Origin of the sequence: Enterobacter sp. Sphag1F (assembly GCF_014193275.1) — a bacterium.
In the GTDB taxonomy this organism is placed as follows: Bacteria; Pseudomonadota; Gammaproteobacteria; order Enterobacterales; family Enterobacteriaceae; genus Pantoea; species Pantoea symbiotica.
The window spans coordinates 171,025-286,034 of record NZ_JACHZD010000004.1 but is presented as its reverse complement, the minus strand read 5'-3'; the positions used below and the strand labels follow the sequence as shown (position 1 = coordinate 286,034).

The window sequence follows — 115,010 nt, the reverse complement described above, 5'->3', positions numbered from 1 at the left end:
GACGCCGAAGATGATGTCTCAGAAGAGTTTGGTCAGGAGCTGGCGCTGGACTTCACCGATCTGCAGGTGAATCTGCAGGCGGAAATGGCATCGTGATGGACCTCAACGAGCTGTTCCGCGAAGAGAGCGATGTGCTTAATCGCTCGCAGGATGTGGCGGCTCAAACCACGCTCAGCGCTGAGGATTATCGTGATGCGCTGCTGATGGTGAATCGCCATTATCAGCGCCTGATGCGTGAAACCTATCGCATGATCTCGCGCAGTGACCGCGCCGAGCGTGAGCTCAATCGCGTCAACGAACAGCTGCATCAGCTGGCGCAGGAGCTGGAGTACAAAGCCAGCCACGATCCGCTGACGGCGGTGTGGAATCGCGGGGCGATTATTCAGCGCATTACGCAAACATTGAGTAACGGCGCAGCGGCACTGATCATTCTGGATATCGACCACTTCAAACGCATCAACGACGAGTTCGGTCATCCGATGGGCGATAAGGTGATTTGCGCGCTGGTGTCGCGCATTCAGGCGCACTGCCCGGCAGAAGCCAGCATTGGTCGCATTGGCGGTGAAGAGTTTACCGTTTTGCTGCCGCACTATCGCTTATCCGATGCGGTGATTGTGGCGGGCGCGATTCACGCCTCGCTAAATGCTTCACCGCTAGCGGTGTTGCCCGGCCAGCTGGTGACCGCCAGCCTTGGCGTCAGTTACGGCAAGCCGGGTTCCGATTTTGAGACGCTGTATAACAACGCCGATGTGGCGCTGTACGACGCCAAAAATCATGGCCGCAATCGGGTGTTCTTCCGCTGATTACTTAGCCGCCGTTGCTACCGGCGGCGGTGTCGTTTCCGGCACAAAGATGTGGTCGAGGATATTACGCATCAGCGGCGCCGCCGTGACGCCTTCGTTGCCGCCGTTTTCCAGAATCAATGCCACCGCTACTTTGGGATCGTTAAACGGCGCAAACGCGGTGTAGAAGATGTGATCACGCAGGCGCATTGGCGTCATTTTGGCGTTATAGATCTGATTCTTTTTCAGGCTGAATACCTGCGAAGTACCCGATTTCGCCGCAATGCCGTACGGCGCGGTGTGGAAGTATTTGTAGCCGGTGCCGTTTGGCGCATTCGCCATGCCGAACATGGCGTGGCGCACCAGCGACCAGTACGGCGATTTGGCATCGCCAATCTGCGGCTGCGGTAATTTTGCCTGATACGGCTGCACCACCGTGCCGCGCTGCGATTTCTCCAGCAGATGCGGATTAATGACGCGGCCATTATTCAGCAGCGCCACCAGCGCTTTCACCATCTGAATCGGTGTCGCCACCCAATAACCTTGCCCAATCCCAACCGAAACGGTATCGCCCTGATACCACATCTTTTTGTGCACTTTTTGCTTCCATTCACGGCTTGGCAATAATCCGGCGTACTCTTCGTTGAGATCGATGCCGGTGGATTTGCCGTAACCAAACTGGCTCAACATGGTGTGGATGCGATCGATGCCCATCATGAACGCCACCTGATAGAAGAAGCTATCCGCTGACTCTTCAATGGCTTTCGTCACGTCCAGCATGCCGTGACCGGTTTTTTTCCAGTCGCGATATTTACGATCGGTGCCCGGCAGCGTCCAGGTGGGCGCGCCAAATATCGTGAAACTCGGCGTGATAACTTTGGTCAGCAGCGCCGACATCGCCATATAAGGTTTTACTGTGGACGCCGGCGGATACAAGCCTTGGGTGACGCGGTTGATCAGCGGCAGGTCTTTATCCTGCAGCAGGGTTTTATAGGCTTTGTAGCTGATGCCTTTGACGAACGGGTTGGGATCGTAGCTCGGCGCGGAAACCATCGCCAGCACGCTGCCGTCGTGCGGATCTTCAATCAGCGCCGCCGCACGTTGCCCGGCCAGTTGGCTCTCGACATACTGCTGCAAATGCAGATCGAGCGTCAGCGTGATGTTCTGACCGGCCACCGGCGGCACTTCTTTAAGTACGCGCACGATGCGGCCGTGGTTATCCACTTCCACTTCCTGATAGCCGGTTTTGCCGTGCAGCAGCGATTCGTAATAGCCTTCAATGCCTTGCTTACCGATGTTGTGGTCCGCCGCGTAGTTCTCGCCAACGCCTTCTGCATTCAGGCGTTTGTAGTCGTTATCGTTGATTTTAGAAACGTAGCCGAGCACGTGCGCCAGGTCGGCACCGTAAGGATATTCGCGGTCCTGATAGGTATCGACGGTAACGCCGGTAAAGCGGAATTGATTGACGGCGAAACGCGCCACTTCTTCGTCAGTCAGTTCCGCTTTCAGTTCAACCGGTTTGTAGCGGCTGTTCTGTTTGAGCTCGTGCTCGAAGGTTTCAATCTCTTCCGGTGTGAGATCGACAATCGGTGTCAGCTCCTTCAGCGTCTCCTGCATGTTGTCGATTTTGTACGGCGTGATGTGAATGTCGTACCAGCTAACGTTGCGCACCAGCGGAATACCGTTGCGATCAAAGATCAGCCCGCGCGTGGGCGCGATGGGGATCATTTTGATGTCGTTCTCGTTGGAACGCGTCTGGTAATAGCTATGCTGATCGACCTGCAGGCGATACAGGTTGATGCCTAAAATGGTAAAGCAGATGACAACCAGGGCAAAAGCGACAATCGCACGGCGGGCAAACAGCTTTTCTTCTGCTTCGAAATTACGGAAATTCATCAGGTGGGCTTAGTCTCTTTGTTATCACGCTAATGATAAGCAGAGATTGCTTTAGAGCCAGCACGAAGATGCACAAGCCTGGGTAAAAGTGTGTCAGATGTTTACGGGGGGAAGCCAGGTCGCCATTAATGGCGCCCCTACGACGAATGTAGGGTCGGCATTTATGCCGACCTGGTTTAACGCAGTGATTAATCGCCCAGCAGCACTGACTCCAGCGCGATCTTAATCATATCGTTGAAGGTGGTCTGACGCTCAGCCGCGGTGGTCTGCTCGTGGGTGCGGATGTGATCCGACACAGTACAGATGGTCAGCGCTTTGGCACCAAACTCTGCTGCCACGCCGTAAATACCCGCCGCTTCCATTTCCACGCCGAGAATGCCGTACTTCTCCATCACGTCGAACATCTGCGGATCTGGCGTATAGAACAGATCGGCCGAGAAGATGTTACCCACGCGCGCATCAACGCCCAGCGCTTTGGCGGCGTCAACCGCGTTACGCACCATGTCGAAGTCCGCAATCGCGGCGAAGTCGTGATCCTTGAAGCGCATGCGGTTCACTTTGGAATCGGTGCAGGCACCCATACCAATTACCACGTCGCGCAGTTTCACGTCTGCGCGCACCGCGCCGCAAGAACCGACACGGATGATCTTCTTCACGCCGAAATCGGTGATCAGCTCTTTGGTGTAGATCGAGCAGGATGGAATGCCCATGCCGTGACCCATCACCGAAATTTTGCGGCCTTTATAAGTCCCGGTGTAACCCAGCATGCCGCGCACGTTGTTCACTTCCACCACATCTTCAAGGAAGGTTTCAGCGATGTGCTTAGCGCGCAGCGGATCGCCCGGCATCAGTACGACGTCCGCGAAATCACCCATTTCTGCATTAATATGAGGCGTTGCCATGGTTATTTTCCTTATTAAATTTGGGGCGCTGTTTTACAGCATGCTCTTGCCGTAGTCCATGCTGGACAGGCCGAAATATTTTGCGATGGTCTGGCCGATATCTGCGAAGGTATCGCGGTATCCCAGCGATCCTGGCTTCACATTCGGGCCGTAGATCAGAATTGGGATGTGCTCACGCGTGTGTTCAGTACCTTTCCAGCTTGGATCGCAGCCGTGATCGGCGGTGAGGATCAGAATGTCCCCCTCTTTCACCAACTCCATCAGCTCTGGCAAGCGACGATCGAAGAACTCCAACCCGCCCGCATAACCGGCGATATCGCGACGATGTCCCCACGTTGAGTCAAAATCAACGAAGTTAGTGAACACAATCGAGGTATCTGGCGCTTTCTTCATCTGCTCGATGGTGGCGTTGAACAGCGCGTCTAAGCCGGTGGCTTTAACTTTCTGCGTGATGCCCTGCTCAGCATAAATGTCGGCGATTTTACCCACCGAAATCACTTCACCGCCCTTCTCATCGACCAGTTTTTTCAGCATGGTCGGCGCTGGCGGTTCCACTGCCAGATCGTGACGGTTGCCGGTGCGCTCGAAGTTGCCCGCTTTGTCGCCGACGAACGGACGCGCAATCACGCGGCCGATGTTGTAGCCGCCATTGGTCAGCTCTTCACGGGCGATTTCGCACAGCTCGTACAGGCGATCGAGGCCAAAGGTCTCTTCGTGGCAGGCAATCTGGAACACCGAATCCGCCGAGGTGTAGAAAATCGGCTTGCCGGATTTCATGTGCTCTTCGCCGAGCTGGTCGAGGATTACCGTGCCCGATGAGTGACAATTACCGAGATATCCCGGCAAATCGGCACGTTTCACCAGAACATCCAGCAGCTCCTGCGGGAAGCTATTCTCTTTGTCGCTGAAGTAGCCCCAATCAAACAGCACCGGCACGCCGGCGATTTCCCAGTGGCCCGACGGCGTATCTTTACCTGACGACAATTCGCTGGCGTAAGCGTACGCACCGATGATTTCCGCGTTGGGATCGAGGCCTGGCGGAAAACGACCGGTGGAGAGCTCAGCCGCTTTGCCGAGGCCCAGTTTGGTCAGGTTAGGTAAGTGCAGCGGGCCTTCGCGGCCTTCATTGGCGCGGCCTTCGAAACAAGCTTCGGCGATATGGCCGAGCGTGTCCGATCCTTCATCACCGAATTTATCGGCGTCTTTACTGGAGCCGATCCCGAAGGAGTCGAGAACCATAATAAAAGCACGTTTCATGCAAGTCTCCTGCGCAATGCGCGATGACAAGTCAAAAAAAAGCGATCAGATCAGTATACCCGAACGGCCGCTGCCTGGCACGAAGAAGCGCCAGTTATTCGCTGATGCGACGATAAACCACCGGCGTGATCGCTGGCGCAGTATCGCTCAGCGTGATAGCCGCTTTAACGGCGGCAGCGGCCTGTTGCCACTGCGCTTCCGACGCGGCGTGGATAATCGCCAGCGGACGCTGCGCGTCGATCTGCGTACCGAGCGTGGTCATGTCGCTCAGGCCCACGCTGTAATCAATGCTGTCGCTGGCACGCTGACGGCCTCCGCCGAGCGCAACCACCGCCATGCCAAGCGCACGCGTATCCATTGCGCTGACAATGCCAGCACCATCGGCGTACACCGCTTTGCTCAGCGTTGGCGCTGGCAAATAGCTGTCCATGCGCTCGATGAAATCGACCGGACCATTTTGCGCCGCCACCATGCGGGCAAATACGTCAGCGGCTTTGCCGTTATCCAGCACCTGCTGCAGTTTTTTGCGTGCATCGGCGTCGTTTTCAGCCAGTTTGCCGGAGATCAACATTTCCGAGCACAGCGCCATTGTCACTTCCAGTAGACGCGGATTGCGCGCTTCGCCGGTCAGGAACTGCACCGCTTCACGCACTTCGAGCGCGTTACCCGCAGTAGAAGCCAGCACCTGATTCATGTCGGTGAGAAGAGCAGTAGTTTTGCAGCCTGCGCCGTTCGCCACGCCAACAATCGCCTGCGCCAGATTTTCTGAGGCTTCGAAGGTCGGCATAAAGGCGCCGGAACCCACTTTGACATCCATCACCAGCGCATCCAATCCTTCTGCCAGCTTTTTGGCGAGGATCGACGCGGTGATCAGCGGAATGGAATCCACGGTGGCGGTGATATCACGCGTGGCGTAGAAACGTTTGTCGGCCGGTGCCAGCGAGTTGGTCTGGCCAATAATCGCGATGCCGACGTCTTTAATAATCTGGCGGAAACGATCGTCGCTCGGGAAGATATCGAAGCCCGGAATCGCTTCCAGTTTATCCAGCGTGCCGCCGGTGTGGCCAAGGCCGCGCCCGGAGATCATCGGCACATAACCGCCGCATGCTGCCACCATCGGGCCGAGCATCAGCGAAGTGACATCGCCAACGCCGCCGGTGGAGTGCTTATCAACAATCGGGCCGTTGAGATTGAGCGATTTCCAGTTCAGCACCGTGCCGGAGTCGCGCATCGCCATGGTCAACGCCACGCGCTCGTCGAGCGTCATATCATGGAAATAGATGGTCATCGCCAGCGCGGCAATTTGACCTTCTGAAACGCTGTTGTCGCGCACGCCGTTGATAAAGAAGCGGATCTCCGCTTCACTCAGCGCCTGGCCGTCGCGTTTTTTACGAATAATTTCTTGTGGCAGGAACACGGTTGCCTCCCCGGAATAGAGAGGTCGCCATAAATGGCGACCCTACGAACATCGATATGAACTTAATAACCCGCTTTGCTGGTCGCGGTTTCGTGGCCCAGCGTATTCAGCAGGCTTGCCAGCAGGCTGGAAGCGCCAAAGCGGAAATGACGCGCATCCGCCCAGCCTTCACCCAGCAGGTCGTCCGCCAGCTTCAGATACAGTGCCGCGTCTTCCGCAGTGCGCACGCCGCCGGCCGGTTTGAAACCAACTTGCTGCTTCACGCCTTTATCGCGGATCACTTGCATCATGATCGCTGCCACTTCTGGCGTCGCGTTGACCGGCACTTTACCGGTTGAGGTTTTGATGAAGTCTGCGCCCGCATCAATAGCGATTTCCGATGCAGCACGAATCAGCGCTTCGTCTTTCAACTCGCCGCTTTCGATGATCACTTTCAGCAGCACGTTTGCCTGTGCGCAGGCTTCTTTACAGGCTTTCACCAGCTCGAAACCGATGTCACGGTTGCCAGCAATCAGCGCACGATACGGGAACACCACGTCCACTTCGTCAGCGCCGTAGGCGATGGCCGCGCGGGTTTCAGCCAGCGCGATCTCAAGGTCATCGTTGCCGTGCGGGAAGTTGGTGACGGTGGCGATGCGGATTTCCGGCGTGCCCTGCTCGCGCAGCGCTTTACGTGCTGCCGGGATGAAACGCGGATAGATGCAGATGGCAGCGGTATTACCGGCTGGGGATTTCGCCTGACGGCACAGCGCGATCACTTTCTCGTCGGTGTCATCTTCGTTCAGGGTGGTTAAATCCATCAGTTGCAATGCGCGCTGTGCTGCTGCTTTCAGGTCGGTCATGATGCTCTCCAAAATTCAGATCGGCGGGCACAACCCACCGGGGAATGTGACAATTCTAACAACTACCGTGACGATGAATTGCGCTTCATGTCACACGAAAAAGAAAACCTGTCATTTAAATACAGTTATTTAGTGATGTGAATCACAAATAACCACCAGTCAGGCCGAAATGCGCCGCGATGGCCGTTGTTATTATTATCACAAAAATGGGCGCAAAAGTGTACTCTCAGCTTTATCAATGTAGCTAATCAGGCGTAAGGCAGCGTAAATGCAGAATCTGTCGGGGGAGAATCAGGCAGGCAAGGCGAACAGCTGCTGGCTGTTATGCCACAGCGCGTCGGCAATCACTTCGGGGGATTCACTGCGTAACTGGCACAACACGTCAAACACATTGCGCGCCCGCTCCGGACGATTGGGCTGGCCCTGAAAACCTTGCAGCGGCATATCGGGCGCGTCGGTTTCCAGTAATAACGCACTAAGCGGCAGGCTGGCGATGGTGTTGCGGGTTTTACTGGCGCGTTCATAGGTGATGGTGCCGCCCACGCCAATCGCATAGCCGAGTTGAATAAAGCGCTCCGCCTGCTGCTGGCTGCCAGCAAAGCCATGTACCACGCCACGGCGCGGCAGATCGTGACGACGTAAGTGCAGCGCCAGCTGATCGTGGGTGCGACGCGAGTGCAGGATCACTGGCAGATCGTATTGCTTCGCCAGCTTGAGTTGCTTATCGAGCAGCCGCGTCTGTTTGGCGAATTGCGCATCGTCCATATAGAGATCGAGACCGATCTCGCCGATAGCCACCCGCTTGCTATCCGGCTTTTTCAACCAGCGCTCTAACTCATCAAGATGTGCATCTTCCTGATGCTCAGCAATGTTGATTGGATGCAGGCCCAGCGCGGCATACAGCGCCGGATGCTGCTGCGCCAGTTGCGTCACCCGCGCGAAACGGCTGGCATCCACGCTCGGTACAATGATGCGTTCCACGCCCGCCTGCGCAGCGCGCGCAATGCTGGCGTCTGCATCATCAACGAACGGCGGGAAATCGAAGTGGCAGTGCGTATCGATAAACTTCATGCCAGCGAGCCTTTATCATAATCCGCATCGTTTTCCGCCAGCGCGGGCGTAATCAGTGGGCGGTTGTCGGGTGAATTCGCCACAGCGGCGGGCGGCGTGACCGTGGTTGAACGTACCAACGGCTCGGCATCACTCAGCCATTGACCGAGCGTGGCGAGGAAATAGCGCCCGCTGCGGCGGCCTAAATGGTAATCCTGATTCAGCGATGACAAGCGGCTGCCGAGCGCCATGCTCGCCAGCGGTTTAGGCGGACAGATTTCGATGATGCGCAGGTTATCCGGCGGTTGCTCAATGAACTGCTGAATCTCGCGATAGCTCTCTTCATGCTGATGCAGGATGTTGATCATCGGCTGCAAGGCGCTGTCAGACAAAAAGCGCTCCATGCGTTTGAACCACTTCGGCGTGTATGACACCTGCGACGGCACGGTGCGGATCACTACGATGGTATCCGCGCCGCGGCGTGCGGCTTCGCGCACCGGGATTGCATCGCTGATGCCGCCATCCAGATAGCTCACGCCGTCCATCTGCACGCCGCTGCGGTAAAAACCGGGAATCGCGCTGGACGCTTTCAGGATGTCATGCCAGTTGGAGCTAATCGGATTGAAGTACTCAGCGCGGTAATCGTCGCTGCGGCAGGCGCACATATAGAATTCGCTGCCTTTGGCAAACAGCCCTTCGGCGGTATTGAGCGCCAGCGGAAATTCCTGTTTGGTGATGTCGATCAGCCAATCGAGATCGATAAGATGCCCGCCGCGCACGAATCGTAGCGGATCGAAGAATAATTTGCTGGTGGTGTAACGCGAGATCACGCGTCGCGCGTAGCCAGACTGGCCACAGACAAACGCCGACAAGTTTTGCGCCCCGGCCGAGGTGCCGAGTAACAGTTGAAAGGGATTGAAGCCTGCGCGTTGAAACTCATCCAGCACGCCTGCGGTAAAGATGCCGCGCTGACCGCCGCCTTCGCACACCAAGGCGATTTTACTGGATTTGAAAGGGGTTAAAGCTAGCGGTTCAAGTGAACCTAACGTCAACGGAATACGTGTTCCCAATGGATGTCCCTCAGTGTTGCTTGCTCTGAGGGAGTCGCCGAAGCAGCATCCCGGAGAACCAGTCATTGTCGTTCCCTGACCAATTGCTTCTGCAATCGTTGCGGCTTCATAGTATGCCGCAAATGACCGGTCTCCGCTTTAGGTGACTCGCGGGTTAGCGTCTATTGAGACGCAAGTAGTCAGGGTCGTTTGCGCCCGGTAAACAGGCTCACGAGGAACAGAATAATACCGACAATGAAGACAATTTTAGCTGCCCATGCTGCCGTACCCGCCAGACCGCCGAAACCTAATGCTGCAGCAATCAGAGCGATGACCAGAAAGATAATACCCCAACGAAACATAAGCCTCTCCTTTACCATTGTGAAAATCGAACTGCTTATTTACACCTTTGTTTTTATTACGAAACGGCACCAGCAGGTGCCGAGTCGCTCGCGTTAAGATTTCACCTTCAGGTCATTCTTCACGCTTTTCACGCCTTCAATGGCTTTGGCGATTTTCTCAGCACGATCGGACTGTGCCTGGTTCGCCACTTCCCCTGATAACTGCACCACGCCGTCGGTGGTTTCCACCTTAACGTTGCGTGATGGCACGATGTCATCTGCTAACAGCTTAGCTTTAATTTCGCTGGTGGTTGCGGTATCGCCCGCATAACCTTTCAGAGAAGCATTTTTGCTGTCTTTAACGTGTAGTTTGTCGCTGACGGATTTCACACCTTCGACTTTCTGCACCAGCGCGACGGCTTTTTCAGCCTGATCCTGAGAAGCTACAAAGCCGCTCAGTGTCACCACGCCATCATGCGTTTTGACGGAGATATCCGTGCTTTTAATCGCTTCATTATCCACCAGCGCCGCTTTGGCTTTAGCAGTGATGCCGCTGTCATCCATATAACCATCGACTTTTTTCATAGAGCTATCGATCTTCGCACCCGCGCTGTCGGAGGTTTGCTGTGCTTTCTGCGACAGTGATTCATCTGCAAACACCGCACCGCTCAGCAGAGCAGAACCGGCCAGGGCAGCAATCAGGGTTTTGGCAATCTTAGTCTTATTCATCGATATCATCCTTCTATCAGTTAACTCATCCGTTATCGCGGATGCGCCAGCAACGAACGGCGTTGCTGAGTTACTGGACGTAATGAAACCCGAAAGGTCTCTTTTCTCGTCCGACAGGATAATAGTAGTAGGGATTACAGCTTTTGCTGGCTCTTGTGGTTGATATATCGCCAAAAAGAGAAAAAAACAGCGGAATTAGGAGGAGTCTGTAACAAATAAAACAGGGCCAGTGAAAATCACAGGCCCTGCTGGCAACGCCGATTAGTGCTCGCGCGTTTTGCGGAATCGCACGTCAGGATAGCGTTCCTGGGTGATGTTGAGGTTTACCATGGTCGGCGCGATATACGTGAGGTTATCACCGCCATCGAGCGCCAGGTTCACTTCGTTTTTACGCTGGAAATCGTCGAATTTTTTCGCGTCATCACACTCAACCCAGCGAGCGGTTGAGACGTTAATGGCTTCGTAAATCGCCTCAACGTTGTATTCGCTTTTCAGGCGCGCAACGACTACTTCGAACTGCAGCACACCAACCGCGCCCACAATCAGATCGTTGTTATGCACCGGACGGAACACCTGCACCGCGCCCTCTTCCGACAGCTGAACCAGCCCTTTCAGCAGCTGTTTCTGCTTCAGCGGATCGCGCAGGCGAATACGACGGAACAGCTCTGGCGCGAAGTTCGGAATGCCGGTGAACTTCATGTTTTCACCTTGCGTAAAGGTGTCGCCAATCTGAATGGTGCCGTGGTTGTGCAGACCAATGATGTCGCCCGGATAGGCTTCTTCCACGTGCGAGCGGTCACCGGCCATAAAGGTCAGTGCATCGGAAATCACCACGTCTTTGCCGGTACGCACCTGACGCAGCTTCATGCCTTTTTCGTACTTACCAGATACCACACGCATAAAGGCCACGCGGTCGCGGTGTTTCGGGTCCATGTTTGCCTGGATCTTAAACACGAAGCCGCTGAATTTCTCTTCTTTCGCTTCCACCAGACGCGTGTCGGTGTTGCGTGGCATTGGGCGCGGCGCCCAGGAAACCAGGCCATCCAGCATGTGATCAACGCCGAAGTTACCCAGCGCGGTGCCGAAGAACACCGGCGTGAGTTCGCCGCTCAGGAACAGCTCCTGATCGAACTCGTGCGAGGCGCCCTGCACCAGCTCCAGCTCATCGCGCAACTGCTGTGCCAAATCTTCGCCCACCGCTGCGTCCAAATCGGGATTAGCCAAACCTTTAACGATGCGCACTTCCTGAATGGTGTGGCCTTTACCGGTTTGATACAGGTAAGTTTCGTCGTTGTAGAGGTGATAAACCCCTTTGAAATACTTGCCGCAGCCAATCGGCCAGGTAATAGGCGCGCAGGCGATCTTCAGCTCGCTCTCCACTTCATCCAGCAGCTCCATCGGATCGCGGATGTCACGGTCGAGTTTGTTCATAAAGGTAATGATTGGCGTATCGCGCAGGCGCGTGACTTCCATCAGCTTACGGGTACGATCTTCAACACCTTTCGCGGCGTCGATCACCATCAAACAGCAGTCAACCGCCGTCAGCGTACGGTAAGTATCTTCGGAGAAGTCTTCGTGTCCTGGGGTATCCAGCAGGTTCACGAGGCTGTCGCGATACGGGAACTGCATCACCGAGGTGGTGATGGAGATACCACGTTGTTTCTCCATCTCCATCCAGTCCGATTTCGCGTGCTGGTTGGAGCCGCGGCCTTTGACGGTACCGGCGGTTTGAATCGCCTGTCCGAACAGCAGCACTTTTTCGGTGATTGTGGTTTTACCGGCATCCGGATGCGAGATGATCGCAAAAGTACGGCGGCGCGCCACTTCTTCTAAAAAGGGAGCATTAGACATTGAGTGAATTCTTCTTCAAGGGCAACACGCGGGCGGCGCGCTGCGAATAAATCGTTTCGGGGTCATTCCGCAGGATAACGCGGCCAATGGCGACGCAGTGGCGTCAGTTCACAGCAAGAGGTGTGCGATCTACATTGGCGGCAGTTCCGATTATCCCGGCAGCATTGAGGCGGCATAGCATACAATATTTCACCGAAGGGGGAAATCGCCGCATAGTGTTGCCCTTGTAGGGCCGCCATTCATGGCGACCGACTCACATTTCAGCCCAACACCCGCACCACCGCCGCTTTAAAGATCTTCACGCCAATCTCCAGCGAGCTCAGCTCAAAGCGCATCTCAGGATGATGCAGGCCCGGCACCAGATTGGTTCCTAATCCCCAGAAACCGGCTTTCACCTGCGGATTTTTCACCGGATAATAGAAGAAATCTTCGCTGCCCGGCGTGGTTTTGGTATCCAGCAAACCTTCTTCACCCAGCACATCGACAATCGCCGCACGAATCACCGCCGTGGCCTCTTCATGAATTTCTGCTGCCGGCATCTCTTTCAGCACCACCACGTCAGCCGTGGCACCCAACGCCGCCACGCTGTGCTGAATCGCCAGCGTCACTTTCTCTTTCAGCACATCCATTGGCGCGTTTTCCTGCGAACGCAAATCCCATACCACGCGCGCCTCATCCGGCACCGAGTTGGTCACGCCCGCGTCGCACAGGAAGCGCGTGGCTTTCACGCTCCAGGTCAAACCCGGCGGCAGATGGATGGCGTTGACGGCCTGCACCGCTTGCACTGCCGCATCCAGCGCGTTAACGCCCAAATGCGGACGCGCTGCATGCGCCGGCGCGCCTTTGATGGTGGCTTCCAGCGTGCTGCAGGCGGAGTAGATCACCGCTGGCGTCGCCTGCCCAACATGGCACTCTTCCAGCGGACGCACATGGAAGCCGAGAATCATCTCCACATCCTCCAGCGCGCCGCCCTCAATCATCGCCAGCGCGCCGGCACCGAGTTCTTCCGCTGGCTGGAACAGCAGCTTCAGCCGCCCTTTCTTGATCGCGCCCTCTTTCAGCAGCTCTTGCGCCGCCGTTAGCACCACCGACGAATGGCCATCGTGGCCGCAGGTGTGACGCGCACACGCCACGCCGTCAATGATATGACCGAGCGCATCCATATCCGCACGCAGCGCCAGCACCGGACCGGGCACGCCGCTGTCGATTTCCGCCACGATTCCAGTGGTGTTATTGATGCCGCGCGTCACCTTAATTCCGGCGCTTTCCAGCTGATCGGCAATATAAGCAGAGGTTTTGAATTCCTGAAAACCCAGCTCGGGAATTTCATGCAGAAAATGGTAATGCTCTAAGACGTTCGACACCGCTAAGCTCCTGACAAGTAAAGGCAAGCCTCAGCATCGCCCGATGTGCAGCTATAATCAATCCAGCGTGAATGAAAATTAGTCAAAAGTGAGAACTCTTCGCATTCAACATGTGGAATAATTCCATTTACAATCAATAAGATAAATTCAACTTTTTTAAGGAAAGTCCTTCACAAAAAAGTATAGATTGATGCATAATTCGCCGTACTTCACCTGACAAATTAAAAAGGACTCAGCCATGTTAACTGCTGAAATGACCTCGCGTTTAAACGACCAACTGAACCTCGAATTCTTCTCTGCCAACCTGTATCTGCAGATGAGCGCCTGGTGCAGCGATAAAGGCTATGAAGGCGCCTCTTCATTCCTGAAAATGCATTCTCGTGAAGAGATGCAGCACATGCAGAAGCTGTTTGATTACGTCAGCGATGCCGGTGCTTTGCCGGTACTGGGCAGCATTGCGGCTCCGGCCATTAGCTGGACGTCACTGAACGACGTGCTGGAAGAAGCGCTGAAGCATGAGCAGCTGATCACCAAAAAAATCAACGAGCTGGTGCACACCGCATTGACCACGCAGGATTACTCAACCTTCAACTTCCTGCAGTGGTACGTTGCCGAGCAGCATGAAGAAGAGAAGCTGTTCAAAACTGTGCTGGATAAACTGGCGATGGTCGGCACCAAAGGCGAAGGCCTGTTCCTGGTGGATAAAGATCTCGGCCACATGTCTGTCGACGGCCACGGCGCATAATAATAAAGATTACACACAGCAAAACAGAGAACGCCCGACATGTCGGGCGTTTTTTGATGCATTTCGTAGGGTCGCCATTTATGGCGACCGAGACCAACGCATTTACTCCAACTCTTTCAAGCGCAATTCCGATGGCTGCGGACGGCCAAAGAAATAACCCTGGAACAGCGTACAACCCTCTTCACGCAGCTTGGCGTACTGCTCGCCGCTCTCCACGCCTTCGGCGGTGATCTGAATATCGAGGCTACGACTCATACCAGTAATGGCGCGGATAATCGCCAGCGCCTCGCGGCTGTCGCCCATATCGTTAATGAACGACTTGTCGATTTTGATCTTGTCGAACGGGAACGAACGCAAATAGCTAAGCGATGAGTAGCCGGTACCGAAATCATCCAGCGCAATTTGCACGCCAAGGGTTTTCAAACTTTGCAATGTGCGGATATTACCGAGCGTATCGTCCAGCAGCACCGATTCGGTGATCTCCACTTCCAGCCGATGCGGCGCCAGCCCCGATTCACGCAGCGCGCCTTCCACCACGGATACCAGCGAGCTGTTCTTAAACTGCAGCGGCGACAGGTTTACCGACACCGATTGTTCGGTGTTCCAGCTTTGCGCTTCGCGGCAGGCTTCGTACAGCGCGTAGGCGCCGAGCATATGAATCAAGCCGGTCTCTTCGGCGATCGGGATAAAATCGTTCGGCATAATCAGCCCTTTAATCGGGTGATGCCAGCGCATTAGCGCTTCATAGCCGATGATGCCCTTCTCGTCGGTGATCGGTTGATAATAGAGTTTGAGCTGACGACCGGAGATCGCATCACGCAGATCGTTCTCAATCACGCGACGACTGCGCGCCTGATCGTCCATTTCAATGGTGAAGTGTTCGAAGCGGTTGCGGCCATTACGTTTCGCTTCATACAGCGCCATATCGGCACAGCGCAGCATATGTTCCGGCGTGTTGGTGGCTTGCGAGGTGAGCGCGATACCGACGCTCAAGCCCACCGACAGGTTATGTCCTTCAACGTTAATCGGCGGACGGATTCCCTCGATCAGCCGCTGCGCCACCACCGCTGCTTCATCGGCAGAACGGACATTGGGCAGCACGATGGCAAACTCGTCGCCGCCAATACGCGCCAGCGTATCATGGTCGCGCAGCGCGCTGCGCAGGCGCTTCGCCACCACGCGCAGCAGGTCATCACCAATCTGGTGGCCGAGCGCATCGTTGACGTTTTTGAAGTTATCGAGATCGAGACACAGCGTGGCGCTGACCTGGTTATTCTGATTATCCACGCGCAGCGCTTCACTCAGTTTCTGGCGGAACAGCACGCGGTTCGGCAGGCTGGTGAGATTATCGTGATGCGCCATGTGACGGATGCGCGCATCGGCTTCGCGCTGGTCGGTCACGTCCTCGACAATCAGCATCACGTAGTTCTGACGCATATCTTTGCCGCTGATGGTGGTGGCACGCGTATGCAAAATACGCTCGCCGCCGGCGGTCAGCAGCAGCTGTTCGCGTGAGTGAATACCTTCGCTGCGCAGCGCCACATCCGCCAGGCTATTGAAGTAATCGCCCAGTTCCGCCGACATACATTCGTGCGGGCGTTTATGCATGATCAGCGCTTTGTTGACGCCAAACAGCTGCTCGGCTTTGTCATTCACCATCAGGATTTCACGGCTGATGGCATCTTCCACAATCACGCACGATGGAATATTGCTGATGATGGTGTCGAGAAAGCCCGACAGCTCCGACATTTTCGCACTCTGCGACTGCGCCAGATCGCGCGCGCGCAGCAGCTGCTGTTCGTTCTCACGGCGTTCAGTGATATCGCGGGTAATTTTGGCAAAACCGATCATTTTGCCGCTCTCATCCCGGATTGCCTCAATGACGACATGCGCCCAAAAAGCCGAGCCATCTTTGCGGTAGCGCCAGCCCTCATCTTCGAAACGGCCGGTTTTCAACGCAATGCCAAGGTTGGCTTCGGGCGCGTTGGCATTACGTTCCGCTGAACTGTAAAACACCGAAAAGTGCTGGCCGACAATCTCGTCAGCCACATAACCTTTGGCGCGCTGCGCCCCGTTGTTCCAGTTCACCACGCGGCCCTGCACATCCAGCATATAGATGGCGTAATCGCGCACCCCTTCCACCAGCAGGCGGAAATTCTTCTCCTGCTCGTGCTGTTTACGCAGCAGCGCCTGCTGTTCGGTGCAGTCGCGGGTAATTTTGGCGTAACCGATCAACTTGCCCGCATCATCGCGGATCGCATCAATGATGACATGCGCCCAAAACGCGCTGCCATCTTTGCGGTAACGGTAGCCTTCGTCTTCGAAACGACCGGTTTTAAAGGCGGTAGTGAGGTTTTTTTCCGGGATATGGTTTAGTCGATCCTGCGCGCTGTAGAAGCGTGAGAAGTGCTGTCCAACGATCTCTTCGGCCACGTAGCCCTTCGCGCGCTGTGCGCCTACGTTCCAATTTTCAACGTTGCCGTCCAAATCGAGCATATAGATGGCGTAATCGCTAACGCCTTCCACCAGCATGCGGAAACGCTGTTCCTGCTCACGCTGTTTGCGCTGTTGCTCCTGCTGCTCGGTGCAGTCGCGGGTGATTTTGGCAAAGCCCAGCAGCTCACCAAATTCATCGCGGATGGCGTCGATCACCACATGCGCCCAAAACGCGCTGCCATCTTTACGATAGCGCCAGCCTTCGGTTTCGAAGCGTCCGGTCGCCGTCGCCGTCGCCAGCCCGCGCTGCGGCGCGCCGTTTTTACGATCCTCTTCGCTGTAAAACAGCGCAAAATTCTTCCCCACGATTTCATCGGGCGTGTAGCCTTTGGCACGCTGCGCGCCGGCGTTCCAGTTCGCCACGGTGCCATCGGGTTTGAGCATGTAAATGGCGTAATCCACCACGCTCTGTACCAAAAGTCGGTACATGACGTCAGAGTTATTATTCATTGTTATTCGCCTATTGCTGGCCTGGTATCGTCGAGACTATTAAGAAAATTCTTAATTATCGTGCAGACTTAAGCGCAAATACGCAGCGCTGACAAGCGCTATTCATCCGCAGACAAATGTTGGTAGGTAAGTTATCGGCAGTGGCGAGAAAATGTTCAGCGGAATACTTCATAAATCATCATGCGTTGACGGCATGCTGCCGTTACGCTTGCCACGGCAAAATGCCGTGCGGCAGGCGTCGGGTCAGGCGAGTCGCCAGCGCCATTAATAAGCACACCACCACAATCATCAGGCAGCCGACCGCCGCAGCCAGCGAAGCGGATCCACCTTCATCGAGAAACACGATGGTCGGTCCGATGGTTTGCGTTTGCGAGGTAACAAGCAATACCGAAACCTGGATTTCATTCAGCGCGGTAAGAAACACCAGTACGCTGCCCGCCAGCGCGGACGGTGCCGCCAGCGGCAGCAAGATATCGCGCATGCGGCGCAGAAAACCGGCACCGCTCAAGCGTGCGGCTTCATCCAGTGCCGGTTCCAATTGGGCAAATCCGGCCAGCGTGGGGCGCAGCACCAGCGCGAGAAAGTTCGCCAGATAGGCGGCGAGGATGATCCACACGGTGCCATACAGCGAAACGTTGACGATCGGCAGCGGACGCAGGAAGAACAACATTGCCGCCACGCCGGTGACAATGCCCGGCAGCGCATAGGTGAGTTCACTCGCCAGCCACAAACCGCGCACCAGTTTGGTACGCCGCCAGCTGAGGAAGTAGGCAAGAAACAGCGCGCAAACCGTCAAAATCAGCGCCGCCAGCGTGGTCAATCCGAGGCTGGTGAGAAAAGCGTGCCGCACCGCCGGATAACCCCACAAGGCGGCGCGGAAGTTCTCCAGCGTCAGCGTTTGCCAGCTGAGCGCCTGACCAAAACCGCTGGTGAGCGCGGTGATCAGCAGCGCGCTGAGCGGTAACAGCAAAGTTAGCGCCATCCACAGCCAGGCGACGCCTTCAATCGCCACACGCCCGCGCCCCAGCGATTGCTGCCACAAACGCGGCGCGCCGTTGACGCGCACATCATGGCGTCCTCCTAGCCAGGCGCTGGCCGCCATGCCCGCCAGCGTGATCACCGCAATCAATAACGCATATACCGCCGTGTTCGGCAGCGCGCCTGGGCCAATGCCATTCAGCTGCTGATACACCAGCGTGATCAGCGTGGGCACGCGTGCCGGAATCCCCAACATCGCCTGAATACCGAAGTTGCCCGCCGCCGCGACAAAGGTCAGCGCGGCTCCGGCAAAGATCGCCGGGCGCGCCAGCGGCAGCACAATGGTGAACAGGATGCGTGCGCGAGACGCCCCGCTGGCCTGCGCCGCTTCCACCAAATCGGCAGGCAAACGGCGCAGACCGGCGCGTACGGTGAGAAACACCAGCGGCGCATTGTGCGTACCAAGCAGCAGCACAATGCCGGTTAAGGAGTAAAGCGGCTGTTCGCCGGGCGCAAACCACGGCAATCCAAGCGTGGCGAACAGCAGCGCCAGCGGACTGCTCGGTGCCAGCGCCTGCAGCCAGGCCAGCGCAGTCACCTGCGGCGGAATCATCAGCGGCAGGATAAACGCAAACACCCACGCGGTTTTAGCGCGCAGATCGCTGAGCGCCACCAGCCATGCAGCGGCGGTGCCGAGCACCACGGAAATCAGGGTAGAACTGAGCGCGATGAGCAAAGTATTGCCGCTGGCGATCAATACACGATCGCTTGCCAGCAGGCGCGTTAAGCGCGTGATGTCCGGCACGCCATTGGGCGCGATGGCGGTCCACACCAGTCGCATCAATGGTGCCACCGACAGCAAACCAATCAGCAGCACCATCAGCGCCAGAATTAATCGTTCGCTGTTAACGCGCGGCGCTTTGCGCGCCGCGCTACGCCATTCATTGCTCAACACGCTCATGCTTAGCCGCCGAACAGCGCGGTGAACTGATCGCGCACTGCCGCATCTTCTTTAATCGCTTTCGCCACGTCCGGCGACAGCAGCTTGATTTTATTGATCGGGGTGAAGCCTTCCGGTGCTGAGACGCGGTCATCCACCGGACGGTTGCCCTGCTCGACAACCAGCTTCTGGCCTTGCTCGGAGAGCATAAAATTGACAAAGGCTTTGGCGGCCGGCAAGTTGTGCGCGGTTTTCATGATGGCAACCGGCTCGGTGACATAGGAAACGCCCTCTTTCGGATAGACCAGATCCACCGGCGAACCCTTTTTCTTCGCCAGAATCACGTCGGCGTCGGTGATGATGCCGTATTTATCCAGCCCGCTGGCGACCGCTTTCAGCGCCGGGCCGTTGCCGCCCTGCGGCGCTACACCGATAGCCGCCAGCTTCTTATAGAAGCTCCAGCCAATCGACGGCGTGTTGATATCGGTGTGCAGCTTGTAGAGCGCCGCGCCGGAGTAGAGCGGGCTTGGCACCGCAATCTGCCCTTTATTGGCTTCCACCGCCAGCGCGTTCCAGCTATCAATCGGCTGCGCGTGCTGGGTGTTGTAGGCAATCACCGTGGCGATGATTTTGGTGCCGAAGAAGGTTTTGTCTTTGTCGTAGAACGACGGATTGATGTGGCTGAGTGGCGCATCGCTGTAGCTATAAAGATGGTTTTCGTTTTTCAGCGCGCCAAGGTTGATGGCGTCGGCAATCAGCAGCACATCCGGCTTGGCTTCGCCGCTCATCATTTCGGTGCGCAGCACGTTCATTAACTGCGTGGTGCCGTTGCGCGTCCACTCGACCTGCACATTGGGATAGGCGGCTTTGAAGGCATCCATGGTTTGCTGGGCAATTTCCGGTGCCTGCGAGGTGTAAACCACCAATTTTCCCGCCGGTGCCTCATCGGCAAGGCTGGCGGCAGAAACGAATAATCCACTGGCTAACATCAACACGTTGAGCGACGTACGCATAGCATTTCCCTGAAGGTTTAAGAAGTTAAGAAGGAAGAATCCAGCCGTCGCGCAGCGCCACACCAACAGTGGCGTCGACAGCGGGTAAAGGTTGATCGGCCAGCAGCAGCGTAATGCTGCACTCCGGCGCATCCAGCGGAACCACATTCAGTTGGTGATGGCCGCCGCGATAGATCACCCGCTGCACGCGTGCGACAAACTGCGGTTCGCCCGGCGCGGCTAAGTGGAAATCGACTGCATGAAAACTGGCTTGCGCCTGCGGCTGCGGGCGTTGATCCAGCGCGCAGCGCAACGGCACGCGCAGGCCGCACAGCGTGGCAAAGGCGCGGCCATCGCCAAGCGGCTCGATATCGCTGATCGGCAGCACTTTGCCGTCATCAATAAAGCGCGCGACCATGGCATTCGCCGGTTCACGCCACAGCGTTTGCGGCGTGGCGAACTGCATCACGCGGCCGGCATCCATCACCACGATGCGATCGGCAAGCGCCATCGCTTCATGCTGATCGTGGGTGATGTAGAGCAAGGTGGCGCGGCTGTGATGATGGAAGCGGCGAAACTCCTCTTCCATGGTGGCGCGCAGGTGGACATCGAGGTTGGCGAGCGGCTCATCGAGCAAAACCAGCGTTGGCTGCGCCACTAAACAACGCGCCAGCGCCACACGCTGACGCTGGCCGCCGGAGAGATCGGCAGGACGACGTGCGGCGAACGCTTCTAATCCCACCAGCTCCAGCGCCTGCTGCGTGCGGCGCTCGCGATCGGCACGCGCTACACCGTTAACTTTCAGGCTGTAGGAGACATTTTCCGCCACCGTCATATGCGGCCACAGTGCGTAGCTCTGGAATACCACGCCAAGCTGGCGATCTTCCGGCGGCAGATGCACGCCCGGCGCGGCGAAGCAGCGATCGCCAACGTGAATTTCTCCGCCATCGGCGGTTTCAAATCCGGCCAGCAGGCGCAGCAAGGTGGTTTTGCCGCAGCCCGACGGCCCCAATACGGCGATGAATTCTCCCTGCGCAATCTGCAGCGAGATGTCTTGCAATACCGGCTGCGCCGCAAAGGATTTGCGCAGCCCGCGCAGTGTGATTGATGCCATGTTTCTGGCCTTTCGCTAACAGTCCGGCTAAGACCCTACGACACTGTGATGACGATTCCATGACATTGGGCCAGGTCGCCATAAATGGCGCCCCTACAAATGCATGCTTCAAACCAGGTCGCCATAAATGGCGACCCTACAAATGCTCGGGCCCCGTCGTAGGGTCGCCATTTATGGCGACCGATTCACACAATGCAACCAACCAGGTCGCCATAAATGGCGACCCTACAAATGCTGGGATCCCGTCGTAGGGTCGCCATTTATGGCGACCGATTCACAGGTGCATGCCGATATAGCGCTCATAACGCGCAGGCTTTACCCGTGTAAGATCCACCAGCACCAAACCATCGATACAGTTGTTGAAATCGGGATCGCTGCCGAAATCAATAAACTGCACGCCGCCCGGCTCGCACACCTCGGAATATTGCTTGTAGAGCGTCGGAATGGCGGTACCGAGATTCGCCAGCAGATGCTTCAACCGCCGTAAATCTTCGCTGTAGTTATCGCCGGTGAACTGCGCCAGCACTTCCGGCAGCGAAGCCGGATAAGGGCGGCGCGAGGTGGCCAGCGGCAGTTCGGTAGGGAAATACATGCGATAGAACGCCACCAGCAGATCGCGCGCCGCCAGCGGCATGCCGCCCGAGATCGAGACCGGACCAAACAGATAGCGGGTTTCGGGATACCTGGCGATGTAGGCACCAATGCCCATCCACAAATAATCGAGCCCGCGTTTACCCCAATAGGCGGGTTGAATAAAACTGCGGCCCAGCTCCAGACCTTGATTGATGATCGGCAACATGCGCTCGTCGTAGTGGAACAGGCTGTCGCTATAAATACCTTCCAGCCCACGGCGCTCCAGCTGCTCAGCGCCGGGAATAAAGCGATAGGCACCGACGATCTCCAGCGCATCGTCATCCCACAGAATCAGGTGATAGTAATCGTCATCATATTTGTCGAGGTCGCGACGACGCCCGCTGCCCTCGCCCACTGCGCGGAACGCCACTTCGCGTAAACGTCCAAGCTCACGCAGCAACGGCACCCAACTGGCGCCGTTACGTCGCCACAGGTAGATCTGCTTGCCATCCGGCAGCGTGCCGAGTCGCTCGCTCTCAATTAACGCTTTTTTCAGCTCGGCGCGATCTTCCGGACGCGCAATCGCCGCTTCGGTCTGGAACAGGCCGCGCCGCCCTTGTCCAATGCGATACAGATGTTTGCGCAGCCGCTTCGCCAGCTCTTTGCCCGGCGTGTGGCCATCATGCCAGTTGGCAAACGGGATCTGCTCGCCGATGTGCAGCTTGATGCGCGCACCGCGCTGGCGAAACATTTCGCGCACCAACATCAGTAACGCCAGCGGCGAGGCAATTTTGGCAGCGGCGTAGAACGCCAGGCTGTTGCGCCCGACTACGTGCACCGGCACGATCGGCGCGCGAGCGCGGGCGGCGAGACGTAAGAAGCTGTGATGCCAGTGACGATCGCGCACGCCACGGCTGGAAAGGCGCGACACTTCGCCCGCTGGGAAGATGATCAGCACGCCCTGATTATCGAGATGCTGCTGCATGTGCGTCAGCTGTTCGCGGCTGGTGCGGTTGCCCATGTTATCCACCGGCAGCATCATGTTGTTGATCGGTTCCAGCATCATCAACATGCGGTTGGCAACAATTTTCACATCGCGCCGCACCTGCGAAACCGCCGCCAACAGCGCTAAACCATCCAGCGCACCGAGCGGATGATTAGCAACAATCACCACCGGGCCGCGCGTTGGGATCTGCTCTAAATCGCGTTCGCTCAGTTCACAACGCACATCCAGGTGCTCCAGCACTTGCTCCACCATATCCACGCCTTTGAGATGGCGATAGCGGGCGGCAAACGCCTGGAATTCATGTTCGCGAACCGCCCATTTCAGGGCTCTTTTCTGCCAGTTCGCCGGTTGATGGCCAGGCCAGTAAGTATCGAGAAGCTGATCAACTGAAAACATCATTCACCTTTTATGCGCAGCGGTTTATCGCCTCGACGTTAAAACGGCTTGTTTTCAGATTTATGACTGCCGCCCAGTAAGAATGGATAAATCAGCAAGGCGCATTGTTCTAACGCATAAAAACCATCGATTGATCTTAAAAGGAGAAATTCAAGACATGGCTTAAATCTTAATGTTAAGCCCCGTGAATTAATCTGGTCACACCTCTGGTTGTGTTTTTTATGAGTGTTTTAACCCTTGGGTTTTTTCTTTTTTTCTGGGCTACACATATGATTCATTCGGTATTTATTGTTGATGACCATCCGCTAATCTGTGCGGGTATTCAGGCACTATTAGATTCTTATCACTATGCAATTGTCGGCATTGCGCAGAAAGGAGATTTACTGATTACCGAGTTACACCAAATGCGTCCGGACGTTTTACTGCTTGATCTCACCATGCCCGGTCGTGCCGGTATTCCGCTGATTGCGGATATCAAGCGCGCGATGCCAGAACAGAAAATCATCGTATTTACTGCGTCAGAAAGCCTTTTTTATCAACGATGTTGCTTGCAATTAGGCGTTGAAGGTTATGTCTACAAGCGCGGGAATTTAGACACGCTGATTACCGCAATAAAAGAAGTGGAACACGGCAAACGTTTTTATCCCGTAACCCATGCCGCTGCTGATGCCGGCGAATTGATTGAAAGCGAGAAATTGATGAGCCTGACGCGACGTGAATTGATTGTTTTAGTCAAACTCGCGTCGGGAATGAGTAATAAAGAGATCGCTTCACAATTGCAGCTCAGCAGTAAAACTGTGAGTACCTATAAAATAAAAATCCTGCGCAAATTAGGATTGAAAGGGATTAGCGGAATTAATATGACTGCGAAGATGAATGAGTTGGTGTAAATGGGCAGGTCGCCATTAATGGCGACCCTACTGATTAGAGCTTTAACGGCGGCAGCTGTGAAAAGACACTTAACAGGCCTTTACTCCACAACTGACGGATCTGTGAAAAATAGGGATGCTGTTCGGTGATGTGATATTGCTCGCTGTCGCTAAAACTGTCGGTGCGATAGACCATCACATCCAGCGGCAAGCCCACCGAAATATTACTCGCCAGCGTCGAATCCATCGAAATCAACGCGCACTGCATCGCCTGACTCAGCGGCGTTTCGTAACGCAGCACGCGATCAATGATCGGTTTACCGTACTTGCTTTCACCAATCTGAAAATACGGCGTATCCACACTGGCTTCGATGAAGTTGCCCTGCGGGTAGATCTGGAACAGTCGCGGCTCCTCGCCGCGAATCTGCCCGCCCAGCAGCAGCGTGCCGCCAAACTCTTCGCCATCACGCTTGATCACCTCGCGCAGCGTTTCGCCCACCATCAGCGCAATGTCATACAGCGATCGTCCATTCAGCAAATTCGGTTGATCGCTATCGCCGTTGTTGCGTCGCAGCAGGCTCAGCACGCTCTGCGTGGTGGCCAGATTGCCGGCACTTTGCAGCACCAGCGTGCGTTCATCATCGACCTGAAACACATGCAATTTGCGGAACGAGGAAATATGATCAACGCCCGCATTGGTGCGTGAATCGGATACAAAAATCATCCCTGACGATAAACGCATTGCCACACAATAAGTCATAGTCACGCCTGTTCTGATTACTGCTGCGCATGCACCTGAAGCACCGCAGCCACCGCCAGCATATCTTCACCGCCGCCGCCCAGCCGCATACCGCGCACCGGACACGCATCAAGATAATCCACGCCGACCGCCAGGCGTAAATGCTGGCGCGTGCTGCGGGTATTATTGGTGATATCAAAGCTGTGCCAACTGCCATCCAGCCAGGCTTCAACCCAGGCGTGAGTGGCGACGTGCTCAACGTTTTCAGTATAGAGATAGCCGCTTACATAGCGCGCCGGAATCCCCAGACTACGACAGCAGGCGAGAAACACGTGACTGTGATCCTGGCAAACGCCGCTGCCGGCGGCAAATACTTTCGTGGCGGCATCAGTAACCAAGGTGCTACCGGGACGATACGGCATCTTCAGCAGCAGTTCATCCATGAGTTTTTCCAGGCTGGCCAGCGGTTTTTCCGGTCGCCAGTAGCGCTTGGCGAACTCACGAATCTCACCGTCAGGCTGCGTCAGCGGCGACGAGCGCAGAAACACCAACGGCGACAATAACGATTCCGGATCGGGTGCCCATTCGCCATCATCAAGGATCTCCACCACGCCGCGCGCGGCGATATCCAACTGCTGATGCGGCGTATCCAGCGTCAGCACATGCATCACATTGCCGTAGGCATCCTGGGTGCAGGTGGCTTCACACGGCAGCTCGAGATCCCACGAGATTATCTGCTGATGCACCGAATTTTGCGGCGTCAGGCGCAGATATTGGGTGCTGAGTGTCACCTGATGTTCATAGGCGTAACGGGTTTTATGCTCGATGTTCAGTCTCATTTCGCCTCCAGATAGGTGTGATTGATGCTCTCTGCCAGCGCATTCAGGCGCGTCAGGAATTCATTGAGCCAGTGATACAAGCCTTCCTGAGTCAGGCTTTCCCAGGTACTGAAGCGCATCTCGGCCAGCAGCACGGTGATCAAATAGCGCGGGCGATCTTCGCCGCTGCTGCCGATGTTCTCTAACTGCGTGGCGATCTCATCAATACAGGAGTGCAGCGATCGCGGACTTTCGCTGCGCAGGATCAGCATCTCATTGACCAGATCGGGCAACAGCTGCTGCTTGAAGATGGCGTTGTAAGCTTCACGCGCCGATACCGCGCGCAGCAAGGTGTCGAGGCAATAATATTCGCGCACCGAATCCGACTGCTGCTCCAGCAGTTGCTGATTCACGCTCAGCAAACGCGCGGTGCCGTCGCTGCGCTCCATCAAGGTGCCGATACGGATAAAACTCATCGCATCGCCGCGCAGCAAGGTGCCGAACATCGCGCCACGAAACAGGTGCGAGCGCTCTTTCACCCAATCGAAAAAGGTGTCGGCGTTAGCGCTGGTAATGCCGCGCCGCCGCGTGTTGCGCATCTCAATCCACGTCGAGTTGATGCTCTCCCACACTTCCGACGACAAACTGCCGCGCACCGCATGCGCGTTGTTCCACGCCTCCTGCCAGCAGCTGAAAATGCTGCACGGATTGCGGTCGTCAAGGGCGAAGAAGTTGAACAGCTGCGGCATGGTGAAGCGGCCATTCAGGGTTTCAAACAGTTCCCGTGTGCCGGTGAGATTGAGCGGCAGCAGCAGCTCATCGCCCTGGCTGCCGCGCACCGGCATTAATGACAAACGGTTGGTCACGTCCAACACGCGTGCGAGTTGTTCTGCGCGTTCGAGATAGCGCGCCATCCAATAGAGGCCACTGGCCGTGCGGCTTAGCATGATGCGTCATCCTCCAGAACCCACGTGTCCTTGGTGCCGCCGCCCTGCGACGAGTTCACCACCAGCGAGCCTTCGTTCAGCGCCACGCGGGTTAAACCGCCGGGCACCAGACGAATATCCGCGCCACACAGCGCAAACGGACGCAGATCGATATGGCGCGGCGCGAGGCCGTTGTCGATAAAAGTCGGGCAAGTCGAGAGCGACAGCGTGTCCTGCGCGATGTAGTTTTCTGGTCGCGCTTTGAGGCGGTCGCGGAAATCACTCAGCTCCTGCTGGCTCGCCACCGGCCCAATCAACATGCCGTAACCGCCTGCGCCGTGTACCTCTTTCACCACCATTTTCGCCAGGTTGGCCAGCACATAGGTGAGATCCTGCGGTTTGCGGCATTGCCAGGTCGGCACGTTATTGAGGATCGGATCTTCGTCGAGATAGAAGCGGATCATGTCCGGCACATACGGGTAGATCGATTTGTCATCGGCGACGCCGGTGCCGATCGCGTTCGCCAGCACCACGTTGCCAGATCGATATACCGATAATAAGCCCGGCACGCCGAGCATCGAATCCGGGCGGAACGCCAGCGGATCGAGGAAGGCATCATCCACGCGGCGATAGATCACATCGACTTTGCACGGTCCGGCGGTGGTACGCATCATCACCGCGCCATCTTTCACAAACAGATCGGCGCTCTCCACCAGCTCAACACCCATCTGCTGCGCAAGGAAGCTGTGTTCAAAATAGGCGCTGTTAAAGCGGCCCGGCGTCAGCACTACCACCACCGGATCGTTGACCGGCGAGCTTTCCCGCAGGGTTTGCAGCAGATGCGAGGGATAGCGCTCAACCGGCGCGATGTGCTGCCCGGCGAACAACTCCGGATAAAGGCGCATCATCATCTTGCGGTTCTCCAGCATGTAGGAGACGCCAGACGGCGTGCGCAGATTGTCCTCCAGCACGTAATATTCGCCATCGTTATTGCGCACCATATCCACACCGACAATGTGCGCGTAGATGTTGCGGTGCAGATCGACGCCTTGCATACAGGGCTGATATTGATCGTTCACCAGTACCTGTTCGGCGGGCACGATGCCGGCTTTGAGGATCAGTTGCTGATGATAGATGTCGTGCAGGAAGGCGTTGAGGGCTTGCACGCGCTGGCGAATACCGCGATCGAGCATCGCCCACTCGCTGGCAGGAATAATGCGCGGCACGCTGTCGAAAGGAATTAAACGTTCCGCGCCGCCATCATCACCGTAAACGTTGAAAGTGATGCCGACGCGATGAAACAGCAGTTCCGCCTCTTCACGCTTACGCGCCACTGCCTCTTTGTCCGCCTGTTGTAACCATTCCCAGTATTGCTGGTAGTGAGCGCGGTGTTGGCCATCGCTCAGCAACATCTCATCATAGAAGTGCGATGCTATCTGGTAGCTTTCTTTCATGATTTACCCGGCGCTTGTTTAGAGATATATCTCTCTCCTGCACAAACTGTGCCAGAGGCTTGCCCCCGGCATGCCACACGCGCCGCGTCGATGGAAATGGCTGTTTTGCACTTTACTGGTGCATCAGCTGCTGCGCGATTGGCAGCCAGATCTCCGTCATCGCGCCTTCGCCACCGGTAAAGGGATCGCGGTGCGGCAGTGGAACATGCTGGATTTTCTCCTTCGACGCACGTAAACGCGACGGCTCATCACGCACGGTTTCCGGGGACATGCCTTCAGGATAGGCGCCAACGGTGAAAAAATCCTCTGAGGCAAATACCTGTTTGTGGCCGACGCCCGCGGGGATCAGCACCGCATCGCCTTCACGCAACGTCACCATGCGACCGCTGTCGCCGCCAAACAGTACTTCCGCCCAACCGGCAGCCACGCCCAGCACTTCATGGGTGTTCGGATGGTAATGCGTATACGGGAAGATCGGCGCACGCCACGCGGCGGGCCAGCCGTTGCGAGTAAAGGTTTTTTCAAACCAGGCGGCGCTGTCTTCGGTTGGATTTTCAGCGTCATATGGCACGATGCCTGGCCAGATAATTAGCGGTAGCGGATTATTAGGCACGCCGCCGGAGGGCAGCGATAGCATCAGATGTTGCGGATTGCTGGAGGATCCAGCAGAAAAGGTGCCGGCGGCGAAAGACATCAGTAACAGCAGGCTGGAGTGGTTGGCAGTCATACTCTTTCTCCGGTTAATCATGATGCTTAATTGTGGCTTACCAAAGCGGCATTGCAATGTGCGCCCGGCGACAAAATTCACAAAAAAGAATGATTTAGCTAACTAAAGTCAAATTTATTGGCAACATTATTAACATCGCGTGCGGGGATTAGTGGTCGCCATGAATGGCGCCCCTACGGTGGATCGCTGCACAAATTTCAAACGAAAAAAAACCGGTGGATTTCGCCACCGGCCGAATCAAAAAAAGCGATTCAAAGGCACTGACAGGTTATCGCAGGCGCTCAGCGATGGGTTTCACAACGTTCTCCCCTTCGCGGCCATAAAATTGGAATAAGGTTTCTGCAGCGGCATCGGTTAACACCAGAATTTCGATGCGGCGATTGCGCGCACTCATTGCATCTTCTCTATCCAGCGGCATACGTGAGGCCATTGCATTAACCTGCAACACGCGCTCACTCTCCAGCCCACCACGCTCCAGCGCTCGGCGCGCCGCCAGTGCGCGATCGCCGGACAGATTCCAGTTGTTGTAGGCGGCATTGCCACTGTATTGCGCGGCATCGGTATGCCCGCTGATCATGATTTTGTTATCGATGCGGTTAAACACCGGGCCGAGTTCGGTCAGCAATTTCTGGAAATAAGGTGTCAACACCGCACTGCCGCGTGGAAACATCATGCGCGATTGGTCGTCCTGCACCAGGATGCGCAGGCCTTGCGGCAGGGTTTCCAATGACAGTACATCCTGGGCGTTATAGCTTTTGATGATGTGTTGAATCTGCTGGTACAGTTTCGCCAGCTCAGCATCGGAGCGTGACAGCACGCTATCGAGATGTTCCTGCGGTTTGCCGCCCGATTGCAGCATTTCACCGGCTTTGGCGGTTTCTTCCGCTTTGCTTAGTTCCAGCGTGTCGCCAATCAGCGCATCACTCTTGCCGCCGTGTTGCTCAAACGGGTTGAACGCCGCGCCATCAAAAATTGATGCACCATTCAATTGGGCGACGATCTCTTTACGCTCTTCGACACTCACCGACGCGGTAATCCACAGCACCATAAACAGCGCCATCATCGCCAGGGTGAAGTCGGCAAAAGCAACTTTCCACGCGCCACCGTGATGGCTGTGATTCGCCCTCTTAGCGGCACGTTTGATGATCAACTTCGTGGTGGTGACCAAAGGCGCAGAGCGTATCTCGGAAGTATCAGCGCGCTTTACGCTGGATGCGTTGCCCGGCAAGCAGATGGCGATCGATGCCGATCTCAATGCCGGCTTACTCAATCAGGAACAGGCCGGCCTGCGCCGTAAAGATGTGGCGAACGAGGCCGACTTCTACGGGGCAATGGATGGCGCATCTAAGTTCGTTCGTGGTGATGCCATCGCCGGGATCATGATCCTGCTGATCAACGTGATTGGCGGTATTTTGATTGGTGTGTTCAAGCACGGTTTGCCGGCAGGACAAGCGTTTGAACAGTATGTGTTGCTGACCATTGGTGATGGTTTAGTCGCGCAGATTCCATCGTTACTGCTTTCAACTGCGGCGGCGATTATCGTTACGCGCATCAGCGATGGTGCGGACATGGGCGATGACATTAAGTCTCAGCTGCTGGCAAAGCCGGGAACGCTTTATACCGCAGCAGCCGTCATGTTTGTGCTGGCGATCGTGCCTGGCATGCCACATACGGTGTTTCTGCTGTTCGCCGGTCTGCTGCTGTTCTCCGCCTGGCGTCAGGGCCGTGGAATAAAAGCACCGACCAAAGATCACAACGACATGGATGCCATCCAGCAGGCGCTGGCGCAACCGGAAGATCAGCTGGCAATTGGCTGGGATAATATTCCGATGGTGGAGCCCATTGGCCTGAATCTCGGCTATAAGCTGGTGACGTTGGTGGATAAAGGTAAAGGTGCGCCGCTGACTCAACGGATGCGCGGCGTGCGGCAAGTGGTGTCTGAAACCAGCGGCGTGCTGCTGCCGGAGATCGCCCTGCGTGAGGATTTCCATCTCAAGCCCGCGCAGTATGCAATCAAGATCAACGGTGTACGTACCGCTGTGGGTGAAGTGCATGCCGATCGCCTGATGGCGATCCCCACGCCTGAACAGTATGGCGAGATCGATGGCGTGCTGGATATTGATCCGGCTTACAACATGACGGTGACGTGGATTTTACCCGAGCAGAAGGCGAAGGCGCTTAATCTGGGTTATCAGGTAGTGGATTGCGCCAGCGTGGTAGCAACGCATGTCAATAAAGTGGTGCGCGAGAATCTGCCAGAGTTGTTCAATTATGACGACATCACGCAGCTGCATCAAAGATTGGCGAGCGTGGCACCAAAACTGTCCGACGATCTTAATGCGGCAGTGAATTACAGTTTGCAGCTGAAAGTCTATCGTTTACTGCTCAATGATCAGGTGTCGCTGAAAGACATCACCACCATCGCCACCACCTTGCTGGAAAGCGCGTCGATCACCAAAGATCCGATCCTGCTCTCTTCCGATGTGCGCTTCGCCTTGCGCCGTGCGATGGTGGCGGCGATTGCGCCAGACAATAAACCGCTGTCGGCGTATACGCTGGAGAACAGTCTTGAGAACCTGCTGCTGGCGGCGCTGAATCAGGCGCAGCAAGCCGGCAAAGTGGCGCTGGATAGCTTCCCGGTGGATCCGAATATCCTGACGCAGCTACAAAGCACGCTGCCGGTGATGATGGAGCAGCTGAAAGCGCAGAACCTGACGCAAGTGCTGCTGGTGACGCCGCAGCTGCGTCCGCTGATCGCGCGCTACGCACGTCTGTTTGCAAACGGGCTGAATGTGCTGTCGTATAACGAAGTTCCGGATGATGCGAATTTGCAGATTGTGGGGCAGGTAAGTTAGTAAATGCCTGACCGTTGCATTTTTCGGTCACCATAAATGGCGACCCTACTCATGTTTGATACGGTTTTTGTAGGGTGCGCATTCATGCGCACCTCAACTGTTATAAAAAATCACACCAAATCTGTCTCTAATTCGCTTCACTGTTATGTGCTTTACTGGCAGGCAGTGATAATTAGAGGTGAACAATGGACGCGATCAAACAAATTCTGCTCGACGAAATCGCCACGCTGAACCGCGAAGGACAGCGTGATAATTTGCCGCGCTTTAGCTTTTCCTTCCTCAAAACCCATCCGGGACTCTGGGCCATCATGTATCTGTGCTACGCGCTGTGCGTGGCGCTGATCTTCTCAACCGACATGCTCGGCTGGCCAGCCTTCTGGTTTGCCACGGCGTTTGTGGTGGTGATGAGCGTGCTGATGCTGATGGATATCAACCCGAAATACCGCTTCGAAGATATCGATACGCTGGATCTGCGCGTGTGCTACAACGGCGAGTGGTATTACGTGCAGCCGGTTTCGCAGCAGGCGCTGGACAAAATTCTCGATAATCCGCACACGCCGGATCGCGTGCGCAGCGGCATTGATCGTCTGATGAAGCAGAAAGGTGAAGTGGATTTCTACGACGTCTACTATCTCACCTGGGGCCACCAGCAGGCGGCCCACGTTTAGCCGTTTAGCCTGGCGATCAGTTTTCCCAACGTCTCAACCGCCGCTTCGGCGCGTGCATCCCACGGCCAGGCGGTGTTAAAGCGGAAACAGTGGCTGAAACCTTCGCTGCTGGAAAACAGCTGGCCTGGCGCGATGCTGATCCCCTGCTGCAACGCCAAATGATAGAGCTCTGTGGTGTTGATGTGCGCAGGCAGCGCAACCCAGAGAAAATAGCCGCCCGGCGTGTCGCTGATGCTGGCATCGGCAGGTAATACGCGGCGCAGCGCCTGTTGCGCCAGCTGCTTACGCTTTGCCAGCGTCTGACGCAGCTTCTTTAAATGGGTATCGTAGCTGCGCGTGCTGAGGAAATCGGCGAGCGCCAGCTGCATCGGCGCGCTGGTCGACAGCGTGCTCATCAGCTGAATACGCTGCACGCGCTGCGCGTGTCGTCCTGCTGCCACCCAACCGACGCGAAATCCCGCCACCAGATTCTTCGAAAAACTGCCGCAGTGCAGCACGTTGCCGTCGCGATCAAAGGCTTTGGCCGGCAGCGGCTTGTCAGTGCCTTCATACAGATCGCCATACACATCGTCTTCAATCATCGCTACGTTGTAGCGCGCCAGCAGTGCCACCAGCTGCTGCTTGCGCTCGGCGCTCAGGGTAAAGCCGAGCGGATTTTGTCGGTTGGTCATCAGCCAGCAGGCTTTCACCGGCCAGCGCTGTAGCGCCTGCTCCAGCTCCTGCAGATCCATGCCGTGCTCCACATCGCTGGCGATGGCAATCGCGTTCAGCTTAAGACGTTCAATCGCCTGCAGCGCGCCATAAAACGACGGGTTTTCGAGGATCACCCAATCGCCAGGTTCAGTGACCGCTTGCAGACTCAGATTGAGCGCTTCCATTGCACCGTTAGTGATGACGATGTCATCCGGCGACAGCGTAATGCCCTGCTGCGCATAGCGCTGAGCCAGAATTTTACGCAGCGCTTCATTACCTGGCGGCAGGTTGTTGAGTGCATCGGTGGGCTTCAGGTTGTGTGAGACTTTAACCAGCGAGCGCATCAGCTGGCGCTGCGGGAAGAGTTCAGGATCGGGAAAGGCGGAGCCAAACGGCATGATGGCGGGATTACGCGTGGCTTGCAGCACGTCAAACACGAAGCTGTTGGTATCCGCCTGATCGGTTTTGGCAATCTCCTGGGTTGGCAGCCGAGGACGACTTTCGGCGGCGCGCGGTGCCACGTAGTAACCAGATTGCGGCTTTGAGACGATCCAGCCCTGACTCTCCAGCACTTCATAGGCGTGCATTACCGTCATCAGGCTTAATCCGCTTTGCTCCGCCTGCTGGCGTAACGACGGCAGTTTTTCGCCCGGTGGCCAGATGCGGGCCTCGATTTGCGTGCGAAGCTGCTCCACCAACTGCTGATATTTCGCCACCCTAACTCCGATGTAGAGGATTTGGCGGCTAGTTTCCCTCACCCTAACCCTCTCCCGCAAGCGGGAGAGGGAATGAATCGGCGTTAAGGCATGCGCTCCAGCTCTAACACTTCTTCGTAGAAATTCGGTAGCTCAGCGATACGCTCCGGCGGGACTGGTTTACCCAGCAAATAACCCTGCAAGGTATCGCAGCCCAAGCCGGTGAGGAACGCCTGCTGATCCTGAGTTTCCACCCCTTCGGCCACCACTTTCAGGTGCAGCGACTGCGCCAGCGCAACAATAGCGGAAACGATGGTGGCATCTTCGGAGTGCGCCTGCAGTTCGTTAACAAAGGCGCGATCGATTTTTAGCTCGCTGGCCGGTAACCGCTTGAGATACAACAAGCTGGAGTAGCCAGTGCCGAAATCATCAATCGAGGCTTTCACGCCCATATTGGTGAGCTCGGTGAGGATACGCACGCTCTCTTCCGGATCGCGCATCGCCGTGGTTTCGGTGACTTCCAGCGTCAGCAGCTCAGCCGGAATCTGGTGCTGCGCCAGCGCCTCGGTAACGGTTTCGACCAGGTTATTCTGCTCAAACTGCAGCGCCGAGAGGTTAACCGCCACCGACCAGTGCGGATGGCCTTGCAGATGCCAGGATCGCAGCTGGCGACAGGCTTCGTTGATCACCCAGTTGCCGATGTTAATGATCATACCGGTCTTTTCTGCCATCGGCAGGAAGGCGTCCGGTGCCAGCAAGCCGCGTGAAGGATGCTGCCAGCGCAGCAGCGCTTCAAAGCCAAGGATCGGGCCGCTCGGCGCGCAATATTTTGGCTGGTAGAACAGGCGTAACTCTTCGTTGTCCAGCGCTTGCCACAGATCGTTGTTCAGCTGCAGTTGCGATTGCGCCAGCGTGTTCATCGACGGCTGGAAGAAGGTGTAGCCGTTGCGGCCGTTGTTTTTGGTGTGATACATGGCGGCATCGGCGTTGAACATCAGCTCGCGCTCATCTTTGCCATCGCCAGGATAGACCGCAATACCGATACTCAACGACACCACCAGCTCATAGCGCGAGATATCGAACGGACGATCCACCGCTTTCACCAGCGTATCGGCGACCGCTGCGGCATCATTGGGATCATCAATTTCCAGTAACAGCACAAACTCATCGCCGCCCATACGCGCCAGCGTGTAGTGCCCTTTCATCTGGTCGGTCATGCGCTCGGTCACGCCGATCAGCAGATTGTCGCCAACGTGGTGACCAAAGGCGTCGTTAACTGCTTTGAAGCCATCGAGATCCATAAACATCAGCGCAAACTGCGACTTCTCGCGGTTGGCTTTATTCAGGGCTTGTTCGAGGCGATCTTCCAGCAAAATACGGTTGGGTAAGCGCGTCAGGTTATCGTGCAGCGCCAACTGCGCCAGTTCGCGGTTGGCCTCGGCCAGCGAATGGGCAAGGATGGAAGTGCGTGCCTGCAGACGCGCATCCAGCATCGAAACCAGCAAGGTAATGCCGAGGATCGCCAGCGTTACCACTGTCACCACAATCGCCAGCCAGTTGCTGTTAACGCCCATTTGCGTCGCGTGGCTGTGCATCGGGAAGTTGGCCGCCGCCATGCCGGTGTAGTGCATGCCCGCAATCGCGCAGCCCATTACTACAGATGCGCCTAAACGCAACACGGTGACGCGACCGTGGCCTTCGCGCAGGTTAAACGCCAGCCACAGCGCGGCGCCCGACGCCACCAGCGCAATCGCCACCGATGCCGCCACCCAACCCCAATTCCAGGTGATACCGGGCGCAAACATCAGCGCCGCCATGCCGGTGTAATGCATCGCCACCACGCCGGAACCCAGCACCAAGGCACCACCGCACAGTCGCGGCCACGGCAACGTCGGCGTTGAACACACCAGCCACAGCGCAAATACCGACGCCAGCACCGCCACCACCATTGAGGTGACGGTAAGTGCGGGATCGTAGCTCATCACCATGTCGAGGCTCATCGACAGCATGCCGATGAAGTGCATCGCCCAGATGCCGACGCCCATAGCGAATCCACCGCCGAATAACCAAACCAGCGCCACCTTGCCAGTTGAGGAAGCCACGCGTCCTGCCATATCTAGTGCAGTAAACGAGGCCAGCATTGCCACCAGGATCGAGACGATGACGGTAAACGAGTCGTACGAAGTCACTAACATAGTGATTTCCCAAGTAAAAGCCGGTTTGAATCAGCTGTGGTGTTGTGGTTAAAAGTGAGATCTATTGGTTTTATTGTAGGAATTATCGGCAGCGTAACTGCCGATCTGAGTTTTTGAACGATGAAACCTTCCGATGCGGAAGAAAATAAAAATTGTTTATTGCGCGCCAGCCAGTGGCACCACGTTATCGCTAAACGCCAGCGGCACGGTAAGCGAAGCGGTAAATTCACCGATGCGATCGGCTGGCGTCGGCTTGCCGAGCAGATAACCTTGCAGCGTGTCGAAGCCTAAACCCGTGAGCAAACGCTGCTGCTCCTCGGTTTCGACGCCTTCCGCCACCATGCGCAAGTTGAGCGTTTGCGCCAGCGTTAACATCGCGGTCACCACCGTGGCGTCTTCGCTGCCGGCGCGCAAACTGTTGATAAAGGCGCGGTCGATTTTTAGCTCGCTGGCTTCAAGATGTTTCAAATGCAGCAGGTTGGCGTAGCCGATGCCGAAGTTATCAATCGCCACTTTCACCCCAAGACGATGCAGCTCGGCAATGCGCTGCTGGCTGAACTGCGGATCGCGCATCGCGATGTTCTCGGTAATTTCCAGCATCAACGCCCCTTCCGGGATCTGATGGTGGTGCAACGCCTGACGCAGGCTCTCAATCAAATCGCGCTGCTGGAATTGCAGAGCTGAGAGATTGACCGACACCGTCCAGTCGCCGTTACCTTCATCGTGCCACTGCCTGAGCTGGCGGCAGGCTTCGTTGATTACCCAGTTACCCAACGCGACAATTTGCCCGGTTTTCTCGGCGCGCGCCAGGAACATATCCGGCATCAGCAGCCCGCGACGCGGGTGCTGCCAGCGCAGCAACGCCTCAAAGCCGATTAATACCGTGCCGCCCGCGCGGAATTTTGGCTGATAGAACAGGCGCATCTCCTGATATTCCAGCGCGTTCCACAGATCGTTGGCCAGCGCCAACTGATGCTGCGCCACCGCGCTCATCGCCGGTTCAAACAGGCACCAGCCGTTACGCCCGCTGTGTTTGGTGTGATACATGGCGGAGTCGGCGTTAAACATCAGCTCCTGCTGGCTGCGGCCGTGCAGCGGGAAGATAACAATGCCAACGCTCAAGGAGACGCGCAGCGAATAGCGATCGAGATCGAAAGGCGCATCAATTACCTGTACCAGCCGCTGTGCCAGTTTGGTGGCCTGATGAAGATGGAATTGCGGACACAGCAGCACGAATTCATCGCCGCCCAGACGCGCCAGCAGAATCTCTTCACTCAGTTCATCCCGCAAACGATCGGCTACGGCAATCAATAAGCGATCGCCGACGTGATGGCCCCAGGTATCGTTAATGGCTTTGAAACCATCGAGATCCATGAACATCAGCGCAAAATTCTCATCCTGCAACGTCGCCTGTTTGATCTCCGTGGTGAGTTGCTGCTCCAGCATCACGCGATTCGGCAGCGCGGTGAGGTTGTCATGCATCGCCAGCTGGCGCAGCTCGCTGTTAGCGCGCTTGAGTTTGGCGGCGAGGCGCGCGGCGCGTAGCTGCGCATCCAGCATCGAAATCAGCAACATCAGCCCGAGAATACTCAGCGTGATAATCGTGACCCACACCGCCAGTCCCTCTTCACTGGCACCGTGATTTTGCATGCTCACCGGCATAACAAACTCTGCTGCCGCCATGCCGGTGTAGTGCATCCCGGCAATCGCAATCCCCATCACCAACGCTGCGCAGGCGCGCAGTAACAACAGGCTTTCACCCTGACGCAGATGAAACGCCAACCATAACGCCGCGCCCGATGCGGCATAGGCAATCAGCACCGAGAGCGCCACCAGCGGCAGATTCCAGTTAATGGGGGTTTCAATCATCAGCGCGTTCATGCCGAGGTAATGCATGACAATGATGCCGCTGCCCATGATCAGGGTGCCGCGCACCAGGCGTCGGCGGGTGAGATGACTGCCCTGCACGCCCTGCGCAAAGGCGAAGATGGCGGTGATAATCGCCACCAGTAATGAGATGGCGGTGAGCTCGACGTCGTAGCGCATGGTCATCGGCATCATCATCGCCAGCATGCCAATAAAGTGCATCGCCCACACGCCGATGCCCATCGCGGTGCCACCGCCGATCAACCACAGTTTTGCCAGACAACCGCGTGAAACGGCAACGCGCCCGGCGGTATCTAAGGCGGTAAATGCGGCAATGAAGGCCACGATCAGTGAAACGGTAACCAGAACGCTATCCCAGGTAACCAGCAGCATGTGCGCTCCTAAATTCCACCCGCTTCGGAGCAGGTGCGGTGTCGTCAAATTAGAACAAGGATGATAAAGCGCCGATCAAGGGCGATTAATGACCGCCTGCGGCGAAACTCAACAAAAAGTCGATCCAGACAAATCTGGAGTCGTCGTGCGGATTTTTTTTATTTTCATCGTCAGTCGTTAAGCGAAAAATTAATAATATCTGATTAATGCACGAACATAACATTGAACCGAAGCGCGCGGTAGAGGGAGGAATCATCGGCTGTTTAGTTTTTTTAACCGCTCGCTACCCCTTGTGATTACTGAGTTATCGGCGAAAAGTGTGAATTGATTAGGGAAAAATTGAACCATCGGCGTACAAGGGCCGATTTGCTGATCTATAGTAAAGAAAACTGATATAAATCATTAATCCACCATCTAGGATTTTTCTTAGATGGCAGGCGCTTACGCTGTCGAGCCGATTGCGGCTCTTGTTTGATTTCGGATGTATTTCCATAAATGTATGACCAGGTGAAAAAGCACTGACCTTGGATAATCAGTAAGGAATGATTATGAAACTCAAGCTTTTTCTTGTGGCTACTAGCCTAAGCGCCGCGCTAGCCCCTACTGCTGTTTTTGCCGCCACCACAACGGGAACCATCAATGCAACGTTGACGCTGACCACCGGTTGTTTGGTGAACGGTCAATCGGCAACGACAGGGGTGAACTTCGGTACCCTGAACTTTGGCAGCAGCGCAGCCACCTTTGATACGCTCAACGCCACGCTGGTCGGCGCCTCGGGTAACGGCATCTTTGTCCGCTGCACCACCGGACAAACCTTTAACGTGCAGGTCACCAGCAGTAATGCCGCTCCGGCGACCATTTACGGCACGGTGAGCGGCCAGCCACGCTACCTGATCCTCGGCTCCAACAATACGCAGGGCATTGCCTATACGCTGTATAGCGACGCCGCCTTTACCACTGCTATCGCCAACAACACCAATATTGCCGCCAGTGGCACCACGGATCCGACGCTCGGTACCAACTACGCCATTTATGGTCGCGTGGTGGGCGGCGGCTTTAACCCGCTGATCCCTGCAGGGACTTACACTGACACCATTAACGTGGCGGTGAATTACTGAGGGAAAGGATAATCAGGGTGGCCGTGGTGCAGCGGTTGATGCACAGTGCAGGCGGCCTTGCCCTGCTGATAGGGAGCGTCTCCGCCTGGGGGTTGCCCACTGCAACGTTTCAGGTTTCAGCATCAGTAGTGGCAGGCTGTGTTGTATCCGGTACCAATACCGGGGTCTTTGGCACGCTTGATTTTGGAACGCAGTCTGGCGTGGCTTCCAACAGCGTCAGCGCTAGCTATGTGCAAAGCACCACTATCACTCTCGCCTGCACGCCAGGCACCGCCGTGAGCATGAGCATTAACGGTGGCAACAATTACACCTCCACGCGCAACCTCAAAAATACCAGTAGCACTAATACCGTGGCTTACAGCCTCTTTACGAATGCCGCTCATACCGTGGCGATTCCCGTGAGTAGCGCTGTGGCGCTGAGCTACAGCAATGCCAATAACATCACTTTGCCGATTTACGGCTTATTAACGCTGCCCGGCCCCACGCGCGCCGGGACTTATACCGACACCTTAACCGTCACGCTGAGTTGGTGACGGCGTCAATAAGAAGGATGAATGATGATGAACCTGCGCGCCCTGATTCTGTTGTTATGCGTGGCACTAACGCCTGCGGTACACGCCGCCAATTCCCTGATGGTGTGGCCGATCGATCCGGCAATCGATCCGCAAGATAAAGCCAGCGAGCTGTGGCTGGAAAACCGTGGCAACGCCACCACCATGATGCAGGTGCGTATCTTCAGCTGGCAGCAGGTCAACGGTCAGGAGCAGTATCAAACCCAGCAGCAAGTGGTGGCGAGCCCGCCAATGGTACGGCTTGAGCCAGGGCAAAAGCAGCTGGTGCGTTTAATCAAGCAAACGCCGCCCGAAGCCGGACGTGAGATGTCCTATCGCGTGGTGCTGGATGAGATCCCCACGCCGCGCACGCCGGGAGAGAATCAGGCTGGACTCACTTTCCAGATGCGCTACTCAGTGCCGCTATTCATCTATGGCGACGGCGTAACACGCGACACGGCGAAACCGCAGCTGAGCTGGCAGGAAGTGAACAGCGGCGGCAAGCGCTGGCTGGAACTGACCAATCACGGTAACGGCCATGCACGGTTAAGCAACGTCACCATTGGCGGACGCAAAATGGGCAACGGCTTGTTTGGCTATGTGCTGGCCAACAGCAGCAATCGCTGGCCGTTAACCAGCAGCGTAAGCGGTGAACTGTCGGCCGAAATGAACAAAGGACACTGGAGCAGCGCTGCCGCGCGTTGATGAAGTTAACGCCGCATCCCTGCGCGCTGGCCGTTGCCAGCGTGCTCTGTATCAGCCCGATGAGTAGCAGCGCGGAGACTTTTTCCGAACTGCCACCGCCGCCTGCGCTGGAGAATAACGCCAGCGGCCAGCAATACATGCTGGAGCTGGTGGTGAATCAAGGCGAACGCGGCGACATCGTGCCGGTTGAACGCAAGAACGGTGATTTCTGGCTGCGACGCGGCGATCTGCAACGCGCCGGTATTCCGGCCGAGAAACTGCAGGGGCAGCAGATCGATATCAATCAACTGAGCGGAGCGAAAGTGGAGTATGACGAACGACGCCAGCGCCTGTTACTGACGGTGCCGCCCGCCTGGCTGCCGGGCCAAACCATTGGCCAATTGCAGAATGCACCGCGCTTTCCTGGCCGCGCCAGCAACGGCGCTCTGCTCAATTATGACTTCTACGCCACGCGCACCGATAACGCCGGTTCGCGCCTCTCCAGCTGGAATGAATTGCGCTTCTTTGGCCCGGTTGGGCAGTTTTCTACCAACGGTGTTTATGTGCAGCAACTGGAAGGTGGCGTTGCCGGTCAGCAGGAAGGCTATATCCGCTACGACACCTGGTTCAGTAATGAAAACGAGAATGCGGCGATCAGCTGGCGCGCTGGGGATTTGGTTACTGATGCGTTGAGCTGGAGCAACAGCGTGCGGCTGGGAGGCGTGCAGATTGGCCGCGACTTCAGCGTGCGTCCGGATCTGGTGACCTATCCGCTGCCGGCGTTTTCCGGCCAGGCGGCGGTGCCCTCATCGGTCGATCTGTTCATAAATGGTTACCGCAGCACCCAGGCCGATGTGCAGCCGGGTCCGTGGTCGCTCACTAACGTGCCTTTCGTTAACGGCGCTGGCGATGCTGTGATCACCACCACCGATGCAGTAGGCAGACAAGTCACCACCACGCTGCCGTTTTACGTCTCCAGCAGTTTGCTGAAAACCGGGTTATCCGATTACTCCTTTTCCGCCGGTGCCATTCGCGAAAACTACGGCATAAACAATTTTGATTATGGAGCGGCGGCGGCCAGCGGTTCGTATCGCTACGGTATCAACGATTGGCTGACGCTGGAGAGTCACGCAGAAGGCAGCGACAGCGTGGCGATGGGCGGTGCAGGTGGCCTGGTGAAACTCGGCAGTTTTGGCGTGGTGAATGGTGCGCTGGCACAAAGCCAGATGGACGGCAATCCTGGCACGCAATACAGCTGGGGCTATCAGTACAACAACAGCTGGTTCAGCCTCGGAACCCAGCACATCATTCGCAGTGCCGATTTCGGCAACCTCGCGCTGGTTGGCAGTCGCGGCGACAGCGCGAACACCAGCTATTCGCTGGCACGACGCAGCGCGCAGTACACCGCCAGCGTGTCGCTGAATGATTACGGCAGCCTTGGATTGGCCTATTTTGATATCTCCGGCGGCAACGGTGACCGCACACGTTTACTGAATCTGTCGTGGAGTAAAAATCTGTGGGGCAACAGCAGTTTGTATATCTCCGCCAGCCGCGATCAGGAACAGGGCAACTGGAGCGGCGCGATTTCGCTGGTCATCCCATTCGGCGAGCAGAGCAGCGCCTCGGTCAGCACCGAACGCGATCAGGAGGGCAATAACAGCCAGCGTCTGTATGTATCGCGCGCCATGCCAACCGACGGTGGCTTCTCCTACGATGCCGCGTGGGCCAATCAGGCCAGCGACAGCGGCGATTATCGCCAGGCCAGCCTGCGTTATCGCAACAACAAAATTGATACCTCAGCCGGTTTCTATGGCGACAACGACAACACCACGCAATGGGCCGATTTCACCGGCTCTGTGGTGCTGATGGATAACCGCGTGTTCGCTGCCAACGATATCAACGATGCCTTTGTGGTGGTGAAAACCGATTATCCAGACGTGACGGTGCGTTATGAAAACCAGACCATGGGTCGCACTGACAAACAAGGCTATCTGCTGGTGCCCTCAATCAGCAGCTATTACGGCGCGAAGTACGATATCGATACGCTGGATCTGCCTGCCGATCGTACCGCGCCGAAGGTTGAACAGCGCTTTGCGGTGAAGCGAAAGAGCGGTTATCTGCTCAACTTCCCGGTCGAGCGCCTACGCGCCGCCAGCGTAGTACTGCATGACAGCAATCATCAGCCGCTGCCGATTTCCAGCCAGGTGCTACGTCCGAATCAGGCCACCGAATATGTCGGCTGGGACGGCATTGTGTGGATGGAAGATCTCGCTGCCAGTAACCCGATTCACGTGGTGACGCCCGATGGACGCAGTTGCGATACGCAACTGGACATCACCGACGGCCAACCAAAAGCGCTGGAAACCTACGGCCCGCTTACCTGCCCGCTGCCACCGCCGCCGCAAGGCTCAGCGGTGAGCAGCGCGGATAATTCACAGTCAGGGATTTCACCATGAGAAAGCTTCTGCTCCTGCTGGCGCTATTTATATTGCCAGGTACCAGCTATGCGCTTTGTACCTTATCGGCGCCTACTGCGACCTTTGGCTCGGTCACCACATTTTCGGTGGCTTCGACGGTGAATAACACCTCCAGTACCACCAACGTGAATTGCGGCTCAGGTACGCTTTCGCTGTTGGGCTCCGATAACATCACCTATGCCTTTACCACCGCCTCAAACCTTAGCGGCACGCGCGCCGTGTTGAAAACCGCCAGCGGCGGCACCGATAACATTCCGATACAGCTGTGTATCGACAGCGCTTGTGCCACCGAATTACAGCAGGGCGGCAGCTATCGCTGGAGTTCCGCCTCGCTGCTGGCGTTGGGTAGCACCCTTAACTTTAATATTCCGCTCTACTTCCGCACCCTTACCGGACAGGTGATCGCCGCCGGCACCTATACCACCACCATTACGCTGACCGTGAGTTATACGGTGTGCGCCGGGTTGAACGTGGCAGGATTGTGCGTGGGAACGGTGCAGAGCAGCACCGGTACGGCGATGCCGATTACTGTGAATCTGCTGGTCACCAACGATTGCACCACCATCACCGCGCCGAATGTTAGTTTCGGCAGCGCACCTTTGGTGGGCAGTTTCTCAACCGTGCAGCAGACGATTAACGTGGTGTGTTCAAAAGGCAGCACTTACACCGTGGGCCTGAGCAACGGCAGTTACTACAGCGGCACCACGCGGCAGATGGCGAGCGGGACGAATCGGTTGGCGTATGACATCTACAAAGGCACCACCACCACCTCGCGCTGGGGACCGACCGGCACCGATCGCTGGAGCAGCAGCACCTCGACATCGTTGAATGCGGATACCGTGACGCGCAACTTTACCTATACGGCGCAGATTTTGACGACGCAGAATACGCCAGCGGCGGGGAATTACACCGATAGCGTGGTGGTGGATGTGTCGTTTTGAGAGAGGAGGTCGCCATGAATGGCGACCCTACGGTTATGCGCTGACAGGTGCTGCGTTATGTCGTGACTGATATTGCTTCACCATGCGGCCAATCAGCAGCGTACCGACCAGCCCGCACACCGCCGCAAATGACAGCCACACGCCTGGCATCGCTTTATCACCGGTGGCATGAATCAAATAGCTCGACACCGCTGGCGTAAAGCCGCCAAACAGCGCGGTTGCCAGGCTGTAGGCGAGTGAGAAGCCCGATGCACGCACTTCTGCTGGCATGATCTCAGCCAGATAAACCACCATCGCGCCGTTGTAGCTGGCATACAGGAACGACAGCCAAAGCTCGGCTTCAACCAGACGGGCAAAGGTCGGCGCTCCCACCAGCCAATGCAGCACCGGCCAAGTGGTTAGTATCATCAAGATGGTGCAGACAATCAGCAGCGGACGGCGGCCAACGCGGTCCGACAAAGAACCCATCACCGGCAGCCAGAACAGGTTGGAGATGCCGACAAACAGCGTCACCAGGAAGCTCTCCTTGTCGCTCATCATCAGCACCGTTTTGCCGAATGTCGGGGTAAACGCGGTGATCATGTAGAACATCACGGTGGTGGTGACCACCATCAACATCCCCGCCAGCACTAACGCCCAATTCTGCCCGACTGAACGCATAATCTGGCTCATGGAAGGATGATGTTTGCGCTGGCTAAAGGCTTCGGTCTCTTCCAGCATGCGACGAATGTAGAACAGGAACGGCACGATCATACATCCCACCACAAACGGAATACGCCAGCCCCATTCGGTGACGGCGTCTTTCGCCAGCAGATGGTTCAGACCTAAACCGAGCAGCGCGGCGAAGATTACCGCCACCTGCTGGCTGCCCGACTGCCAGCTGACATAAAAGCCTTTGCGCCCTTTTGGCGCCACTTCAGCCAGATAAACCGACACGCCGCCCAGCTCAACGCCCGCCGAGAAGCCCTGCAATAAACGACCAAGCAGAATCAAAATCGGCGCGGCAGCACCCAACGTGGCGTATCCGGGCACCAACGCAATGGTTAAGGTACCAATCGCCATCAGACCAAGCGTTAATAGTAAGCCTTTACGACGACCATGATGGTCGATGTAAGCGCCGAGAATAATCGCGCCGAGCGGGCGCATCAGGAAGCCTGCGCCGAAGGTCATCAGCGTGAGCATTAAAGAAGCAAAGGGATCATCGCCGGGGAAAAAGGTTTTGGCGATCGCGGTGGCATAATAGCCAAACACCATGAAATCATACATCTCAAGGAAGTTACCGCTGGTAACGCTAAAGATGGTTTTGGCACCGCCTTGCGACGACTTTTGTAAAGAGTGACTCGAGCTCATATTGTCCTTCCTGGTTTTTCTTCCGTTTTAACGTGCCGGGCCAGGAATAAACGTGATCCTCTTCACCATTGCAGTTTACAAAAATAAGACCAATCGTAACAATAAATTAACAAACTGAGCGTCAGATATAAAAAAAGGTCGCCATGAATGGCGACCCTACGATGAGCTGAGAAAGGTTACTTTTTGACCGTTTCCATGCCCATCAAGCCAATCTTCAGATAACCGGCTTCACGCAGCTGATCCATCACTTCCATCAGGGTGGCGTAGTCAACCGATTTATCCGCCTGGAAGAAGATGGTGGTGTCTTTCTTGCCTTCGGTTTGTGCCGTCAGCGCATTCACCAGCGTCTCTTTGGTAACCGCATCGTTGCCGATGAAGATCTGCTTATCTTCCTTGATGGAGAGATAAACCGGTTTTTCCGGACGCGGCTGCGGCGCGCTGGTCGATGCTGGCAGATTTACGCGCACATCGACGGTGGCTAATGGCGCGGCGACCATAAAGATGATCAGCAGAACTAACATGACGTCGATAAACGGCGTCACGTTGATTTCGTGCATTTCGCCATCGCCGACCGAGTCATCGTTTAAACGCATCGCCATAATACTTATCCTACGCGCAGTTTCTGTGCCGCCGCTGGACGGTTGGCTTCTTTCGCGGTATCGACGTTGCCGAGGTCAAGGTCGCGGCTCTGCAGCAACATGACCTGCGCGGCGACATCGCCCAGCGACGCTTTGTAGCTGGCAATCATACGCGCGAAGACGTTGTAGATAACCACGGCAGGAATTGCTGCAACCAGACCAATCGCGGTGGCCAGCAGCGCTTCGGCGATGCCCGGCGCGACGACTGCGAGGTTGGTGGTTTGCGTTTTGGCAATACCGATGAAGCTGTTCATGATGCCCCAAACGGTACCAAACAGACCGATAAACGGCGCAACGGAACCGATGGTGGCGAGGAAGCCATTACCGCGACCGGCATGACGACTGAATGCGGCCACGCGGCGATCGAGACGGAAGCTGGTACGCTCTTTAATGCCATCCAGATCTTCGGTGCCGGCAGACAGCTCCAGCTCATTCTGCGCATCGTTAAGCAGCACAGCGCTGTGGCTGTTGGCTTTGAAGGTTTCAGCAGCACGGTAAGCATCGTTTAACGAGCGGGCTTCGCCCAGCGCTTGCTGCTCGCGTTTCAGGCGACGCTTCGCCCCGCTCAGCTCAGCAAACTTACCGAAGAAAATTGCCCAGGTGACAACGGAAGCCAGTAACAGGCCAATCATCACAATCTTTACCACGATATCGGCATGCTGATACATGCCCCAAACGGAGAGATCCGTTTGCATCAAATCACTGGCTACCACGCTGCATCTCCAACTTCTGTTGCACAGTTCACGATTGAAGCGCGGATCATAGCAAAAAAAACGCCCGAAGTGATAGTGGTTCTCATTACTATTTACAAAGCAAAGAGGCCAGCAATTTCCACAATTTAGCTGATGTTATGCGCAATACTGGCCTCACTCTGATAATCCACAATCAGGCTCAACCCACTACGCTGATTCGTGGTAACGTGGATGTTTTGTGGGAAATGTCAGGAAAGGCAGTGATGGCAACGAAGAAAATAGACACCACGCTTGTCAGCGCGGGACGCAGTAAACGTTACACTCAAGGCTCAGTTAACAGCGTAATTCAGCGCGCTTCATCCCTGGTTTTTGACACGGTCGCCGACAAAAAACGTGCTACCGCCGGTCGCGCTTCAGGCGAGCTGTTTTATGGCCGTCGCGGCACCCTCACCCATTTCTCGCTGCAAGACGCCATGACCGAGCTGGAAGGCGGCGCAGGTTGCGCGCTTTATCCTTGCGGTGCGGCGGCGGTTTCTAATGCCATTTTGTCCTTTGTCGAAGCCGGCGACCATATTCTGGTCAGCGGCGCGGTCTACGAACCGACGCAGGATTTCTGCTCGAAAATTCTCAGTAAGCTGAACGTCACCACCACCTATTTCGACCACTGCATCGGCAGCGAAATTGGCGAACTGGTGCAGCCGAATACGCGCGTGGTGTTCCTGGAATCACCGGCGTCGATCACCATGGAAGTGCAGGATATTCCGGCGATTGTTGCCGCCGTGCGCGCCAAAGCGCCGGATGCGATCATCATGATCGATAATACCTGGGCGGCGGGCGTGCTGTTTAACGCGCTGGAGCATGGCATCGATATTTCGATTCAGGCCGGCACCAAATACATCATTGGTCACAGCGATGCGATGATTGGCACTGCGGTAGCGAATGAACGTTGCTGGCCACAGCTGCGCGAGAATTCCTATCTGATGGGCCAGATGGTTGATGCCGATACCGCCTATATGGCGAGCCGCGGCATTCGTACGCTGGGTACGCGTTTACGTCAGCACCAAGAGAGCGGATTGCAGGTGGCCGAATGGCTGGCAACGCAGCCGGAAGTGGCGCGCGTGAACCATCCGGCGCTGGCGCAGTGTAAAGGCCATGAATTCTGGCAGCGTGATTTCAGCGGCAGCAGCGGTTTGTTCTCCTTCATCCTGCATGAAAAACTGAGCCGTGAGCAGCTGGCGAATTACCTTGATCACTTCCACCATTTCAGCATGGCGTATTCGTGGGGCGGCTATGAATCACTGATTCTGGCAAATCAGCCTGAAGAGCTGGCGGCGATTCGTCCGGCGGGCGGCGTGGATTTTGACGGCACTTTGGTGCGTCTGCATATCGGCCTCGAACATGTCGACGACTTGCTGGATGACCTTAAAGCCGGTTTTGCACGTTTAAGAAGTTAAACAGAAGATAAACCATGCTGTGGCGGCGATGAGAGATCAACGTATACGATGCCACAGAAGGTTAAAATTAGACTCCTTGTGACTCGATGGAATAGCTGATGGGTGTTTTACATGAGATTGTCCAGGCGCTTTGGCATCAGGATTTTGCCGCGCTAGGTAATCCGGATGTCGTTTGGATTGTTTACGGCGTGATGTTTTTAACGCTGTTTCTGGAAAACGGTTTGCTGCCCGCCTCATTCCTGCCGGGCGATAGCCTGCTATTACTGGCGGGCGCGATGGTCGCCAAAGGTGTGATGGATTTTGTGCCGACGATTGTGATTTTGACCACGGCGGCCAGTCTCGGCTGCTGGCTCAGCTATCTGCAAGGGCGCTGGCTCGGCAACACCAAACTAGTGAAAAGCTGGTTGCTGCATTTGCCCGCGCAATATCATCAGCGCGCGTGGAATATGTTTAACCGCCACGGTTTGATGGCGCTGCTGGTTGGCCGCTTCCTCGCTTTTGTACGCACCTTGCTGCCCACCATGGCCGGTATTTCCGGTTTGAACAATGGCCGCTTCCAGCTGTTTAACTGGCTGAGCGGCTTGTTGTGGGTTGGGATTGTGGTGACGCTGGGTTACGGCATCAGCCATGTGCCCTTTATCAAGCGCCACGAAGATCAGGTGATGGCGATCCTGATGATTCTGCCGATCGCGCTGCTGTTTATCGGCCTCGCCGGCAGCATTGTGGTGATCTGGAAAAAACGCCGCCAGAAAATCTCCTGATTACGACGCGGCGTCAAACGGTAAGGTTTGACGCACGCGGCTCGCCTCTTCTCCCGGCGTCACGCCGAAATAGCGCTTAAACTCACGCGAAAACTGCGACGGGCTTTCATAACCGACGCGCACCGCCGCCGCGCTGGCTTTCATGCCATCCTGCAGCATCATCAGGCGCGCCTGATGCAGGCGATAGCGCTTGAGGTATTGCAGCGGCGAGGTTTGCGTCACCGCTTTGAAGTTGTGATGAAACGCCGAAACGCTCATGTTCACTTCGGCGGCCAGCATGTCGACGCTCAGGCTTTCCGCGAAGTGGCTTTCGATGCGACGCAGCGCGCGCGCAATCTGACTAAACTGCGTCTGCCGATTCACCAGCGACAGCAGCGCGCCGCCAATCGGTCCGGTTAATACGTAATAGATAATCTCACGCACCAGCTGCGGACCCAGCACGCGGGCGTCGCGCGGATTGTTCATCACATCCAGCAAGCGTTCGGCCGCACACAACATCTCTTCGCTCATAAACGCCGAATGAATGCCGGAGGTTTGCGCCTGCGGCTGGAACTGCTCGTCATCGCCGATATCCATCAGCAAATCCTGCAGGCTGGCGACATCCACGCTTAAACACATGCCGGCCAGCGGCTCCGTCAGCGTGGCTTCGGTTTCACACTCCACCGGCAGCGGCACGGTGAGCATCAGATATTTGGTGGCGTCGTAATGGAAAACCGTGCTGCCGAGATAACCGGTTTTACGCCCCTGAAACAGAATCACAATGCCGGGTTGATACATCATCGGCGTACGTGGCAAGGTTTCGCAGGCGTAGATCAGCTTGACGTTTTCTACCGCGCACAGCGGCTTATGCAGGTCACTCATCAGCGCAACTACGCGCTGCGCCAGCTGGCGACAAAGGGCGTCGTTTGGCATGCATCTCTCTCGGGCAGCAAAAAAGTCAGTTTGCCGTAAGGCTGTGCAAAGCTCCACTATTCTGGAGAATCAGGCAAGATTCTTGCAGAAATCCATCAGGCAAAAGTGCCGCCCGCTTGCCACAATGATCCTGAGGTGAGGTTTGTTGACTAGACTTAAGCACATCTTTTCTACGGTAAGTCACTGCAACAGATAAGGAGCAACTATGGCAGAGCAACCCATTATTAAATTGCGCGACGGCAACATGATGCCGCAGCTTGGCCTCGGCGTCTGGCAAGCAAGCATTGAGGATGCGCGTAACGCCATCCTGGAAGCCCTGAAAGTCGGCTATCGCTCCATCGATACCGCCGCTATCTATAAAAATGAGGAAGCGGTTGGGCAAGCGCTGCAAGAGACCGACGTGCCGCGCGAAGACATTTTTATCACTACCAAGCTGTGGAATGACGATCAAACCAACTGGCAGCAGGCGATGGAAACCAGCCTGAAGAAGTTGCAGCTGGAGCAGGTGGATTTATATCTGATGCACTGGCCGTGCCCGGAAAAAGACAACTACGTTGAAGCCTGGAAAGGTTTGATTGAGCTGCAGCAACAGGGCTTAACCAAGAGCATCGGCGTATGTAACTTCCACGAGGCGCACCTGAAGCGTTTGATCGATGAAACCGGTGTGTCGCCGGTAGTGAACCAGATTGAGCTACATCCGATGCTGCAACAGCGCACGCTGCATGCGTGGAATGCGCTGCACCAGATTCAAACCGAATCCTGGAGCCCGCTGGCACAAGGCGGGAAAGGCGTGTTCGATCAGGAGATTATCCGCGAGCTGGCGAAGAAGTATGGCAAGACGCCGGCACAAATCGTGATCCGCTGGCATCTGGATAGCGGTTTGGTGGTGATTCCGAAGTCAATTACCCCGGAACGTATTCGTGAGAATTTCCAGGTGTTTGATTTTAGGTTGGATAAAACTGAAGTGAGTGAGATAAGTAAGCTGGATAGCGGTAACCGTTTGGGGCCGGATCCGGAAGCGTTTAACGGGTAGTCATGTTAAAAGGTCGCCATAAATGGCGACCTTACGGTGCGCGGTTATGCGCACCGTTTTTATTAAGAGACCGAATTCACCAGCAACTGCCCCGCCGTCCCGCGATCCGCCATCTCTAAGGTCTGGCTGTAATAGACAAACGGGAAGTGATCCGATGAACTCTGCGGGAAGCTCACCAGCAACTCCACACTGCCATCCACCCACACGGTATCTTTCCAGCCGCGATCTTCACCCATCGGCTGCGCGCCATTGACGTTCTTAATCAGGAACATTACGCCCTGAATATGCAGCGATTGCGGGCGATCGGCATGGATAATCCAGCGCTCAAAGGTGCCCTGCTGCACGGTGGTATCAATGCGGTTCATGTCCCACAGCACGCCATTAATGCCCGGCTCGCTGTCGCCAATGCGGAATTCACGCGTGCGTGTCGCAACGCCATCGAGAATCTGATCCGCCAGCAAACGCATCGGCAGATTGTCAGTGACCAGTGGCAACAAACCGGTTGGGCGTAAGCTCAGCACCAACGTATTGGTCAGAATCGATGATGGCTCAAACAGCCCGCGCAGACGATCCATTAAGCCCGCCGCCGTACCAGCCGTAATCGAGACTTCATCGCCCTGCGACATATCCACCAGCACTTCGCGACGCTCGCCGGGTGCCAGCGTCAGCAGCTGCACCGCCACCGGCGCAGGCAGGAAGCCCTGATCGCTGGCGATCACCGTAAAGGGGCGATTATCGGAGAAGCTGAGATCGAAGCGGCGCGCGTTCGAGCCGTTCAGCAAACGCAAACGCACCCAGCCGCGTGACACTTCGACATAGGGATTTTGCACGCCGTTCACCAGCAGCACGTCGCCGATAAAACCGCCGCTGGATGGCGGGTTATAAACCGGCGTGGCGAAGTTATCGAGGCGCTTGTCCTGAATAATCAGCGGGAAATCATCGACGCCATAATGCTTCGGCAGCGGCAGCGATTTACTCACGTCATCTTCTACCAGCCACATACCGGCGAGCCCGTTGTAGACGTGCGGTGCCATGCGGTTTGGCGTGTTGGCGTGATACCACAATGTGCCCGCGCCCTGACGAATCGGCAGCACCGGCGCCCAGTCAGCTCCCGCCGACATCATGCGCGGCGCACCGCCCATTAACGCGCCCGGCACCTGCAAACCGCTGACGGTCATCGATACCGGTTCGTTGAGGCGGTTGCTGTAAATCAGCTTCACATCGTCGCCGCTGTAAACGCGCACCGTTGGGCCGAGATACATGCCGTTAAAGCCCCACACCGGCACTTTATTGCTGTTGCCGCTGAACGACCAATGACTGCGCTGTAAGGTGAGAAACAGCGGCTGACCGCGACGGGATTCAATCAGCGGTGGAATAGGAAGTGGCGTATCGCCCAATGGCGCGGCGGCGCGGGCGGCGAAAGGCATAGCACCGGAAGCCAGTGCGACACCGGCAGAAAGCTGAATAAACTGACGTCTGCTGCAAGACATAAAACTTCAGACCTTTTGAGCGTGGCGTGAGGACGCCGTGTCCATGTTGTTTTAATTAATTATTAGTTGCTGTGTGGCTTGAGAACGGGGCAGATGATCACCTGCCCCATTTTGGCTGGTCAGAGTTTACCGCTTTTTTCGCGCTCGGCGACTTCGGCGTTCAATTCTTCCAGTTTAGTCGACATTAATTCACGGCAGTGCGTGGCGAGCTTGCGCACCGAGGTGGTAGCAAACTGCGAGGTATCAACCGGCGGCAACATCTCGACAATCACCAGGCCGTTGTTCCAGCGGTTCAGCTTGATCTTGTCGTGGGTGTTAGAAACCACGATCGGAATGATCGGCACACCTGCCGCTACCGCCGCATGAAACGCGCCGGTTTTGAACGGCAGCAGACCACGTCCGCGACTGCGCGTCCCTTCCGGGAACATCCAGAACGAGATGCGCTTTTTGTTGAACTGATCCACCAGCTCGCCGATGGTGCCGTGCGCTTTGGAGCGGTTATCACGGTCAATCAGCAGGTTACCGGTCAGCCAGTAGAGCTGGCCAAAGAACGGAATCCACAGCAGGCTTTTCTTGCCCACGGTCACCGTGGTCGGCTGCACGATTTTCGCCGCCGTGATCATGTCGTAGTTGTTCTGGTGGTTGGCGATATAGATCGCGTTACCGTAATGCGCGGCTTCCGCCGGTTTACGCAGTTCCACCTTGAGACCAAATACCGTCGACAGACGACCAAGCATATGGCCGAACGTCGCAACATGACGCGGGTTACGCGGTGAAAACAGACACCAGATACTGCCGAAGATACAAACCAGAATCGAATAAACAATAACAATAATTGCTCGTAAAATTAGTAACATAGATTCCTCAAATTGGGCATTCCATCGCCTGAATAACAGCGTTACTCTTCACTCGCGTCGGCTTTCGGACGCGCTGGTGCATTCACTTCTACGCTATCGATGCGTTGCAGGCCACGCGCCACGCTGCCGCGACGACCGCGATCGGCACGCACTTTCTGCAGATCTTCATCACGCATGATCAGCTTACGTTTACCGACATACACGGTGATCGAGGCGCCTGGCGGCAGAATCAGCAACCATTGTAGTTTGTCGGTGCCCGCAGCGGCTTCCGCTGAAGGAATCGAGATGATCTTATTGCCTTTGCCTTTCGACATCTGCGGCAGGTCGCCAACCGGGAACATCAACATGCGTCCGGCCTGGGTAATCGCCAGCAGCATATCATCGCCCGAATGCACCGCCATTGGCGTCATCACCTTGGCGTTTTCCGGCAGCGTCAGCAGCGCTTTACCGGCACGGTTGCGCGACACCAGATCGGCAAAGGTACAGATGAAGCCGTAACCGGCGTCAGAGGCCATCAACAGCTTCTGATCGTCGGGCTCCATCAGCACCTGCTCAATCACCGCGCCCGGCGGTGGCGTCAGTTTGCCGGTGAGCGGTTCGCCCTGCCCGCGCGCGGACGGCAATGACGTCGGATCCAGCGTGTAACTGCGCCCAGTCGAGTCGATAAAGGCCACCGGCTGATTGCTCTTGCCGCGTGCGGCGGCCAGATAGCTGTCGCCCGCTTTGTAACTCAGACCCGCCGGATCGATATCGTGACCTTTGGCGCTGCGTACCCAACCCATCTGCGACAGCACGATGGTTACCGGCTCGGCGCTCACCAGCTCAGTTTCGCTCAGCGCTTTGGCTTCTTCGCGCTCGCGCAGCGGCGAACGGCGATCGTCGCCGTAGGTTTGGCTATCAGCCAGCAGCTCTTTCTTCAACAAATTGCTCATCTTGCGCTCGGACGCCAGAATCGCCTGCAGCTGATCGCGCTCTTTTTCCAGATCCGCTTGCTCACCGCGAATCTTCATCTCTTCCAGTTTGGCGAGATGACGCAGTTTGAGTTCGAGAATCGCTTCGGCCTGGGTTTCGCTGATGTCAAAGCGCGACATCAGCACCGGCTTCGGCTCATCCTCGGTACGGATGATGTGGATCACTTCATCAATATTGAGGAACGCCACCAGCATACCTTCAAGGATATGCAGACGACGCAGCACGCGGTCTAAACGATAGTTGAGGCGGCGCGTCACGGTATCGCGACGATACACCAGCCACTCAGAGAGGATTTCCAGCAGGTTTTTCACCGCCGGACGGTTATCCAGTCCAATCATATTCAGGTTAACGCGGTAGCTTTTTTCCAGATCGGTGGTGGCAAACAGGTGATTCATCACCTGCTCGAGATCCACACGATTGGAGCGCGGCACAATCACTAAACGCGTTGGGTTTTCGTGGTTGGACTCATCACGCAGATCTTCCACCATCGGCAGCTTTTTATTGCGCATCTGGTTAGCAATCTGCTCCAGCACGCGTGCGCCCGATACCTGGTGCGGCAGCGCGGTGATCACCACATCGCCATCTTCCTTTTTCCACACCGCGCGCTGGCGAATCGAACCACGTCCGCTTTCATAAATCTTACGGATTTCGTTGCGTGGCGTGATGATTTCCGCTTCGGTCGGGTAATCCGGACCTTGCACAATATCCAGCAGCTCATGCAGCGTGGTGTTCGGGTTGTCGATCAGCTTGACCGCCGCTTCCGCCACTTCGCGCAGGTTATGCGGCGGAATGTCCGTCGCCATGCCCACGGCGATGCCGGTGGTACCGTTCAGCAGAATGTTGGGCAGACGCGCCGGCAACATCTTCGGCTCCTGCATGGTGCCGTCGAAGTTCGGGATGTAGTCGGACGTGCCCTGACCAAGTTCTCCCAGCAGGATTTCAGCGTATTTCGACAGGCGCGATTCGGTATAACGCATCGCGGCGAAGGATTTCGGATCGTCCGGTGCACCCCAGTTTCCCTGGCCATCCACCAGCGGATAGCGGTAGGAGAACGGCTGCGCCATCAACACCATTGCTTCATAACAGGCGCTGTCGCCGTGCGGATGGTATTTACCCAATACGTCACCGACGGTACGCGCCGATTTTTTGAATTTGGCATTGGAATTGAGGCCCAATTCCGACATGGCATACACAATACGGCGCTGCACTGGCTTGAGGCCATCGCCGATGTACGGCAGCGCGCGGTCCATGATCACGTACATGGAGTAGTTCAGGTACGCGTTTTCCGTAAACGTGTGCAGGGCAAGACGCTCTGCACCATCCTGCGTCAATTCGCTCATTCAGCTCGCATCCTCACTTCGTGGCCCGCAACGGCGGGACATCCGGCGGTCATTTGGCGAGGATATTACCTTATTCGTGCGGTTTAGTCACAGAGAAGCCCGTTCAGCAAACAGAAACGGCTTACATTTAATAACGTGATATTGGTTGAAAAATTAAAACGGAATGGGAGCCCTGTCACAGTGAATATCGATAATAATATGTGAGCAACTTCGCAATTAATATCGCGATGCGTTTAGCGTATTAATCGTGTCCGCAAGCCGGGACAACATTTAGTATTGTTGCTTACTGATTCCTCTCCTAAATTCATACTCCACAAGCACCACATTTTTGCGCTTCTGATTTCTGGCATGGAATAAATATAAACATCAATTAGCCATAAACGTTTTGCCAAAATAAGGGTGACCGAATGCAAATACTGACTTCGCGACAACACCGATTAGTAAAATTGCTGCTGCATCATGCCGCACCGCAGCCGAGTAAAGAATTAGCGTTACAGCTTGGCGTGTCGGAGAAAACCATTCAGCGCGATTTGCAGTGGCTGGAGAGCTGGCTGAGCGACTGGTCGCTGCAGCTGGAAAAAATGCCGGGACGCGGCGTGCGCCTGCGAGTGGACGATTTACAGCAGCGTCTGCAGCTGGAGCAGCAGCTTAACGGTGACGAAAGCAGCTCGGATGCGCTGAGCCACAACAGCCGACGGGTGAAAATTGCCTCGCAGCTATTGAGTGATGCACCACGCGCGACCTCAATCAGCAAATTGTCAGAGCGCTACTTTATCAGCCATGCGTCGATCGTGAATGACCTGAAAGTGATTGAAGAGTGGCTGCTGCCGTTGGGTTTGGTACTGCAGCGCGGCCCCGGCGGCACGCACATTGAAGGCAATGAGCAGACGCTGCGCCAGGCGATGGTGTCGCTGATTAATGATGTGATGCAGCAGAACGTCGCCGGCACGCCGCTGCTACCGCGGCTCGATCCCGGCAGCCAGCAGGCGCTGGTGCACTATTTTGGCGATGAGGATGTGGCTTTTGTGCAGGCGCTGCTGCAACAGATGGAGCAGCAGCTGAGTTATCCGCTGGGCGATGCGTGGTATCTCAATCTCTGCACCCACATTCTGATCATGATGCATCGCATGGCGCAAGGTAACGCGCTGGCGCTGGAAACCCTGACCAGCGCGCAGGATCTCGACCAGCGTATTCTCAACATTGCCCAGCAGATGGTGGTCCAGATTGAACAGCGCATGTGCTGTGCATTGCCAGCCGATGAAGTGGGTTTTATTTATCAATATATTGTCTCGTCCGGCATTGTGGTGGAAGAGCGTGGTGATAATGCGCCGCTGCATAATCAATTTTCCACCGCTGAATCCGTGAAAATAACCTGTGAATTAATCGATCGTTTCGCGTCATTTATTCAGCAGGACTTATCACAGGACCGATTATTATTTGAAGGGTTATTAGTCCATATAAAGCCATTATTAAATCGACTCAAATATCACATTCATATTCGCAATCCGCTGCTGGAAGATATTCAGCAGGAGATGAAGGAAATATTTTCCTTAACTCAACAGGCGATGCAATTAACCGCGCGCAGCCAGGGACTTTCATCCGTCGCGGATGACGAAATAGGTTATCTGTGCGTGCATTTCCAGGCGGCGCTGGAGCGACAAATTGCCCACAAACGCATTCTGGTGGTGTGCTCGAGCGGCGTCGGGACCTCGCATTTGCTGAAGAGTCGCATCCTGCGCGCCTTCCCGGATTGGGCGATTGTCGGCGTAGTTTCCGCCAGCAATCATGCGGAGTTTTGCCAGCGAGAAACGGTGGATTTGGTGATCACCACCATTCACCTCAATGCCGGATCGGTTCCGGCGGTGTATGTCAGTGCCTTTTTTAACGATGACGATATTCGGCGGGTGACAGACGCCATGATTGGCAGCCAGCTGCCCGACGGCGCCTCCTGCGCTTTGGCTGAACATTAATTGAATGAGGATTGATCATGGATATTTCGCGCATTCTGACGCCACGCCGCGTTAACCTGGCGCTGACCGCCACCACCAAAGAACAAGCGATTAATGAGCTTACCGATTTGCTCTACCACGACGGCGCCATCAGCGATCGCGCCGCTTTTATCGAAGACGTATGGCTGCGTGAAGCCGAAGGCTCCACCGGCTTCGAAAATCACATTGCCATTCCGCACGGTAAATCTGCGGCGGTGAAACAAACTACGCTCGCCATCGGCCGCACCCAGCACGACATTCCGTGGGAAACGCTCGATGGCAGCCAGGTGCGCTGCATCATCCTGTTCGCGGTGCGACTGGAAGATCAGAACACCACTCATATTCGCCTGTTGTCGCAGGTGGCCAGTGCGCTGGCCGATGATGAGGTGATAGCCCAACTGCTGGTCGAAAACGATGCCAGCAATATCATCCGGCTGTTTAGTCAGTACGCCGAAACCGACCTCTGTTAACACCCTAACTCTCTGAGGTGACACATGAATATCGTCTGTGTAGCGGCCTGCACGGCAGGCATCGCGCATACCTATATTGCGCGCGAAAAACTGATTAAAGGGGCCCACGCGTTGGGCCACACCATCCACGTTGAAACTCAGGGCACCATCGGCACCGAAACGGCGTTGACGCAGGAAGACATCGCCGCCGCTGACGTGGTGATCCTCGCCGTTGACGTGAAGATCAAAGGCGAGGAGCGCTTTCAGGGCAAACCCATTGTGCGAGTGAAAACCGAAGTGGTGATCAAGTCACCGGTGAAATTCCTCGAAAAAGTGGCGGATTCACTGGCGCGCGCCTGAGGAGATCCATCATGAATGACAACAAACGTCAGTACGGCCAGGAGATCAAAGGGCATTTGCTCACCGGGATCTCGTGGATGATCCCGCTGATCGTCGCCGCCGGGATCTGCATCGCGCTCGGCCAAGTGATTGGCGGGCCGGATGTCGGCAAACAAACCGGCACTATCGCGTGGATGCTCAACCAGATCGGCGGCTGGGGCATGGGCTTGATCGTGCCGCTGATCAGCGCGGCGATCGCCTACTCAATTGCCGATCGTCCCGGCTTTGCGCCTGGCCTGATCGTCGGTTTTATCTGCGGGCAGATTGGTACCGGCTTTATCGGCGGCATCTTCGGTGGCTTCCTGGTCGGTTACACGGTGCTGCTGTTGCGCCGAACCATTAAGTTACCGAAATCGATGCAGGGTTTGATGCCGATTATGGTGCTACCGGTGCTGAGCACCATCATCGCCGGGCTGCTAATGATGACCTTTATCGGCCAGCCGATTGTCTGGCTGCAAAAGGCGCTTATCGCCCTGCTGGAGTCGATGCAGGGCGGCTCGAAGTTTGTGATGGGCGCGATTCTCGGCGCGATGGCCACCTTCGATTTCGGCGGTCCGGTGAATAAAACCATGTCGCTGTTCGCCGACGGCATGCTGGTTGACGGCATTTACGGGCCGGAAGCGGTGAAGTTTGTCGGCTCGATGATTCCGCCGTTCGGCATCACGCTCTCTTACCTGCTGAGCCGCAACAAATACACCAAAGCGGAAAAAGAGGCACTGAAAGCCGCCTTCCCGATGGGCATCTGCATGATTACCGAAGGGGTGATTCCGATTGCGGCGCGCGACCTGTTCCGCGTGGTCGGCAGCTGCGTGGTGGCCTCCGCTATCGCCGGTGGGCTGATTATGGTGTGGGGCGTTGGCGCACCGGTGCCGCACGGCGGCATGTTTGTGGTGCCACTGTTCACCAAACCCTGGCTGTTCTGTTTAGCGCTCGGCATCGGCACCACGGTGTGCGGCGTGATGCTATCGGTACTGAAAAAGCCGGTTACGCAGGCGGATGAAGAGTTCGATGACGTGGAAGCCCCCGGCATCCGCGATGAAGAGATCAAATTCACTCTGGAATAAGGAGCCACCATGTTTGCCATGATGAACGACCTGATTCAGGCCGCCGCCCAGCAGCGTTATGCGGTGCTGGCAATCAACTGCTTCAACCTGGAAACCGCGCGCGCCGCCATTCAGGCCGCCGAACAGCAGCGCGCCCCGCTGATCCTCAATGTGTATCAGGGACACAGCGCGCACTTCCCGCCCGCTGTCGCGGTGCCGTTAGTGCGAGCGCTAGCCAATGCCGCCAGCGTGCCGGTGGCGCTGGCACTCGATCACGGCAAAGCCTTTCCGCTGATTGGTCAGGCGTTTCGCGCCGGTTTTACCGGCTTGATGATCGACGCCTCGTCTGAGCCGCTCGCCGAGAATATTCGCCAGACCGCCGCCGTAGTGAAGATGGCGCATACCGCCGGCGTTTGCGTCGAAGGCGAGCTGGGGCATATCGCCGATGCACCGACCTACGAGCTGGCTGATGCCTCGGTGAAGATGACGCAGGTGGCCGATGTGCTGCCGTTTATCGAGCAGACCAATATCGATCTGCTGGCTATATCGGTTGGCACTGCGCACGGACTTTATCCGGCTGGCGTGAAGCCGAAGATTGATTTTCAACGACTTCAGGAGCTGCATGCGGTGTCCACGCGACCGTTGGCGCTGCATGGCGGATCGGGCACACCGGCCGAGGATATTCGCCGCGTCAGCGAGTTTGGTGTCGCCAAGATCAACGTCGGTGCGGCGGTGTTTGATGCCGGAAAAATGGCGGTTGAGCAGGCCCTGAAGCAGCATCCGCATGCTGAACTCGCCGACTTGCTTGGGCTGATGGAATCTGCCTGCCGCGAGGTGGTAGTCGAGTATCTGAGCTGGTCGGGATCGGCGGGCAAGGTTTAAGTGCGGCGTTAATTGGTGGTCGCCATGAATGGCGACCCTACAAAGCATTGTCAATTTCACATTCATATCCACTATCGGGTCGGCGCGTGCGTCGGCTCCAGTAAAACTCACGTTGAGGAAATATTAACATGTTGATTTCAATGAAAGAGATGTTGGCACCGACTCGTGAACACCGTTACGCCATTGGCGCGTTTAACGTGGCTGACAGCTGCTTTATCCGCGCGGTAGTTGAAGAAGCCGAGGCCACCAATACGCCGGCGATCATCTCCATCCACCCGAGCGAACTGGAGTTTGTCACCGATGAGTTCTTTGGCTACGTGCGCGAACGCACTCTGAAAAGCAAAGTGCCGTTCACCATTCACCTCGATCACGGCGCGTCTATCGCTCAGGTGCTGCGAGCCATTCAGTGCGGCTTTACTTCGGTGATGATCGATGGCTCTCTGCTGCCTTATGAAGAGAACGTGGCACTGACCAAAGAAGTGGTGAAGCTGGCGCACGCGGTGGGCGTTTCAGTGGAAGGGGAACTCGGCACCATCGGCGATACCGGCACTTCAGTGGAAGGTGGTGTGAGTAAAGTGATCTACACCGAACCGGCGCAGGCGGAGGATTTTGTGCAGCGTACCGGCGTGGATACGCTGGCGGTGGCGATTGGCACCGCGCACGGCATCTACCCGAAAAATATGAAGCCTGAGCTGCAGATGCATATCCTCAGAGACATTTCACAGCGCACCACTATTCCGTTGGTGCTGCACGGCGGTTCAGCTAATCCGGATGCCGAGATTGCGGAAGCGGTAACGTTAGGCGTAGGGAAAATCAATATATCCAGCGACATGAAGTTCGCCTATTTCGATAAGCTGCGTGAGATTCTGGCACGTGAAACCTGGTGGGATCCGAATGTGATTTATCCGGATGCGATTGCTGCGGCGAAGTCAGTGATTCGCTACAAGATGAATCTGTTTGGTGGGCTGGGTAAGGCGAGTTTGTATCGTTGAGTTCTGCTGTAAGGTGCGCACTATTGCGCACCGGGTACATAGGTCGCCATGAATGGCGACCCTACTTCACGCCTAACCATTTCTTAGCCATCTGGGCGTATTCGCCGGTGGCGGTGCTGAGATGTAGCCACTGATCGACATACAGTTTCCAGCTCATATCATCGCGCGGGATCATGTAGGCCTTCTCGCCGTACTGCATCGGTTTGTCCGGATTGATGGCGCACAGCGTTGGATAATGCTGCTGCTGGAACAGCGCTTCGGACGCATCGGTGATCATCACATCCGCTTTGTTATCGACTAACTGCTGGAAAATCCCGACGTTGTCAGCCAGTTGCAGCGTCGCCTGCGGTAAATGGCTGTGCACGAAGGCTTCGTTGGTGCCGCCCGCCGGTTCGATCACTCGCACGCTCGCCTTGTTGATCTGCTCAACCGTTTGGTATTTCGCTTTGTCATCGCAGCGTACCAGCGGGATTTTGCCATCGACGCCGAGCGGCTGCGCGAACCAGGCGATCTGCTGGCGCTTGAGCGTGACAGATACGCCGCCCAGTGCGATATCACACTGCTTCGCCACAAAATCATCACTCAGGGTTTTCCAGGTGGTTGGTACCCACTCGACTTTCGCGCCGAGGCTCGCCGCCAGCGATTGCGCCATGCTGATATCCAATCCTTCGTATTGGCCATCGCTGCGCAAATAGCTATAAGGCTTGTAATCGCCGGTGGTACAAACTTTTAAGGTCTTGCTTGCGCGGATGTCATCAAGGTGGGATTGCGCCTGAGCAGCGCCAGTCACCAGAAGTAATGCACTCAGTATCGCGGTTTTCATGGTTTCTTCTTTTTAGGGTTGATGTTGGTTTGCACGCGGATTGTTTCATAATCGTCCGCATTATTGCTTTATTAGCAAAAGTGTTGTGATCAATCACGCATTTTTCTCGCTCCTGCGCGCGCGTAGAGTGTGCGGCATCAACCAGAAACGGAGCGGATTAGATGAATTTTTTAATTATCGATGGCGGCAAAACCTTCGCCCATTCGAAAGGCGAACTGAACCATACCTTGACTGACGTGGCTGCCAGCCAGCTGCGCGACCTTGGCCATCAAGTACAGGTGACCATCGCCGATAGCGATTACAACGTGGCAGAAGAAGTGCAGAAGTATCTCGACAGCGATGTGGTGATTTATCAGATGCCGGGCTGGTGGATGGGCGAGCCGTGGACGGTGAAAAAATACATCGATGATGTCTTCACTGAAGGTCACGGTTCACTGTATGCCAGCGATGGTCGCACGCGTAGCGATGCCGGTAAAAAGTACGGTTCTGGCGGCCTGATTCAGGGTAAGAAATACATGTTGTCATTGACCTGGAACGCGCCACTGGAAGCCTTTAACGATCCTGAGCAGTTCTTCGAAGGCGTGGGCGTGGATGGCTTATATCTGCACTTCCATAAAGCCAACCAGTTCCTCGGCATGGAAGGTTTGCCGACCTTTATCTGTAACGATGTGATTAAAATGCCGGACGTGCCGCGCGATATCGAACGTTATCGGACTCATCTCAGCCAGATCTTTGCTTAACTGTAAGCACCCAGGGAAAAGAGGAAGCGCTATGTTAACCGTCGTTGCAGAAATTTGTGTCAAACCAGGCCGCCGTCAGGTGGTGCTGGATGCGATTAATCAGCTGATTCCAACCGTGCTGGAAGAGGATGGCTGCCATCAATATGACGCCTTAGTGGATCATCAGGCACAAGTGCCGTGGAAACAGAATTCACCCGATTCGATTTTCATGCTGGAATTGTGGGAATCACTGCGCCATCTGGAGCAGCATCAGCAGATGCCGCATATGGATGCGCATCGCGCGCTGATTAAAGATGAAGTGGTTGATGTAAAGATTCTGGTGCTGGAAGCGGCTAAATAAGTCGATTTTCTTTGTCGTTCAGTATCATGCATAAAAAAAGCCCCGATCTTACGACCGGGGCTTTTGTTTAGCAGCTAATCAGGGATTAGTGCTGTTGTTCCTGCATCAAATGCTGTGGAACCATTACTTCAGCATCGCCACCGTTGTTCTGGTAAACGTTGTATTCAACGCCTGCCACGGTTACGGTGCCATTTGCCTGGCTCCAGTTGCTCACTTCTTCACCTTTCGGCAAGATGTCTTCCAGCTTCAGATCTTCACCGGCTTTTTCCGACACAATCATCTGGGTTTTACCGTTGTCGATGAACAGTGAATCATTGCCCTGAGACATGATGTCATTCAGTGACATGTTCATCAGACCTTCGTTCAAGCCCGCGATGCTGAACAGACCACCAATATCTGGTGGACCTGGAGGCGTGGTATCAACTTCGATATTGAATTCTGTATCAAGCGTTTTTTCGTTCCCAGCCAGGTCACGAATACCTACGCTGAACACGTATTCATGGTCTGGCAGTTCTGCGGTTTCAATTTTCCAGGCACCATTTACGATAGTTACTTTTCCAAGTTCCATCGTGATGGTATCAATAACTGTATCGTTTGCATCTTTTACCTGGTAGGTTCCATACAGCACAGCGATGTCACCATTACTACCCGTACCTTTCATGATCAAGGTGTTATCGTTGATGCTTGCACCTTCACCCACCAGCTCTTCACGATTGGTATTATCTTTATAAACACCATCGAAAGTGCCGGTGGTTGGTGCTGTGGTATCAACAGTAAAGCTGATGCCACCACTGACTGGACCTTTCACACCTGAGGCGCTTTCAGGCTGAGCAGTAATTTTGTGCGAACCTTCAGGAAGCACAGGCGTCTCAAATTTCCATTCACCGTTTTCAACTTTCACACGGCCAATTTCAACATCGTTATCATAAATGATGACTGTAGAACCATCGACACCCTTACCTTGCAGAGTCGGTTTGGTATCGTCAGTCATATCACCATCTTTGATCAGACCTTTAACTGGGCCGACGTCATCGTGCAGCTCAAACGCTTCCAATGCGTCCGGCATCTCGGTATCGATGATCACTTTAATCGGATCGGATCCCTCGGAGGAGTTACCCGCCGGATCGGTGATTACAACGATGACTTCATACTCACCATCAGGAATTGGGTCTGTCGGGTTAACAATCCAGTTACCGCCCGCACCAACAACGGCTGAACCGATTACCGTTTCATCACCATTTTCATCTCTAACAATGATTTCTACTGTATCGCCTTCGTCAGCGCCACCGCCCTTAAATTCAGGACGTGGATCATCAATCTCATCCCCTGGAAGTACTGGACCCGTTTTATCACCTACATTATCGATTATTTCCGGTATGGTCGGCTTGGTTGGCGGCATGGTGTCAACAATGATCACGATAGGATCAGAACCAGGAGAGCGCTTGCCACCTGACTCAACTTCAACCACTAACGAATGCTCGCCATCTCCATCTGCACTGGCAGGAAGTTCAAATTCCCATTTACCTTTGTCATCAACAACAGCGCTACCCACTACTACACCATTATCAATGATGTAAATGATATCGCCTTCATTGCCTGCGCCACGCAACAACGGGGTGGTGTCATTGGTGGAATCACCGTCCATCAGAGGAATTTCAGTGTCGCCATTGTTAGCAACGATTTCGTCAATTTTACCTGGCGGCAAGATGTTTGGATCAACGATCAGTTTGAATTCTTCTGATTTACCTGAGGTGTTACCGCCTTTAGATTGTGCATCAACGCGCAGGCTGTGTTCACCGTCGGCTAAATCCAACTCGATTGACCACTCGCCACGCGGGCCAGCAACAACGCTTGCGATGATTTCGTTGCCATCCCAAATACGTACCAGTGAACCTGCATCAGCGGTACCGGAAAGCTTAGGCGTTTTATCATCGGTGGTATCACCCGATTTCAGTGGGCCCTGAGAACGACCTTCATCGTCATAGACCTCTCCCAGAGACGGATTTCCTGGTACTGAGTTGTCAAGGTTGATGATGAAGTTATCTGATTTCGCGCTTGGTTTACCGTGACGATCCATATATTGAGCACTAAATACATATGAACCATCAGCGGTCAACGTTGGCTCAAAGGTCCAGCGGCCGTCATCGCCAGCCTTAACTGTTCCGATAGGATCGGCGCCATTACCGTAGATATAAACCATTGAACCTGGCTGAGCGACACCGCTCAACGTCGGTGTAGTGTCATTGGTATATTGGTTTGAAGACAGGTAATCCAGCGTTCCTTCATTATCAACGACGCGCATAATTTCCGGAGCGTCTGGTGCAGTACCATCGACGACAAGGATCTGCTGAACTGCTGTGCCCCAGTTGCCTGCACGATCAACATAACGGGTCTGATAAAAATAGGTGCCATCCGCAATTTCGATGGAAGGAAGTGTCCACGTACCATCTGTTTTAGTCATGGTAGTGTAGATGACATTATTCAGAATCACCTGAACTAAAATGTTTGGTTCAGCGTTTTTGCCATTTGGATTAAGGATATTTTTCGAGACATATGTTGGTTCTACCGCTTTATCATTTTGAGCGAAAGTACCAAAGTCAGTCGGTGCAACAACTGCATGCGATGCTTCTGCAGTATCCGAATCAGCAAATACCACATTACCGCTAGCGATGCTCAGTTTGAACGCCGGGGATTTCACACTTTCGTTGCCATTGGCATCTTTAGCAGTGACCGTCAGGCTATGTTCACCATTGTTGAGGTCTGGGGTGATCGTCCACGCACCCATGCTGTTCGTTTTCACAGAAGCGATTGGCGTTGTACCAGCATTATCATACAGATAGACGATGGAATTAGGCTCAGCAACACCTGAAAGTACCGGCTTGCGTTCATCGCTGCTGTCGCCTGGCGTCAGGTTGCCTTTGTCGCTACCGGTGTTATCAACTGCGCGCCAGATTTCAGGTTGTGCTGGGGCTGTTTTATCAATGCTGACAATGTAGGTGCCAGGAGCTCCACGGTTAGTTGCCTTATCAATAATGATAACTTGCAAGGTATGCATGCCTTCAGCCCAGCCACCAGGAGGAGTGAACGACCACTTGCCATCAGCATCTATTGGGGTGGTATAAGTGACACCATCAATAATTAATTCGGCCTTTCCGCCTTTAGCATCCTTACTTTCGATATCTGTCCATTTGAAATCAGTGTCTTTACTATAAATATATTTAAACGTTCCAACTGCATTAATATTATTAGCCATGAGCATATTCCTTTTAAACATGGATTCTTGGGGGCCCGGAAATCCCTCCGGAGCAAAATCATTTTCGGTTAGTTAGTGAAACGCGTTACACAGGACACGTCTTAAAACCCTATATATCTTTGATGAGCTAATAAAGATAAAAAGAGGGTAAAAGTGGCCATCTGATATTTATAGAAAAGCCACCTGTAAATATTTAGAAATAATTAACGCTATTATTTATTCTCAACACTAATAATAACGCGACGCTCATTGGCATAGCAGGCTACTTGCTCTTTCTGCGATCCCTGACATTGCATAGTTACCTGACTTTCTCCCATACTTTGAGAAGAAATATTGGCACTTGAGATCCCATTATTAACTAAAAGTTTCTTAATCGTATCCGCACGAAGCTGACCTAATTTCATGTTGCTATTCTCGTCGCCTATTGGATCGGTGAATCCGGTAACCACAATATGCGGCTGATTATTCGACTGGCGCTTAATCATGACGGCAAACTGCTGAATAGCATTACGGCCTTCATTGGAAATATCGCTGCTATTGGCGCTGGCAAACTTAAAGAGCAGATCTGATGAAAACTCATAGTTATCATAAGATTGGGTGGTTCCTGCCTGGCAAGCCACTACAGAGGAGACGCGTGATAACAGATGGGTTTGCTGGCGAGTACCCACCAGCTGCTGCTGGGCTTCTGTCTCGCTGGTCACCAATGGACGGCCGGAACCATCCAGGCTAGCACGGATGTAATAGGTTTTCCCTGCAGCCAAGTTGTCACGCCATGGCTGTTGTTGCTTGCCCTGATAGGATGGCGCGTCATTTGTGAAACTCGCCAGCGAATGCACGCCTGGATTTACACAGAATGTGCTGTAGCCGCCAGCAAGCAGAGCGGTTTGAAATTCGCCATCAACATAGATATGTGCCGGTGAATTACCGATAGCGTCCGCCGGACGATAATAAACAATACGTACCTGGTCCGCAGCAGCTGCAGGCATTGAACGCCAGGTTTGCCCAAAATTATTTTGTGCTTGAGCATTAAATACAGTGATGGCTGACAATGAGGCGAATGCAGCCAGCATCATGATAGTTTTATTTTTCATAATCACTCCAGAAAACAGGTGTCTGGAGACACCTGCTACTTTTAAATATTAGTTTTGTGATGAATAATCGATAAAGTCTTTCATCTCATATGCGGAATTAATACTTGAATCATTCGACGTTAATACACCTGTAGCGGTAATACTATTGGCATCATTAATGAAATCAATATCATTCAGCAAACTATTTTTAATATCGTGAATGACGGCATTATCTTCCAACGGCTCGTTTAATAATGATTGGCTTTGTTCTGATAATAGCTCCGACAAATCCAGCCCATTAATAGAGAGACCACCAAGATCCGGCGGGCCAGGAGGCGTGGTATCCACTTCAACCTGATAAACATCAGTTTTGGCCGTTACTACACCATCAGCATCTTTGAAGGCTGCTTCAATTTTATAAACATCTTCAGCAAGCTCTGGAGTGGTGAAACTCCATTTACCATCAGTGTTAACCGTTACAGAGTGATATGTATGCCCATTAGTGCCCGTAATCCACAGATAAACAATATTACCTGCCTGACCCGAACCTTCAATAATCATCGTTGGATCGTTTGAGTCACTGCCACCGTTTCCAACCGGGTATTTAATACCTGCGTCATTATTATCTTTGAAGACGCCATCGATAGTTCCTGTTACCGGCACTTCCGGATTTGGCTCAACTTCTTTGCCTGGGTCGAAATTAGGATCGTCGATTGTAATGATAACTTTGTCAGAAGGTGCAGATTCATTTCCAGCAGGATCGGTAACAATAATCTGGAATTCGTGCTCGCCATTATCAATTGGTTGTTTCGGTGTAAAGGTCCATTCACCTTTATCATCAACAACTGTGCTACCAATTACCTTACCGTTATCGATAATTTTGATAATGTCGCCTTTCTCACCTTTGCCTTCAAAGGTAGGCGTGCTGTCTTCTGTTTCCTCGCCAGAAACGATTGGTGCGCCATCATCATCAGAAATTTGACCGATACCCTGGTTTTCTGGCGCGATGGTATCGACCTCAACAATCCATGGCGTAGACGGCAGGGATTTATTACCCACCTGATCAACCACCACTACGCTGAAATCGTGCTTACCATCTTCCAATACTGGACTAATAAATTTCCAGTTCCCCTCATTATCCGTTTGCGCCGTACCGATCAGTTGGCCATTTTTCCAGATTTCAACGGTAGAACCCTGTTCAGCTTTACCCGACAAAACCGGCGTGCTGTCTTTTGTCAAACCACCGTTTACAATCTCTTTTGCTGGATTAACCGAATCATCGATCATGCCATCAATTGAGCCTTTGGCTGGTGCGGTCAAGTCAACGGTGAAGTTCCATGCTTCGCTTGACTCACCGACCACACCGCTCTCATTACGCTCACGTGTGGTGATGCTGTGATCGCCGGCTGACAGAGCAGTGCCAGGCGTAAATGACCAGCTACCGTTTTCTCCAACGGTAGTTTCACCAATCTTCTTCTCGCCATCCCAAATCTCGATAACGTTACCTTTGGTGCCGGTACCATTCAGAGTGGGAGTTGTATCATCAGTGCGGCCACCTTTGGCGATCAAACCCGTTACACTTCCCACGTCATCGTAAAGACCGCTTACGACCGGAATATTTACGTCGCCGCCACCGTTATCACCGCCACCTTTGCCGCCGTCCCCACCTTTACCGCCGTCGCCACCGTCGCCGCCACTGCCACCATTTCCGTTGTTGTTACTGCCGCTGTTGCTGTCCTGATACTGCTGTTTAGCGGCCAGGAAACCCAGGCCCGCGGCTGCTGCGATAGCTGCCAAACCGCCCAAAGCGATCAACGCTGGTGACCACTCAAAACCCGAAGCCAGCGCGAAGCCACCGTCACTCTCAACGGTGCTTTCGCCCAAGGCTAAAGCACTGGTTTCACCATCAGCTAAAGCGGCAGCATCGTGATCGGAGTTACCATCAGTGGCGACGTATTCGTGCATCGCGCCATCTTCTGCTTTACCGACTAAGGAACCCGATTTGGCAAAAAAGTCTTCGATAATCAGATCAGGATCGTTGGCATCTGAACCTTCCAGCATCACCAGCAGATTTTTGCCTACACGCTTAACAGTAATATTTTCAGGTGCAACACCATCGTTACCTTGGGTCAGCAAGTATTTTCCGTTGGTAATAGCCTGAATTTTCGCAGCTTTACCCTCTTTGCCTACACGCAATGCTTCCGCTTTCGTTATTGTTTTTTTATCAATAACCGCAACACTCACGGGCGAAACGTTCATGATTAATCCCTTCCGTCATTTAGATTTTGATTGCGCGGTTGCGTACAAGCGCAGCAATCTCCCTGGCTCAACCCACCTCCGTGGGCTCAAAGTGAGCGACATAATCAGGAAAGAGAGATTTCCGAGACATAAGAAACGTCCCGTTAGGAAAGAAAAAATTTCCCAACATTGTCAAAAAGCCAGTTAGTTAATTAACTACCTGAATTAACAAACCTTTATGGAAAACAAAACGACCAGAGAAGGGAAATAATTAAACCATAACAGGACTATAACAGATGATTTTCCTGAATTTTTTCGCGCAAAAAATCCAGAAAACAGGTGATGCGGGAGGTAAGAGATTGGTTGCGATAGTAAACCGCGTGGATAGGTAGGCGCTGCTCGCGCGTTTCCGTTTCCAGAACCTGCACCAGACGTCCATTGATGCGATCTTCACGGCTGACAAAATCAGATAAACGCACAATGCCTTGCCCTGCCAATGCCAGTTGACGAAGCGTTTCACCACTCGAAGCAGATAACGTAGGTTTGATGCGCAGGAACTCTCCTTCTCGCTGCCAAACCGGCCAAATGTTATGCGCATCAAGGTGACTAAACCCCAGCAGTTGATGATTCACCAGCGCATCCACGCTTTCTGGAACGCCATATTTCTCCAGATATGCCGGACTGGCCAATAGACGTATCACGCTGCTGCCAAGGACGCGCGCGCGCAGCGTGGAGTCCCGCAACTCACCGATGCGGATGGCAATGTCTGTTTGCTGCTCCAGCAGGTCGATGACGATGTCGTCAGTGTTCAGTTCAAGTTGAATATGCGGATAGCGCTGACTGAACTCTGCAACAAGCGGCACAATAACGTGCAAAGTAAAGGGTGTGTTGGCATTAACGCGTAGCCGCCCTGAGGGAATGTCTCTGCGCTGAGCAATATGTTCTTCCGCTTGCTCGACTGAAGCGAGAATCTGCCGCGCGTGATCGAGGAAAATAAGCCCTTCTTCGGTCAACGCCAGACGACGAGTTGTGCGGTGCATTAACGTGGTTTGCAGCTTGCTTTCTAAGCGACTCAACGCACGACTAATACCGGAGCTGGTTTGTTCCAACTGTTCTGCCGCAGCAGTGATTGAACCGGTATCCACAACCGTCACCCAGGCACGCAATTCTTCCAGTGTAATTTTCAAAATTCTCATCCTCAGAGAACGGTTCAAGACCTGTCCTGGCGTTGTTGCCGCAATATCTGTTGTAAATTACGCCACCTCAATCAGCGGCAGGATATCATAATGCGTCATAAACCTCGGATGGGTAACGACTTACGTCAGCAGCAAGCTGTAACTCAGTTGATCCAACGAGGAAAGCAAGATGAAGCCTGGCGCAAGATCCGTGCTCATCTCACACTGGCTCCCTATGATGGCTGGTTCCTGCATGAAGCCGCGCGGTTGGCACGGCGCGCTGGTGATGTCGATACGGCGCAGCGCTACTATCAGCGTGCTTTAACGCTTTCACCACAAGATGCCGGGCTGCTCAATGGCCTTGCTTTAACCCATTATGATGCGGGCCGCTTTGCTGAGGCAGAGCAGCATTATCGAGCCGCTCTGCAAACGCATGACCGCTATGCAGCTTGCCACAACAACTACGCTATTTTGCTGCACAAACAGCATCGTTATTCTGCAGCATTGCATCAGTACCGCCAGGCGATGCGTATTCAGCCAGATTATACCGAAGCGCGTTATGGTATGAGCACCTTGCTGGCTCACATGGGGCAACTGCAAGAAGCAGAAAACCAGATGCAACGCGTGATGCATGAGCGTAAAGGCGACCGTCGCTGCCAGAATGCGCTCGGCATGGTCCAGTTACAGCAAGGTAACTTTGCTGCTGGCTGGCGCAATTATCAGGCACGTTACGCAACAGATAATCCTGAGCGCTTTTTTACCTTACCTGAGCTACCTATTCGTTACTGGCAAGGTGAAGACTTAGTTGGTATGACGCTGCTGGTGCGAACGGAACAAGGACTGGGTGATGAGATTCAGTTTTGCCGTTTTCTCTCACGGGTAAAATCGGAAAAGCATGCCGGTAAGGTAATCATGATCGGCAACGCCGCCTTGAAACCTTTAATGGCAAGCTTGAAAGATGTAGATAGTTATTTAATCAGGGAAGATAAACATCAGGCGCTGCCGCAGGCCGATTATTGGTGTTCACTGCTGGATTTGCCGCAACATTTTCTCAACTCGCCGCAGCCATTCAATGCCGATGTTCCTTATTTATCTGGCGCACCTGAGCATCAGGCGAAATGGCCGATTGCTGGCACAGGTAAAAAAATTGGCATTGTGTGGAAAGGTTCCAGCGCACACAAAAATGACAGGCAGCGTTCGCTGTCACATCTGTCTGAACTGGCAACTCTATTTTCTGTACCAGAAACGCATTGGGTTAGTTTGCAAAAAGGAGCTGGAGAGGAAGAAGTAAATCATTTTCCTCACCTTCAGCCATTGGGCGCCCAATTCACTGATTATCAGGATACCGCCGCCGTTATTTCACAACTGGATTTGGTGATTGGCGTGGATACGTCAGTAATCCACTTAGCGGGTGCGCTGGGGAAACCTTGCTGGGTAATGTTGCCTGCCTGGGCGCGAGATTGGCGCTGGTTAGAAAATCGCGATGATTCGCCGTGGTATCCACAGATGCAACTGTTTGCGCGCGGGCAGGATGAAGAGTGGAGCTCGGTAATTATGCGGATTAAACAGGCGCTGCAGCAGCTATAAAAAGGGACGCCGTGGCGTCCCAATTTTTACACTTCGAGGTCGGCTAAATCGCCTTTCTCTTGCAGCCAGTTTCGGCGGTCTTCCGAGCGTTTCTTCGCCAGCAGCATATCCATTACACGTAGCGTTTGATCGACATCCTCATCGCTGATCGTCAATTGCACCAGACGACGCGTGTTCGGATCGAGCGTGGTTTCGCGCAGCTGCAGCGGGTTCATTTCGCCCAAGCCCTTAAAGCGCTGCACATTCGGCTTACCTTTCTTGCGCTTCAGCTGATCCAGCACGCCCTCTTTCTCGTCTTCGTCTAAGGCGTAGTAGACTTCTTTGCCGAGATCGATGCGATACAGCGGCGGCATCGCCACATACACATGGCCGTGCTGCACCAGCGAACGGAAATGCTTCACAAACAGCGCGCACAGCAACGTCGCGATGTGCAAACCATCGGAGTCCGCATCCGCAAGGATACAGATCTTGCCGTAACGCAGTTGGCTCAGATCTTCGCTGTCAGGATCGATACCGATCGCCACCGAAATATCATGCACTTCCTGCGAGGCCAGCACTTCGTCTGAAGAGACTTCCCATGTGTTGAGGATCTTACCTTTCAGCGGCATGATCGCCTGATAATCTCGATCGCGCGCCTGCTTGGCGGATCCGCCCGCAGAATCCCCTTCGACAAGGAACAGTTCAGTTCTATTCAAATCCTGCGCTGTGCAGTCAGCCAGTTTGCCCGGCAGCGCCGGTCCGCTGGTGAGTTTTTTACGCACCACTTTCTTCGCGGCGCGCATACGGCGCTGTGCGCTGGAGATCGCCAGCTCGGCCAGCATTTCAGCCGCCTGCACGTTCTGGTTCAGCCACAGGCTGAAGGCATCTTTCACCACCGCCGAAACAAACGCCGCACACTGACGTGACGACAGGCGCTCTTTAGTCTGACCAGCAAACTGGGGATCCTGCATTTTCACCGACAGTACGTACGCACAGCGATCCCAGATATCTTCCGCCGAGAGCTTCACGCCGCGCGGCAAAATATTGCGGTATTCGCAGAACTCACGCATGGCATCCAGCAATCCCTGACGTAAGCCGTTGACGTGTGTGCCGCCTTGCATGGTTGGGATCAGGTTGACGTAGCTTTCCGTTAGCAGCTCTCCGCCTTCCGGCAGCCACAGCAGCGCCCAATCCACCGCTTCCACATCGCCGGCAAAACTGCCAACAAAAGGTTTTTCCGGCAGCGTCGGCAAACCGTCAATCGCTTCACACAGGTAATCGGTCAGGCCATCCTGATACATCCAGGTTTGTTCGGTATCGTTGACCTTGTCTTTAAAGACAATTTCAACGCCCGGACAGAGCACGGCTTTGGCTTTTAACAGATGCGATAAACGGGAAACCGAGAAACGCGGACTATCAAAGAAGCTTTCATCTGGCCAGAAATGCACGCTGGTGCCGGTGTTGCGTTTACCGACGGTGCCGGTAACCGTAAGATCCTGCACCTTGTCGCCATTTTCGAAGGCAATCTGGTAGATTTCGCCGTTACGACGCACGGTAACTTCGACGCGCTTTGATAAGGCGTTAACCACCGAGATCCCGACGCCGTGCAAGCCGCCTGAGAACTGATAGTTTTTATTGGAGAATTTGCCGCCCGCGTGCAGGCGACAAAGAATCAGCTCAACCGCAGGTACGCCTTCTTCCGGATGGATATCCACCGGCATGCCACGACCGTCATCAATAACTTCCAATGACTGATCGGCATGAAGAATCACTTCCACACGTTTGGCGTGACCGGCCAGCGCCTCATCGACGCTGTTATCGATCACTTCCTGGCCCAGATGGTTTGGACGCGTGGTATCGGTGTACATCCCTGGACGACGACGCACCGGTTCAAGGCCGGTCAGGACCTCAATGGCATCGGCATTATAGCTTGATTGGCTCATCGTAAATGTCTGATTAGCAATAGGAAAATGGCCCCACCTCGCAAAGTTACTGGGCGTTTAATCCCAGAAAATCAACTATCTGTGCGAAATGGCGTTCGAATCCGATATAGGCATGATTGCCGCCCTCTTCAACCGTCTGGCGGCATGCGCTGTAATACTCCAGCGCCTGGCGATAATCGAGTATTTCATCGCCGGTTTGTTGCAGCAGCCAGAGTAAATCGGGCGCTTCAAGAGGGTCAATCTGCATTACTTTCAGATCGTAAATGTGGCGAGACTCTAACACATATTGCTGGCCGGTGTAGGGATTACGGTTTTCGCCGAGGTAATCCACCAGCAGCTCAAACGGCCGCACGGCGGGATTGACCACCACCGCTGGCAACATAAAACACTGCGACAGCCAGGTAGCAAAATAGCCGCCCAGCGACGATCCCACCAATCCCAGCGGTTCACCGGAATACTGCATCACTAGCTCTTCCAGCATGCTGGCGGCTTCGGCCGGAAACGTCGGCAGTTGCGGCACCATCACATTGATGTGTGGATGCTGCTCGTTGAGCCATTGCTGCAGCTGGGTGGCTTTCGCCGATTGCGGGGAACTGTTGAAGCCGTGCAGATAGATCAGCGCCGCCATTGCTTAGTAGCCCTCGGAATCAAGATCGGGGCGGAACATGTCGCTTTGCAGGCGGTTCACTTCGGTTTGCAGCACGCCGTCTGGCTGCAAAGTGAACCAGCGCCAGCCTGGCGACAGTGTATCAATAGTGAAGTTAGTGCAATGCGGTTTGAACTGGACACAGGTCGATGGTGAAGCCATTACGCGGCGACCATGCCAGTCGAGATCGAGTTCCTGATGAATATGGCCGCACACCAGATTGCGCGCACGCGGGAAGTGTTGCAGTACCGCTTCCAGCTGATGCGGGTTGCGCAAGCTGTGCTGATCTAACCAGGTACAACCGGATGCCAGCGGATGATGATGCAGCAGCACTAAGGTGTGACGTTCTGGATACTTGCTGAGCGCGGTGTGCAGCCACTCAAGCTGGTATTCGCTCAACATGCCGTGCGGTACGCCAAATACCTGGCTATCGAGCAGCACCAGCTGCCAGTGATCGCCTAACAGAACATGCTTGTCTGACTTAATACCCGCATCGGCCAGTGTATCCACCATCGCCGGCTGAAAATCGTGATTTCCCGGCAGCCAGACGCAAGGCTTCGGCAGACGGTTAATGCCCGCTACAAAATGTTGGTAAGCTTCGACGGTGTGATCCTGAGCGAGATCGCCGGTGGCGATAATCAGATCATAATGCTGCTGTTGTGCCTCAATGGCATCCAGCACCGCATCAAAACTCGACCAGGTATTCACCCCAAGCAGCGATTGATGTTTTCCAGCAAAAAGATGGGTATCCGTGATTTGTAAAATCCTGATATCAGACCCATCTCGCGCAGGAAGAGTTAGCAGGCTATCCAAAGCGTTTCCTTAATCTCCACGCCATCGTTGCGTTTTTTACGCTATCAGCAAACCGGTACTGCCACAGCGCCATGCGCTAAGCAGTAACGCAACCAATCCGCAAGGAACTGGTTAATCTGATGTTTTTCATCGCGCTGATGCAATTTTTTATTAGGATAATCATAGCGCGCTTTAAATCGGTAGATCTGTTTAGTGGAACACACTTCAGCGACCATCGCATCATGGTAGAGCCGCACAGACATAGAAGGCAGGCTCCAGTAACTCACCGCAGGCGCCACCTGACGCACTTCCACCAGCGTGGTGTAACGGGTCGATTCTTCGATGGTGAGCTGATAGCTGGCGCCATTCACCTGATAAATCACCGATGCGCCTGCCTCATCATTGCGTGGCAGCAGGCGACGCAGCTGGGCAAAATTGGTTTCGCACAGGCGCATCATTTCGGGAAAGTCAGGGGTATAGCGCTGTTTCATTTTAGCTTCCACTCTTCTCGTAGTTTTTCATGGTGCAACGCCAGCCATTGCAAGGCGATGACAGATGCCGCGTTATCAATAATCCCCTCTTCCACCCAGCGATAAGCCTGTTCACGGCTCACCACATGGACAAGAATATCCTCATTCTCTTCCTCCAGCCCGTGATTTCCCTCTGCCAGGCTGGCATCCACTTCGCCCACCAGCACCGACAAACGTTCAGACGTTCCGCCAGGGCTGGCTAAGTAATTCACTATCGGTTTGACGCGACCAACCTTGAGGCCAGCCTCTTCTACCGCCTCACGTCGTGCAACATCTTCTGGTGTTTCGCCAGGTTCGATGATGCCAGCCACCATTTCCAGCAGCCAGGGCGTTGGGCTGGAATCAAAAGCGGGAATGCGGATCTGTTCGATCAGCACCACTTCATCGCGTAAGGGATCATAGGGTAGCAGCACGGCGGCGTGTCCGCGCTCAAAAACTTCGCGCACCACTTCACCACTCATTTCGCCATTAAAACGACGGTGACGGAAACGGTAGCTGACGATGGAAAAAAAACCATCGTAACGCGTTTCGCGTGCAATAATTTCTACATCGTTTTTTGTGAAAGTCACAGGGGATTTTTTTGCACTCGCCATCGTCTGATTCCTTATGCAGATTGGGATGGAGCAAAGAAAAGCCAAGTCTACCGCTCCGTCCGAGTGGTTCTTTTTGAATTATTTACGTAAATTAGGGGAAGAAGGCACGTTCAGCCAACTTATCTCTGACGCCGCCTCTGTAGAATCGGCGATTATTTTTTTGGCTTACCTGCAGCACTACCAGTGCATTTTGCTGCAACAAAAGGAATGCAAATGAAAAAACTGCTCCCACTTTTTATTGGACTGAGCCTGGGCGGATTCAGCCTTGCCAGCCAGGCAGAAAACCTGTTGCAGGTCTATCAGCAGGCGCGCCTTAGCAACCCCGATCTGCGCTCCTCTGCCGCTAACCGCGACGCAGCATTTGAGAAAATCAATGAAGCGCGTAGTCCTTTATTGCCGCAGTTAGGCTTGGGCGCAGATTACACTTATAACAATGGCTACCGTGACAGCAGCGGACTTCATTCCAACACGACCAGCGCCTCTCTGCAATTAACTCAAACTATTTTCGACATGTCGAAATGGCGCGCGCTGTCGCTGCAGGAAAAACAAGCCGGTATTCAGGACGTCACTTATCAGGTTGCTCAGCAAGATCTGATTCTGAATAGTGCAACTGCCTATTTCAACGTGTTGAAGGCGATCGATACGCTTTCTTACACCGAAGCACAGAAACAATCGATCTACCGCGAATTGGATCAAACCACTCAGCGCTTCAACGTAGGTCTGGTCGCGATCACTGACGTGCAGAACGCCCGCGCACAGTATGACACCGTGCTGGCCAACGAAGTGACCGCACGTAACAACCTCGATAATGCGGTGGAATCGCTGCGTCAGATTACCGGCATGGATTATCTGTCGCTGGCTTCTCTGAATATCGATCGTTTCAAAACCGCGCGTCCAGATGCTGTTGCCAGCCTGCTAAAAGAAGCAGAGAGCCGCAACCTGACCTTGCTGTCTGCGCGTCTGAGCCAGGATCTGGCACGTGAGCAGATTCGTTCAGCTGAAACCGGCCACATGCCAACGCTGGACTTGACTGCGTCAACCGGTATGTCGAACAGCAAATATGGCGGCAGCCGCGCCAATCAGAGCGCCGGCAGCACCGACTCTATCACCGGTTCTAACCAGGTTGGTCTGAGCTTCACCATGCCACTGTATAGCGGCGGTTCGGTTACCTCCCAGGTAAAACAGGCGCAGTACAACTATGTCGCGGCCAGCGAGCAGCTGGAAGGCGCACATCGTAGCGCGGTTCAGACGGTGCGTTCTTCATTCAATAACGTGAATGCCTCTATCAGCAGCATCGATGCTTACAAGCAGGCGGTTGTCTCAGCACAAAGCTCATTGGATGCGATGGAAGCGGGTTATCAAGTTGGTACGCGTACCATCGTTGATGTGCTGGATGCAACCACCACGCTGTTCAATGCTAAACAGCAGCTTTCTGATGCGCGTTATAGCTATCTGATTAACCAGCTGAATATCAAATATGCGCTGGGTACGCTGAACGAGCAGGATCTGCAGCAGCTGAACAGCACGCTGGGCAAAGAGATCACCACGACACCAGAAGTGGTGGCGCCGGAAAATAACCAGCAGGCCGCGCGTGTGGATAACGGTCCGAAAGCGTCATCGCCTTCAGCCGCCGCACAAGCCCGTCCAGCTGCCGCACGCAGCAGCGGAAATCCATTCGGTAATTAATTCCCCAAGGGGCCGCATGCGGCCCCTTTCGCATTCAATCGTATAGCTACGTAAAGATGCTTTCCCCATCTGGCTTCGCGCTTCATTTTCCACCGCTCATCCCCTATCCTTTACCGCACCTTTGGGCACAGGATGAAAATAATGAAACGGACGAAAAATATTCGCCATGCCGCTTTTCGTAAAAGCTGGCAGGCACGCCACTTAACGCCAGTCGCCTTTGCCGTTAGCGCAGTGTTTATGCTGGCAGGCTGCGAGCAGAGTGATGAGACGGTGTCGCTCTATCAAAACGCAGATGATTGCGCCAAAGCCAATCCAGGCCAGAGCGCGCAATGTACCACTGCGTATAACAACGCACAGAAAGAAGCTGAACGTACCGCGCCAAAATACGCCACGCGCGAAGATTGTGTGGCTGAGTTTGGTGAGAATCAGTGCCAGCAAACGCCTGCACAAGCGGGCGTTGGAACGACCGCTAATAATGCCGAAGCACAGCAAAGCGGCAGCTTCTGGATGCCATTGATGGCCGGTTACATGATGGGACGTATGATGAGCGGTGGCGCAGGCTTTGCCCAGCAGCCGCTGTTCTCACCAAAAAATCCGAACAGCCCGGCAAACGGCAAATTTGTCGACGCGTCGGGTAAAAACTACGGCAATGCGACATCAGGTCGTACCATCAACGTGCCGAAAACAGCCATGGCGCCGAAACCTGCCACCACTTCCACCATCACGCGTGGCGGCTTTGGTGACAGCGTGGCAAAACAAAACACCATGCAGCGCAGCAGTGCCTCTGGCACCGGCAGCCGCTCGCTGGGAGGCTAAGCCGCAGCATGCAACGTATTGCAATCCCTGAACGTCCAGACTGGCGTGAAAAAGCAGCGGAGTATGGTTTCCAGTTTCACACCATGTATGGCGAACCTTACTGGTGTGAAGATGCGTACTACCAATTCACGTTAGCGCAGGTTGAACAGCTGGAAGATACCACCGCCGAGCTACACCAGATGTGTTTGCAAGCGGTGGAGAAAGTGGTGAACAGTGACGAGCTGCTCACCCGATTCTGCATTCCTAAGCACACCTGGGATTTTGTGCGCGATTCCTGGAAGTTGCGCCAGCCATCGCTCTATTCGCGCCTTGATCTGGCATGGGATGGCAAAGGTGACGCCAAGCTGCTGGAAAACAACGCCGACACGCCAACCTCGCTGTATGAAGCTGCCTTCTTTCAGTGGATTTGGCTGGAAGACCAGGTCACAGCGGGTAACCTGCCGCAGGGCAGTGACCAGTTCAACAGCCTGCAAGAGAAGCTGATAGAGCGCTTCGCTACGCTGCATCAGCAGTTCGGGTTCAACTGGCTGCACTTCTCCTGCTGTCGTGATACCGAAGAAGATCGCGCCACTGTGCAATATCTGCAGGACTGCGCCACCGAAGCCGGATTGCCGAGCGAGTTTCTCTATATAGATGAGATTGGACTGGGTGAAAGAGGCCAGTTTACTGATGTAAACGATCAGGTCATCAGCAATCTGTTCAAGCTCTATCCGTGGGAATTCATGCTGCGCGAAGTGTTCTCCACCAAGCTGGCAGACGCGGGCGTGCGCTGGCTGGAACCGGCATGGAAAAGCATCATCTCTAATAAAGCGCTGTTACCGCTGCTGTGGGAAATGTTCCCCAATCATCCCAATTTGCTGCCCGCCTATTTTGCCGATGATAATAACGCGCCGCAGATGGATAAATACGTGGTGAAACCGCTGTTTTCACGTGAAGGTGCCAATATTCGCATCATTGAGAACGGCCAGGAGATCGCGCGTGCGGATGGTCCGTATGGCGAAGAAGGCATGATTATCCAGCAGTTCTATCAGCTACCGAAATTTGGTGATAGCTACACCTTGATCGGTAGCTGGCTAATTGACGATCAACCTGCCGGTATTGGCATACGCGAAGATCGTGCATTGATCACTCAGGATCTGTCGCGCTTCTATCCGCATACCTTTATTGAGTAAACGCTGTGCCGCCCGCAATCTTCGGGCGGCCACGCGCATTAACCAATCTGCACCGACATCATGCTGATCGCGCCCATCTCCATACCTTCCACAGGAATGCTGATCGCTTCAGCAGCAGCACGCGCACCAAGAATATAGAGCAGCGGTAAATAGTGTTCAGGCGTTGGGTTTGCAAGCTGTGCATCCGGATGCTGCATAAAGTTCACCAAGGGGTGATCCGCGGCCTCGCCCTGGAAACCCAGATTCTCACGTACAAACTGATTGAAGCTTTCCGCCCACGGATACGCGGTTTCCGCACCCTGCCAGCGCAGCATACGCAGATTGTGCACCACGTTACCGCTAGCCACGATCATCACACCTTCATCTCGCAATGACGCCAGCTTTTGCCCCAATGCATAGTGCCATTCGGCAGGTTTAGTACCGTCTATACTCAATTGCACAACCGGAATGTCGGCCTCGGGATACATTTTTGCCAGCACGCCCCACGAACCATGATCAAAACCCCACTCCTGATCGGCATGAACGGCGACTGGCGCGAGTAGATCAATCACTTGCTGGGCCAGCTCTGGCGATCCCGGCGCGGGATAACGCACATCAAACAGCGCCTGCGGGAAGCCACCGAAATCATGGATGGTGCGCGGATTATTCATCGCCGTCACTGCCGTGCCGCGTGTGTACCAGTGCGCCGAAACCGCGAGAATCGCGCGTGGACGTGGCAGCGTTGCGCCCAAATGCTGCCAGGTTTGGGTATAACGATTATCTTCCAGTACGTTCATCGGGCTGCCGTGACCAAGGAATAGCGCAGGCATGCGTGTAGTGCTCATGTTTCATCCTCTGACGAAGTGTCGCTTTATTAACCGCTACGATACGCGCTTTTGCAGAGGGATTAACGCTGATAAGCATGATGATCTCAATCAGGAAATTTGAATGACATTTTACAAGAAAATCAGAGATAAGATGAGTCTCAATATTTTGTGCACTCCTTTTACATATCAGTGATATAGCCCGCACATAAGACCGAGCGAGACTGGTCTTGTTACATACAACGAATCGGCTTCTTACACTCCACTCGGTTTTGGAAATATGAGCAGTGGAATGTATGTTAATTCAGGGAGCAATATTGTGCCTGGCGATGAATATCTACCATGAAGCGCGTGGCGAACCGATTAAAGGACAAATAGCGGTTGGCACGGTGACCATGAACCGGGCCAATTGGGATGTCAAAGAGATCTGTCCTGTGGTGTACGCACCTAAACAGTTCTCCTGGACGTCTCTCAAAAAGAATCCTTATCGTTATCCACCCAAGGAAGATAAAAGCTGGCAGCGCGCCAGAGAGTTGGCAAAAAAGATTGTTGAAGGGGAATTACAGGACGTAACCAAAGGCGCAACGTTCTTCCATGCGCACCACGTTAAACCGGCCTGGCGCCATGCTTTTGAACGTACCGTGGTGATTGGTAATCATGTGTTTTATGCCAATCGCTAAAACAAAAAAAGAGGCCGAATAGGTAACTATCCGGCCTCTTTCTTCTACATCAATTCAGTTAGCTGGCGTGACGCGTCTCACGCTGACGGCGATACGCCACCAAATCTTCAATGGTGACAACCGGCATATCATGTTGTTTAGCAAACACGATCGCTTCGGGCGCGTGGGCCATGCTGCCATCATCATTGGTCAATTCGCACAGTACACCCGCAGGTTTAAATCCTGCCAGCGTCACCAGATCGATAGTCGCTTCGGTATGTCCACCGCGAGACAGAACTCCGCCTTCACGCGCGCGCAGCGGGAAGACATGGCCCGGACGGTTAAGGTCTGACGGCTTAGCGCCATCAGCGACTGCAGCGCGAATGGTGGTGATACGATCGGCAGCAGAAACGCCGGTGGTGACACCGCTTGCGGCTTCAATCGTCACCGTAAAACCGGTGCCGTATGCGCTGGTGTTGGTTTCCACCATCATTGGCAGCTCAAGCTGCTGACGGCGTTCTTCGGTGATGCAGAGGCACACAATACCGCTGCCGTGACGGATAGTTAATGCCATCTGCTCAACGGTCATGGTTTCTGCCGGGAAGATCATGTCACCTTCGTTTTCACGATTTTCATCGTCGAGCACCATTACACCGCGGCCGTTGCGCAGCGCATCAATGGCGCGCTCTACACGCTGTTCAGGCGTGCCAAATTCAGAAAGAAGCGTCTGATTCATGGTAAAAAAACCTTATAAAATATGAGTTACCAGAACCAGGGCGTGCTTAGGAGTGCGTACAAAACACATGGCAAAAACGTGACGCGGGCAAAGCCCGGCTGATGTCGTTACCCTCTCCCATCCGGACTCTAACCGTCGGCTCCGGAATTACACCGGATCTGCTGACCTTTCACATTGCTGTCAAAGCGCTCGCGGGCTTTCAGCTATAGCTGATTTACCGCCGGTGGGGAATTTCGCCCCGCCCTGAGAATAAGCGAACAAACTATAACGCCAATCATCTGGACGGGCAATCGACAAAAGTGCAAATGCTTTTGCATTTCCTGCGTTGCGGATTTCAGGTTTAACCTTTTCGTTTCAGGCATTACACTTAATAGCTATTGAGTCCGAACACGCGCAGCTATCGGCCACCGTAACCAGGAAATAATCATGATCGACACGAAAAAAATTGAACAACTGGCTCGCCAGGTACATGAAGCTATGCCGAAAGGGATTCGCGATTTTGGCGATGATGTCGAAAAGAAAATCCGTCAGGTATTGCAGGCGCAGTTGACGCGCATGGACCTGGTTAACCGTGAAGAGTTTGATGTGCAGACGCAGGTTCTGCTGCGTACGCGCGAGAAATTAGCTGCGCTGGAGCAGCGTTTGGCAAAGTTGGAAAGTGAAAGTCCAGCGGCACCAGCGCCGGCGATCATCACGCCAGATCCTGCTGGAAAAATCGATACTCCGCAGTAAGCTCATCGGCGGGAGCATGACTCCCGCCCATTGACACTTAATGACTGCGAATCGTTTTGATGATGTTGCTGGTTGAGATGCCATCTTCGAAGTTAAGCACACGCACGTCACCGCCGTTTGCCCACACTTCTTTGCTTCCCGCGATATCTTCCGGCTTGTAGTCGCCGCCTTTTACCAGCAGATCCGGCAGTACGCCAGCAATCAGACGCTGTGGCGTATCCTCTTCAAACAGTACAACCCAATCCACCGCTTCCAGCGCACCCAAAACAATCATGCGATTTTCTTGCGGATTGACCGGACGCGTTTCGCCTTTCAGACGTTTAGTCGAGGCATCACTGTTAACGGCCACAATCAGGCGATCGCCCAGCTTGCGCGCATTCGCCAGATAAGAAACATGGCCAGCGTGCAGGATGTCAAACACACCGTTGGTCATCACCACTTTCTCACCGCGCTGACGCGCCAGCGCAACAGCGGCTTTAAGCTCCGCTTCGGTCATCACACCAAATCCCGTTTCCGGACGGGCATGAATGGCATTTTCCAGCTCAACCGTGCTGACAGTAGAAGTACCCAGCTTGCCAACGACGACGCCGGCAGCAGCATTGGCAAGGAAACAGGCTTCTTCCAGGCTGTCACCCGCCGCCAGCACCGCGGCCAGCACGCCAATCACGGTATCGCCCGCACCGGTCACGTCATACACTTCCTGCGCCTGCGTAGGCAGGTGCAGCGGCGCTTTGCCCGGTTGCAGCAGCGTCATACCGTTCTCTGAACGGGTGACCAGCAGCGCTGAGAGCTCATAATCAGCGATTAACTGCATGCCACGGCTGACAATCTCTTCCACGGTTTTGCATTTACCTACTACCGCTTCGAATTCAGACAAATTCGGCGTTAACAGTGTCGCACCGCGATAACGTTCAAAATCAGTGCCTTTAGGATCAATCAGCACCGGCACGTTAGCTTCACGCGCCAGTTGAATCATAGTCTGTACGCTGTTCAGCGCGCCTTTGGCGTAGTCAGACAGCACCAGCGCACCCGCTTGCGTCAGCGATTGACGCATACGATCGTGAATCGGCTGCGGATCAATCTGCTCAAAACCCTCTTCGAAATCGAGGCGAATCAACTGCTGATTGCGCGACAGCACGCGCAACTTAGTGATGGTTGGATGGCTTTGCACTGCCACAAAATCACAGTCGACGTTTACCTTCTGCAGGGTTTCACTCAGCACGCGCGCGGCATCATCGGCGCCCGTCAAGCCAATCAGCCGTGATGCTGCACCGAGCGCAGCAATGTTCATGGCGACGTTTGCCGCGCCGCCTGGACGCTCTTCAATAGTATCCACTTTCACCACCGGCACCGGCGCTTCCGGGGAAATACGGCTGGTTGGGCCATACCAATAGCGATCTAACATTACATCGCCGACGACCAGCACAGTGGCCTTGCCAAAAGTGGGCAGTGTTACTTTCATTCAGAGACTCCAACACGGTCAAAATAATGCGCGGGATATTACCACATAAGCCATCAGGCTCACTGTTCCGCGCTGTCAGATTCGGTGCCGCTTAACCAACGCTGCCAACTGTTGTCGACCACCGCGCGCTCAGCGACAAAGGCTTCAGCTGCCACATGGCCCGGCAATTCCTGCAGCGCCAGATGGTGCAGCGCATCACGTAACGTGACGTAAGCATGCGTTAAAGCCTGCGCCTCTTCATCCGGCATAATGCCGTGACGCGCCATTAACTCGAAAATGCGGACGTTATCCGACCAACGCGTCAACGCTGGCTGATGGGCCGCGTACCCTAAGACAAGATATTGCGCGATGAATTCAATATCGGTGATACCGCCCTCATCGGTCTTAATTTCCCAGCGACCTTTATGTTTATTGCTGAGATGCGCACGCATTTTTTCACGCATTTCGCGCACTTCTTTTTGCAACGTCTCGACTTCACGCGGCAGGCAAAGAATGCCACGCCGAATTTCATCAAAGCGTTCACATAGCGCAGGTTCGCCAAACACAATACGCGCGCGCACCAGCGCCTGATGCTCCCAGGTCCACGCCTCGCTGCGCTGGTATTCGTTAAAGGCAGCAAAAGTACTGACCAGCATGCCCGCCGCGCCAGAAGGACGCAGACGCGCATCCACTTCATACAAAATGCCGGACGACGTGCGCGTACTAAACAGATGCATCACACGCTGCGCCAGGCGCAGATAGAACTGACGACCATCAATGACCCGCTCACCATCGGTTTCCGCATCATCCGGACAATCATGCAGGAACACCAAATCAAGATCAGAGCTATAACCCAACTCCCAACCACCAAGCTTGCCGTAACCGACAACCGCAAAACCGCGCTCGTTGTCGCTGGTGAGATGCGATGGGCGACCATAGCGCTGCACCATCATCTGCCAGGCTTGCTGCACCACGGATTCGATAATCGCTTCTGCCAGCCAGGTTAAGTGATCGCTCACTTTCATCACGGGCAGCGTTTCAGCAATATCGGCAGCGGCGATGCGTAGATGCTGCGCCTGTTTAAACTGGCGCAATGCTTCCAGCTGCTGCTCTTCATCATCGGTAGGAATACGCAGCAGATACTGGCGCAGTTCGTCACGATAAGCGTCGGTCGCGGTAGGTTGATAAAGCGTTGCGGGATCGAGTAGCTCATCCAGCAGCAGCGGATAGCGCGCCAGCTGGCTGGCAACCATCGGTGATGCGGCACACAGGCGAATCAGATGACGCAGCGCGCCATGATATTCGGTAAGTAATTCCAGATAAGTGCTGCGCGTCAGCACGCCCAGCAACAGCGGTGTCAGGCGGTTCAGCAGCACATCCGCATCTTCGCGCGGGCAGACTTCACTGAGCAGACGCGGCATCAACTGATCAAGCGCCAGACGACCGCGCGGACCAATGGTGCGGCGGCTCACATCCTGGCGGAAGTTGTTCAACGCGTTGTAAAGCGCGTGACGCTGCGTATCGTCCAATTGAGGCACAACTGGGATCAGATCGCTCTCTTCAAGTGCGTCCTGCCACAAACCAGCAAATTCTGCCAACTGCGGCTGATCGTCGACATCTGGCGCATCGTCGCCAATCAGCTCGTCAAAGATGGCGCGCACACCGGCCATTTGCAGCTCCAGCTGCGCCATTAGTGCGTTCCAGTCTGCCGCGCCCATCGCCCAGGCTAAGCGCTGGCGGTCGAGTTCGTTCTCTGGCAGCGTTTGAGTTTGCTCGTCATTAATACTTTGCAGTAGGTTTTCCAGCCGACGCAGGAACAGATAGGCTTCACGCAGATGCTCGATCTGTTTTTGACTTAACAAAGCCAGCTCGCCAATGGCTTCAAGCGTAGGGAGCAAGGAACGCAATTGTAGTGAGCGCTCACGCCCACCACGAATTAGCTGGAAGACCTGCACAATGAATTCTGTTTCACGAATGCCGCCAGCGCCGAGCTTAATGTTGTCTTTCAAGCCACGTCGACGCACTTCGCGCGCGATCATGCCCTTCATGTTACGCAGCGATTGAATCACGCTGAAATCGATATAACGTCGATAAACGAAAGGCCGCAGCATTTGCTGCAATTCCTGGCTCCAGTGGCCATGATCGTCGCCCATCAGGCGGGCTTTAACCATCGCATAGCGTTCCCAGTCGCGGCCCTGCTCCTGATAATAATCTTCCAGTGCTGCAAAGCTCAGCACCAGCGGACCGCTATCACCGAACGGGCGCAGACGCATATCCACGCGATAGACAAACCCATCCACCGTTGGCTGATCGAGCACTTTGATCAGGCGCTGCCCCATGCGCGTGAAGAATTGCGCATTGTCGAGCTCGCGCCGTCCACCTTGCGTAACGCCGTTTTCCGGCCAGGCAAAGATCAGATCGATATCAGATGAGAAATTGAGTTCACATCCGCCGAGTTTACCCATGCCGAGAATCAACATCGGCTGGGCTTCACCGGCTTCATTGCATGGCGTACCGAAATCACGGCTGCAATCCTGCCAAACCCAGTCGCGCGCGGCAGCGATGAGAATTTCCGCCAGCGTACTGAGTTGCTGCAAACTTTGTTCGGTAGTGGCGTGTTGCAGCGCCTGCATCCAGGCGATGCGCACCAGCATGTGACGACGGAACAAACGCAGTTCGCGCATCAGGGAGGTTTCGTTATCAACGGCTTGCAGCGCGTCCTTCAGCCAGCTGGCATAGTGCTGCCACTCATCTGGCGCAGGCGCTTGCTGTTGCAGATGCTGCCACCATTCGGGATGCTGCTGCAGGTTATCGAGGATAAAGTCACTAAAGGTCAGCGCGCCCGCCTGTTCTGGCGTAAACGCTGAGGGTGGCAAATTAAGTCGCTCTGCCACATTAGCCAACTGCGCCTGCATTAGCGCCGGTAACGGTAACAACATCTTCTCTCCCTGATTGGATTTTTCGTTAGCGTTTGATTCCGCTATTAAGCCAGAACGGCGCTGGTTTAATCGCCAGATTCACCAGTTGCATTAAGCCGTGATTCTGTTTGACGCGAATGGCGTGCTGTAACTCCAGCCAGCCTTCCAGCCAAACATTCACCTCTTCCGCCGGATAAGCGCCCGCCAGCAGATTCACCGCCAGCAACTGACGATTCAGGCGCGTCGCTTTATCCTGAAACTCATTGAACAGTTGCACGTCCACGAAGGTTTCACGGAGATCGGCTGAGATGCGGCTCAGCATAATATCGCTGAAGCGCTTAAACGATCCCTGCAGCTTACTTTTGCTCTTGTCGTCGAGCCAGTTTTGCCACTGCGACTCCACCAGCCAGTGAGTAAGCGCTAACTGGGCTTCAACGGAGGTCAACGAGAAACACGTGGTTTCTGCATTATTCTCTTCATCGGCCAGCAACTCTTCCTGACGGGTTAATTTCTGGCGCAGATCGCTGCTGGCCTTGCGAGGCACCAACGCGCCAAACAGTGAGAACGCCTGACGCAGCGTTTCCAGCGCATCAATCACCGCCGCTTTGGCCTCTTTATTACCACGCAGCCACACTTCTTCGTGATACTGCCAATGATTGAGTGCCGCCGTCATCGCATTAATCATGCCCTGCTCAACCGACGCTTTCGCGGCGATTTTCTGCAACGGCAACGTACGGATTGGACGCGGTAAATTACCCTGCGCCAGCTGGTAGCCGCGCGCGGCTTTGCTCAGGCTGCCAAGCCGCAAGCCGCCCATCGCAACCAGCGCTTCAGCGAATTTCAGCATGTCATCGCGCTGCCCACTTTTGAGCTCCAGCTCAACTTCATAAAGCGGTTCGCTCAATTCACCGGCAGCGACTTCGCCGCGGTCAAACGCCACTTCAATTTCGCTGTCGCCAAATTGCACCAGCCAGGCTTCGCGCTGGAAATGGGTGCTGAACAGCGGCTGCAGGCGCGATTGCAGTGCGGCGATATCGGTGTCCTGCGGCCAGATCTCGGTTGGCAGGCGCGCGATATCCAGCTGCGGCTCGGTGAGATCAACATTATATTCAGGACGCTGATGCAGGCCGCCGACGGTTTTACCGGCAGCTTTCAGTGTCATTTCATAGCGTTGGTCAACGCCACGAATACGCAGGCCCATGTCCCAACGACGCAGTTGGTTGTCGTCGGTTTCATAATAGATATTGGTCAGCTCGCGCGCGGCGAAGTGCTGATGTGGCCACGCGGCAAGCTTTTCAGCCAGTTTTTCGGCGGCTTGCGGTGTAGCAATGAACTTTAATTCGATTTCGATGGTCATAATTTTTTATTCAATACGCTGCTGGCACTTACGAGTTTAATCTGGCGAAGAGTAATGCACCGGAAGCCCGCTGTCTCCGCTTTCTTGTGCTTTTACGACCCTTTTCGCACCGGATTGAGACCAGGATAGTTCTCATTCAGATTTTTGAGAAGCGTCTCCAGACTGTGCCGGTAATTTTACGCCATTAAGAAAAAACGACATCGAATGAAAAAAATCACACTTGCTGCCCTTTCTTTGCTGGCTTTCAGCGCCATCACGCCTGCTCATGCTGCTGACGAAAAGCGTTACATCTCCGATGAATTATCCACTTGGGTGCGCAGCGGTCCGGGCGATCAATATCGCCTGATCGGTAAGCTGAACGCCGGAGAGGAAGTCACCTTGCTGCAGACCAATAACGATTCTCAATATGGTCAGATTCGTGATGCAGAAGGCAAAACCAACTGGATTCCACTGTCGCAGCTGAGCGCCAATCCCAGCCTGCGTACCCGCGTGCCGCAGCTGGAGCAGCAGGTTAAAGACCTGACGGCTAAGCTGGCGAATATCGATAACAGCTGGAATCAGCGCACTTCCGAGATGCAAAACAAAGTCGCCAACAGCGACGGCACCATTGATGGCCTGAAAGCCGAGAATCAGAAGCTGAAAAATGAGCTGATTGTCGCGCAGAAGAAAGTGAGTGCCGCCAACGTGCAGCTGGATGACAAGCAGCGCACCATCATCATGCAGTGGTTTATGTATGGTGGCGGCGTGCTGGGCGTTGGTCTGCTGTTGGGTCTGTTGCTGCCGCATATGGTGCCGCGTCGCAAGAAAAACGATCGCTGGATGAACTAACGCGCCACGCAGATTTGTTCTTTTATTTAAGGGGATCGTAAGATGCCCTTTTTGGCGTGCCCGATATTTAGCCAAAGTATGCAACAATAAAGTAACAAGCGTGCTCAGCACGCAATTTCTGATTTGCCTCTGGAGTGGTTGAGTGAAGACGTTTCTGGTCGGTGGCGCAGTGCGCGATGCCTTACTGCGTTTGCCGGTAAAAGATAGAGATTGGGTGGTTGTAGGCGCGACGCCAGATTCGATGCTGGCGGAAGGTTATCAGCAGGTTGGCCGGGATTTTCCGGTTTTTTTGCATCCGCGCAGCCGTGAAGAGTATGCGCTGGCGCGTACGGAACGCAAAAGCGGCAACGGTTACACCGGTTTTGTGACGCAGTTCGCGCCGGATGTCACGCTCGAGCAAGATCTGCAGCGCCGCGATCTCACCATCAATGCCATCGCCCAAAGCGACAGTGGTGAGCTGATTGATCCTTATGGCGGTCAGCGCGATTTGGCAAAACGCCAGCTGCGCCATGTATCCGCCGCCTTTAACGAAGATCCGCTGCGTGTTCTGCGCGTGGCGCGTTTCGCCGCCCGCTTTGCCCATCTGAATTTCCGTATTGCCGATGAAACCCAGGCGCTGATGCGCGAAATGGCCGTCAGCGGCGAACTGGCGCATCTCACCGCAGAACGCGTGTGGAAAGAGACGGAAAAAGCGTTGCTGACGCGCAATCCACAGGTCTATTTCCAGGTGCTGCGTGACTGCGGCGCGCTGCAGGTGCTGTTCCCGGAAATCGATAACCTGTATGGCATTCCGGCGCCCATCAAATGGCATCCTGAAATTGATACCGGCATCCATGCGCTGATGACGCTGGCGATGTCCGCCGCGCTCTCGGATCAACTTGATGTGCGTTTCGCTACGTTGTTCCACGATGTCGGTAAAGCGCTGACGCCACCGGAAAAATGGCCGAGCCATCATGGTCATGGCCTCGCGGGCGTGCCGATTGTTGAAGCGCTGTGCCAGCGCCTGCGTGTGCCGAATCAGGTGCGTGATTTGGCGTTAGTGGTGACCGAATTCCATGACGTGGTGCACACCATTGAGCGCCAGTCAGCGGACGCATTAATCGCGCTTTTTGATCGTATCGATGCCTGGCGTAAGCCTGATCGCGTGGAGAAAATGGCGCTGACCAGCGAAGCGGATGCGCGCGGGCGTGCGGGCCTGGAAAGCATGGCTTATCCGCAAGGCGACTATTTGCGTCAGGCGTTTGCGCTGGCGCAAGCGGTACCCACCAAAGATGTGGTTGCAGCAGGCTTTAAAGGGGCAGAAGTGCGGGAAGAGTTGACGCGTCGGCGTGTTGCGGTGCTGCAGGCGGAATTGATTAACGCGCGGCCAGTGTAACCGGCCGCGCGGGATGACTTACATAAAGATGGCGTAAACCACGGCCGCAACAATGAAGCGGTAGATAGCGAAAGAGACAAACGAAATACGCTTGATCAGCTCAAGGAACACTTTGATTGCCAGCAGCGCCACAACGAAGGCGGTGACAAAACCGACGGCAAACATCGGGAAATCCTGCATTGTCAGGAAGCCGAGGCTCTTGTAGAGATCCAGTCCGGTTGCACCAATCATCATCGGCACCGCCAGAATGAACGAGAACTCCGACGCCGCATAACGGCTCACGCCCATCAGCATACCGCCAGAAATCGTCGCACCTGAGCGCGAGAAGCCCGGCCACAGCGCCAGACACTGGAAGCAGCCAATCATAAACGCTTGCAGGTAAGTGATATCGTCAACGCCAACTGCTTTAGGTTGCTTAGGCTTGAAGTATTCCGCCACCAGCAACAGCACACCACCAACCACCAGCGCATACATCACGTTGATCGGGTTAAACAGCGTTTTGATTTGGTCATGCAGCAGCAAGCCAATCACCACCGCCGGCACCATACCCAACAAAATATGAATCAGCGTCAGACGACCTGTACCGACACCTTCATGTTTGACCTCACCGAAGTGAATGCCGATCAAACCAAACAGGCGGCGCCAGAACATCACGACCACAGCGAGGATGGAACCGAGTTGAATTACAACTTCGAAGGTTTCAGCGGTCTGGCCTTCAAAACCCAACAGATGACCAACAATTATCATGTGGCCCGTGGAAGAGACCGGCAGGAATTCCGTGAGGCCTTCTACAACCCCCAGGATTGCAGCTACCCAAAGCTGGTGAATGTCTGCCATCAAAATATTTCCTCTATCCGTTTTAAACAGTAAAAAGGCGGTCGCAAAGGGCTACCGCCTGAAATTATGCCTGCGTCACGCTGAAGGAAACCTTAAGAAATTCGGTAACTTCCTGCTCGTTAGCGCAACGGCCTCAAGTGAGACACACCATAATTTGGTTTGGTTTCATTGTGATGGCAATCACGGAAGTTTTATTTCGGAATAGTCCCGCGCTCAATACGCACGCCAACGCTGGCCGCCTGGGCTACAGCGCCCGGTTTGCCTACCTTTATACGTACTCCGGGGGTTTTGAAACGATTCATCAACAGATCGGCGATTTCTTCTGCCACCCTTTCAACCAGGGCAAAACGCTGACCTTGCAGATGATTGAGGATCACTTCGGTGACATCGGCGTAGCTCAGGCAATCATTCACATCGTCGCTGGCCGCGGCCTGACGGTTGTCCCACGCCATTTCGACATCGAGCACCAGCTTCTGCTGCATGCCCTGTTCCCAGTCGTAAACGCCAATAGTCGTGAACACGGTAAGCTGCTCGATAAATACGATATCCATGATGTCAGTCTCTGTTTTTGGCTAAGCCGGATACCACTTCCGGCGGATTATGCGTATTATCCACGCTTATCGAGAACAAAACGACCCAAAAGGAACGGTACGACGCTATGAGTGCTATCGCGCTTGGTATGATTATTTTCGCGTATCTTTGCGGCTCGATTTCCAGTGCGATACTGGTCTGTAAACTGGCTGGTTTACCCGATCCGCGTTCGCAAGGCTCAGGCAATCCTGGCGCGACCAACGTTTTACGCATTGGTGGCAAAGCCGCCGCTGCCGCAGTGCTGATTTTCGATGTGGCAAAAGGCATGCTGCCAGTGTGGATCGCTTATCTGCTGCACGTTGCCCCGCTCTATCTTGGCCTCACGGCGATTGCCGCCTGTCTGGGCCACATCTATCCGGTGTTCTTTCGTTTTCGCGGCGGTAAAGGCGTGGCGACCGCCTTTGGTGCGATTGCGCCGATTGGCTGGGATTTGACGGGATTAATGACCGGCACCTGGCTGCTGACGGTGCTACTCAGCGGCTATTCATCGCTCGGCGCGATTGTCAGTGCGCTGATCGCGCCGTTTTACGTGTGGTGGTTCAAACCGCAATTCACTTTCCCCGTTTCGATGCTCTCGTGCCTGATTCTGTTGCGGCACCACGACAACATCCAGCGCCTGTGGCGCGGTCAGGAAAATAAGATCTGGAAGCGGAAAAAGAAGAAATAAAAAAACCGGCGCGAGGCCGGTTTTTTCGTTTTAGATGGCGGGTAATTCAGACAGCGGCCAGCGCGGTCGCACACTGACGCCGAGTCCACCACTGGTGCCGCCTTTGAGGCGCACCATGCCAGCGTAAGCAATCATCGCGCCGTTATCAGTGCAAAACTCAGGGCGTGCATAAAACACTTCGCCGCCACGCTTTTGCATCATCTCAGCCATGCGCTCACGCAGCGTGCGGTTCGCGCTGACGCCACCCGCAATCACCAAACGTTTGAAGCTGGTCTGCTCGAGCGCACGCTTGCACTTAATCATTAAGGTATCAACCACCGCATCTTCAAACGCGCGAGCGATATCCGCGCGCGCTTGCTCGTCGCCCTGATGTTCGCGAATGGTGTTCGCCGCAAAGGTTTTCAGGCCGGAGAAGCTAAAATCCAGCCCCGGACGATCGGTCATTGGCCGTGGGAAGCGGAAACGGTTTGGCGTGCCCTGCTGCGCCATACGCGACAACATCGGTCCGCCGGGATAATCCAGCCCCAACAGCTTGGCGGTTTTATCGAACGCTTCGCCTGCCGCATCGTCAATCGATTCGCCCAGTAAGGTATATTCACCAATTCCGGTCACGCTGATCAATTGTGTATGTCCGCCGGAAACCAGTAGCGCAACAAACGGGAACTCCGGTGGATTCTCTTCCAGCATTGGCGCCAGAAGATGCCCTTCCATGTGATGCACAGGCACCGCCGGCACATTCCAGGCGAACGCCAGCGCACGACCAATGGTGGCGCCAACCAGCAGCGCGCCGACCAATCCAGGCCCGGCAGTGTAGGCAACGCCATCAATCTGTTGTGGTTCAAGGCCTGCTTCTTTCAGTGCCGCCTGAATCAGCGGCACGGTTTTACGGACGTGGTCACGCGATGCCAGTTCCGGCACCACTCCGCCGTAATCGGCATGCAGTTTCACCTGGCTATATAGTTGATTTGCCAGCAGACCGGACGCATCGTCATAGATCGCGATGCCGGTTTCATCGCAGGACGTTTCAATACCCAGAACTCGCATAGCTTTTATCACCCTCTTCGTGCGGCGCGCAGTGTAACACAGGCAATTCTCACGCCAGAGACTTTGCCCCTGAAAAAGTGTTTTTCTGTCGCACAAAGAGTGCGCTATACTCCACGGCCTGAAAAAACCGGCAGCCGCGATGGCATATGCCCCTGTTGGTTCTAAATTATACATGGTGCTTTACAAGTCGGCCGCGGCTGGAGTAAAATGCTGCACCATTTTGAAATGTGCTGGCGCCGCAGTCAGCAGCAAAAACCGAATTTTATCGAGGTAAGAGTTACATGCCGGTAATTAAAGTACGTGAAAACGAGCCGTTCGACGTAGCACTGCGTCGCTTCAAGCGTTCATGCGAGAAAGCAGGTGTTTTGGCAGAAGTTCGTAGCCGTGAGTTCTACGAGAAGCCTACCACTGAGCGTAAGCGCGCTAAAGCATCTGCAGTTAAGCGTCATGCCAAGAAACTGGCTCGCGAAAACGCACGCCGCACTCGTCTGTACTAATTTCTTGCGGAAGCTTGCTTCCGCCGCGTGATAAACGCAGACAGAGTCAAGTAAAAGGCCGTGCTTTCCGAAAGGAAGCGCGGCTTGTTGTCGTTTATGAGCTGAAAAATCGGGGCTTATGGCTGGACGAATTCCACGCATATTTATCAACGACTTACTTGCCCGCACGGACATCGTGGATATTATCGATGCCCGCGTTAAGCTGAAAAAGCAGGGTAAGAACTATCACGCGTGCTGTCCTTTCCATAACGAGAAAACCCCCTCTTTCACCGTAAGCGGTGAGAAGCAGTTTTATTACTGCTTCGGCTGTGGCGCCAAAGGCAACGCCATCGACTTCCTGATGAATCACGATCGTCTGGAATTTGTTGAGAGCGTTGAGGAGCTGGCCACGCTTCATGGCTTAGAAGTGCCGTATGAAGCGGGCAATGGTCCTAGCCAGATGGAACGCCATCAACGTCAAAGTCTTTATCAGTTGCTGGATGGCCTGAACGGCTTCTATCAACAGAGCCTGCGTAATCCACAAGCGCAATCTGCACAGAACTATCTCGTCACGCGCGGTCTTAGCCAGGAAGTGATTGATCACTTCGCTATCGGCTATGCGCCTGCCGGTTGGGATAATGCACTGAAGCGCTTTGGGCAGCAGAAAGACGATCGCGAATCGCTGATGGAAGCAGGCATGTTGGTCAGCAATGACTCAGGCCGCACCTACGATCGCTTCCGCGATCGTGTGATGTTCCCTATTCGCGATAAGCGTGGCCGCGTGATTGGTTTTGGTGGTCGCGTGCTGGGCAACGATACGCCGAAGTATCTGAACTCGCCTGAAACGCCGATTTTCCATAAAGGCCGCCAGTTATACGGACTTTATGAAGCGCAGAAAAATCATCCGCAACCCACGCGTTTGCTGGTTGTCGAAGGTTATATGGACGTGGTGGCGCTGGCGCAGTTTGGCATCGATTATGCCGTTGCATCGCTGGGTACCTCGACCACTGCTGAACACGTTCAGCTGCTTTACCGCTCAACGGATACCGTGATTTGCTGTTACGACGGCGACCGCGCCGGACGTGAAGCGGCATGGCGTACGCTCGAAACCGCATTGCCTTACATGAATGATGGTCGTCAGCTACGCTTTATGTTTTTGCCCGATGGCGAAGATCCGGACACGCTGGTACGCAAAGAGGGCAAAGAAGCCTTTGAAGCGCGGATGGAGCAGGCTACACCGCTCTCCACGTTTCTGTTTGACAGCCTGATGCCGCAAGTGGATTTGAGTACGCGCGATGGCAAAGCCAAACTGTCCACGCTTGCTCAACCTATGATTGATCAAGTGCCAGAAGGTAGTTTGCGCGACTCATTGAATGTGATGCTCGGCAATAGCTTAGGAATGCTCTACGACCCTCAGTACGAAAAGGCATTAAGAAATTTAGGGCTGAAAAAAAATTCCGAAGAGGGTAAATCAACGGCACCAGCGTTAAAACGCACCACCATGCGCGTATTGATCGCGTTATTAGTGCAGAATCCGCAATTTGCCTCCATCGTGCCTACACTGGATGGACTGGAGCAGTCAAAAATGGCGGGTTTACCGCTATTTGTGGAGTTAGTCAGTCGTTGTACAGAGAATCCTGGCCTGACCACCGGACAGCTACTAGAGTTATATCGCGGAACAAATTTTAGCCAGCCCCTTGAAACACTGGCCACCTGGAACCACATGATAGTGGATGAAGAGGCGGAAGAAGTGTTCCAGGATTCACTGGCAAGCATTTACGATTCCGCGCTCGAACAGCGCCTTGAAGCGCTTATCGCACGTGAGCGAACGGAAGGCCTTAGCGCCATCGAACGCCGCGAGTTCTGGGCTCTAAGCCAGGCATTAGCGAAAAAATAAGATTTTAACTGGGTCAGAACCGCAAGTAGGTTAAAAACGGCATTCTGGCGCAGTGATTTCCGGATTTATAGACGCGATAAGCGAAGCCGGAAACATCAACATATTAGGGCTGTTGGCCTTGAAGCCAGGCCCGGAAAGAACACAAGCGGCTTAAGTGCCGATTATAGAAGGGCAAAGGCCCTGGCCGCGATGTAGGCAGCGGCAAAAACACAACGCCTTCACTGTTATTGTTGGCTTTCGCCGCCGACCGACACCAATCTAATTAACAGAAGTGTGGATACCGTCTTATGGAGCAAAACCCGCAGTCACAGCTTAAGCTACTTGTCACCCGTGGTAAGGAGCAAGGCTATTTGACCTATGCTGAGGTCAATGACCATCTGCCGGAAGATATCGTCGACTCCGATCAGATCGAAGACATCATCCAGATGATTAACGACATGGGTATTCAGGTTGTTGAAGAAGCGCCTGATGCTGATGATCTGATACTGAATGAAAACAGCTCCGATACTGACGAAGATGCCGCAGAAGCCGCCGCTCAGGTTTTATCCAGTGTTGAATCTGAAATTGGCCGTACCACCGACCCGGTGCGCATGTACATGCGCGAAATGGGTACCGTTGAACTGCTGACGCGCGAAGGCGAAATTGACATCGCTAAGCGCATCGAAGACGGTATCAACCAGGTCCAATGCTCTGTAGCCGAATATCCGGAAGCGATCACCTATCTGCTCGATCAGTACGATCGCGTAGAAGCGGGCGATGCTCGCCTGTCTGACTTGATCATCGGTTTCATCGATCCGAACGCAGAAGAAGATATCGCGCCGACCGCCACCAACGTCGGTTCTGAGTTATCGCAGGAAGACCGTGATGACGACGAAGAAGAAGATGAAGACGATGACGACAGCTCTGATGACGATAACTCAATCGATCCAGAACTGGCTCGCGAGAAGTTTGGCGACCTGCGCACGCAGTACGAAACCACGCGCACCGTCATCAAAGCCAAAGGCCGCAGCCATGCTGACGCCGTAGCCGAAATCCAGAACCTCTCTGAAGTGTTCAAGCAATTCCGCCTGGTACCGAAGCAGTTCGACTACCTGGTAAACAATATGCGTGAAATGATGGAGCGCGTGCGTACGCAAGAGCGCCTGATCATGAAGCTGTGTATTGAACTGTGCAAAATGCCGAAGAAAAACTTCATCACGCTGTTTACCGGCAACGAAACCAACCCAAGCTGGTTCAAAGCCGCGCTGGCCATGAACAAGCCGTGGTCTGAGAAGCTGCTGGAAGTTGAAGATGATGTGAATCGTTCGCTGTACAAACTGCAGCAGATCGAAGAAGAAACCGGCTTGACCATCGAGCAGGTGAAGGACATCAACCGTCGCATGTCTATCGGCGAAGCGAAAGCGCGTCGTGCGAAGAAAGAGATGGTTGAAGCAAACTTACGTCTGGTTATCTCTATCGCCAAGAAATACACCAACCGTGGTCTGCAGTTCCTCGATCTGATTCAGGAAGGCAACATCGGCCTGATGAAAGCCGTTGATAAGTTTGAATACCGTCGTGGTTATAAGTTCTCAACTTACGCCACATGGTGGATTCGTCAGGCTATCACCCGCTCTATCGCTGACCAGGCGCGCACCATCCGTATTCCGGTGCATATGATTGAGACCATCAACAAACTCAACCGTATTTCGCGTCAGATGCTGCAGGAAATGGGTCGCGAACCGACGCCGGAAGAGCTGGCTGAACGTATGCTGATGCCTGAAGATAAGATCCGCAAGGTGCTGAAAATCGCTAAAGAGCCAATCTCTATGGAGACGCCGATTGGTGATGATGAAGATTCGCATCTGGGCGATTTTATCGAAGACACCACGCTGGAGCTGCCGCTGGATTCCGCTACTTCGGAAAGCCTGCGCTCAGCGACTCACGACGTGCTGGCTGGCCTGACCGCGCGTGAAGCGAAAGTGTTGCGTATGCGTTTCGGTATCGATATGAACACCGACCACACGCTGGAAGAGGTTGGCAAACAGTTTGATGTAACGCGTGAGCGTATTCGTCAGATCGAAGCCAAGGCGCTGCGTAAACTGCGTCACCCAAGCCGCTCAGAAGTACTGCGTAGCTTCCTCGACGATTAATTGTTGTCGAGACGAAAAAACCCCGGCTTGCCGGGGTTTTTTATTGCCTGAGAGTCACTCTATCAAGCATGGCTTTGCAGCCAATCATGCAGTTGACGATAGGATGCGGCCATCTCTTCCAGCGTCGCACGATTTAACCCGCTCGGATTAGGCAGCACCCACAAACGCGTTTCACCCAGCGTTTGCGGCTGCTCGCCCCACTCAACTTTGCGCTCACGAAATGCTTTCTGGAAGGCATCTTTGCCCAACACCGCCAACGCACGCGGTTGATAGTGCAAAATCTTTTGCTGCAAGCGTGAACCACCGTCGCGTAATTCATCGCCGTCCAACTCGTTAGCCTGCACCGTCGGACGCTCCACCAGCATGGTGATGCCACAGCCAGTTTCCAGCAGCCGCTGCTCCTGCTCGGGCTTGAGTAACTCGCGCGTAAAGCCGGCCTGATAAATCACCTTCCAGAAACGATTGCCGGGATGGGCGAAGTGAAATCCAGTGTGCGCCGACGACTTGCCCGGATTAATGCCACAAAACAGCACCTGTAAATCAGGCGCAATGATGTCGCGGATATCGTGCTCGCTCATGCCATCTCCAGTCCGGCGCGTTGTTTTACCGATCGACGACTGCTCGCCAGCATAGTGCGCGCTTCCTCGTCGTCCGGACAAGCGCGAGCCATTGCCACCGCACCAACCATCTCAGCTAAGATAGTGGTCGCCGCGTCATCCGCATGCGGATGATTAAGCTCATTTAGCGTCAACGCCAAACGCTGCCGCATTGCTTCACGCCGCTGTGAAAACAACGTACGCGCCTCGACGGGTAAATGCGCCATCTCACTCACCAGCGCAGGCAGCGGACAGCCTTCACCCGGCGTGTTGCAATGCTGCTCGGATAAATAACTATCAATCAGCTGATTCAGTCGTTCAGCGGGATCGTTAATTGAAGTGATATCCGCAAAGCGTCGCGCCGAATCGGCAAACATCTCAGCAATCACCGCTTGCACCAGATCTTCGCGGGAGGCGAAGTGGGCATAAAAGCCGCCGTGCGTTAAACCGACGCGCTTCATCAGCGCCGCTACGCCGATGCTTTCAGTGCCGTTCTCGCGCATCACCATCGAGGCTTCATCCAAAATGCGCTGTCGTGTACGCGCTTTATGGCTCAGCTTTTCCATCTTCATTGACTCCGACATCGTTGATGGCAATCAGTGTAATTATTACAACCATCATATTCTAGCTTGACGATAAATATTATGATCGTCATATTAAATCTCGTAAATATGATAACCATCATTTAGAGGAACATACCATGTCACAACAACTGGCTTTAATCACGGGCGCATCAAGCGGAATTGGCGCGACTTATGCGAAACAACTGGCAGCACGTGGCACAAACCTGATTCTGGTGGCACGCGATGAAGCCAGGCTCAATCTATTGGCGCAATCGCTGCGTGAAGCGCATGGCGTTGAAGTCAACGTGTTGGCTGCCGACCTCACCAACCACGATGATTTGCTAAGAGTTGATCGCGAAATCCAGCAAAACAAAGCTATTACGCTGCTGGTAAACAATGCCGGCATGACTGTCGAAGGCGAATTCATTGACGGTGATATCGCGAAAATACAAACCATGCTGACGTTAAATATCATTGCGCTAACACAGCTGGCCCACAGTGCTGCACTGGCATTTCGTACACGTCGCAATGGCACGATTGTGAATATTGCTTCGGTGCTAGCGTTAGTGAGTGAATCAGCCAATGGCGCCTACAACGCCAGCAAAGCGTATGTGCTTTCCCTGACTCGTAATCTTCATCGAGAATTAGCCGAAAGCGGTGTGCGTATGCAGGCTGTGTTGCCAGGCTTAACGCGCACTGAGATCTTTGAGCGCGCAGGAAAATCCATTAACGATCTTCCCGCAGAGATGCTGATGGAAGTGGATGATTTAGTCTCGGCAGCGCTGCGTGGACTTGATGCGGGCGAGCTGGTGACGATCCCATCCGTGGAAGATGTGCAGCTTTGGCAGACTTATGAAGAGGCACGCATCGCCATATTGCCCTTCATCTCGCTCAACAAGCCTGCAACGCGCTATTTGTAGTATCGACAAACTTTCGAATGAGCCTGGTCTCAAAAAACGCTGATGATTGGGCGCTTAATAAGCGATAGAGCGTGGGATAGTAGATTTTTCTTTTTGAGATCAAAGAGTCAGCTATTGCTGTAATTTTCACCATCCAAATGGTGAACTCTGGATCACCCTAACAAGATACTCTATAATCCCCGCTCCGCTGGCCCCTTAGCTCAGTGGTTAGAGCAGGCGACTCATAATCGCTTGGTCGCTGGTTCAAACCCAGCAGGGGCCACCAAATTTAGTGATTAAAATCATGCATTTAAGCCGCTTTTTCAGCGGCTTTTTTTGTAGCCAAAAAACTGATTGGCAGCAAAATGGCAGCAGATTTTTTCTCTTTTTCCTTCTGTTGCCCTGCGCTTCATGTTTGACGGCTATTTTCTCGCTCGTTCACACAGCCTCTGAAGGTGATCACATGGAAGAAATGCACTTCGTCTATATCAATGCAAAGGGGCAAGTAAGCGCCCAATCGATTTGTAATGTCAGCCACAGCGCCGAGCATGTGCAAGGCATCTGCAACGTCATCAAACAATTAAGAACCTTTCGCAAAGACAGAGTAATTAAACTTGTTGAAACAGCGGACGCTGCTTCGACATTTTTAATGACGGTGAAGGAGAGTGATTACTCTCATATTCAATTGAGCAAGCCCAAAACTCAAAAGGTAACTTTTGATGTTTGCTTCACTGGTTTTAAAAAAGCGGATAAAGATCGATTAATTGAGTGCGCAAATGCCAACGGCATGACAGTTAGAAGTTCGGTTACACAGAATCTTCAATTACTTTGCTGCGGATATAATGCCGGACCAACTAAAGTAACGGCAGCCCGTATGAAAGGTGTTGTAATACTTGATGAAAATCAATTCGCGGATTTTGTGAAAACGGGTGAAATTCCAGAAGTGTAATAGCCCACATTAGCAGGCTATTTAATATTGGCAGCGATCATAACCACAATGGTTGCTGCTGATTTCTTCCTGGATGCGGCGGCACAGGTTTAACGCTACCCGGTTTCATGATGATCTCAGAAACCGTTTCATGAGATTTAAACGTGCAGCTGCAATTGATGTTCTGGCACTGGTTATAACGTTCTTTGGTTGTTGCTGATACCTGAAAGCTGCTACGGGTATGTGCGGCATTCCCGCACAAAGGGCAATTCATCATAATGTCGTCTCCATAACCCAATTGAGATAAATATTACTCAATTTAACCATTTTGAGATAGCACTATTCCATTTCAAGTGAATCTATTTTCACTTCAAGCTCAATGGTGGTCGTATAGCCGTTGTCCGCGCTCAGGCTGTGCGTCAGCGTTGTGATAATCCATTCCCCGGCATCAATCTGCTGTTTAAACCCGCTCACCTTTACCGGCATTTCCGTGTAGAGATCTGCGCGCCCGCGCGCCAGCTGAATAGAGAACGTAGCCACCCCGCGCTGTAGCCTTTCCCACTGCATTTTGGCGGCGCGCTCGGCGTTGGCACGGTTCGCATAGGTGCGGCTCAGCACCAGGACGTTCTCATCCGTGCCGATCAGATAGTCGCCCTGCTTCGCCTCAGGCTCCTTCTTCTGCGCAGCGGGTTTGCGGCGTTTACGCTTCACGGTGGTTTCCGGCTTCTTCTCCGGCTCGCGGGTGTGCAGCCAGCTTGCGATCACGCCGGTGTAGGCGTCACGGTCAGCCAGCGTAAAGCGATGGCCGTCGCCGTCTTTGCGCACGAGGGTGATGCCGGGCAGCACTTTGCCGCTGGCCGTTTTGCCCTGTCCCTGCCGGATAAACAACAGGTTGCCATTCTTGATGCAGGCCACCGCGCCGCACTGTTTCGCCAGCCGCATCAGGAAGCTTGCATCTGACTCGTTGGTCTGGTCGATATGGTCCACGGCCATCTTTGCCACGTCGTCGCCTATCGCCGTTTTGAGCTTGTGCCGCCCGGCAATCTCTTTTACCACCTCGCCCACGCTGGTCTGGTGCCACGACTTTTCGCGCTTCGTGTTCAGCGTCTGGCGAAAGTCCGCGCTGCGCGCGCGCAGGGTCAGCCGGTCCGGCGTGCCGCTGTGCTCGATTTCGTCCACGGTGTAGGTTCCTTTCGGGAAAAGCGCCTCGCCTTTCCAGCCGAGCGCCAGCGACAGCTCAACGCCCCGGCGCGGCATCAGAAGCTGCCCGTCCGCGTCGTCCAGCTCGATGTCCAGCTGGTCCGCCTCAAAGCCGCGGTTATCGGTAAGCGTCAGGCTGATAAGCCGCTGCTCTATCTTTTGCGTAACGTCCGCCCCGGCAAGCGTCAGGCGAAACGCGGGCGCGTTCGCCTGCCCGTTAATCCAGCTGCCCGCCATCATGAGAACAGCCCGCCCACTGCCGCGCCGACTTTACCGGCGGCGTCGGTGGCCGCGCCCTGCATGGCCGACAGCTGATCGCTGAGGCTGCCGAACATTTCACCCAGCGATTCGTCGGTGCGCTTCAGCGTCAGCGTGAACTCAATGCGGCGGCACACGCCGTTGCTGAAAAACTCCGCTTTGGTCTGGCTCAGGCTCTCGATCACGAACATGCCGTAAATCGTGCCGCTGCCCTCAATCAGCGGCCACGCGCGGCCCAGCTCGGCAATCTGCTCCAGCGCGAACAGCGACAGTCTGCCGCCGGTGATTTCCGGCAGCAGCACGCCGGACAGCGTGATCGTGTCATTATCCGGGCCGAGGAACTGCAGCGAGGGACGCACGCCCACGCGGCTGTTGGACGGGAAGCGCCAGCTGCGCTGAAGCTGCAATTCCTGATACGGCACCGTCTTGAGCATGAAAACAAACAGGCCCAGCGTCATCATCATGATTCAAATCCTCCACGGTCTCGGTAGCTGCTGCGGGCGCGGGACTGCGCCTGCCGCTCTTTCGCCTCAAGCCTGCGCATCACTTCGTCGACCACATCCTGCGCGCTCTGGCCCGGCTGCTGCACGATGGTGATCGGCGCGTGAATGCTCACGGGCGCGGTAGTTGCTGCGGACTGCTGGCGCGGTGCCTCCTGACGGTACGCCTGCGCGGGCAGGCTCAGCGGGTGCAGCGGCTTCGCCTCCGCCGTTCCGGCTGCCATGCCAAGCGTCATCGCCGCCATGGCCGCAAGCTGCGCGGTGCGTTTCCGGCTCGTCACGCTCACCGGTCCGCCGACAATTTCCGGCCCGTTCTCACCCACGACGCCAAACTGGCCCGCAGGGATGTTACCGCCGGTGTCGTACATACCCGCAAACGCCGGGAAGCCGCCCGCAGGCAGCGTGACTTTTCCGCCTGGACTGACGCTGGCGGCCTGCGGTGCCTGCGGCAGCTTCGTGTTAGCCGACGCCTTGCTGACGAGGCCGAACTTATCCAGCAGCTCGCCGATCCCGGCCTTCAGGCTGTCCAGCGGATGCATCACCATATTCAGCCCGTCGGCCAGCGCCTGCCCGAACGCTTTACCCTTCGCGGCGGCGCTGTCCAGCTCGGCCGCCGTGGAATGCACCGGCGTCAGCAGGTCTTTAAACCAGCCGAACAGCGCCTGCACCTTGTCGCCAATCCACTGAAACACCGGCTGCAGCGGTGAAAACGCCTCGCTGATGGGTCCGGCGGCGGCCCGGAAGCCGTCCACCACGCCGCCCAAATACGCCTTGATGGGTGCCCAGTATTTCCAGATAACCAGCGCCACACCGGCCAGCGCCGCCACGGCCAGCCCGGCGGGACTCAGCAGTGCGCCGAGCGCCCACACCACGCCCGTCAGCACCGTGCGCAGCAGCGCCAGCGGCGACTTCACCAGCCACATCAGCGCACCACCGGCACCGCGCACCGACGCAGCCAGCGGCGCAAGGGCCGCTCCGGCCAGCCCGCGCACCTGCGCGCCCAGCGCCCGCACACCGGCCATCGGGTTACGGAAGGACGCAACCAGCGTCTGCCCGGCGTCCTGCGCCTTCTCCTTGATTTTCTCCAGTGCGCCCTCGCGGAACGCATTAAGGATGCCGCCGCCCTCGTCATCATCGTCACCGCCGCGCAGGGACGCCAGCGCGTCGCGGATTTTCTCCAGCCAGTTAACAGACTCCCCGGCCTCGCCGCCGCTGAACAGTGAGAACAGCTTTTTGATGCCGTCACCGGACGACGCCAGACCGGGCGCAAGTTTTGCAAACGCCTTGCCCAGCCCGCCCAGCAGCGGTGAGAGCTTTGTCAGCCCTTTCAGGCCGAGCATGTTTAACCCGAAGCGCAGCATCAGGATCGGACCGAGCACGGCGGCCATGCCCACGGCCAGCGTGCCGAGTGCCAGCGTCACCGTTGCCACCACGGCGGCGATTTTCATCAGCCTGCCGACCAGCTCCGGGTTGGACTCCACCCAGCGGCGCATGGTGCCGGTGACGCGCTTCACCGCGTCCATGATTTCCATCAGCGGCGTGCGCAGGGTGTCGCCGAGGCTGCTCAGCGTGTTGGCCGCGCCGGTTTTCACCAGCAGCCACTGCGCGGAAAGTGAATCTTTGTTGATGTCCGATTCTTTCTGCATTGAGCCGCTGGCCGCGTTGCCCTGCGTCAGTTGCAGCTGGCGTCGCAGCTCCGGCATGTTGTTGGCGAGCTTCGCCGCGTCCTTGCCGAACTCCTTGCCGAACACCATGGTCATTGCGGTCAGGCGCTTGTCAGCGGGGAGGTTGTTCACCTTCTCCAGCACGCGCTGGATGGTGCCCATCGCATCCGTGGTCATCTGCTTTTCAATGGCTTTCGGATCGAGCTTCAGCAGCTCCATGCCGCCCATAAAGGTCTTGCCCTGCATGGTGGCGACGGAGAGTTCACGCACCATGGCGTTTGCCGCGCTGGCGGCGGTTTCCGACGTGGCGCCGAGGCTCAGGAACGTGGAGCCGAGCGCAGCGGCTTTGCGGTAGTCCAGCCTGTCCGCCACGCCGCCCATGCGCTGAAGCACGTCGATGATGTCCGAGCCTTTGGACATCGCGTTGTCGTCCAGGTAGTTCAGCGCGTCGCCCAGCTGCTCGATGTTGCGGGTGGGGATTTTGTAGAGCTGCGCAATCTTGCCCAGCCCCTCGGCCAGCTCACCGGCGGGCAGCTCAAACGCGGTGGACGCCTTCGCCGCCGTGGTGGCAAACGCCAGCAGGTCGCGCTTCTGGTCCTCATAAGAATCGTTCTGGTTGGTGACGCCCATGCGCGCGCCGCCCTCGACCAACGCAGCGTAGTCAATCGCGCCGTTGTCCATCGGCAGCTGCTCGCTGGCGGCCTTGATGGCGGCCTGCATGTCGTAGAACTGCGCCGTGCGGTTGCCGTCGTTGTCGCGCAGGCCGTTCACCTGCTTCGCCACGCCCTTCATGGCGTCTTCCATGTCTGCCGAGGATTTTACGGCGGCCAGCACCGGCGCGCCCATCGCCAGCCCGGCGACGGTGGTCGCCGCACCGGCACCGGCAATTTTATCGCGCACCTCAAGCGATCTGGCGTGGCGCTCCCGCAGCGCGTTGATTTTTGCCTGCTGTTCGCCGAGCCGCTTCAGCGACTTCTGCTGACGGTCAATCGCCGCGCGCGTCTCGTCCGCGCGGCTTTTGAGGTCACGCTGCGCCTGGCTGAGTTTTTTGGTATCAACGCCGGATTCAGTGAGCGCGGCGCGCTGGCGCTGCACCGAACCCAGCAGGCCGTTATAGCTCTGCTGCAGCTCGCGCACGCGGTTCTTCGCCTGCTCCAGCACCCTCGCCTGCGCGGCGGTGGGCCGGTTGGTGGCGCTGAACTGCGTCGCCAGCTTCGCCGCCTCTTCGCGCGCACCCTTCAGGTTATTAGCGGTGATGGCAAGCTGCGAGCGGGCTTTGCGGAAGCCGTCAATGCGCGCGGCCTGCGCGTCTAAGTCCTTCAGGCTGGCGCGCGCGGTGCGCAGGGAATCGGCCAGCTCGCGGGTGCTGGCCTTGGCAGAACGGAAGGGGCGGGTCAGTTTGTCTACCGCGTTAAGAACAACCTGCAGGCGCAAGTCTTTATCACTCATCGCTGGTCCCGTGTCGCATTATCGCCTTATGCCGCCACTCCAGTACCTCGGTCAGCGTCATGAACTCGGTAACGGACGGCGGCCAGTGAAAGACGGTGGCAATGTCCGCCACCAGATCGTCTACCGTCAGGCCGTCGCTAAATCCGACAGCACCGACTTCTTCAGTAAAAAAGTGACCACCTCAACCGACAGGCTCACCAGATCGGCGGGGTCCATCTCGGTGATTTCCTGCGTGGTCAGCGCCGGGGTAGTTACGCGCGGCAGCACGGTGATCATCGCGTTCACGTCCATGTCCATCAGCGCCTGCAGGCGCGTACCGCGCAGCGCGCCGGACTGCGGCTTGCGCACGACGATGCTTTTAATCTCGGTTTTGCCACGCAGGATCGGGGTGTCCAGCTCAACGGTTTTTTCGGTGGTTTTGTCAGTCATGATGATGTCTCGCTAAAAGGGTAAAAGGCGGCAGGGTTTGCCCTGCCGGATTAATTACAGGCCGAGCGCGTTACGGTGCGCTTCCATCAGGTCCGTACCGTCCACGATGTGAATCATGTTCACCAGGTCAATCTCGTAGAGCACTTCGCCGTTGATGGTCAGCTTGGCGTAGCTGTTGGTGCCGGACACCTTGGTGGTGCTTGATTCGCCGGTCTTCCACTCGCCGGAGTCCAGCTCCTTGTGGCGGCCACGCACGACCAGCTCCACCGCCTGCACTTCGCCGGTGTCGTCGCGCTGAATGGAGCCGGTAAAGCGCAGCTGCACGCCGTCCACGGTAAGGGTGCCCATCTGCTTGAACAGCTTTGCCTCGACGCCGCCGCAGGTGAATTCCGTATCCAGTGCGCCGTCGTCCAGGCCCATGTCGATGTCCACCGCACCGGCCATGCCGCCGCCGCGATACTTCTCGAACTTGCGGGTGACTTTTGGCAGCGTCACGGACTCGATCAGCCCCTGCCAGTTGTCGCCTGCGTTGAACAGGTTGAGGTGCTTGAGCTTGCGGGGTAATGCCATGATTCAGTCTCCTTATGCGCTGACGCGGCTGGCAAAATCGACCAGGTACTGATCGGAGATGCGCTGGCGCAGCAGCAGGTTTTCCAGCGGCGGCACCGGCGTGTAGTCGTAATCGATGAGCAGTTTGCCCGCCTTGAGCGTGTCCTTGTCGTTCACGCTCTCGTCCAGCCAGCAGTCCGCGCCGATGAGATAGCCCTGACTCACGAGGCTGCGCAGTTTGGCGCGAATGCCCTCGATAATGTCGCGGGCCAGCGACGGGTTCAGCGCGCCGTCCACCGCCCACATGTGCGCCTCGGCCATGGTGTCCGCCAGCACCTGCGCCGTGCGGGTGTAGCACTCGAACGCAAACAGCGGGTCATCGCTCAGGCAGCGGGAACCCCAGAAGCGGAAACCGTCTTTACGAATCAGCGTGGTGATGTCGTTCTGGTTCAGCAGACCGGAATCGGTGGCCGGATCCTGCAAATCCCAGAATACGTCTTTGGAAATGCCGGTTACGCCGTTCACGCCGACGTTCGACAGGGATTTGTGCCAGCCGGTCTGCTCGTCGATTTTGGCGCGCAGGCCGAGCGCGCGGGCGGTGGCGAAGGCCGTCGCGTCCGCATTCAGTACGGTGTCAAAGTTAATGAAATCCGGCCAGATGAGCATGCCCTCGCGCTGGCTGAAGTTCGCGCGGTAAGCAATCGCCTCTTCAACGCTCTGACAGCCGTACGCCGACAGGTAGGCAAAGCCGCGCAGGCTCTGCGCCACGCTCAGCAGCTCGGTAGCCACTGCCTGCGTATCGTGACCGGGCACGCCGAGAATGCGGGGCTTCACGCCGCACACCGCCTGCGCGGCCAGCAGCGCCTTCATGCCGGTGCGCTGGCCGTTACTGACACCGCCGATGATGTTGGCGGTGGTTTCCGCTTCGGTTTCGCCCTGCGGCACGCGCACGACGACGGTTACGGGTTTAGCCTGGTCGGCGATGGCGTCCAGCGAGCGCGCCAGCGTGCCAGACTCGCCCGCCTTGCCGCTGGCGGTGAGAACGTCAGTCAGCAGTACCGGACGGTTAAGCGGGAACGTGGCCGCGTCGGCGTCGTCGCCGGTGCAGACCATGCCGACAATCGCCGTGCTGATAGTGGTGATGGTTCGGGTGCCCTCGTTGATTTCCTCAACGCGCACGCCGTGGTGATAATCCTGAGCCATATGGCGGTTCTCCTGTGAAGGGGTTCCGCTATGGTGAAAGGTGGCGCGCGCGGGTGCATCCGGTTAGCGTTGTGTGGCGGCTGGTACAACAGCCGCCGGGGGAATCAGCGGAGCTGGTTATCCGCCAAAGGTGGTCGGCGCGTTGTAGGTTCGCACATAATCCGCCATTGCGGCCGGATAGGTTACGGAGGCCGCCGTCAGGCTGACCGTGAAGGAGTCCGCGCCCCACACGATCACTTCCCGCAGAAACGCCTCAACCTCCGGCGACACCTCAATGGCGTCATCCGGCAGGGTCATGTCGGGTGAGTAGAAGCCTAGTGTTTTCGCGCTGAAAAAAAGATTCTGCATATCAGTAGCCATAGGATGTCCAGTGAATCGTCGGGGTTTCCCCCATCTGTGGATGCGTGACCGCAACGGCAAATCGCGTCTTCGCCACGCCGGTCTGGCCTGCATCCTGATCGCGATGCACGCTCAGTGTTCGCCCGGCCATGCTGCCCTGTGCGTCATAGGGCGGACACGTCAGCGAGGCCACCGTAGTAACCTGCGCCGTGGCAAACGCCTGATTAAACGGCACCCGGTAAAAGTGGGTGTAGTACGTCTGACCGCCCAGCGTCTGCGGGTTAAAGTTGCCCACGGGTTGCAGCGATACCGTGCCGCCCTGGATCATGAAGCCGTTAGGGAATTTAACGACAAAATTCTGTCCGTTGAGTGACTGAATAAAAAACGACATGTCGGGGATCTGACCCGCGCCGTTTCCCACCGCCATTACGGCAGCCGTAGCCAGCCCGAGATTCTCCCGAAACTTTGCCACGTCCTGAATGTCCTTGCCGTTGCCGCTTTTATCCATCTTGCCAGCCAGCGCATTCAGCATGGTGGTGGCAAAATTCGGATCGTTGCCCAGCGCGTCGGCGATTTCCTTCAGGGTGTCCAGCGTCGCCGGTGCGCTGCCCGCCAGCGCGGCCAGTGCGGCCTGCACGAACGCCGTATTCGCCAGCTGCGTGGAGTTATTCCCCGCCGCCGCCGTCGGGGCTTTCGGCGAGCCCGTAAACGTCGGGCTGGCTTTGGGCGCGTACTGCGTATGCGGGTCTGCTGCCTTGATGTGTGCATCCAGCAGGCCGTCGGCGTACTGGCGCACTTCCAGCGCCTTATCATCGACATACTGCCGGGTCGCCAGCACCACCGACGGATCGATTTTCAGCGTTACCGCGCTGGTGCTGTTCACGATGATAATCATGCGCACCGTCTGCGTGCGCCCGCTGCCCTCGGCCAGCTGCGGCTTGTAGGTCTCGGCGCAGTTAGCCACAGCAATCATCACGCCGTCGGCGTCAAACAGGCCGATTTCACGGATCCAGAAGCCGCCCTCACCCTCCGGGATAATCTGCTCGGCAATAATCTGGCTGCCGTTGGCGGCGTCAATCGTCAGCGAGTTAAGCGACGCGCGGCGCTTCTCGCCGATAAGTTTCGTCTGTGCCGGGTCAGGCGTGGGCAGCGTGCCGCCGCCGTCGCCTACCGCCATCTGCGTGATGTTCACTTTGGTGCCGAGCGCGGCAGCGTTGGCAAGCTTAGCCGCGCCCTGATTGGTCAGCAGGGCAAAATATTTTGTCGTCATGCGCTCACTTCCGTCAGGTCGATAAGATGCACCGCCGCGCCAGTAAACACCGGCCCGCCGACGCTGATAAGTTCAGGGGTATAGGGATAAACGGTCAGCTCGTCGCCGCTGTAGCTGGCAACGGCCACCGGCACCGTGCCGTTCGCGTCAAGGGTGATCGAAAGCCCGATGAGGTGGCGGCTGCACGGCTTGGCGTCCGCAATCACGCGCTCCAGCTCGTGATACATTTCCTCGGTGATGCCGGTATCCAGCACGCCCACGTCAAGCCGGAAGGTGCCCGGCGCATCGTTGGTTTTCCACCACTCAATCACGCGGATGAGATAGCCCAGCGGCTCCACTACGCGCCGTATAGCGCTGACGGTGCCCTTGTGCTGATGGATATAAAACGCGTCCTTCACCACCTTGCGCTTCACGCTTTCCGCCCAGCTTTCGTCCCAGCGGTCCACCGAAAACGCCCAGGCAAGATAGGGCAAAAAGTTCACCGGGCAGGTGTCCGGGTTCCACAGGTCGCGCAGCGGCACGTTCAGCCCGGAAATGTCGCTGCACGCCTGCGCCAGACGGCGCTCCAGCGCGGATGAGCCGGGCGGCAGCAGGCTGTTACTCATGCCAGCACCTCATCATCCGCCACGCTGATGTCCGTCCCGGTGCAGTTGCCCGCCTGCGTGCGGTCCATGATGATGTCCTCAGCCGGTTCGGTGATATCCACCCAGTCCACACCGGCAACGCGCAGCACCGCGCCGTAGGACTCGCGGCGCACGCTGCGGCCCAGCTTTTTCTGCTCGGTGAGGTAGGCGGCCAGCCGTGCGTTTGCCGCCTCCAGACAGGGCGCGGCAGCCACGCCGTCAAACAGGTGCAGCTTTGCCTGCACACGGTAGTCGTTGATGGTTGCAGGCTGCACGGACACGCGGTCCGCTACCGGGCGCACGCTTTCATCATTCAGCGCTTTGTCCACTGTATTCAGTAAATCAGCGGCTGCCGTGCCGTTGCCATCGCGGCTCAGCACGGTGACCAGCACCGTCGCCGGTGACGGGCTGATGGCGGACACGTCCTGCACCCGTCCGTCCGCGCTTCTGGCGTGAAACTCATAGGCTGCCGTCGGACCGGCAACCGATAACCCCTCAAACGCTTCCGGCACCCGTACGCGCAGTGCGTCGTCCGATTCCATCACTGCTTCAACGGGCGGCACGGCGTCCGGGTTGGCCGGGGTGATGGTCAGGCGCTCAACGTTACTGCGCGCGGCCAGCTGATCGAGGTCACTGCCCAGCGCATAAGCCACCATCACCGCCTGCGCCGCCTCGTTGATGCGCTGCCGCAGCAGAATTTCCCGGTAAACGCTTTCCTGTAAGCACTTCACTATCGGATCGGACTCCAGCGCCAGCACGCGGCGCGTGGCGGCCTGTTCGTCCGCCGGATAGAGCTCAATCAGCGCCTCCTTACGTTCGGCCAGCAGCGTTTCAAAGTCCGGCACCTCGATCACTTCCGGTGCGGGCAGCTGCGAAAGGTCAATTACTGCCACTGTTCACCCCCGTAGGCACTGACATTGCGAGCGGTGAGCCGTCGGCGCGCTGGCCGGTCAGCTCAACCATCATGGAGCCATCAAAGGCGCTGGTTATGCTCAAAGAGCTGAGACGGATTCGCGGCTCCCAGCGACTCAGCGCCGTATACGCCGCCGCCATCACCTGAAGGCGCACCACGTCGTTCTGCGGCTGGTCAATCAGCACCGACAGAAGCGAACCGTATTCACGACGCCCGATGCGGCTGCCTTCCGGCGTGATTAGAATGTCGCGCGCGCTCTGGCGAATGTGCTCGGTGTCGGTAATGGCTTCGCCGGTGTCGCGGTTCATGCCGAGATACATCATTGCGGACCTCGTGACATATCGCCGCCGGACTTCACGCCGCCGTGTTTGTGCTTATCAACCACCACGCCGTTTGAACTCATATCGCCGCCGCCCTGCGTCACCGCGCCATTCATTACGGTTTCGCTGTTAACGAGCATTTGGCTCGCATCCACACCCAGCTGATCGGTGATCAGCTGGATGCCGTCGGCGGCCTCAATGCGCACGCTTTTAATGTTTTTAATCAGCAGCTGGCCGGTGTCCGGCTCGTACTGGAACCAGCCGCCGTCGTTGAACACGGTAGTGCTGCCATTCTCTGAATAATCGGGCGGCGGGAAGGCGTCGGAATAAATAGCGGGCAGCGCAAACGCGGTTTCGAGATTGCCGCCGAGGCTCAGCAGCACAACCTGCTCGCCGACAGAGGGTTGCCACCACGTGCGCGTTTTACCGGCGCGGAAGGTGAGCCAGTTAATCCAATTGGTTTCAAGGTCGCCCGTTTTCACCCGGCACAGCCAGTTGACCGTATCCACATCGGACACGGTGCCGGTGCGGATCAGGTTGGTGATAAGACGCATGATTTCGTTGAGTTGAGTATTCATAAATACGATGCTTGCATAGCTTTGCAAGCTTATGTATCAATTAGATTTGTTTCATAAATAGCACAATTAAAAAATGAGGGAGTATATGGCTAGCGAAAAGACATTTATCTCATATTCATGGACTACGCCTGAGCATGAGTCTTGGGTTTTAAATTTTGCTGAAGAACTTGTTTCTTCTGGTGTAGATGTAATTCTAGATAAATGGGAACTAAAAGAAGGACATGACCTAATAGGCTTCATGGAGCGAATGGTAACCGACGAATCAGTAAAAAAAGTAATAATGATATGTGATAAATCATATTCAGAACGAGCGGATGGAAGATCAGGCGGAGTTGGAACAGAGACTCAAATTATCTCCCAAAAAGTTTATGAAAATCAAAATCAAGAAAAATTTGTTGCAGTCATTGTTGAAAAGGATGAGTCTGGAAAAGCTTATGTACCAACATACTACACTTCCAGAAAATACATTGACCTTAGTCCTGAATCTGATTATTCGAAAAATTACGAGATTTTATTACGGTGGCTTTTCAATCGCCCACTACATGTCAAACCTCCGCTTGGGAAGCCACCGGCATTTTTAAGCGAGGAAAATGCATCTAAAATCATTACGGGGGTGACGTATCGTCGCGCCGTTCAATCCATTAAGGAATCAAAACCAAATTCACACATAGAGATTGATTCTTATTATAAAAAAGTTCTTGAGGAACTTGAAAAATTCAGAATGTCAACAGGGAAATCTGACGAAGAGATTTTAAATAATCTCGAGAATTTGATACCTTTGAGAAACGAACTTTCACAAACCTTCGAACTTATTTCACTTTACAATCCTTCTAAAGAATTAATTACGATAACAATGAGTTTTTTTGAGCAATTATGTGATTTTTTCTACCCGAAAGAACAGCAAAAAGCTTACTCTACATCCGATTTCGATAACTATAAATTTATAGCACACGAAGCTTATTTACTACTAATATCCGCATTCCTAAGAAACAACCGCTTTGAAGAATGCAAAGTAATTTTACAAAAAAAATTCTATATCAATAATTCATCGGAACCAGAGAGTGGACTTCACTCTTTTGGAATTTTCTATAATCATCTTTATTCTCTTGAAAGAATTAACCAATCCTCTGAAACAAGATGGATTTCTTATCACGCAAACTTATTAAAAGAAAGGTGTGAAAGTGAAAATGGAAAATTCAACCAAATAATTCAAGCGGATCTCATATGTTACTTATATTATGCATTTCTCTCGCAAGATAAATATGACAGCAAAGACTATTGGTATCCTTTCACACTTATATATAGCAGAGGATTTCGGCCACTTGAAGTCTTCGATAGAGCAGCAGACAAAGCTTACTTTAAGGATTTATGCAAATTATTCCCGATAGAGAATATGAATTTTTTCAATATTATAGCGAAGAAAATTGAAGAAGGAGAAATAAAGGAACCATCATTTTATCATGAAAGAGTAAGCATACTTCGCCTTATTAATTATGATAATTTAAATAGTATTTGAGTTGTAGCCTTTTTCTGCTGGCTCATTCGCTGAGCCAGCGAAGTAGTGTTACGCGTATCAAGTTTGCCACATCATCATTCACCCCTAGTAGTGGGCGCTCCGCATATTTCACTTCGGTGCCGCGTCGGTTTACCCGGTCCCGCAGGCCGTAATGGTGGACACGGACCAGCTTCTGCACGCCGGGAACAAACGCAATTTCTGCCATATCTGCATTTGCCTGCGCTTTGAGGTATTTCGCCGTTTTCAACT

105 protein-coding genes, 1 tRNA gene and 1 riboswitch (2 of these 107 only partly in view) are annotated in these 115,010 nt (G+C 55.0%); of the genes, 39 read left to right on the top strand and 67 right to left on the bottom strand.

Going from position 1 to position 115,010, the window contains the following annotated elements; translation table 11 throughout:
- Both FHW71_RS14865 and FHW71_RS14860 read left to right on the top strand, forming a co-directional pair.
- Positions 1-96, top strand: partial view of a DUF1987 domain-containing protein gene (locus FHW71_RS14865; RefSeq protein ID WP_008103278.1) — the 3' portion only. The gene continues 291 nt to the left of window position 1, outside the view; only the last 96 of its 387 coding nucleotides appear in the window; its start codon lies beyond the left edge, outside the window; its stop codon occupies positions 94-96.
- Positions 93-803, top strand: a complete 711-nt coding sequence (locus FHW71_RS14860; protein WP_256697409.1) for a GGDEF domain-containing protein — start codon at positions 93-95, stop codon at positions 801-803. The genes FHW71_RS14865 and FHW71_RS14860 overlap by 4 nt, the downstream gene beginning before the upstream one ends.
- On the opposite strand, the gene mrdA is transcribed toward FHW71_RS14860, so the two are convergent.
- The 11 genes from mrdA to FHW71_RS14805 form a co-directional block, all read right to left on the bottom strand.
- Positions 804-2,678 (bottom strand): penicillin-binding protein 2, encoded by a 1,875-nt coding sequence (mrdA, locus tag FHW71_RS14855; RefSeq protein ID WP_154182002.1) that lies wholly within the window; start codon positions 2,676-2,678, stop codon positions 804-806.
- A 188-nt stretch (positions 2,679-2,866) separates the two neighbouring features.
- Complete coding sequence (gene deoD / locus FHW71_RS14850) at positions 2,867-3,580, bottom strand: purine-nucleoside phosphorylase (RefSeq protein ID WP_008103284.1); 714 nt, start codon at positions 3,578-3,580, stop codon at positions 2,867-2,869.
- Positions 3,581-3,613: 33 nt separating this feature from the next.
- Positions 3,614-4,837 (bottom strand): phosphopentomutase, encoded by a 1,224-nt coding sequence (gene deoB, locus FHW71_RS14845; RefSeq protein ID WP_154155177.1) that lies wholly within the window; start codon positions 4,835-4,837, stop codon positions 3,614-3,616.
- Positions 4,838-4,931: 94 nt separating this feature from the next.
- On the bottom strand, positions 4,932-6,254 hold the full coding sequence (gene deoA / locus FHW71_RS14840; RefSeq protein WP_179452147.1) for a thymidine phosphorylase: 1,323 nt from the start codon (positions 6,252-6,254) through the stop codon (positions 4,932-4,934).
- Between the two features lie 62 nt (positions 6,255-6,316).
- Positions 6,317-7,096: a deoxyribose-phosphate aldolase gene (deoC, locus tag FHW71_RS14835; RefSeq protein ID WP_061720500.1), complete on the bottom strand. Its 780-nt coding sequence runs from the start codon at positions 7,094-7,096 to the stop codon at positions 6,317-6,319.
- Positions 7,097-7,387: 291 nt separating this feature from the next.
- Positions 7,388-8,167, bottom strand: a complete 780-nt coding sequence (locus FHW71_RS14830; protein ID WP_179452146.1) for a TatD family hydrolase — start codon at positions 8,165-8,167, stop codon at positions 7,388-7,390.
- Positions 8,164-9,216 carry a DUF6363 domain-containing protein gene (locus FHW71_RS14825; protein ID WP_179452145.1) on the bottom strand — a complete coding sequence of 351 codons (1,053 nt, stop codon included), beginning with the start codon at positions 9,214-9,216 and terminating at the stop codon, positions 8,164-8,166. Before FHW71_RS14825 ends, FHW71_RS14830 begins: the two co-directional genes overlap by 4 nt.
- A gap of 179 nt (positions 9,217-9,395) precedes the next feature.
- Positions 9,396-9,557 (bottom strand): DUF1328 domain-containing protein, encoded by a 162-nt coding sequence (locus FHW71_RS14820; protein ID WP_007893192.1) that lies wholly within the window; start codon positions 9,555-9,557, stop codon positions 9,396-9,398.
- A gap of 93 nt (positions 9,558-9,650) precedes the next feature.
- A complete protein-coding gene (osmY, locus tag FHW71_RS14815; protein ID WP_179452144.1) occupies positions 9,651-10,265 on the bottom strand; it encodes a molecular chaperone OsmY in 615 nt (204 codons plus the stop codon).
- 261 nt (positions 10,266-10,526) lie between these two features.
- Positions 10,527-12,116: a peptide chain release factor 3 gene (gene prfC, locus FHW71_RS14810; protein ID WP_061720497.1), complete on the bottom strand. Its 1,590-nt coding sequence runs from the start codon at positions 12,114-12,116 to the stop codon at positions 10,527-10,529.
- Positions 12,117-12,376: 260 nt separating this feature from the next.
- Positions 12,377-13,480 (bottom strand): M20 peptidase aminoacylase family protein, encoded by a 1,104-nt coding sequence (locus FHW71_RS14805; RefSeq protein ID WP_179452143.1) that lies wholly within the window; start codon positions 13,478-13,480, stop codon positions 12,377-12,379.
- A gap of 238 nt (positions 13,481-13,718) precedes the next feature.
- Between FHW71_RS14805 and ftnA the strand changes: the two genes are divergently transcribed.
- Positions 13,719-14,225: a non-heme ferritin gene (gene ftnA, locus FHW71_RS14800; protein WP_008103301.1), complete on the top strand. Its 507-nt coding sequence runs from the start codon at positions 13,719-13,721 to the stop codon at positions 14,223-14,225.
- A gap of 102 nt (positions 14,226-14,327) precedes the next feature.
- Here ftnA and FHW71_RS14795 read toward each other — a convergent pair whose 3' ends face one another.
- The 5 genes from FHW71_RS14795 to FHW71_RS14775 all read right to left on the bottom strand — a co-directional run bounded on the left by FHW71_RS14795 (position 14,328) and on the right by FHW71_RS14775 (position 23,170).
- Positions 14,328-17,171 (bottom strand): bifunctional diguanylate cyclase/phosphodiesterase, encoded by a 2,844-nt coding sequence (locus FHW71_RS14795; protein WP_179452142.1) that lies wholly within the window; start codon positions 17,169-17,171, stop codon positions 14,328-14,330.
- A gap of 202 nt (positions 17,172-17,373) precedes the next feature.
- Positions 17,374-19,110 (bottom strand): iron ABC transporter permease, encoded by a 1,737-nt coding sequence (locus FHW71_RS14790; RefSeq protein WP_179452141.1) that lies wholly within the window; start codon positions 19,108-19,110, stop codon positions 17,374-17,376.
- Between the two features lie 2 nt (positions 19,111-19,112).
- The gene (locus FHW71_RS14785) at positions 19,113-20,102 is read right to left on the bottom strand and encodes an ABC transporter substrate-binding protein (RefSeq protein WP_179452140.1); all 990 of its coding nucleotides are present in this window, start codon (positions 20,100-20,102) and stop codon (positions 19,113-19,115) included.
- Positions 20,103-20,127: 25 nt separating this feature from the next.
- The gene (locus FHW71_RS14780) at positions 20,128-21,195 is read right to left on the bottom strand and encodes an ABC transporter ATP-binding protein (RefSeq protein ID WP_179452139.1); all 1,068 of its coding nucleotides are present in this window, start codon (positions 21,193-21,195) and stop codon (positions 20,128-20,130) included.
- A 274-nt stretch (positions 21,196-21,469) separates the two neighbouring features.
- Positions 21,470-23,170 (bottom strand): lysophospholipid acyltransferase family protein, encoded by a 1,701-nt coding sequence (locus FHW71_RS14775; RefSeq protein ID WP_179452138.1) that lies wholly within the window; start codon positions 23,168-23,170, stop codon positions 21,470-21,472.
- Between the two features lie 221 nt (positions 23,171-23,391).
- Between FHW71_RS14775 and FHW71_RS14770 the strand changes: the two genes are divergently transcribed.
- Positions 23,392-24,060, top strand: coding sequence for a response regulator transcription factor (locus FHW71_RS14770; RefSeq protein WP_286176251.1), 669 nt, complete (start codon positions 23,392-23,394; stop codon positions 24,058-24,060).
- Positions 24,061-24,094: 34 nt separating this feature from the next.
- On the opposite strand, the gene FHW71_RS14765 is transcribed toward FHW71_RS14770, so the two are convergent.
- From FHW71_RS14765 to FHW71_RS14740, 6 genes are all read right to left on the bottom strand, one after another.
- Entirely contained in the window at positions 24,095-24,799 is a 705-nt protein-coding gene (locus tag FHW71_RS14765; protein ID WP_179452137.1) for a proteasome-type protease, read from the bottom strand.
- 17 nt (positions 24,800-24,816) lie between these two features.
- Positions 24,817-25,617, bottom strand: a complete 801-nt coding sequence (locus tag FHW71_RS14760) for a transglutaminase family protein (RefSeq protein ID WP_008103316.1) — start codon at positions 25,615-25,617, stop codon at positions 24,817-24,819.
- Complete coding sequence (locus tag FHW71_RS14755; protein WP_154155150.1) at positions 25,614-26,543, bottom strand: alpha-E domain-containing protein; 930 nt, start codon at positions 26,541-26,543, stop codon at positions 25,614-25,616. The genes FHW71_RS14760 and FHW71_RS14755 overlap by 4 nt, the downstream gene beginning before the upstream one ends.
- Positions 26,537-27,976 carry a circularly permuted type 2 ATP-grasp protein gene (locus FHW71_RS14750; RefSeq protein ID WP_008103320.1) on the bottom strand — a complete coding sequence of 480 codons (1,440 nt, stop codon included), beginning with the start codon at positions 27,974-27,976 and terminating at the stop codon, positions 26,537-26,539. The genes FHW71_RS14755 and FHW71_RS14750 overlap by 7 nt, the downstream gene beginning before the upstream one ends.
- 112 nt (positions 27,977-28,088) lie before the next feature.
- Complete coding sequence (locus FHW71_RS14745; RefSeq protein WP_179452136.1) at positions 28,089-28,703, bottom strand: cupin domain-containing protein; 615 nt, start codon at positions 28,701-28,703, stop codon at positions 28,089-28,091.
- Between the two features lie 268 nt (positions 28,704-28,971).
- Positions 28,972-29,853 (bottom strand): flagellar motor protein MotB, encoded by an 882-nt coding sequence (locus tag FHW71_RS14740; RefSeq protein WP_238541696.1) that lies wholly within the window; start codon positions 29,851-29,853, stop codon positions 28,972-28,974.
- Here FHW71_RS14740 and FHW71_RS14735 point away from each other — a divergent pair.
- Positions 29,846-31,558 (top strand): FHIPEP family type III secretion protein, encoded by a 1,713-nt coding sequence (locus tag FHW71_RS14735; protein ID WP_008103327.1) that lies wholly within the window; start codon positions 29,846-29,848, stop codon positions 31,556-31,558. The two genes, FHW71_RS14740 and FHW71_RS14735, sit on opposite strands and share 8 nt — an antisense overlap.
- Before the next feature lie 185 nt (positions 31,559-31,743).
- Positions 31,744-32,226: a YlaC family protein gene (locus FHW71_RS14730; RefSeq protein WP_008103330.1), complete on the top strand. Its 483-nt coding sequence runs from the start codon at positions 31,744-31,746 to the stop codon at positions 32,224-32,226.
- On the opposite strand, the gene FHW71_RS14725 is transcribed toward FHW71_RS14730, so the two are convergent.
- The 3 genes from FHW71_RS14725 to FHW71_RS14715 form a co-directional block, all read right to left on the bottom strand.
- Positions 32,223-33,635: a PLP-dependent aminotransferase family protein gene (locus FHW71_RS14725; protein WP_179452135.1), complete on the bottom strand. Its 1,413-nt coding sequence runs from the start codon at positions 33,633-33,635 to the stop codon at positions 32,223-32,225. The genes FHW71_RS14730 and FHW71_RS14725 overlap by 4 nt on opposite strands.
- Before the next feature lie 83 nt (positions 33,636-33,718).
- The gene (locus FHW71_RS14720) at positions 33,719-35,809 is read right to left on the bottom strand and encodes a bifunctional diguanylate cyclase/phosphodiesterase (RefSeq protein ID WP_179452134.1); all 2,091 of its coding nucleotides are present in this window, start codon (positions 35,807-35,809) and stop codon (positions 33,719-33,721) included.
- A 156-nt stretch (positions 35,810-35,965) separates the two neighbouring features.
- A complete protein-coding gene (locus FHW71_RS14715; RefSeq protein WP_179452133.1) occupies positions 35,966-38,068 on the bottom strand; it encodes a bifunctional diguanylate cyclase/phosphodiesterase in 2,103 nt (700 codons plus the stop codon).
- 548 nt (positions 38,069-38,616) lie between these two features.
- Between FHW71_RS14715 and FHW71_RS14710 the strand changes: the two genes are divergently transcribed.
- The 5 genes from FHW71_RS14710 to FHW71_RS14690 are packed head-to-tail and all read left to right on the top strand — an operon-like array spanning position 38,617 to position 43,839.
- Positions 38,617-39,186 carry a spore coat protein U domain-containing protein gene (locus FHW71_RS14710; RefSeq protein WP_008103338.1) on the top strand — a complete coding sequence of 190 codons (570 nt, stop codon included), beginning with the start codon at positions 38,617-38,619 and terminating at the stop codon, positions 39,184-39,186.
- Positions 39,187-39,224: 38 nt separating this feature from the next.
- Positions 39,225-39,719 carry a spore coat U domain-containing protein gene (locus FHW71_RS14705; protein WP_154155515.1) on the top strand — a complete coding sequence of 165 codons (495 nt, stop codon included), beginning with the start codon at positions 39,225-39,227 and terminating at the stop codon, positions 39,717-39,719.
- A gap of 27 nt (positions 39,720-39,746) precedes the next feature.
- Entirely contained in the window at positions 39,747-40,442 is a 696-nt protein-coding gene (locus FHW71_RS14700; protein WP_154155514.1) for a molecular chaperone, read from the top strand.
- Positions 40,442-42,877: a fimbria/pilus outer membrane usher protein gene (locus FHW71_RS14695; protein ID WP_008103344.1), complete on the top strand. Its 2,436-nt coding sequence runs from the start codon at positions 40,442-40,444 to the stop codon at positions 42,875-42,877. The genes FHW71_RS14700 and FHW71_RS14695 overlap by 1 nt, the downstream gene beginning before the upstream one ends.
- Positions 42,874-43,839, top strand: a complete 966-nt coding sequence (locus tag FHW71_RS14690) for a spore coat U domain-containing protein (protein WP_179452131.1) — start codon at positions 42,874-42,876, stop codon at positions 43,837-43,839. The genes FHW71_RS14695 and FHW71_RS14690 overlap by 4 nt, the downstream gene beginning before the upstream one ends.
- Positions 43,840-43,872: 33 nt before the next feature.
- Here the strand turns inward: FHW71_RS14690 and FHW71_RS14685 are convergent, their stop codons facing one another.
- The 3 genes from FHW71_RS14685 to exbB form a co-directional block, all read right to left on the bottom strand.
- A complete protein-coding gene (locus FHW71_RS14685; RefSeq protein WP_008103347.1) occupies positions 43,873-45,189 on the bottom strand; it encodes an MFS transporter in 1,317 nt (438 codons plus the stop codon).
- 176 nt (positions 45,190-45,365) lie between these two features.
- Entirely contained in the window at positions 45,366-45,788 is a 423-nt protein-coding gene (exbD, locus tag FHW71_RS14680) for a TonB system transport protein ExbD (RefSeq protein WP_008103349.1), read from the bottom strand.
- Between the two features lie 5 nt (positions 45,789-45,793).
- Positions 45,794-46,522: a tol-pal system-associated acyl-CoA thioesterase gene (gene exbB, locus FHW71_RS14675; RefSeq protein ID WP_071531643.1), complete on the bottom strand. Its 729-nt coding sequence runs from the start codon at positions 46,520-46,522 to the stop codon at positions 45,794-45,796.
- Between the two features lie 260 nt (positions 46,523-46,782).
- Here exbB and metC point away from each other — a divergent pair, with 260 nt between their 5' ends.
- Positions 46,783-47,973, top strand: coding sequence for a cystathionine beta-lyase (metC, locus tag FHW71_RS14670; RefSeq protein ID WP_179452130.1), 1,191 nt, complete (start codon positions 46,783-46,785; stop codon positions 47,971-47,973).
- Between the two features lie 98 nt (positions 47,974-48,071).
- A complete protein-coding gene (locus tag FHW71_RS14665) occupies positions 48,072-48,734 on the top strand; it encodes a DedA family protein (RefSeq protein WP_008103355.1) in 663 nt (220 codons plus the stop codon).
- Here the strand turns inward: FHW71_RS14665 and FHW71_RS14660 are convergent, their stop codons facing one another.
- Positions 48,735-49,646: an AraC family transcriptional regulator gene (locus FHW71_RS14660; protein ID WP_061720571.1), complete on the bottom strand. Its 912-nt coding sequence runs from the start codon at positions 49,644-49,646 to the stop codon at positions 48,735-48,737. It abuts the gene before it with no gap.
- 205 nt (positions 49,647-49,851) lie between these two features.
- Here FHW71_RS14660 and dkgA point away from each other — a divergent pair, with 205 nt between their 5' ends.
- The gene (gene dkgA, locus FHW71_RS14655) at positions 49,852-50,679 is read left to right on the top strand and encodes a 2,5-didehydrogluconate reductase DkgA (RefSeq protein WP_061720570.1); all 828 of its coding nucleotides are present in this window, start codon (positions 49,852-49,854) and stop codon (positions 50,677-50,679) included.
- Positions 50,680-50,741: 62 nt separating this feature from the next.
- Here dkgA and ftsP read toward each other — a convergent pair whose 3' ends face one another.
- The 3 genes from ftsP to parC all read right to left on the bottom strand — a co-directional run bounded on the left by ftsP (position 50,742) and on the right by parC (position 55,338).
- Positions 50,742-52,169: a cell division protein FtsP gene (gene ftsP, locus FHW71_RS14650; RefSeq protein ID WP_154155114.1), complete on the bottom strand. Its 1,428-nt coding sequence runs from the start codon at positions 52,167-52,169 to the stop codon at positions 50,742-50,744.
- A gap of 119 nt (positions 52,170-52,288) precedes the next feature.
- Positions 52,289-53,026 carry a 1-acylglycerol-3-phosphate O-acyltransferase gene (locus FHW71_RS14645; RefSeq protein ID WP_061720484.1) on the bottom strand — a complete coding sequence of 246 codons (738 nt, stop codon included), beginning with the start codon at positions 53,024-53,026 and terminating at the stop codon, positions 52,289-52,291.
- 41 nt (positions 53,027-53,067) lie between these two features.
- Positions 53,068-55,338 carry a DNA topoisomerase IV subunit A gene (gene parC, locus FHW71_RS14640; protein WP_008103365.1) on the bottom strand — a complete coding sequence of 757 codons (2,271 nt, stop codon included), beginning with the start codon at positions 55,336-55,338 and terminating at the stop codon, positions 53,068-53,070.
- 407 nt (positions 55,339-55,745) lie between these two features.
- Here parC and FHW71_RS14635 point away from each other — a divergent pair, with 407 nt between their 5' ends.
- The 6 genes from FHW71_RS14635 (at position 55,746) to FHW71_RS14610 (ending at position 61,091) form a co-directional block, all read left to right on the top strand.
- Positions 55,746-57,308, top strand: a complete 1,563-nt coding sequence (locus FHW71_RS14635; RefSeq protein ID WP_154192640.1) for a transcription antiterminator — start codon at positions 55,746-55,748, stop codon at positions 57,306-57,308.
- A gap of 17 nt (positions 57,309-57,325) precedes the next feature.
- Positions 57,326-57,796: a fructose PTS transporter subunit IIA gene (locus FHW71_RS14630; RefSeq protein WP_008103369.1), complete on the top strand. Its 471-nt coding sequence runs from the start codon at positions 57,326-57,328 to the stop codon at positions 57,794-57,796.
- A 24-nt stretch (positions 57,797-57,820) separates the two neighbouring features.
- Positions 57,821-58,135: a fructose PTS transporter subunit IIB gene (locus FHW71_RS14625; RefSeq protein WP_008103372.1), complete on the top strand. Its 315-nt coding sequence runs from the start codon at positions 57,821-57,823 to the stop codon at positions 58,133-58,135.
- Between the two features lie 11 nt (positions 58,136-58,146).
- Positions 58,147-59,238, top strand: coding sequence for a PTS fructose transporter subunit IIC (locus FHW71_RS14620; RefSeq protein ID WP_061720480.1), 1,092 nt, complete (start codon positions 58,147-58,149; stop codon positions 59,236-59,238).
- A gap of 9 nt (positions 59,239-59,247) precedes the next feature.
- Positions 59,248-60,099: a class II fructose-bisphosphate aldolase gene (locus FHW71_RS14615; protein WP_179452129.1), complete on the top strand. Its 852-nt coding sequence runs from the start codon at positions 59,248-59,250 to the stop codon at positions 60,097-60,099.
- 128 nt (positions 60,100-60,227) lie between these two features.
- Positions 60,228-61,091: a ketose-bisphosphate aldolase gene (locus FHW71_RS14610; protein ID WP_061720478.1), complete on the top strand. Its 864-nt coding sequence runs from the start codon at positions 60,228-60,230 to the stop codon at positions 61,089-61,091.
- A 61-nt stretch (positions 61,092-61,152) separates the two neighbouring features.
- Here FHW71_RS14610 and FHW71_RS14605 read toward each other — a convergent pair whose 3' ends face one another.
- On the bottom strand, positions 61,153-61,914 hold the full coding sequence (locus tag FHW71_RS14605; RefSeq protein ID WP_179452128.1) for a transporter substrate-binding domain-containing protein: 762 nt from the start codon (positions 61,912-61,914) through the stop codon (positions 61,153-61,155).
- Positions 61,915-62,075: 161 nt separating this feature from the next.
- Between FHW71_RS14605 and FHW71_RS14600 the strand changes: the two genes are divergently transcribed.
- Together FHW71_RS14600 and FHW71_RS14595 are read left to right on the top strand one after the other, a co-directional pair.
- Positions 62,076-62,654, top strand: coding sequence for an NAD(P)H-dependent oxidoreductase (locus tag FHW71_RS14600; protein ID WP_008103382.1), 579 nt, complete (start codon positions 62,076-62,078; stop codon positions 62,652-62,654).
- Between the two features lie 31 nt (positions 62,655-62,685).
- Positions 62,686-62,994, top strand: a complete 309-nt coding sequence (locus FHW71_RS14595) for a putative quinol monooxygenase (protein WP_008103384.1) — start codon at positions 62,686-62,688, stop codon at positions 62,992-62,994.
- Between the two features lie 85 nt (positions 62,995-63,079).
- On the opposite strand, the gene FHW71_RS14590 is transcribed toward FHW71_RS14595, so the two are convergent.
- The 4 genes from FHW71_RS14590 to FHW71_RS14575 all read right to left on the bottom strand — a co-directional run bounded on the left by FHW71_RS14590 (position 63,080) and on the right by FHW71_RS14575 (position 70,742).
- Positions 63,080-66,247 (bottom strand): Ig-like domain-containing protein, encoded by a 3,168-nt coding sequence (locus FHW71_RS14590; RefSeq protein ID WP_179452127.1) that lies wholly within the window; start codon positions 66,245-66,247, stop codon positions 63,080-63,082.
- 212 nt (positions 66,248-66,459) lie between these two features.
- Entirely contained in the window at positions 66,460-67,338 is an 879-nt protein-coding gene (locus tag FHW71_RS14585) for an OmpA family protein (protein ID WP_179452126.1), read from the bottom strand.
- A gap of 48 nt (positions 67,339-67,386) precedes the next feature.
- Entirely contained in the window at positions 67,387-69,576 is a 2,190-nt protein-coding gene (locus FHW71_RS14580) for an Ig-like domain-containing protein (protein ID WP_179452125.1), read from the bottom strand.
- 266 nt (positions 69,577-69,842) lie between these two features.
- Positions 69,843-70,742, bottom strand: coding sequence for a LysR substrate-binding domain-containing protein (locus FHW71_RS14575; protein WP_179452124.1), 900 nt, complete (start codon positions 70,740-70,742; stop codon positions 69,843-69,845).
- Between the two features lie 99 nt (positions 70,743-70,841).
- Here FHW71_RS14575 and FHW71_RS14570 point away from each other — a divergent pair, with 99 nt between their 5' ends.
- The gene (locus FHW71_RS14570) at positions 70,842-72,317 is read left to right on the top strand and encodes a tetratricopeptide repeat-containing glycosyltransferase family protein (protein WP_179452123.1); all 1,476 of its coding nucleotides are present in this window, start codon (positions 70,842-70,844) and stop codon (positions 72,315-72,317) included.
- Positions 72,318-72,343: 26 nt separating this feature from the next.
- Here the strand turns inward: FHW71_RS14570 and parE are convergent, their stop codons facing one another.
- Genes parE through nudF form a run of 5 tightly spaced genes read right to left on the bottom strand, consistent with a single transcriptional unit; the run spans position 72,344 to position 76,800 of the window.
- The gene (parE, locus tag FHW71_RS14565; protein ID WP_061720471.1) at positions 72,344-74,239 is read right to left on the bottom strand and encodes a DNA topoisomerase IV subunit B; all 1,896 of its coding nucleotides are present in this window, start codon (positions 74,237-74,239) and stop codon (positions 72,344-72,346) included.
- 46 nt (positions 74,240-74,285) lie between these two features.
- Positions 74,286-74,867 (bottom strand): esterase YqiA, encoded by a 582-nt coding sequence (gene yqiA, locus FHW71_RS14560; RefSeq protein ID WP_154155078.1) that lies wholly within the window; start codon positions 74,865-74,867, stop codon positions 74,286-74,288.
- Between the two features lie 3 nt (positions 74,868-74,870).
- A complete protein-coding gene (gene cpdA, locus FHW71_RS14555) occupies positions 74,871-75,698 on the bottom strand; it encodes a 3',5'-cyclic-AMP phosphodiesterase (protein ID WP_008103398.1) in 828 nt (275 codons plus the stop codon).
- 44 nt (positions 75,699-75,742) lie between these two features.
- Positions 75,743-76,168 (bottom strand): DUF1249 family protein, encoded by a 426-nt coding sequence (locus FHW71_RS14550; RefSeq protein WP_008103400.1) that lies wholly within the window; start codon positions 76,166-76,168, stop codon positions 75,743-75,745.
- Entirely contained in the window at positions 76,165-76,800 is a 636-nt protein-coding gene (gene nudF, locus FHW71_RS14545) for an ADP-ribose diphosphatase (RefSeq protein WP_008103402.1), read from the bottom strand. Before nudF ends, FHW71_RS14550 begins: the two co-directional genes overlap by 4 nt.
- Before the next feature lie 25 nt (positions 76,801-76,825).
- On the opposite strand from nudF, the gene FHW71_RS14540 reads away from it, so the two are divergent.
- From FHW71_RS14540 to FHW71_RS14525, 4 genes are all read left to right on the top strand, one after another.
- Positions 76,826-77,017 carry a hypothetical protein gene (locus FHW71_RS14540; RefSeq protein WP_225614418.1) on the top strand — a complete coding sequence of 64 codons (192 nt, stop codon included), beginning with the start codon at positions 76,826-76,828 and terminating at the stop codon, positions 77,015-77,017.
- Positions 77,014-78,486, top strand: a complete 1,473-nt coding sequence (tolC, locus tag FHW71_RS14535; RefSeq protein WP_061720468.1) for an outer membrane channel protein TolC — start codon at positions 77,014-77,016, stop codon at positions 78,484-78,486. Before FHW71_RS14540 ends, tolC begins: the two co-directional genes overlap by 4 nt.
- A gap of 141 nt (positions 78,487-78,627) precedes the next feature.
- Entirely contained in the window at positions 78,628-79,302 is a 675-nt protein-coding gene (locus FHW71_RS14530; protein ID WP_008103408.1) for a DUF1190 family protein, read from the top strand.
- An 8-nt stretch (positions 79,303-79,310) separates the two neighbouring features.
- Positions 79,311-80,474 carry a glutathionylspermidine synthase family protein gene (locus FHW71_RS14525; protein ID WP_179452122.1) on the top strand — a complete coding sequence of 388 codons (1,164 nt, stop codon included), beginning with the start codon at positions 79,311-79,313 and terminating at the stop codon, positions 80,472-80,474.
- 38 nt (positions 80,475-80,512) lie between these two features.
- Here FHW71_RS14525 and ygiD read toward each other — a convergent pair whose 3' ends face one another.
- Positions 80,513-81,298: a 4,5-DOPA dioxygenase extradiol gene (ygiD, locus tag FHW71_RS14520; RefSeq protein WP_179452121.1), complete on the bottom strand. Its 786-nt coding sequence runs from the start codon at positions 81,296-81,298 to the stop codon at positions 80,513-80,515.
- A gap of 275 nt (positions 81,299-81,573) precedes the next feature.
- Between ygiD and FHW71_RS14515 the strand changes: the two genes are divergently transcribed.
- Complete coding sequence (locus FHW71_RS14515) at positions 81,574-81,957, top strand: cell wall hydrolase (RefSeq protein ID WP_008103414.1); 384 nt, start codon at positions 81,574-81,576, stop codon at positions 81,955-81,957.
- A 58-nt stretch (positions 81,958-82,015) separates the two neighbouring features.
- Here FHW71_RS14515 and ribB read toward each other — a convergent pair whose 3' ends face one another.
- The gene (ribB, locus tag FHW71_RS14510) at positions 82,016-82,672 is read right to left on the bottom strand and encodes a 3,4-dihydroxy-2-butanone-4-phosphate synthase (protein ID WP_008103416.1); all 657 of its coding nucleotides are present in this window, start codon (positions 82,670-82,672) and stop codon (positions 82,016-82,018) included.
- 105 nt (positions 82,673-82,777) lie between these two features.
- Positions 82,778-82,927: riboswitch (FMN riboswitch) on the bottom strand.
- A 171-nt stretch (positions 82,928-83,098) separates the two neighbouring features.
- Here ribB and FHW71_RS14505 point away from each other — a divergent pair.
- Complete coding sequence (locus FHW71_RS14505) at positions 83,099-83,404, top strand: accessory factor UbiK family protein (RefSeq protein ID WP_008103418.1); 306 nt, start codon at positions 83,099-83,101, stop codon at positions 83,402-83,404.
- Between the two features lie 37 nt (positions 83,405-83,441).
- Here FHW71_RS14505 and hldE read toward each other — a convergent pair whose 3' ends face one another.
- Genes hldE through FHW71_RS14490 form a run of 3 tightly spaced genes read right to left on the bottom strand, consistent with a single transcriptional unit; the run spans position 83,442 to position 89,120 of the window.
- Positions 83,442-84,866, bottom strand: a complete 1,425-nt coding sequence (hldE, locus tag FHW71_RS14500) for a bifunctional D-glycero-beta-D-manno-heptose-7-phosphate kinase/D-glycero-beta-D-manno-heptose 1-phosphate adenylyltransferase HldE (RefSeq protein WP_061720464.1) — start codon at positions 84,864-84,866, stop codon at positions 83,442-83,444.
- Positions 84,867-84,925: 59 nt separating this feature from the next.
- The gene (gene glnE, locus FHW71_RS14495; RefSeq protein WP_179452120.1) at positions 84,926-87,784 is read right to left on the bottom strand and encodes a bifunctional [glutamate--ammonia ligase]-adenylyl-L-tyrosine phosphorylase/[glutamate--ammonia-ligase] adenylyltransferase; all 2,859 of its coding nucleotides are present in this window, start codon (positions 87,782-87,784) and stop codon (positions 84,926-84,928) included.
- A 25-nt stretch (positions 87,785-87,809) separates the two neighbouring features.
- Entirely contained in the window at positions 87,810-89,120 is a 1,311-nt protein-coding gene (locus FHW71_RS14490) for an inorganic triphosphatase (protein ID WP_179452119.1), read from the bottom strand.
- Positions 89,121-89,324: 204 nt separating this feature from the next.
- Between FHW71_RS14490 and FHW71_RS14485 the strand changes: the two genes are divergently transcribed.
- Both FHW71_RS14485 and FHW71_RS14480 read left to right on the top strand, forming a co-directional pair.
- Positions 89,325-89,948: a TIGR04211 family SH3 domain-containing protein gene (locus FHW71_RS14485; protein WP_008103426.1), complete on the top strand. Its 624-nt coding sequence runs from the start codon at positions 89,325-89,327 to the stop codon at positions 89,946-89,948.
- Positions 89,949-90,090: 142 nt separating this feature from the next.
- Positions 90,091-91,323, top strand: a complete 1,233-nt coding sequence (locus FHW71_RS14480) for a multifunctional CCA addition/repair protein (protein ID WP_179452118.1) — start codon at positions 90,091-90,093, stop codon at positions 91,321-91,323.
- An 18-nt stretch (positions 91,324-91,341) separates the two neighbouring features.
- Here the strand turns inward: FHW71_RS14480 and bacA are convergent, their stop codons facing one another.
- Positions 91,342-92,160 (bottom strand): undecaprenyl-diphosphate phosphatase, encoded by an 819-nt coding sequence (gene bacA / locus FHW71_RS14475; RefSeq protein ID WP_008103429.1) that lies wholly within the window; start codon positions 92,158-92,160, stop codon positions 91,342-91,344.
- Between the two features lie 191 nt (positions 92,161-92,351).
- Positions 92,352-92,711: a bifunctional dihydroneopterin aldolase/7,8-dihydroneopterin epimerase gene (gene folB, locus FHW71_RS14470; RefSeq protein WP_008103431.1), complete on the bottom strand. Its 360-nt coding sequence runs from the start codon at positions 92,709-92,711 to the stop codon at positions 92,352-92,354.
- 107 nt (positions 92,712-92,818) lie between these two features.
- Between folB and plsY the strand changes: the two genes are divergently transcribed.
- Positions 92,819-93,418 (top strand): glycerol-3-phosphate 1-O-acyltransferase PlsY, encoded by a 600-nt coding sequence (gene plsY, locus FHW71_RS14465; RefSeq protein WP_061720459.1) that lies wholly within the window; start codon positions 92,819-92,821, stop codon positions 93,416-93,418.
- A 30-nt stretch (positions 93,419-93,448) separates the two neighbouring features.
- Here the strand turns inward: plsY and tsaD are convergent, their stop codons facing one another.
- Positions 93,449-94,462 (bottom strand): tRNA (adenosine(37)-N6)-threonylcarbamoyltransferase complex transferase subunit TsaD, encoded by a 1,014-nt coding sequence (tsaD, locus tag FHW71_RS14460; RefSeq protein ID WP_179452117.1) that lies wholly within the window; start codon positions 94,460-94,462, stop codon positions 93,449-93,451.
- A 281-nt stretch (positions 94,463-94,743) separates the two neighbouring features.
- Between tsaD and rpsU the strand changes: the two genes are divergently transcribed.
- The 3 genes from rpsU (at position 94,744) to rpoD (ending at position 98,964) form a co-directional block, all read left to right on the top strand.
- Positions 94,744-94,959 carry a 30S ribosomal protein S21 gene (gene rpsU, locus FHW71_RS14455; RefSeq protein WP_008103436.1) on the top strand — a complete coding sequence of 72 codons (216 nt, stop codon included), beginning with the start codon at positions 94,744-94,746 and terminating at the stop codon, positions 94,957-94,959.
- Between the two features lie 118 nt (positions 94,960-95,077).
- Positions 95,078-96,835 (top strand): DNA primase, encoded by a 1,758-nt coding sequence (dnaG, locus tag FHW71_RS14450; RefSeq protein WP_179452116.1) that lies wholly within the window; start codon positions 95,078-95,080, stop codon positions 96,833-96,835.
- 287 nt (positions 96,836-97,122) lie between these two features.
- The gene (rpoD, locus tag FHW71_RS14445; protein ID WP_008103440.1) at positions 97,123-98,964 is read left to right on the top strand and encodes an RNA polymerase sigma factor RpoD; all 1,842 of its coding nucleotides are present in this window, start codon (positions 97,123-97,125) and stop codon (positions 98,962-98,964) included.
- 62 nt (positions 98,965-99,026) lie between these two features.
- On the opposite strand, the gene mug is transcribed toward rpoD, so the two are convergent.
- Positions 99,027-99,542, bottom strand: a complete 516-nt coding sequence (gene mug / locus FHW71_RS14440) for a G/U mismatch-specific DNA glycosylase (protein WP_179452115.1) — start codon at positions 99,540-99,542, stop codon at positions 99,027-99,029.
- Positions 99,539-100,126, bottom strand: coding sequence for a TetR/AcrR family transcriptional regulator (locus FHW71_RS14435; protein ID WP_179452114.1), 588 nt, complete (start codon positions 100,124-100,126; stop codon positions 99,539-99,541). Before FHW71_RS14435 ends, mug begins: the two co-directional genes overlap by 4 nt.
- 134 nt (positions 100,127-100,260) lie before the next feature.
- On the opposite strand from FHW71_RS14435, the gene FHW71_RS14430 reads away from it, so the two are divergent.
- The 3 genes from FHW71_RS14430 to FHW71_RS14420 all read left to right on the top strand — a co-directional run bounded on the left by FHW71_RS14430 (position 100,261) and on the right by FHW71_RS14420 (position 101,971).
- On the top strand, positions 100,261-101,043 hold the full coding sequence (locus FHW71_RS14430; protein WP_179452113.1) for an SDR family oxidoreductase: 783 nt from the start codon (positions 100,261-100,263) through the stop codon (positions 101,041-101,043).
- 189 nt (positions 101,044-101,232) lie between these two features.
- Positions 101,233-101,308, top strand: a tRNA-Ile gene (locus FHW71_RS14425).
- A 6-nt stretch (positions 101,309-101,314) separates the two neighbouring features.
- The gene (locus FHW71_RS14420) at positions 101,315-101,971 is read left to right on the top strand and encodes a hypothetical protein (protein WP_286176248.1); all 657 of its coding nucleotides are present in this window, start codon (positions 101,315-101,317) and stop codon (positions 101,969-101,971) included.
- 37 nt (positions 101,972-102,008) lie between these two features.
- On the opposite strand, the gene FHW71_RS14415 is transcribed toward FHW71_RS14420, so the two are convergent.
- The 14 genes from FHW71_RS14415 to FHW71_RS14350 all read right to left on the bottom strand — a co-directional run bounded on the left by FHW71_RS14415 (position 102,009) and on the right by FHW71_RS14350 (position 113,245).
- On the bottom strand, positions 102,009-102,227 hold the full coding sequence (locus tag FHW71_RS14415) for an ogr/Delta-like zinc finger family protein (protein WP_013510553.1): 219 nt from the start codon (positions 102,225-102,227) through the stop codon (positions 102,009-102,011).
- A 62-nt stretch (positions 102,228-102,289) separates the two neighbouring features.
- Positions 102,290-103,390, bottom strand: a complete 1,101-nt coding sequence (locus tag FHW71_RS14410; protein ID WP_179452112.1) for a phage late control D family protein — start codon at positions 103,388-103,390, stop codon at positions 102,290-102,292.
- Positions 103,387-103,872 (bottom strand): phage tail protein, encoded by a 486-nt coding sequence (locus tag FHW71_RS14405; RefSeq protein ID WP_061720452.1) that lies wholly within the window; start codon positions 103,870-103,872, stop codon positions 103,387-103,389. Before FHW71_RS14405 ends, FHW71_RS14410 begins: the two co-directional genes overlap by 4 nt.
- On the bottom strand, positions 103,869-107,021 hold the full coding sequence (locus FHW71_RS14400) for a phage tail tape measure protein (protein WP_179452111.1): 3,153 nt from the start codon (positions 107,019-107,021) through the stop codon (positions 103,869-103,871). The genes FHW71_RS14405 and FHW71_RS14400 overlap by 4 nt, the downstream gene beginning before the upstream one ends.
- The gene (locus FHW71_RS14395; RefSeq protein ID WP_071531062.1) at positions 107,014-107,133 is read right to left on the bottom strand and encodes a GpE family phage tail protein; all 120 of its coding nucleotides are present in this window, start codon (positions 107,131-107,133) and stop codon (positions 107,014-107,016) included. The genes FHW71_RS14400 and FHW71_RS14395 overlap by 8 nt, the downstream gene beginning before the upstream one ends.
- 14 nt (positions 107,134-107,147) lie before the next feature.
- Entirely contained in the window at positions 107,148-107,450 is a 303-nt protein-coding gene (locus tag FHW71_RS14390; protein WP_179452110.1) for a phage tail assembly protein, read from the bottom strand.
- A 54-nt stretch (positions 107,451-107,504) separates the two neighbouring features.
- Complete coding sequence (locus FHW71_RS14385; RefSeq protein ID WP_179452109.1) at positions 107,505-108,020, bottom strand: phage major tail tube protein; 516 nt, start codon at positions 108,018-108,020, stop codon at positions 107,505-107,507.
- A 12-nt stretch (positions 108,021-108,032) separates the two neighbouring features.
- Positions 108,033-109,202, bottom strand: a complete 1,170-nt coding sequence (locus tag FHW71_RS14380; RefSeq protein ID WP_179452108.1) for a phage tail sheath protein — start codon at positions 109,200-109,202, stop codon at positions 108,033-108,035.
- A 117-nt stretch (positions 109,203-109,319) separates the two neighbouring features.
- A complete protein-coding gene (locus FHW71_RS14375) occupies positions 109,320-109,562 on the bottom strand; it encodes a hypothetical protein (RefSeq protein ID WP_286176246.1) in 243 nt (80 codons plus the stop codon).
- A complete protein-coding gene (locus FHW71_RS14370) occupies positions 109,552-110,811 on the bottom strand; it encodes a phage tail protein (RefSeq protein WP_179452107.1) in 1,260 nt (419 codons plus the stop codon). The genes FHW71_RS14375 and FHW71_RS14370 overlap by 11 nt, the downstream gene beginning before the upstream one ends.
- Positions 110,808-111,416, bottom strand: coding sequence for a phage tail protein I (locus tag FHW71_RS14365; RefSeq protein WP_179452106.1), 609 nt, complete (start codon positions 111,414-111,416; stop codon positions 110,808-110,810). The genes FHW71_RS14370 and FHW71_RS14365 overlap by 4 nt, the downstream gene beginning before the upstream one ends.
- Positions 111,413-112,327, bottom strand: a complete 915-nt coding sequence (locus FHW71_RS14360) for a baseplate J/gp47 family protein (RefSeq protein WP_179452105.1) — start codon at positions 112,325-112,327, stop codon at positions 111,413-111,415. The genes FHW71_RS14365 and FHW71_RS14360 overlap by 4 nt, the downstream gene beginning before the upstream one ends.
- Entirely contained in the window at positions 112,314-112,670 is a 357-nt protein-coding gene (locus FHW71_RS14355; RefSeq protein ID WP_179452104.1) for a GPW/gp25 family protein, read from the bottom strand. The genes FHW71_RS14360 and FHW71_RS14355 overlap by 14 nt, the downstream gene beginning before the upstream one ends.
- Positions 112,667-113,245: a phage baseplate assembly protein V gene (locus tag FHW71_RS14350; protein ID WP_179452103.1), complete on the bottom strand. Its 579-nt coding sequence runs from the start codon at positions 113,243-113,245 to the stop codon at positions 112,667-112,669. The genes FHW71_RS14355 and FHW71_RS14350 overlap by 4 nt, the downstream gene beginning before the upstream one ends.
- Before the next feature lie 85 nt (positions 113,246-113,330).
- Between FHW71_RS14350 and FHW71_RS14345 the strand changes: the two genes are divergently transcribed.
- On the top strand, positions 113,331-114,761 hold the full coding sequence (locus FHW71_RS14345) for an SEFIR domain-containing protein (RefSeq protein WP_179452102.1): 1,431 nt from the start codon (positions 113,331-113,333) through the stop codon (positions 114,759-114,761).
- A 22-nt stretch (positions 114,762-114,783) separates the two neighbouring features.
- Here FHW71_RS14345 and FHW71_RS14340 read toward each other — a convergent pair whose 3' ends face one another.
- On the bottom strand, positions 114,784-115,010 hold the 3' portion of the coding sequence (locus FHW71_RS14340) for a phage virion morphogenesis protein (RefSeq protein ID WP_179452101.1). 220 nt of this gene lie beyond the right edge of the window; the window shows 227 of its 447 coding nt (coding positions 221-447); its start codon lies off the right edge, out of view; its stop codon occupies positions 114,784-114,786.

What these genes read in the sequence shown, in the direction of transcription:
- FHW71_RS14505 (WP_008103418.1), top strand. Translation starts at nt 83,099, where the DNA reads ATGATCGACACGAAAAAAATTGAACAACTGGCTCGCCAGGTACATGAA.
- FHW71_RS14665 (WP_008103355.1), top strand. Translation starts at nt 48,072, where the DNA reads ATGGGTGTTTTACATGAGATTGTCCAGGCGCTTTGGCATCAGGATTTT.
- deoC (WP_061720500.1), bottom strand. Translation starts at nt 7,096, where the DNA reads ATGACCGACCTGAAAGCAGCAGCACAGCGCGCATTGCAACTGATGGAT.
- osmY (WP_179452144.1), bottom strand. Translation starts at nt 10,265, where the DNA reads ATGAATAAGACTAAGATTGCCAAAACCCTGATTGCTGCCCTGGCCGGT.
- FHW71_RS14695 (WP_008103344.1), top strand. Translation starts at nt 40,442, where the DNA reads ATGAAGTTAACGCCGCATCCCTGCGCGCTGGCCGTTGCCAGCGTGCTC.
- FHW71_RS14755 (WP_154155150.1), bottom strand. Translation starts at nt 26,543, where the DNA reads ATGCTAAGCCGCACGGCCAGTGGCCTCTATTGGATGGCGCGCTATCTC.
- plsY (WP_061720459.1), top strand. Translation starts at nt 92,819, where the DNA reads ATGAGTGCTATCGCGCTTGGTATGATTATTTTCGCGTATCTTTGCGGC.
- FHW71_RS14770 (WP_286176251.1), top strand. Translation starts at nt 23,392, where the DNA reads ATGAGTGTTTTAACCCTTGGGTTTTTTCTTTTTTTCTGGGCTACACAT.
- FHW71_RS14660 (WP_061720571.1), bottom strand. Translation starts at nt 49,646, where the DNA reads ATGCCAAACGACGCCCTTTGTCGCCAGCTGGCGCAGCGCGTAGTTGCG.
- yqiA (WP_154155078.1), bottom strand. Translation starts at nt 74,867, where the DNA reads ATGGCGGCGCTGATCTATCTGCACGGCTTCAACAGTTCCCCGCAATCG.
- FHW71_RS14410 (WP_179452112.1), bottom strand. Translation starts at nt 103,390, where the DNA reads ATGATGGCGGGCAGCTGGATTAACGGGCAGGCGAACGCGCCCGCGTTT.
- FHW71_RS14595 (WP_008103384.1), top strand. Translation starts at nt 62,686, where the DNA reads ATGTTAACCGTCGTTGCAGAAATTTGTGTCAAACCAGGCCGCCGTCAG.
- folB (WP_008103431.1), bottom strand. Translation starts at nt 92,711, where the DNA reads ATGGATATCGTATTTATCGAGCAGCTTACCGTGTTCACGACTATTGGC.
- FHW71_RS14570 (WP_179452123.1), top strand. Translation starts at nt 70,842, where the DNA reads ATGCGTCATAAACCTCGGATGGGTAACGACTTACGTCAGCAGCAAGCT.
- FHW71_RS14610 (WP_061720478.1), top strand. Translation starts at nt 60,228, where the DNA reads ATGTTGATTTCAATGAAAGAGATGTTGGCACCGACTCGTGAACACCGT.
- FHW71_RS14405 (WP_061720452.1), bottom strand. Translation starts at nt 103,872, where the DNA reads ATGATGATGACGCTGGGCCTGTTTGTTTTCATGCTCAAGACGGTGCCG.
- FHW71_RS14705 (WP_154155515.1), top strand. Translation starts at nt 39,225, where the DNA reads ATGCACAGTGCAGGCGGCCTTGCCCTGCTGATAGGGAGCGTCTCCGCC.
- FHW71_RS14600 (WP_008103382.1), top strand. Translation starts at nt 62,076, where the DNA reads ATGAATTTTTTAATTATCGATGGCGGCAAAACCTTCGCCCATTCGAAA.
- FHW71_RS14625 (WP_008103372.1), top strand. Translation starts at nt 57,821, where the DNA reads ATGAATATCGTCTGTGTAGCGGCCTGCACGGCAGGCATCGCGCATACC.
- rpsU (WP_008103436.1), top strand. Translation starts at nt 94,744, where the DNA reads ATGCCGGTAATTAAAGTACGTGAAAACGAGCCGTTCGACGTAGCACTG.
- FHW71_RS14580 (WP_179452125.1), bottom strand. Translation starts at nt 69,576, where the DNA reads ATGAACGTTTCGCCCGTGAGTGTTGCGGTTATTGATAAAAAAACAATA.
- FHW71_RS14550 (WP_008103400.1), bottom strand. Translation starts at nt 76,168, where the DNA reads ATGAAACAGCGCTATACCCCTGACTTTCCCGAAATGATGCGCCTGTGC.
- FHW71_RS14415 (WP_013510553.1), bottom strand. Translation starts at nt 102,227, where the DNA reads ATGATGAATTGCCCTTTGTGCGGGAATGCCGCACATACCCGTAGCAGC.
- glnE (WP_179452120.1), bottom strand. Translation starts at nt 87,784, where the DNA reads ATGTTGTTACCGTTACCGGCGCTAATGCAGGCGCAGTTGGCTAATGTG.
- FHW71_RS14780 (WP_179452139.1), bottom strand. Translation starts at nt 21,195, where the DNA reads ATGGCATCAATCACACTGCGCGGGCTGCGCAAATCCTTTGCGGCGCAG.
- FHW71_RS14355 (WP_179452104.1), bottom strand. Translation starts at nt 112,670, where the DNA reads ATGATGTATCTCGGCATGAACCGCGACACCGGCGAAGCCATTACCGAC.
- ribB (WP_008103416.1), bottom strand. Translation starts at nt 82,672, where the DNA reads ATGAATCAGACGCTTCTTTCTGAATTTGGCACGCCTGAACAGCGTGTA.
- FHW71_RS14385 (WP_179452109.1), bottom strand. Translation starts at nt 108,020, where the DNA reads ATGGCATTACCCCGCAAGCTCAAGCACCTCAACCTGTTCAACGCAGGC.
- FHW71_RS14390 (WP_179452110.1), bottom strand. Translation starts at nt 107,450, where the DNA reads ATGACTGACAAAACCACCGAAAAAACCGTTGAGCTGGACACCCCGATC.
- FHW71_RS14365 (WP_179452106.1), bottom strand. Translation starts at nt 111,416, where the DNA reads ATGAGTAACAGCCTGCTGCCGCCCGGCTCATCCGCGCTGGAGCGCCGT.
- dnaG (WP_179452116.1), top strand. Translation starts at nt 95,078, where the DNA reads ATGGCTGGACGAATTCCACGCATATTTATCAACGACTTACTTGCCCGC.
- rpoD (WP_008103440.1), top strand. Translation starts at nt 97,123, where the DNA reads ATGGAGCAAAACCCGCAGTCACAGCTTAAGCTACTTGTCACCCGTGGT.
- exbB (WP_071531643.1), bottom strand. Translation starts at nt 46,522, where the DNA reads ATGCAAACGGATCTCTCCGTTTGGGGCATGTATCAGCATGCCGATATC.
- FHW71_RS14530 (WP_008103408.1), top strand. Translation starts at nt 78,628, where the DNA reads ATGAAACGGACGAAAAATATTCGCCATGCCGCTTTTCGTAAAAGCTGG.
- bacA (WP_008103429.1), bottom strand. Translation starts at nt 92,160, where the DNA reads ATGGCAGACATTCACCAGCTTTGGGTAGCTGCAATCCTGGGGGTTGTA.
- FHW71_RS14590 (WP_179452127.1), bottom strand. Translation starts at nt 66,247, where the DNA reads ATGGCTAATAATATTAATGCAGTTGGAACGTTTAAATATATTTATAGT.
- FHW71_RS14710 (WP_008103338.1), top strand. Translation starts at nt 38,617, where the DNA reads ATGAAACTCAAGCTTTTTCTTGTGGCTACTAGCCTAAGCGCCGCGCTA.
- FHW71_RS14370 (WP_179452107.1), bottom strand. Translation starts at nt 110,811, where the DNA reads ATGACGACAAAATATTTTGCCCTGCTGACCAATCAGGGCGCGGCTAAG.
- FHW71_RS14620 (WP_061720480.1), top strand. Translation starts at nt 58,147, where the DNA reads ATGAATGACAACAAACGTCAGTACGGCCAGGAGATCAAAGGGCATTTG.
- exbD (WP_008103349.1), bottom strand. Translation starts at nt 45,788, where the DNA reads ATGGCGATGCGTTTAAACGATGACTCGGTCGGCGATGGCGAAATGCAC.
- FHW71_RS14760 (WP_008103316.1), bottom strand. Translation starts at nt 25,617, where the DNA reads ATGAGACTGAACATCGAGCATAAAACCCGTTACGCCTATGAACATCAG.
- FHW71_RS14485 (WP_008103426.1), top strand. Translation starts at nt 89,325, where the DNA reads ATGAAAAAAATCACACTTGCTGCCCTTTCTTTGCTGGCTTTCAGCGCC.
- tolC (WP_061720468.1), top strand. Translation starts at nt 77,014, where the DNA reads ATGAAAAAACTGCTCCCACTTTTTATTGGACTGAGCCTGGGCGGATTC.
- FHW71_RS14380 (WP_179452108.1), bottom strand. Translation starts at nt 109,202, where the DNA reads ATGGCTCAGGATTATCACCACGGCGTGCGCGTTGAGGAAATCAACGAG.
- FHW71_RS14645 (WP_061720484.1), bottom strand. Translation starts at nt 53,026, where the DNA reads ATGTTACTAATTTTACGAGCAATTATTGTTATTGTTTATTCGATTCTG.
- FHW71_RS14490 (WP_179452119.1), bottom strand. Translation starts at nt 89,120, where the DNA reads ATGACCATCGAAATCGAATTAAAGTTCATTGCTACACCGCAAGCCGCC.
- FHW71_RS14775 (WP_179452138.1), bottom strand. Translation starts at nt 23,170, where the DNA reads ATGTTTTCAGTTGATCAGCTTCTCGATACTTACTGGCCTGGCCATCAA.
- FHW71_RS14720 (WP_179452134.1), bottom strand. Translation starts at nt 35,809, where the DNA reads ATGTTAGTGACTTCGTACGACTCGTTTACCGTCATCGTCTCGATCCTG.
- FHW71_RS14690 (WP_179452131.1), top strand. Translation starts at nt 42,874, where the DNA reads ATGAGAAAGCTTCTGCTCCTGCTGGCGCTATTTATATTGCCAGGTACC.
- FHW71_RS14375 (WP_286176246.1), bottom strand. Translation starts at nt 109,562, where the DNA reads ATGGCTACTGATATGCAGAATCTTTTTTTCAGCGCGAAAACACTAGGC.
- nudF (WP_008103402.1), bottom strand. Translation starts at nt 76,800, where the DNA reads ATGGCGAGTGCAAAAAAATCCCCTGTGACTTTCACAAAAAACGATGTA.
- mrdA (WP_154182002.1), bottom strand. Translation starts at nt 2,678, where the DNA reads ATGAATTTCCGTAATTTCGAAGCAGAAGAAAAGCTGTTTGCCCGCCGT.
- dkgA (WP_061720570.1), top strand. Translation starts at nt 49,852, where the DNA reads ATGGCAGAGCAACCCATTATTAAATTGCGCGACGGCAACATGATGCCG.
- FHW71_RS14790 (WP_179452141.1), bottom strand. Translation starts at nt 19,110, where the DNA reads ATGAGCGTGTTGAGCAATGAATGGCGTAGCGCGGCGCGCAAAGCGCCG.
- FHW71_RS14430 (WP_179452113.1), top strand. Translation starts at nt 100,261, where the DNA reads ATGTCACAACAACTGGCTTTAATCACGGGCGCATCAAGCGGAATTGGC.
- FHW71_RS14435 (WP_179452114.1), bottom strand. Translation starts at nt 100,126, where the DNA reads ATGGAAAAGCTGAGCCATAAAGCGCGTACACGACAGCGCATTTTGGAT.
- hldE (WP_061720464.1), bottom strand. Translation starts at nt 84,866, where the DNA reads ATGAAAGTAACACTGCCCACTTTTGGCAAGGCCACTGTGCTGGTCGTC.
- FHW71_RS14735 (WP_008103327.1), top strand. Translation starts at nt 29,846, where the DNA reads ATGATCAACTTCGTGGTGGTGACCAAAGGCGCAGAGCGTATCTCGGAA.
- FHW71_RS14540 (WP_225614418.1), top strand. Translation starts at nt 76,826, where the DNA reads ATGGAGCAAAGAAAAGCCAAGTCTACCGCTCCGTCCGAGTGGTTCTTT.
- FHW71_RS14715 (WP_179452133.1), bottom strand. Translation starts at nt 38,068, where the DNA reads ATGCTGCTGGTTACCTGGGATAGCGTTCTGGTTACCGTTTCACTGATC.
- deoD (WP_008103284.1), bottom strand. Translation starts at nt 3,580, where the DNA reads ATGGCAACGCCTCATATTAATGCAGAAATGGGTGATTTCGCGGACGTC.
- FHW71_RS14830 (WP_179452146.1), bottom strand. Translation starts at nt 8,167, where the DNA reads ATGAAGTTTATCGATACGCACTGCCACTTCGATTTCCCGCCGTTCGTT.
- FHW71_RS14765 (WP_179452137.1), bottom strand. Translation starts at nt 24,799, where the DNA reads ATGACTTATTGTGTGGCAATGCGTTTATCGTCAGGGATGATTTTTGTA.
- ftsP (WP_154155114.1), bottom strand. Translation starts at nt 52,169, where the DNA reads ATGTCTTGCAGCAGACGTCAGTTTATTCAGCTTTCTGCCGGTGTCGCA.
- FHW71_RS14630 (WP_008103369.1), top strand. Translation starts at nt 57,326, where the DNA reads ATGGATATTTCGCGCATTCTGACGCCACGCCGCGTTAACCTGGCGCTG.
- FHW71_RS14585 (WP_179452126.1), bottom strand. Translation starts at nt 67,338, where the DNA reads ATGAAAAATAAAACTATCATGATGCTGGCTGCATTCGCCTCATTGTCA.
- ftnA (WP_008103301.1), top strand. Translation starts at nt 13,719, where the DNA reads ATGTTAACTGCTGAAATGACCTCGCGTTTAAACGACCAACTGAACCTC.
- FHW71_RS14635 (WP_154192640.1), top strand. Translation starts at nt 55,746, where the DNA reads ATGCAAATACTGACTTCGCGACAACACCGATTAGTAAAATTGCTGCTG.
- FHW71_RS14615 (WP_179452129.1), top strand. Translation starts at nt 59,248, where the DNA reads ATGTTTGCCATGATGAACGACCTGATTCAGGCCGCCGCCCAGCAGCGT.
- parC (WP_008103365.1), bottom strand. Translation starts at nt 55,338, where the DNA reads ATGAGCGAATTGACGCAGGATGGTGCAGAGCGTCTTGCCCTGCACACG.
- mug (WP_179452115.1), bottom strand. Translation starts at nt 99,542, where the DNA reads ATGAGCGAGCACGATATCCGCGACATCATTGCGCCTGATTTACAGGTG.
- deoB (WP_154155177.1), bottom strand. Translation starts at nt 4,837, where the DNA reads ATGAAACGTGCTTTTATTATGGTTCTCGACTCCTTCGGGATCGGCTCC.
- metC (WP_179452130.1), top strand. Translation starts at nt 46,783, where the DNA reads ATGGCAACGAAGAAAATAGACACCACGCTTGTCAGCGCGGGACGCAGT.
- FHW71_RS14820 (WP_007893192.1), bottom strand. Translation starts at nt 9,557, where the DNA reads ATGTTTCGTTGGGGTATTATCTTTCTGGTCATCGCTCTGATTGCTGCA.
- FHW71_RS14745 (WP_179452136.1), bottom strand. Translation starts at nt 28,703, where the DNA reads ATGACTGCCAACCACTCCAGCCTGCTGTTACTGATGTCTTTCGCCGCC.
- FHW71_RS14795 (WP_179452142.1), bottom strand. Translation starts at nt 17,171, where the DNA reads ATGAATAATAACTCTGACGTCATGTACCGACTTTTGGTACAGAGCGTG.
- FHW71_RS14350 (WP_179452103.1), bottom strand. Translation starts at nt 113,245, where the DNA reads ATGAATACTCAACTCAACGAAATCATGCGTCTTATCACCAACCTGATC.
- ygiD (WP_179452121.1), bottom strand. Translation starts at nt 81,298, where the DNA reads ATGAGCACTACACGCATGCCTGCGCTATTCCTTGGTCACGGCAGCCCG.
- FHW71_RS14730 (WP_008103330.1), top strand. Translation starts at nt 31,744, where the DNA reads ATGGACGCGATCAAACAAATTCTGCTCGACGAAATCGCCACGCTGAAC.
- FHW71_RS14605 (WP_179452128.1), bottom strand. Translation starts at nt 61,914, where the DNA reads ATGAAAACCGCGATACTGAGTGCATTACTTCTGGTGACTGGCGCTGCT.
- FHW71_RS14750 (WP_008103320.1), bottom strand. Translation starts at nt 27,976, where the DNA reads ATGAAAGAAAGCTACCAGATAGCATCGCACTTCTATGATGAGATGTTG.
- tsaD (WP_179452117.1), bottom strand. Translation starts at nt 94,462, where the DNA reads ATGCGAGTTCTGGGTATTGAAACGTCCTGCGATGAAACCGGCATCGCG.
- FHW71_RS14700 (WP_154155514.1), top strand. Translation starts at nt 39,747, where the DNA reads ATGAACCTGCGCGCCCTGATTCTGTTGTTATGCGTGGCACTAACGCCT.
- FHW71_RS14400 (WP_179452111.1), bottom strand. Translation starts at nt 107,021, where the DNA reads ATGAGTGATAAAGACTTGCGCCTGCAGGTTGTTCTTAACGCGGTAGAC.
- FHW71_RS14785 (WP_179452140.1), bottom strand. Translation starts at nt 20,102, where the DNA reads ATGCGTACGTCGCTCAACGTGTTGATGTTAGCCAGTGGATTATTCGTT.
- FHW71_RS14685 (WP_008103347.1), bottom strand. Translation starts at nt 45,189, where the DNA reads ATGAGCTCGAGTCACTCTTTACAAAAGTCGTCGCAAGGCGGTGCCAAA.
- FHW71_RS14525 (WP_179452122.1), top strand. Translation starts at nt 79,311, where the DNA reads ATGCAACGTATTGCAATCCCTGAACGTCCAGACTGGCGTGAAAAAGCA.
- prfC (WP_061720497.1), bottom strand. Translation starts at nt 12,116, where the DNA reads ATGTCTAATGCTCCCTTTTTAGAAGAAGTGGCGCGCCGCCGTACTTTT.
- FHW71_RS14515 (WP_008103414.1), top strand. Translation starts at nt 81,574, where the DNA reads ATGTTAATTCAGGGAGCAATATTGTGCCTGGCGATGAATATCTACCAT.
- FHW71_RS14345 (WP_179452102.1), top strand. Translation starts at nt 113,331, where the DNA reads ATGGCTAGCGAAAAGACATTTATCTCATATTCATGGACTACGCCTGAG.
- parE (WP_061720471.1), bottom strand. Translation starts at nt 74,239, where the DNA reads ATGAGCCAATCAAGCTATAATGCCGATGCCATTGAGGTCCTGACCGGC.